Here is a 95,492-nt window from a genome sequence, read left to right on the forward strand (position 1 = left end):
TGGATCAAAGCCGGTTAACAAGACTTTATTCATGAAGCTCCTCCTCTTCCTCGCTTCGCTGCTAATCCTTCAATCTTAAGCCGCAGCTCGGACATTCCGGTTCATGCTGAATGACTTTCTCGCCACAAGCCGGGCATTCCTCGTAGAGGTCTTCAGGCGCCTGAGATTGAATCGATCGGTGCCGAAGAGCCGCATTGTGTTTACTCGCTTTGCCTTCCTTCTTCGCATCATACAAAAAATCCCTTATGTCTTGAATGTTCTTAGCCATGTTCGAAGAATCCAGTGCGGACTGAATGACTGCGTGCAAAATAAAGAAGAATACGGAAACCATAATCAACCATAGAACAATCGCTCCTACCATTGTGAATCCCCTTTTCGCTTCTCATCGCTTTGATCGTAAATAGCTGCTACCTCCCTATGTTCTCTATCTCTCACGCGAATACCTCCCTGCCGTTTCCAATTGAGTCTTTCTTCCTCTCAAGAGATTCGAGAGATGATAAATGCGCGATAGACTAGTCCATTTGCTTAAACGAATCATAGAATACTAGTAGTGATTGGAGGTGATTATATGCCCATTCAATTTCTGGATTCTCGTATTTCCATTCATAGTAACGAATTCGGCGGATCAGACCCATTATCCGATTTGCCTCTGTTAATCGGGGACATCGGTCTGCAAGTTTTGGCTGCAATTCCACTTAACACATCCAACGTCCGCGTTGCTTTGACAGGGACGGCCGTTATCGATTTCGCACCGGCGGTAGAGCCTGAAGAAGGGATTCTAGACCCTACTGTCGTGACGCTCACTGTGGAACGCGGTGGCGACGGCACTGCCGGAACAGGTGTCACGATCCTCAATGAACAGTTTGAAATTTATCGTTGGAGCACTTTGTTCCCGATCTCTGTATCCGCTGCCGATTTCCCGCCGGCCGCTGATGTATTAGGCCATCAAATTCGTTACACGCTGTTTATTGCCGTAGACGGTTATTTCAGTCTCGTTCTAGGCGGCCCTGCCGTATTTAACGGCATCGCTTCTGCCGGAACGACCTAGAGCTCTTCAATTAAAGAAAAGGCCAATGATCGGAAGCGATGCTTCTCGTTCATTGGCCTTTTCCTAAGCTTCAAAGTTATTGCATATTTATCCAGACGCTCTTGACTTCGGTGTAGTTGCGAAGCGCGTAGTCGCCCATTTCGCGTCCGATGCCAGACTGCTTATAGCCGCCAAAAGGAGAAGCAGCGTCAAACATATTGTAGCAGTTCACCCACACCGTGCCTGCGCGAAGCCGGTTGGCTACATAGTGCGCATTCTTTAGATTCTCTGTCCACAGACCGGCGGCAAGTCCGTATTCACTGTTATTGGCGCGATCGATCACATCATCGATGGATTCGAACGGAATCGCGCACACAACCGGACCGAAGATTTCTTCGCGGGCGATGGTCATCGATTCGTCAACGTCGGCAAAAATCGTCGGTTTGACATAATAGCCGGCATCAAATCGATCCTCCCCGCCGCAAACAAGCTCCGCGCCTTCCACTCGACCTTGGCGAATATAGCCGAGTACTTTTTGCTGCTGCTCCAGTGATACCAGCGGACCCATCTCCGTGTCAGCGTGAATGCCGGGTCCCTGTTTAATTTGGGCTGCAAAGGAAGCCATGTCAGCAACCACGTTATCATAGGCTTTTTTCTGAACGTATACGCGGCTTCCGGCGCAGCATACCTGACCTTGGTTAAACATCACGCCCCCGAGTGCACCGGGGATCGCGCGGGAGAGATCCGCATCCGGCAATATGATGTTCGGTGATTTGCCCCCAAGCTCGAGGGTTACGCGTTTCACATGGTCCGCCGCTTGACGCGCAATGAGTTTGCCGACTTCCGTGGACCCGGTGAAGGCAATCTTATTCACATCGGGGTGATTGACAAGCGCCTGGCCTGCCGTTTCGCCAAAGCCCGGAACAATGTTAACGACGCCATCCGGAAAGCCCGCTTCTTGAATGAGCTTTGCCAAATATATCGCGGACAACGGCGTTTGTTCTGCCGGCTTTAATACGACGGTACAGCCTGTGGCAAGGGCGGGACCCAGTTTCCATGCCGCCATTAACAGCGGGAAGTTCCACGGGATAATTTGTCCGACAACGCCGACGGGCTCATGTCTGGTGTAGTTGAAATACTCGCCGGCAACGGGAATCGTTTGCCCGGTAATTTTGGTTGCCCATCCCCCGTAGTAGCGGAAATGATCGATGGCAAGCGGAAGATCGGCTGCTCGCGTTTCGCGGATCGGTTTGCCGTTATCGAGCGACTCGAGCTGTGCAATCTCTTCACGGTTTGCTTCAATTAAATCGGCGAGTTTAAATAGTAGACGACCGCGCTCAGAAGCGCTCATTGTACGCCAAGGACCACTTTCAAAGGCTTGTCTTGCGGCAGCAACGGCGCGGTTAATATCCTCTTCCTGGCCCTCGTGCACCTGAGCAAGCGGCTTTCCGGTTGCCGGGTTATAGCTTACGAATGTTTTGCCTTCAGCTGAAGGTACAAATTGACCATTGATAAATAGCTGCTGCGGCTGCTTGAGTAGATCCTCAATCGATTGATTTACTTTAACTTCCTGTGCCATTCGTTGACATCCCTCCAATTGGATTGTAGTTATGTTCACTCAATCTCAAATATATGGAGGAATGTCCCATTTCATAACTGCACATAGTGACAAGACGTCATAATACTTCATTAAGAAAGCACAGCTAATGTCGCCTTCCAATTACGGCGCATTCGTGCCATGACACGTTCATGACCCTCAATTTGGTCTGCCAGTTCCGATAAAGCCCGCTGAACCTGTGACGTATATCGCTGAAATTCACGATCAGGCAACAGCTCCGCTCCTTCACGAATAATCGCATCCGACAACCGAAGTGCAGGAGACGTAGGCACGATGCGCATCCTCAGACGGACCGCTACCCTCCGCAGCTGCTTCCCGCACCGGCCGCCGCCATGACCGCCGTAGGTTACAATCATGACGGGCTTGTCCCGCCACTCGTGGTAAAGATGATCGATCGCGTTCTTGAGGACCGCCGGATACCCCCAATTATACTGAGGCGTGACGACAATCAGGCCGCTTGCACTCTTGATCTTCTCGCTCCAAGCGTGCGTGTGCGGCTGGCTGTAGGTTACCAATGCGGGAATGCCCGGTTCATCGTCCATCGGCAGCGGCCATTTCGCCAAATCGATTATCTCGTATTCGTAATTTGAATTAGCTCGTCCGATGGACTCGATCCATGCCGTGATTTTCGGGCAATTTCTCCCCGCTCGTGTGCTCCCCATAATCAGGAGAACCGTCTTCTTCTGTTCCATGATTACACCTTCATTTCTTCAAATCATTCTCATCCATTTATTCCGTACGTTCCTTATCCAATAGCCATATCCTACACTATTAGTACGTGACACAAACTACGTGTTACAAACAATATAGTTGGTGTGACGTACTATGTCAATGACTTTTATGATAAAATGAATATCGACTAAGGCTTACAGGCTTCACACGACTATCTAAGCTTAAATGGAGTGAATCATGGTGAACCACAATAACGCTGCTCCCCAGGAAAATCTGTCGATCATGGATAGTATGGTCCAATTATCCTTTCTTGTTCAAGGCATCCTTAATGGAGTCGGAGCTGAATACGATGTTTCCATCATACAGATTCGATTGTTCGGCATTTTACGAGATCGAGAACTAAACATGCTGCAGCTCGCGCAGTACCTCGGCCTCGACAAATCCAGCATTACCGGACTTATCAATCGAGCGGAGCGCCGAGGGCTTGTTGAACGCAGCAATTCCCCGCACGATCGCCGCGTCAATTATGTAAAGGTGACTGCCGAAGGACGACAAATCATTCAGACCGTAAGCAGTAAGATCCAACATCAAATACAAGCCATAACGGATAACCTGAATGAAGATGAGCGCTCACAGTTCATTGCTCTTGCTTCTAAAATGCTGCTTCCTTCAGGCCGATCGTAGTTCATTATTCACTTCTGTTCCTGAATGAAGACAGAACGGCGACCGATTGATCGGCCGCCGTTTTGTTGTTTTAAATGATATTGTAACTCTGAAATTCATGAACAAAGCCTTCCAGCCAATCTTCTGAATAATCAAGAACTCCAGAATCCGTGGGGATAAAACTCGTATCAAGTCCCATCACCCATAAGCGACGAACAATCATAAATAATTGAATCGCCTCTTCATCCTGGACGGTGAAGCTTCTGACTGATCGATAACCTGCCATAAATGCATCCCAGAGCGGCTCTTTCTTATCCGTTAATTGACGCTTTCTCCCCCGGACTTGAGCTAAATCATAGGCCCGCCACCCTCTTGCAGCCCATTCAAAGTCGTAATGAGTGAAATGCTTATCCAATTGAAATGCATTGTTATTTCCGTGCATATCGCCATGACACAGCCCCCAATCCAAACCTTGTTTGGCTGCTTGATTGACCCGTTCTATCAACTCGTTAGCAAATCGTTGCAGGAAGTTTGCAGCCGGACTTTCCTCGCCTATGTAGGTCAAGATTCGAGCCAGAGGTTGAGAAATGAGAACATTCGTGTCCAACTCGTACCTGGGTTCGTTTAAAATAACTTGATCCATAGCCATGTGCAGTTCGCCAGCCGAAATTCCAAAAGCATAACAGGATTCCTCATCTTGCAGTACGTTTTCCACCCCATCGATATAGCGGAAAATAACCGCAATTCTTTTCCCCTCTGGTGCATCAATGACGGTATGTAAACTATTGTCTACCTTAGCTATTGGCTCCGATACTTTTGTATTCATTGCGCTAAGGATGCTTTTTAATTGAATTAACACGGATAGCTCCGCTATTACGTCGCTTTCATGAACGGCAAGCCGGTAAATACGCAGCATGTATGTCCCATTGGAAGTCCGAATTCTGTAAGTATCATTTAGTCCTCGTAACCAGAACAAACATTCATGCCAAGGTCCGATGTTATAATTGCCGCTTAAGCAATATGCTAAGTATTTGGGATCAAGTACGGAACGCAGAGCCATTGGTTGATTGTACATGTTTAGGTACCTCTCTTATCCTGAATATATGAAGAACCGCTGGGCAAACCATACGGCGCTAATTCATATTCTAGGCGAAGCTCTCACGAGCAGATAGAGAACAAATGAGTATAAACTATTTACAGCCCACCGGACACGGCAACCACATTGCCAAAAAATTTATTCTCCTACTGAACCTTTTTCCATCATGGAGCGAAATAAGAGTTGTAACACGTTCAGGAGGGGCCCCTATTGAATGATAAAGAATTAATTCCACTGCTTAGAAATGCGACGTTAGGCGATGAGTCGGCTTTTCAGCTTGTCTATCAGGCGACTCACCAAGATGTCTATCGAACGGTAGCTTTTCTCGTTTACAACAAACAGGACATTGAGGACATAGTCAATGAGGTTTATCTGCGAATGTGGCGGTCGTTCCACACCTACGACTCGAGCCGGCCATTCCGATTCTGGTTGCACGGGATCACTGTACATCAGGTCCAAGATTGGAAGAGAAAGGCTTGGCGGCGAATTCGGCTCCTTGAACGCAACCGCCAGACGACTGGTGAAGCCATCGACTGGACGGACAAGACTGTCCTGCAGTCCGAAATGCAGCATGAGCTGTTCAGCCATGTCCGCCAGTTGTCATACAAACTACGAGTCGTCATCATCCTGCGTTATTTGCACGACTATACGCTGGAAGAAATCGCAGCTATGCTGCAAATCCCCGTTGGCACAGTGAAATCCAGGCAGCATCTGGCTCTGAAAGAACTACGGAACCGATTCAAATCGACGGGAGGAGACGCGTATGTCTATTGACAAGCAGTTGCGTGAAGAGCTTCGTCAGGTGGCAGATTCGATGCAGTGTCCTCCCGATTTGTATGGACGTGTCCAACAATCCTATCGACACTATGCGAACGAAAAGAGAGGGAAATCCATGAAAAAACGAATTCTCATAGGAATTGCGGCAATCATAATCCTGATTCCAACCGCCGCATATGCCGGTACCTATCTGGCTAATGATATCTTCGGTTCTTCTAAAACCATTGAAGAGCATGGCGGTACGCAAGAGGATTACAAAGAGATTGAGGGCATGCTTCAGGCCGCAAAAGGCAAGCTCACGGAAGACGAGTTCAAGGAGTATACGGAACTGACCAAGCAGCTTGTGCAGTTAAAGCTGAAAATTACTGATGAAAACGGAGTTGTACACGAGGAGAAACTGACTAAAGAAGAACAGCAGCAGTTTAAGCAGCTTGCCTCCAAGCTTGCCCCGTTCTTCGAGAAGATTAATGAGACCGCTAAACCGTAAGAACTTTATATCACGTAACAAGAAAGAAACCCGGCATATTCTAGCCGGGTTTCTTTCTGAATATCCTATTTCTTCTGATTTTTGCGGATCCGGGAGAAGACCACGAGTCCGGCAATCAACATGGCTATGTAACCCATGTTTTGGGCTGCTTCGGATTTCATGCCCAGCACCATGCAAAGATTGGTAACCAAGCTCTTCGTCAGGAGCGCAATCGCAATCAGCATAATCGGACGAAGAATATTGAACTTATTCATGTATGCCATCCTTTCGTTATCTAGCTAATAAATTCTCATGCACCCTGCTGCTTTCCCAATTATTCATTACTCTTACGGAATATAGGGTCTATGGTTTCGTTTCCTAGACTTCATTCTTGCTTTCCATTCATGATTCTCTCATGAATCCCCTTGCATTACTACCGCAACAGTGCGATATCGCACCTGCCCTAATTCTAACTAACCGTACAGGCCTTATTTGATCTCAAAATAACGATTTGAAATTCTAACGAACCCTACAGGTCTTATCTGCTCGAAAACTCGTGTATTTCTTCCAATTTCGGGGAAATAAGGCCTCTGTGGTTCGTTAGAATAATGGAAGGGCCGATTTCTCCAAAATAAGACCTCCACGGTTCGTTAGCGTTTCATTCACACCATCGAGCCTTTTCCGTGCTACGGAAGTTCAATCCGAATGAGTTCGACTTCCTTATTATTGCTGCAGATAAGTACACAAGGAAAAACATACGGAACATAAGAGCCTGTGCCCCCGAGATCGATACGTGTATACTGTTCGTCCCCATGTTGGACGATCTGACTACCCATAATTGTAAGTGATAGTTCACTCATTGCTTTTAAAGGCAGCAATAATGCTTTCACTCGTTTACCTTCCCTTTCAATTAAACACCCTTCATTGAGATAGACCACAAACTTGGTTTCATCGTCTTGAAAGTCTACGGGATTTATTACATAAATTTCTACAATTCTACCGTCTCTCTTGTATACATAATGACCATCTCTCTTCATGAAGAATTTGCTCATTCCCTTAACGATCCGAAACGTTTTCCCATGAAAAGTGCCATAAGCGAAGAGCGCAACAGCCATTCCGATTACGAGCATATTATTCGTGGGTTCATCCTTCAAATACATCATGTATGCTGAAGAAATCTCATACAGATTCCTTAAGCTGAATGGAATGGATGCCGTCAGAAATAGATTTGTAATCATAGCGATGAAAATTTGCAAGGCACACAATAGCCCAACAACGAACCTGATCGGCCAAACGATAACTTCCTCATGGACATTCTTCTGATAGAAATAAAGCACAAACATAAGCCCGAATAACGGAATTAATATGAAATTCGTTTTTAGCAAATAGATCGAGATCCCATAAACCAATCCCCACAAGAGTACGAACAGCGTTAATTTAAGAATCGAGATAAGCCGGTTGGGTTCTCCCTGTTTCTCTATTTCTGGCTGATTCTCTTGAGATAGATCAAGATCAGTCGGCTGCAATTTCAATTGTGCTCTAATCGTGGAATACAACGTTTCAATATCGAGGGAAGGGAATTGGGCAATCGGAATTCGGATGGAGAACATCCCGCCGTACGTATTGTTGATTTCAGACAAGAAGGATTGCTTTCTTTTCTTGATTTGTTCCTTTAGGATCAGTCCGATAACCGTATTACGCTGTATGGAAAAGACCTGTACGTCATAGATCTCCATCCAATTCGCTCGCTTAGTCCCAAATGCGGTCCTAATTTCAATCCCATTCTGGGTTATCTTTAGTGTCTGTAGTCGTAGTACCCCTATAAACAACCATGCATATAAGAAAAAAGCGATTGCGAATATCCAGATTAACTTAAAAGCGACATTGAAATAAACTCCATCAATAGGGAGAAACAAAAATGCTCCGAACAATCCAATCATGAATAGGAGAAGGACATGCATGGACCACTTCAGTTTGGCATGTTGTTCAATTGGTAAAGTATAGTTTCCGTTTTCAAGTTGTAATTCCATCACTGTGGCCAGCCACCTCAATGCAGTCAATCTCATTTACCATACTCACTACGTCTACTCCTTGGATTTGTATTGGATGTTGGATGGCTACACGCAATGAAGCCGCCTATCATGCCGGCAGCTTCATCTTTGGTTTCCCAATATTGCCTATTCATTCTGTAACGGTTGTGAGCGTGACTATTTCATGAAATGGACCCTTTTTAAAAAGCTAACGGTTGTGAGAATCGTTATTCGATGCGTGATGGTTGATTTCGATCAAAAAATCCCCAAATAAGTCCGCTAGCAACCGTTAGAAAATAAAAACGGATTTTTTAGGCCAAATAAGCACTCCCACAACCGTTAGAGTTTGATAGGCGGCTCATATCGGCATCAACCAGCATCCATAGTGACTCCAACGATCGATTTATGCGAATCGATACGTCCAGAATCGTTCCATTCCGAAGCGCCCTTGGATTTCCGCATCCGATAACTTCTTGTTGCCTAACAATTCGGCTGCTTGGAACTGGGACTTATGAGCTTGAATAGACGCCATCTTCTGTTTCAAGTAAGCTTTGACGTCATTGATGATATCGGGCTTGCCGATCTCTTGTTCGTGATTGTTGGCGAATGCCATGCAATGCACGGTCGGTCTGCGGTCGGCAGGCATTCTGGCGATTGTTCGAATTACCGATGCCCCGCATGCGTTGTGATCGGGATGAACGCTCAGCGTCGGGTGAAACGTAATGACCAACGAAGGATTCAACTCTTCAATGAGCGCTTCGACACTTCCGTCTAACTTTGTTTTGTCCTCGAATTCGAGCATTTTATCGTGAAAACCAAGCATCCGAAGATCCTTAATCCCAATGGCGCGGCAAGAAGCTTCCAGTTCCTGCTTGCGTATGGCGGGTAGAGTGACCCTGCTCGCGAAAGGCGGTATTCCCATGTTGCGGCCCATCTCTCCTAAAGTCAAACAAGCGTAAGTGACATTTGCCGTTCCTTGGTCGAGATGCATCGCAAGCGTCCCTGACAAGCTGAACGCTTCATCGTCCGGATGAGGAAGCACCACCAGTATGTTTCGTTTCATATCTGTTCCAATTCTCCCTTTTCCTTAAAATGGTTCCCGGCTCAATTGCAGCGCTACGACGAGTTTTCCCGCAGTGTCATGCCCCGCAAGGATGAGTCTTTCGGAATCCGTCTCTTCATAGTGGGTTAGCCCCTCGGAATAAACCCAGCCCTGCTCCGTCTTCAAGCCTACGCGATAAGGTCCCTCTCCGGAAATCGAGCCGTGGGAATATCGAATAACGGCATTCGAAATAAAGGTCGCTGCCGGATGCTTCGTACGATCCAGATGCGCTGCGTAAGCTCCCGTTGTCATCTCGAGATGGATATATAAATCCCGATCAATAAGGATATCTATAAACTGCTGGACTTTCGTTTTGTCGATGAGCTGCATTTTCTTCCTCCAAGCACCTATTGTATTTCCTGATCACGAGCGACTATTCCTTCATCATGCTTGCCGCGAGTCAGAGCATTTAATCGCCTTATTACTTATTTTATCAGAATCGTTTCAAATGTAGTAATCGGCGGTTCTTTGACTGATTTGATTGGATTATCGTTACCGATAATCAACCACCTCTACGCAATATTCTATATAGCATCGATGGCGAAAACAACGTCCTGACCGGACGCAACAAGTTCATGACATAGATAAACGCATGATAAACGTCGGTATTTTGCGAGGAACGGTGAAAGATTCGGCCGGTATACCATTGAAGCAGGGAGAGTCCGAATGGCTTCTTGCCCACCACGTGAGGAAATCGAAAATCCTCTACGATCGTTATTTTCCAGACGGGGTCTATGACCTTGGCTATTCTTCTATAGAATCGCTTGGTCAATCGGGCTGAAATGCCGGTCCCCGTTGTGTCTTTCCTTCTCGCTCTATCTTTCCATTCTCGCACGAGACACTCCTCTAACGCCAACGCTTCCATGGCAGCTACCGACATGCCTTGTCCGAAGACGGGATCAAATCGGCAGAAAGCATCCCCGATAAACAAGAATCCTTGCGGGAGATTGCGGACCTTCTCATAATGATGGCGCACGATATAGGGAACCTTATGTACTTTGACTGCAGAGAGTGGTGCTGCTCCTTGAAGCTCGTTGTAAATCATCGCGTCCGGCAGCTTCTTCGTAAAGGCAATAAAGCTCTCGGCGTCGTTAAGATTGGCATGCGACAGCTCACTATCGTAACCGAATAACGTGAAAATATGACGATTACCCTCTATACGACAAACCGCTCCTCCGTTTCGTTCGACAGGCGCAGAAGGATATACCAAGAGAGTGGACCAATCCCGATCGGCAGCATCTAATTGATAGATTTGACTAACATAACAGAGATCTATTCTAACCTTCTCTTCGGGATGTTGGAGTTGATGGGTTTGAAACCATGGATGAAATCTTGAGCCATACCCGCTCGCATCGATGACCAAATCCGCATAAAGAGACGTCGACTGTGACGAATCTGCTTCCGTTACCTGTACCCCAAGGATCATGTTCTTCTTCTCATCGTATATAGGTTCCAGCGCCAGCATGTTACATCGGATACGCAAGTTCGAATTCTTCTCCGCTTGAAGTCGAATATGATGTTCCAGAAAAGGGCGACTTTGAAGATGAACCACGATATCCCCAACAAATCTCTTCTTCCATACGCCGTGATGAAACCAGTTGAGATCCTTGGAACCATTGATACCGGTCGAACCATCTTCCATCATCGCCTGGACAATACCGGGAAACAGCTGCTCCAGTGCTTGTTCCCCACCTTTGAGCAAAGCATGAAGATGATAGCTTTGAGGGACTTCCTTTCTGGGTTGTTTATCGTGAGGCTCTGCGCCTCTTTCCAATAAGGTAACTTCTTCAAAGTAACGACATAACACTTGGGCAGAACAAAGTCCGGCTATTCCGGAACCTATAACGACAGCATGCGCTCCTAGTTTTCGAGTCATCTTCGCCTTCACCGCCCCCTCCATGAGAATTTAACGATGGTATTCAACAAATAACCTTCATTTCCTTCTGCTGCACGATCACCGCCCAGTTCTCCGCCTAAACAGAAAACCCGCCAGGCCGGAGGCCTGACGGGTACATTCAACTAACAGTTCTACTACTTCGAAGCAAGGAAAGCGTTCAATTGCTTTTGCTTCTCTTTGAGTACTTTATCCAGTCCGTTCGCTTTCTCTTTCTTCTGGAATTCCGCCGCTTTCGAAGGATCGATTGCGCCTGTTTCCAGACCTGCGATGTATTTGCTGCGTACGGTTACGAGCGCGGCTACTTGCGATTTCACCGGCTGCGCGTTGAACGTGAAGCCAAGCGCAGGCGACAGCTTCGCGCCTTTGTTGAACTTCTTGAACTGTGCCCATTTATCCGGTGCTTCCGTATTCCATACATAGTTCAAGAATTGGTTACCGAACATCCATGTCGCGCCTGGATTGTAGTTCGCGGCATCCGGACCTGGTTTAATGATTTCAGTCGACACTTTCTCGTAATGCTGGCCTTGAATACCGAAGTTCAGCAAGTTATTCAAGTATTTATCGGAGTGGAGCAGGTTGATGAACATCATCGCACGTGCCGGATTTTTGGAAGTCGTGGAAATACCCAGCATGGAACCTGCGGTTTCGCCCGTTGATACAGTGCGCTCCGTCATGTTGATCTGCTGCAGCTTGCCTGCCAAATTCGCGGCAATCGCCATCTCGGCGTCTTTACCCGGCTTCAAGGAGGACACGATCATGAACACATTGCCCTTCTTCAAGGCATCCTGTCCGGACAATTGCGTCGTTGCCGCGTCTTTGTTGATGTAGCCTTTCTTGAATAAACTGCGTGTCAATTTCAATTGGTCCATATACTGCTTATCGTCGAAGCGTGTAATGACTTTCGTGCTTGTGCCGTCTTTGCGGATCAGCCCTTCAATCGTCGTATCGCCTAGGTAATCCTGCTGGCTGAAATAGTGCGAGTTGAAGGTTTCGCCGTCACGCAGGAACAATGGCGTCATGCTTGGCATTTTCGCTTTAACCTTCGCCAGGATCGGAACAAGATCATTTACCGATTTCACTGCATTCAATTGAGCGGTCAAGCCGAGCTTGCTGGCAATATCTTTGCGGTAGATGACGCCGCCTTGCGCTGCCAATTCTTTGTTAGTCGGCACGCCGTAGTTATGCCCGTTTACTTTGGCTCCCGCAAGGAATGCCGGATCAAGCGATTTCGTGATGTCTTTGCCGTATTTGCTTAGCAAATTACCGGCCGGACCTTTCGCATCGTCAAGCGCAAGGAACACTTTCTTCGCCACATCGTTAGCATGGCCGTTCCATTGTGCCGTGAAGATGACGTCCATCGGCTCGCGGCTTGCTTTGAGCAGGTTCATCTTGCTGTCCCATTGACCCCAATCGATCGGGATGAGATCAATCGTCGCGTTGATTTTGTCTGTCAGATATCTGCTCATTTTCGCTTCGATCTGGGCTTCGTCTTTGGCAGGTGAGCCCGGATAGTACAATGTAAGTTTGTAAGGATCCAGCGTGCTGCTACCAGCGGCGCTGGCAACCGGTAACGCGGATAGAACAAGGCTTCCGCCCAAAATCAGAGAGATGCTTTTTCCCAGCTTGCTTTTTCCTTTGAACATGCGGTAGTGCCTCCCTTATTAGTTTAAATGCTCTGTATACTCAACCGGATGAACCGGAACGAGCCAATGTAAGAACACCACGAGCCTGTGTGCCTGACTGCTTGCCATTGTATCTGCGGATGACCGCTATCCTTTAACTGCGCCGACAGTCAATCCCTTGATGAAGTACCGCTGGAAGAACGGGTAAGCAAACACGATCGGACCAATTCCGACAACCGCCATAGCCATGGTCACGGTCTCTGTAGGCAGCTGGTAGTCCGGATTCTGAGCCAGAATCGCCGAGTAAGCTGACGAGTTAGCACTCAGGAATGTAATATCGAGCAGCGCTTGATACATGCGGTACTGGATAGTGTACAAACTGTCCTCATTGATGAACAATAAGCTAAGGTACCAGTCGTTCCAATAACTCAGCGTACAGAACAAGCCTACCGTCGCTAATACCGGCAAGGACAGCGGCAGTACGATTTGAGCAAAAATCCGCCACTCGCCTGAGCCATCAATCTTGGCCGATTCCAAAAGTGCCGGCGGCACCGAGTTCGTGAAGAAGGTACGCAAGATGAGTACGAAGAAGGGCTGAACGAACATCGGAATCATGAGCGCCCATATGTTATCCCGCAGGTGAAACCCTTGTGTATACAGCAAGTAGAAGGGAACCAGCCCGCTGTTAAATAGGAGCGTAAAGAACATAATGAAGGAAAACACCTTACGATGCTTGAAATCCGTTCTGGATATCGGATAGGCATACAGCGACATCGTGATGAGAGCAATCAGTGTGCCGACCACCGTAACGAAGAACGAGTTGCCGTACGATCGAAGGATGCTCTGCCAATCGCTGAGCAGAAAATCATAGGCCGATGCACTGAACTGCTCAGGCCAGAGCTTATAGCCATTAACCAGAACCAGATTCTCATCGGAGAATGATACGGCAATGACGAGCACCAGCGGCAGCACGCATAAGAGCGTGTAAATCCAGAAGAATCCGTTGATAAAGAAATTTGGAAGGCTCGATATTTCATGCAGACCCTTTTTCCGTTTGGTCATAACCGTCGTCGCCATTCGCATGTATCCTCCTTAGAACAAGGCATCGTCTCTGCTGATCCGACGAATGACCAAATTTGATAGCAGCACCAGCACGAATCCGACGACCGCTTGGTACAAGCCGGCGGCAGATGACATCCCGATATCCCCGCTTACGATAAATCCTTGGTACACGTAAGTATCAATGACGAGCGTCGTGTCGTAGAGAATGCCTGAATTACGAGTAACTTGAAAGAACAATCCGAAGTCCGAGTAGAAAATACGGCCAATCTGGAGGAACGTAAGGATGATAATGACAGGCCTAATCAATGGAATCGTAATGCTGAAGATCTGGCGCCATTTGGAAGCACCGTCAATCGTTGCCGCTTCATAATACTCGTTGTCGATCCCGATAATGGCCGCGAGGAAGATGACCGCATAATAGCCGATACCTTTCCAAGTATTAATGATGGGCAGAATGAACGGCCACCACTTGGACTCCGTATACCAATCTACAGGCTCGATCCCAAGCGCTGGCAGTACGAATTTGTTGAAGATGCCGATATCCGGATTTAAGAAAGCGTATACAAGATAGGAAATGACGACCATCGAGAGAAAGTAAGGCAGGAACATCGCCGTCTGGTGAAGCTTTGCCAATCGGCGGTTTCGCATGGCGTTGAAGAGAAGCGCGAGCGTAACGCCGATAACCAGATTCAAGACGATAAAGACCGCATTATAAGCAAGCGTGTTTCGGGTGATGGTCCAAGCGTCGGTCGTGCTGAACAAATAATTGAAGTTCTCCAAACCCACCCATTTGCTCTCCAGGAAACTCTTGATGAAGCTTGTTGAGGTATACTCAATTTGTTTGAAAGCGATTAAAGAGCCGATCATTGGCAGGTAATTGTTCATCAACAACACGAGCAGCGCGGGAGCCATCATAATATAGAAAGCTCCGTATCTCTTCCAATAGCCAATGTTCTGCTTCGTTCGTGTTCTAGGCGCCTTCGCCTTCGCTACGACTTCCGCGGCTTCCGTTGAAGGAGTCATCCCCATAACCATCCTTTCGTTCTCTTGTACTCTCATTGTATAGGGCGGGAACCTACTCCATCTATCTACTGAGATGACGCACATAGCACTCTGGTGACATTGGAGAACAGAAAAGTGCTAGTTCCATTTAGCGTAAATTCTGGTGCTTCTTGCGGTACTCTTGGGGGGATAATCCGGTCATCTTCTTGAATAGCTTGGCAAAATAAGAGAAGTGGACATAACCGACCTCTTCGGCAATGTTGCTTACTTTGTCGTTCGTATCGACCAGGCAGCGCTTCGCGCGTTCGATGCGCAGCTCCGTCATGTAGTCCGACAAGGAAAATCCCGTCTCCTTGCGAAATAATCGCGATAAATAGGCCGGGTTGCGATAGACATGCGCAGCAATGTCGTCCCGCGTCAATTCCGTATGCAGTTGCTCTTGAATAAATGTCTTCACCTTCGCAATGACGGCGGATGCATCGCGCGGACGCTCTGCCAATGCTTGTCCCATCTTGGTTGCCATTCTCCCCGCACAAACCATCAGCTGCTGGGAATTGCGAGCGGCTTGAATGTCTTTCATTTCAGCAGCAGTAAACACGTCGTAGATCGAGAAGCCTTTGCGATAGGCTGCGCCGTACATCATGTTCAGGAAACCATAATGAAACAGCTCCAGCGCTTCACGGCTTGCTTGCTCAGTCTGCCAGCGTTTCAACGTCTCTTCCAATTGGACGATCAGCTGTTCATGTCCGCCATTATCGAGCAGCGCCCCCCAGTCGGTAAAAGATGGTATCGGAATACCCGAATCCGTCCCGACCGCTTCATAACCCGCTTGTGCTCCCGCATCCTGTACAGATTGAGGTGCCGATACATTGGCTCGCTCCAATTGCTGCAATCGTTCGAGTGCGGCTGCTAGTCCGCCGATCGCTGCCGGCTCTCCCACGTAACAGGAAACTCTGCAGTGAAAATAGTGCTGGCATGCCTGCACGTACTCGGCACATCTCCGAAGCAACCCATCACGATCAACCAGATCGCTGTCACTCAGATAGAGCAGCGCCATATTGAGCTCATTTCGGTCCTGCAGCACCGTACCCGGCCAATTCCCGAGGATGATCTCCGCAGCCGATTTGCGCAGTGCATACTCCATGATGTTCTCGTCACGCGCATCCAATTCGATATCCCATTGCTCGATACTAAGCAGAACAGGAAGAACCTTGCTGCTTGCCGATAGAGGTATTTGATAGGATTCCAACTGGCGATGGAGTCGTTCCGGGGACAGCCTCACTCGGCCTGCCAGCAGTTCTTGCCAGAACCGTTCTACCAAGATCGGAAGCTGGCTTGTCCATTGCCTGCGGTTCGCATCCACCAATTCTTCGACTTGGAGCCGTTCTCTTCGCATGCCGATCTCGGTGATCGCACGTTTCACAAGCGCCTTCAGATCGTCATGATCAACCGGCTTCAAGATATAGTCAAAGCAGCCATTATGCATAGCCTCCTGCGCATAATCGAATCGCGCATGTCCCGTGAGGAATATCGTCAGTGTCTGCGGCTTGTTATCCCGAATCCAGCGGAGCAGCTCCAGTCCGTTCATACCGGGCATTTCGATATCGGATATCACCAAGTCCACGGGATGCTCTTCTAACACCTTGATGGATTGGGACACATCCTCGGCCTCCCAGATGGACTGAATAGGTAAGTCACTCCAGTCGATACCTTGTGCGATTCCCTTCAGTGCGTAAATCTCATCATCTACAACGAGCATGTTCACCATTATTTTCGCTCTCCTTCGTATGCCAGTCCGTTATTCATTGCCCTCGAACGTAGTAGGCCTCTCTACAGGAAGGCGCATCTGCACGACAGCCCCTCCCGGTTTCCCGTTCATGAACGTGATTCCGCCTTCATTGCCGTACAGCATACGGAACCGATGAAGGATATTCCAGATTCCCAGATGAAGCTCGCCTGAGCCTTCAATTTCTACACCGTCGCGCAGCCCTTCCAGAACGGACTCCGGAAACCCCGGGCCATTGTCAATGATCGTCAGCTTAATGAATCTCCCGGCATCCTCTTCATCTTGTTCGGAGTAAATGCCGATGCGGAAAGGCATGCCATCCTGAACTCTCTTATTAAACCCATGAATGACCGAGTTCTCGACAAAAGGCTGCAGCAATAAAGGCGAGATCGGCACCGATGCATGCTCGGGCAGCATCTGGATTTCATATTCCAGCTTCGTCACGTAGCGGATTTTCTGGATTTCCAGGTAATGCTCGATATGCCGGATTTCATCTTCCAGGGAAACTACGGCGCGATGTCCTAGCATGACGAAACGGAAGTAGTCCGCTAAGTGCAGGCTCATTTTCTGAACGAGCTTGTAGTCCTTTAAGGCGGCCAAATTATAAATAATGTTCAAGCTGTTCATATAGAAATGAGGATTGATCTGAATCTGCAGATGCTTGTACTCCGCTTTCTGCACCCGAATCTGCTCCTCGTACACGTCGATCTTCAGCTTCTCGATTTGCTCGGCCATTTGGTTGAACGTCCCTGACATAAAGGCAAATTCACTATTGTCGGTGTTAACCGGCATTCTGACGTTGAACTGCCCTTGACCCAGCTTCCGCATGCCTCGAACGAGTCCAACAAGCGGCTTGAACATGACCCGCTGTAAGAATAACAAGTATAAGGATAGGACGATGGCGACGGTGAGCGGAATCCAGATGTAGAGCATCTTTTGGAAATAGGGGAGGTTTTTCAAAATATACGTTTCCGGAATGACGATCATATAGTGGATATCCGAAATGGAGGAAGGCTGTGTAATGACGAGAAAATGATTCTGGTTCCACGTCGTCCTGTCTTGCTTCGTCATTTCCACAATATCCTTCTGCACGATGGATTCCTGCACAACCGGCAAGGGGGAGTTGGTTAGCGGATTGCCCGCCGGGTCCACGACGAACGCAGCCCCATCGGGGCCAACATCGAATTTATTCAATTCCTCGTTTAACCGATCGACTTGCACAAGCGCGCCGATATAGACGCCTGAGCCAAGGTCAACGGTTTTGATGAGATAATTGGTATCGTTCGGAATGGAGAAACGCTCCCAGCGCTGCGTCTCTTCCGGCAGATCCTTAGAGGCGAGATTCGTGGTATAGTCCAGCAGCGCGGATTGCACCTCCGCGAAGTGAAAGCTGTACTGCGTGGCGAAGAACATGTCGTCGTCCTTGCGGGAGTAAACGAAGAAAGTATCTACTTTATTGTAATAACCGGTATCCAGCAGGAAACGTCTCGTCAGCTCCATCTTCACCATCGTATAGTCCGAGTCTTCTTCGGCCAATGACAGCTCCTGCAGCGATTGAATGTTGGGGTCGCCCTGCATCCGGTACAAATAACGCATCGTTTCCTGCAATATTGCGTCATTGTTCTGCACTTGCTGCTCCATCAGCTTGTTGTAATGGAGCGAGATTTGTTCACGCACGACTTTAGTCGCATAGACGTTATTGTAGACAAGAAAGAGCACCATAGGTGCAGTCATCAGCAGAAAGCCGAAGACGATCTTAAAACGAACCGACTGCCAAAACGGCATAGAACTCCACCCTCGCTGATAGCATTAAAATCCACTACCAGCATACCGCACGCCAATGAAAGCGGCAACAAAATATCCCGGCCGCTCTTGCCGCCCCCAGCTATCTACCTAAGGAAACAGTGGCAAATCGCTAGGTCTCTCCTCCTGCACCGTTTCGTTCTTGCAGGAACCGAATAAGGGGTTCTCGATCTTCTTCGAACGATAATTCCAGTTCTCTCAGCTCTTCGACTGTCTTCCATGCAATCTCATAGATTAGGCCATCCGGGTCTTGGATACACGGCTCGCCGCCCACAATTTCACCACGGAAATAGGCGATTCTCTCTTGCTTCATGAAGAGCTGCCCGGCCAACCGAATGCGATAGCCTGTTTCCTCGAAAACCTCGCGGATGCAGCAATCTTCATAGGATTCGTTCGACTCCCGTCCTCCTGACGGAACAGACCATCGTTTCTCCTCATGCGGTTTCCCCTGCAGCACCATGAGGAGGCCACCTGACGCATTGAAACAGATCGCGGCTGACCCGCTCCAGCTCATGCGATACCACGACGATTCGATCTGCGCCGTATGATGGCGGTTATGCCAAACAAACCGCTGCAGCGCCGTATCCAGCGTGATACTCCCGAGTGCCAGCGTGCGTAACTTCCTGCTGAACTGCTCCGGGCTCAACCCTTGAAGCAGAATCACAAACCGCCGATGCAGAATCTCTAGTAAATCCAGTGTATCCTCGATCGGAACCTCCCTATAATCATGCAGCTCGCCCCACAAATCCTCCCGGTACGTCGCTCCGAGCGGTTCTTCCTCCGTCAGCGCTCGCTTGAACCTCAAGTATGCATTCATATCGTTGTCGGCCAGATGATGCACGATCTGTCTGGCAGACCAGCCGCCTTCGCGGTATGGGACGTCCAGTTGTTCCGAGCCGAGGTTGCTTATCAGTTTCCTCAGTGTCACGGTAATGCCGGGAATCTCGTTGATGACGGCTGCACGTTGTTCGTGTGTCGAAATTGGCGCCGCTTGGAACGGGCCAATTGGGAATCGAATGTCGTTCATGGGTTTGGTTACCGCCTTTCAATACAACTATATTCGAGTGATATATTCGAGAAACGACAAATGAATCCTTTTTACGCTCCTGCAGACACATGTCCCTGCCCTTCTCTAGCAATGCTGCATATTTTAGTAGAAAAGGAGTAGGTGATGTAGTGGGACAACTTATTGATGCACGAACTTCAAGCAATATCCCCGTCGTTCTTACCGAGTTTGATAATACGTTTCCGCTCGATACCCCTGTCATCGTTGGACAGGTAGGACTGAACATTCCGCCTCAAACCCAGGGAATTATCCGGGTTCAATTGACAGGCATGGTTGGTGTCGCACTTCCGACGGATTTTCCGCAAGGATTCATCCTGGAGCTTTATATCGTTAGAGGTCTGACCATCGACGACGTGCTGATTTACAAATCTGTCCATTCGTTTGATTTCGGCATACACACGATTGGGTTCTCTGCATCCGATTATCATATCCCTGCACCTGCATCGGGGCTTCAACCCTACACGTTATTCGCAATCGCTCTCTCACCAGGAATCGCTCGTATCGGTCCGGAGAACTTGAACGCTTCCGCTTATACCGGATAATGAAAGGCATAGGAAAGGCAGTTACACGTTGGATCGAGGACCCTATCATCCGCAGACAAAAACAAAAGCTGCCCCAAAAGCCATAACATGCGCTTTTAGGGCAGCTTTTCTATCTACATCTAAATTACTCGCTTCTTAGAACCCCGTATTCCCGTTCAACACCGGCACGACCAACGGATTCGCATTCGTATAGTTCGCCAGCGCGTTGCCGGAGGCAACGTTAAAGTTGAACTGCGTCCGACCGCCGCTGTCACCGTAGCTCGTGTTGTCGATATGAATGCCTTCCGTCTCGCCGTTCGTAATGTTGTTGAGCTCGATTCGCACATTGAGCATTGGGTTGACGTAGAGCCAGAACTGAATTCCTGCGTGGTTGTGACCGGTATGACCCGCTTTGTTAATCGTGTTCCGTTGGAACTTGAGGCCGCTGATCGTATACGAAGGTTTCGTCGGCTCGACCGGCTCCGTCGTGACGATCATGCCCGCGTTAAACGTGCTGTCGATGTAGTTATCGCGGAAGATCAAGTTATTGCCGCCTACATCGGACATGCCTCGCCCCCAGTAGCTCGCGATAATCGTGTTGAACTGCCCCACGTTATTCTGAGCGACGCCTGGGAAGTTCATCAGATTCACCTGCGCAACCCCATCATCGCCAAGTCCGCGCATGAAGTTATTCTGTGCCACGTTGCCGGCGTTCCCGTCATCTCCCCAGTGAATGCCGTCAAAATACGTATTGTAAAGCCGTACATTCTGAATGGTCGAGTTCGACCAATCCGTCCAGCCCTCCAAGCAGCCCATATGCTCTGCCCATAGATTCTGCAGCACATTGTTAGTTCCGGTACCGGGATTGGTAAGCACGATGATGCCATAATGCCCATCCCGCTGCGTATCCACGCTGCTAATGCGAAGATCCGAAATCGTCGTGTTGTTGTTGAGCGTGAACCCAACCTCGCCGCCCCAGATTCCATTCGTAACGGTGCTATGCAAATTAGAATACCAGATACCTGCGCCTTTCAAGCTTACGCCTGATGGGACAGCGATCTTATCGCTTTGGTTGTAGGTCCCCGGCGGGAACCAGACGTTCTTGCCAGAAGAAGCTGCGGCGTTAACCGCGCTTTGAATCGCTGCCGTATCATCCGCGATCCCATTGCCAACCGCATTGTAAGGCGCCGACTTAACCGAAATATAATTCGCCGGCATCGCAATCGGAGCTGCCGCCGTCTCCAAATCGATTAGATCAACCCCGTACCAAGTGAGGCTGTTGCCGGAATCCTTTTGCAGCTTCACCGTATCCCCTGCATTAATATCGATCGCAAAATCCTTATCGTCAAAGCTGCGTACATACGAGTTTCCCGGAGCCGTATCATAATTGAACGTGGAGGTGAGCGACAAGTCTTGACGCTTCACGCCATTGACATAGAGAGCCAATGTCCCGCTCGTATTCTGAGGAATGCTGTACCGCAGAATCAGCCGGTTCGCATCGCGAACATTGGTCCACTGCACGGACTCGCCTGTCGCATCGAGGTGCACGTAGCTTTTGCCGGAAGCGGCTTCCTTCTTCATCGTCGTGTCATTATTCGTAGTCGCTCCGCCGCCGAGTGTACCATTCTCCGCCTCATAGGTTGTGAATGGCATCGTTGCACCACGGGAATTGTTGTTGGTCAGCCGCAGCCAGTTGATATTCGCGATTCCGGAACCTGTGACTCCTTTCACATATAAATTATGTGTGCCCGTAGCAGAACCCGTGATCGGCCAAGTTTGGGTCTCGAACGTATTCCAGCTGTCCGTATTGGCCACCGTAAATGTGCTGATTACGGGCCCTGTCAGGCTGTCGAGCCGAACCTCGAACTTGTTGCCCGTCGCTATTGCCGCAACACGAGCCTCGAGCGTCTTGTAGCCGCCGCTTAAATTCACATTGTTATACACCATATAATCATTCGTATCGAAGCTGCCAACCTGCTGGCCCCCGCCCGTATCCGGCGTTGATGCCGGTGCTACCCCAGACATCGAGCTGTAGCTCTCCGCTTCGATCTTGATTGCCGTTGTCATCGTTATAACCGGCGACCAACTCGTTTCATCGAAGTTCATATTCCCGTTAGCATTGATGACAAAATAAAGTGCATCCCCAGCCTCGACATGAATATTCGATACACCGCTTGGGGTTACATCGGCTGACGGTGTCACGGTAGCGCTCCAGAGCTGCGTTGTATTCTTGAAGATTTTCGCCACGACTCCGTTACTGCTGGCATTCACCTTGATCACATTGCCTGTAATGTCGACATTGCCTGCTTGCGGCGCTACCCATTTCTTCACCGCATCATAGGTTGTCTCCGGATGAAAGAAAGCGTCCCTCACGTACGGATACCCGGAGGTTTCCTTCCACTTGGCAGGGGTAGTCGCATCATAAACGCTGAGATACGAATACGTGCTTCCCGTCTTCTTCATATTGAACCAATTGCCGACGCCTTGCGTTGTACCGAAAGACGTTAATGCGCTGTACGTTACCGTTTCGGGAATCGGGGCTGCTTCGCTTCTCCCCTCATTCACAAGCAAACCGCTGGCAATGAGCGTGAATGCCATGGCACCATATATTCCTTGCTTCAACCTTCTTCTGATCATCGCTGCATCTCCTTATCATCTGTACTCAGTAGCCAACGTTTCGTTATTACCGATTACATATGTCGCACCACCTCCATCTCAAACGGATTAGGCATGATGAATCTGGATGTCGATGATCTTAAAGGTAGCATAGTGACACAAGCAATATTCGAACATGTTATTAGCAAAATATTAACTTTCTCTATGACTCTCTCCGAACCTAGCCGCCACCGAGAACTGAACCGCTGAATTTCGACATTCTATGCTATACTAGGAACAATTATCCTTTTATTGGGTCAACCTAGCGGATTGGTTTCCGTCCGCCTTACACACCACGAATGCAACCAACATGAAGGCAGGGGACTCTCGAATGGTACGGATCGAAGCGGCAGGAAGCTATATGCAGCGTGTTTTTGCAGTTGATATTGGAACCAGAAGCGTCATTGGCTTAACCGGCTACTACGAGGATGGAAGTCTAATCATCGAGCACGGCGAAGTAGAGTACCATAAGGACCGCGTGATGATAGACGGACAAATTCATGACATTGAAGGCGTCACGGAATCGATCAAGGTGATTAAGGAAAAGCTGGAAACCAAATGCGGACAACGCCTGACCGATGTTGCGATTGCTGCTGCAGGCCGCTCTCTGATCACGGGTCGTGCGGAGCTGGAGCAAGAAATCGATCATAACAAACCGATCGAGAAACATATCGTGGACGCTCTCGAATCCGAATGCTTAAACCTCATCTATAATCAGCTGCTAGAGCAATCCCAGGATATCAAAGATTATTTCTGCATCGGCCATACGGTCGTCCATTACTATATTAACGATGCGATGATGCTCAGTTTGATCGGCCACAGAGGCAGAACGATTAAAGTTGATCTAATCGCCACCTTCTTGCCTCGTACCGTCGTGGAAAGCCTCTATGCGTCAGTCAGTAACATCGGACTAAACGTCAGCTATCTGACTCTTGAGCCAATCGCGGCAATTGAAGCAGCCGTTCCTGCCAACATGCGCCTTCTGAATATCGCACTCGTTGACATCGGGGCCGGCACCTCGGACATTGCCATTACCAAGGATGGTACGGTTGTCGCTTATGCGATGACCTCGACCGCCGGCGATGAAGTGACCGAAGCCATTGCTCAAGCCTATTTGCTCGATTTCGACAGTGCGGAAGCGTTGAAATGCAAGCTGAACCAAGGTGCGGAGCAGCACACGTTCACTGATATCATTGGCCTCCAGCATACAGTCGCATCTGAAGAGATACTAGACACGATTCAGGAAGTTATCGAGCTGATTGCCAAGAACATAGCCGACAATATCTTGGAGAGAAACAATAAAGCACCAAGCGCCGTTTTCTTAACCGGCGGAGGAAGCAAGCTGCCCCGATTGAGCCAGGCTATCGCCTCCTATTTGCAATTACCTGTCGGTAGAGTCGCCACTCGAGATCTTGCAACGATCCCCAAGATGACCATACGGCATTTTGAGATGAACGGTCCTGAGGTGATGACGCCAATTGGCATCTTGATCAAAGCTGCCGCTCATTTGGGCAAGGATTTTGTAGAGGTTACCGTTAACGGGGATCGAGTGAAGTTAATTAATACGAAAGCACTTCAGGTGATTGATGCCCTCATGCTAATCGGGTTTAATCCGCAGCAATTAATTGCACGAGCGGGCCAATCGATGGAAATCACGATAAACGGACGCACACGAACGATATTCGGCGAACCCGGACAGCCTGGCGAAATCTGCGTCAATAACCAATTAGCCAGCATCAGCACGCCAATAAAGCTTCATGATGACATTACGATTACGCCGGCAATACCGGGTAAACCCAAGGAACTTACAGTTGGCCAGCTGTTTGATATGAACGCAGGCTTCTATTGGAACGAGCAGTGGGTGCAAACCACTCAGTCCGTGACCATCAATGGGACGCCGGCGGCTGATGATCGTCTCATTACCGCTGACGACTCCGTTACGGTTCTGCAGCTTGTAACACTAACTGATGTGTATCGGCATTTTAATATTCCACCGACTGTAAGGGTTCTTGTCAATGGCCTAGCCATGGAGATGCAGTATCGAATTCAACCTCGCGACTCCATTACAGTTGAACGCGAAGTCGCGGGGGAGGACGAGGACGAGGTCGAGGTCAAGGACGAGGTCAAGGCCGTGGTCAAGGACGAGGTCAAGGCCGTGGTCGCTATCACTGCTGTGAATGAACAATCACCGGCGGTGGTTCCCGAAGAGCAGCATCAACCTCAGTCTCCTACTGAACCGTTCATCCACATCACTTATAATGGCGGCCCACTCTCGTTGCCTTATAGAGAAGGATTCACATTCATTCATCTCTTCGATTACATCGATTTCGACCGCACACAGGTTCATGGGTCACTACGAATGACGCTCAATGGCGAGCCTGCCGCTTATTACGAGAAGATTCAAGATGGCGATGCCGTCATTATTGAATGGACAGCGAAGCGAGAGACTTGAAGATGACAAGAAGCTAGAGTAAATCAAGAAGACCGGGTGCTCCTGAGGAGGAGCATCCGGTCTTCTTTCGAGAACCGACATCTGATACAACATCGGTTTTTATTCTGTGCCTCCGCGATGAACCAATGCTTCGTCACAATGCCAACCCTAACGGTTGTCACAGTGGTTATTTGGCATTCATTTACCCTGTTTATTTTCTAACGGTTGCCAGCGAGCTTATTTAACAGATTTCCGCTGCGAATCGACCAATTTGCTGTAAATAAGCTCTGTCACAACCGTTAGCGTTTCAAATAGGCTGATTTGCATGAAATAGCCACTCTGGCAACCGTTACATTTTTTGCTACCTATAGATTCTGTACGCTTATCCCCGCTGCCGGGTCAAAGGTCAGCATTTTCGTTCCGATCTTATCGATAAAGAACCGATCATGGCTGACGGTTATGACTGCCCCCGGGAAATGAATCAATGCCTGTTCCATGACCTGAATGCTCGTCAGGTCCAGATGGTTGGTCGGCTCATCCAAGATGATGACAGCCGCTCCCGAGAGCAGACATTTTGCCAATGCAACACGGGCTTTCTGTCCCCCCGATAGATTGCCGATGAACTTGCTTAGGTCCATCTCCGAGAACTGCAGCATCGAGAGGAATTTGTTCACCTTCTTACGCGGAGCATCGAGTCCTAGGCCGTATGTGTTCACCGCATGGCTAACCGTGTCCTTGGGATTAAGCTCCTCCCACATGCGGTTGAAGTACGCGTAACTGACGCCCTTCTCCCAGGACACCTCACCGGATTCAGGCTTCTCCTGTCCGGTTAACACCTTAATCATCGTTGACTTCCCGCTTCCGTTAGAGCCAACAATGACCAGCCGATCTTCTTTTTGGATATCGAAGCTGACCTGCTCGAAAATTTGCCGCCCCTCGTAGGATTGGCCTATATTTTTCACTTCGCACAGCTTGTCCGGAAAACGAAGCTTCTCGTAAATATCCGTAATCAGCACGTTAACCGGATGCGGCTCGATCCGTTTCTTGTTATCTGCCAATTGACGGGAGAGGCGATCCTTCGACGATTTGCGGTTTGCCCGGTTGTCGATCGCTTCGGATTCCATAAGGAGCAGCTCTTCCTCCCACTCGAACTGACGGTCGAGCTCCTTCTTGCGCATCTTCTTCTTACGAATATAGTCCGTGTAATTACCTTCGTATTCCTGAAAATGATAGTTTTCGATCTCAATCGTACGTGTCACTACTTTATCGATAAATTGCCGGTCATGCGAAATGAGAATCATGGCGCCTTTGAAGCGATACAGCCATTGCTCCAGCCACGCAATGCCTTCCATGTCTAAGTAGTTGGTAGGCTCGTCTAGCAATACGACGTCAGGCTGCTCAATGAGCATTTTGGCCAGTGCCGCACGGTTACGCCAGCCTCCCGACAGCTCGTCCACCGGCTGATGGCGCGACCTGTCGTTAAATCCAAGCTTCGTCAGCACCGTGTTAATTTCAACGGATACGTTCCAGCCGTCCAGATGCTCCATTTGTTCGAACAACTCCGCCTGTCTTGCAAGCAGCCGCTCCATTTCGCCGTCATCGGTGACGAAACCCAGCTTCTCCCCGACCTCCTGAAGCTCACGCTCGATCAGAGCGACCTGCTCGAAGCAATTTTCCAGCTCCTGCTGAACCGACAAGCTGCCGTGCATTTCGGAGAATTGCGAGAAGTAACCGATTCTAACCTGCGGATCGACTTCCACATTGCCGGTTGTGGGCTCTTCTTGCCCCATAATGAGCTTGAATACCGTCGACTTCCCGGCTCCATTGCGCCCAATTAGGCCGATTCGTTCTCCCTGCGTTACTTTGAAATAAATATTGCGAAAAATCATCGACTCTTCGTACTTCTTCGTTACATCTTCCAATCGGATTACGCTCATGACAATACCCCTTCTGCTTCCGTCCGTCTTAGGTGATTATACCACTATATTTAACTGAGTACCCTCACAACGGTTGAGCCTGCGTCGCCTATGTAGAAACGATCGCGGAAGGGACAAGCAGCGGCTTGTTCATTATTATACTATTAGACTGCAATTCGAACTTACTCCAACAAAAAACAGTGAAGAAGTCACCATGACTTCTTTACTGTTTCCAGATAAATATTCTAACGAACCGTAGAGGCCTTATTTGAATGAAAATACTCCGTAATAAATTCTAACGAACCGTATGGGCCTTATTGACGGAAATTGGCGCGAAAATGGCGAAATTACACGAAATAAGACCTGCAGGGTTTGTTAGATTTTCAAATCGACTCGTTTGGCTCAAATAAGACTTGTAGGGTTCGTTAGACCGAAAACCGACCTGATTGGGACTCAACATGCTGCCTATTGCTCAACATTTTCACGGTTTGCAGCTTGATTACGAGGAGATGTTGCAGATTATGCAACTTTCTCATGGCTTGTACCTCACTTCCGTGGAGATGTTGCAGATTATGCAACATTCTCCTCCTGAATCAGCTTATAGCCTCTTTACCGCTAGCGAATGTTGCATTCTGTGCAACATTCGCTAGATTTCAGCCCGAAAGACGGTAGATTGTTGCAGTTTGTGCAACATTAGGTGGCGTCGGCTGAGTTACTTCGAGTGTATGCGAACCATCCTAGCCGCGAGCCGACCGCCGCTTCTGATTCGTTCTGGTCCGATCGATCGCCGCCGGCGTCTTGGCTTTCCGCGGAGGTCCGAAGCCGAGCTGCGAAATATACGAGCGCCAGCGTTTCTCGTATTGGGCGAATGTTGCCTTCACTTCTACCGCAACCGCGTCACGGTGGCGGACTGTCCCCATTTCCTCGTGGCGGCGGTAGGCACTGAGCGGCTCCGGGATCAGCAGAAACGGAATGCCCGTCAGCAGCACGCGGTACCAGTAATCCAGGTCATGCGTATACTTCAGCCCTTCATGAAAAGGGCCGGTAATGCGATAAAGCGCCTTACTCATCATGACCGTGCAGCCATTAATCGGGTTGCTCGTTTGAAGCGCGCGATAGAACGCGCCGTTCTCGTAGCCCGGCGGGATGAGGTCGAGCTCCGTCATTTTGCCGCGGCCGTCGATGATATCGAAGCCGGTATGGCTGATGAGCGCTTCCTGCTCCTCCATCGCCTCGACTTGTCGTCTGATTTTGTCCGGATAGAATCGATCGTCGGAGCTCAGCCATGCTACATATTTGCCGCTGGCCAGGCGGAAACCTGCGTTCAGCGCGCTTGCCGTGCCGCCGTTCACTTTACCGGCATAATGAATTCGTCCCTCATACGGACGCATCTTCTCTGCATGCTTCGTTGAGCCGTCATCCACGACAATAATCTCGATATTGTCATAGGTCTGCGCGAGTGCACTCTCGATGGCTTCCGTCACATAGGGGTCGTTATAAAAGGGGATGACGATACTCACCTTCGGGTTTCCCATCCTGCCTGCCTCCTGCTGCTTCTTCTTCTCTATTGTTGTCCTTTAACTTCAGCTTCTTCAACTTTAGCTCCTGATGCCTTTGAAGCTCCTGATGTTCCAGTTACTCCAAAAGCTCCTGTTGCCCCAGTTCCAGCTCCTGTCCCAGCACTAGCCTCAGCCTCAGCCTCAGCGCTGCCGCGCCGCTTCCAGCGTTTCGCGCAGCGACTGCTCCATCGGGATAAGCGGCGTCCAGCCAAGGGCGATGACGCCTTCGCAATTCAACGGCGCCGGCGAGACGGCTTGCGACTCGCCAACCTCCCACTGCAGCGGATGTTGCGCCAGCGCATCGAACGCATCCGCGATGTCGCCGAGCGTGCGCATTCGGCCGGAGGCGACCGGGTAGATGCGGCCGCTCTCTCCTGCGCGCAGCAGCAGCTCATACGCGCGAATCGCATCGCGCACATCCAGCAGATCGCGCTGCTCGCTGCGCGAAGACAGCCGAAACGGCGCCGGCGGAGCATCGCCGCTTGCCGCTGCCTGCTCCGCCCTGGCGGCGTAGCGCGCAAGCAGTGCGCACAAGCCGCCGGATCGACCGGGGCCGATCAGATTCGACGGCTCGGCGATTACAACCTCCATGCCATAGAGCGATGTCCAGCTCTGGGCAATCAACACCTGCATCGTCTTGCTTAAGCTATACGGATGCTGCGGCTGAGGCCGCTCAGCACCGCCATGTTCAGCCGCAGCGAGCGGGAAGCGCAGCATCGAGCCGGCTACGACGACCCGGCACGCAGTCCCAGCCCGCCGCACACCTTCAAGCACGTGCACGGTACCCATCACATTACTTTGCAGCACGGCTGCAGGGTCATTCCATGAGGCACCGACCGCATTGGCGCCGGCCAAATGCAGCACATAGTCCGGCTTGGCACGCTCGATAAGCGCCAGCACCTCGGATTGCGCGGCCAGATCACAAGCCAGCACCTCATGCACGGCGTTCAGCCATGCCCACTCTTCTGCATCAGGCTGCGGCAGACGGCGAACGACCGCCGTCACATCCCAGCCTGCCTCGCTAAAGTAGCGGCAGGCATGCTCGCCGCAGAAGCCGCCGGCCCCTGTTACCAGGAGGCGCGGGCGGCTCAACCTTCATTCATCCAGTTCACAAGCTCCTCCAGCATCGGTACATAGCTGGGTGCTCGGTAGCCCCAATCGCTGCGCGAAGCTGCAAGCGTCCGATCGAGATACTGCCGATCATCGGGTACGATCTTGATCCCGCTTACGTGAAAGGCGGATTGAAACAAGTGCAGCAGCGTGAGCTTGCTTACCGTTTCGGCAGCTGTCAAATGGACCAATCCCCCAATCTCCGGATTTGCAATGGCATAATCCACTGCCTTGGCCAGCTCAAGCGTCGTGACCCCGTTCCACCGCACGTTCGCATAGCCGCTGACGGTTCCTTGCTGAGCGAGAAACCACTTCAGCAGTCCAATTCCTTGCGGCCGGATCTCAGGTCCAATAATGGACGTGCGAATCGTAAGATGGCGGGAGCCCGGCGCTTCGCCGAGCGCCTTGGATCTCGCATAGACGGAGGTGCCATCCGGCACATCCTGCTCGGAGTACGCACCTTTCATCCCGCTGAACACGCAATCTGAGCTGATATGAATAACGCGTGCCGGTGTGTCCAGATGATCGGCCAGATGCCGCAGCCAATGAGGCAGAAACCCATTCACCTGATAAGCGGCAAGCGGATGCTGCTCGGCATCCTGATTCAGCACGCCCACCGCATTGACGATCACGTCCGGCTGAACGTCATACACGAGAGCAGCTACAGCCTCATTGTCTGCAGCATCCAACCGAAGCCCCTTAGCTCCCCCCTCTGCCGTTCGAGTCGTGTACACAACATCCACTTCCGGATGCAGCTGTTCAAAATACCGGATCAGAACATGACCTGCCATGCCGCTTCCTCCGATAATGAGCAGCTTCATGACAGAAACCCGCCCCGTACCAGCATCGACCGAATTTCTTCCTTCGTCAGCAAGGACTGACTGGAGCTGTAGCTCTCGAAATCGACGCTTGGGTAGCTGCTATAATGCTGCCGGAGCCCTGGAATATCAAGGGTTGGCAGAATGACCAAATACTCTTCATCGTACACAATCGTAGTCGTGCTTTCATGGTCGGTCAGCAGAATCTCATGTATTTTCTCCCCTGGCCGAATCCCTGTTGTCACCATCGTTGCAGGAATACCCAAGTCATCGATCAACACGGCAGCCAGGTCTACAATTCGGCAGGTTGGCATCGTCATCACGAAGATTTCTCCGCCAATGCTTTCCTCCGATGCTTTGAACAATAACGTGATGGCATCTTGCAGCGTCAGGAAGAAGCGCGTCATGTTCTTGTCTGTAATCCGCACTTGCCCTTTTTCCCTAATCTGATTCATAAACAGATGCACGACGCTCCCGTTCGTACCAAGTACATTACCGCCGCGCACGCAGACAAATGTCGTATCGGAATGGAGCAGGTTCGCGTATACGATTAACTTCTCTCCAATCGCTTTTGTCATGCCATAGAAATTCGACGGGTTCGCCGCCTTATCTGTGGAGATATAGACGACTCGTTTGACCCCGTTTGCGATGGCGGCTTCGATGACATTTTGCGTGCCGATGACGTTCGTTTTGAGCGCTTCGTACGGCTGGTCCTCACAAACGGGCACATGCTTCAGCGCTGCCAAATGAAACACGTAATCGACCCGCTCGCACGCACGCATCAATGCTTCTTTATCCCGAATATCTCCGATGCAGAAGGACAGACGCGAATCCTCAAACGTGCGGCTCATCGCCACCTGGCTGGACTCGTTACGGGAAAACACAATAATTTGTTTGGGCTGCTGAGGCAGCAGCTGGCGGATCAGTTCGTAGCCCCAGGACCCTGTTCCCCCGGTGACCAGTATGCGCTGATTAGTAAACATTCCATTTCCCTCCAAGCACAAATTTAACCACTTTATCCGACACATCTTTGGCCAAATACCCGTCCGGACACTCCCAAACTGCAGGCAGCGAAGTCATGATGACCGCAGCCTCTTCGATTCGTTCCGCCTTCAACCCGCATACAACATTACTGCCGCAGTCTATGGTTTCCGGACGCTCCGTCGTCTGCCGGATGGTGACGGTCGGAACACCGAACAGGCAGCATTCTTCTTGCACGGTACCGCTGTCTGTAATGGCGCAGAAGGCATTCTGCTCCAGCCTGACAAAATCAAAGAACCCCAGCGGCTCATAGAAAACGACCCGCTCATCCATCTCCACGTTCACGGACCCGCTGTCGATCCGCGATCTCGTCCGTGGGTGAACACTGCAGATGACACGCTTGTCAAAGCGCGCCGCTACGCGATTAAGCCCCTCCAATATACCGGTCAGCCGCTCCGGCACATCGACATTCTCCGCGCGGTGCGCTGTCACGAGCACGTAGCTGCCAGCCTGCAGACCGAAGCGTTCCAGCACGTCGCTGGCATCAATCTGCGGCTTGTAATGCTCAATCACTTCATGGATCGGATTACCTGTCAGCACAATGCGATTGCTGGGAAAGCCTTCACGCAGCAAGTTGTTCTTGCTGTAGGACGTGTACGGCATGTTGATACTTGCGATGGCATCGATAATCCGGCGATTCTTCTCCTCCGGTACCGATAGATCGTAGCAGCGATTGCCCGCTTCCATGTGTACAACCGGAATCCCCATCCGTTCGGCGATGATGGCGCACAGTGCGCTGTTCGTATCGCCAAGCAGCAGCACCACATCCGGCTCATGAGCGATCAGAATGCGTTCCACTTCTGCAAACATGACGGACAATTGACCGCCGAGCGTCTGCCGTGTCTCCGTGAACATATAGTCCGGCTGCCTCAGCCCCATCTCCCGGAAGAACACATCGCTAAGCGACGGCGAAAAGTTCTGCCTTGTATGCACGAGCACATGCTTCTCGGCCAGCGCATCCAGCTTCTGAATGATAAGACTCAGTCGTATAATTTCCGGGCGCGTGCCCAAAATCGTTACAACGCGCATGAAACGTCCCTCCTTCGTCGTTCAACTGACGGGCGAGCTGCTATCGCTTCTTCTTAGCGCCCCTTGCCCGGTTCCTCTGGCGCCCCGGTTGCCTTCGGCGCTTCAAGCTGCCTTGCTTCCGAACGCCATGACGGCGCCGGTTCTTCCCTGCTCGGCCTGTAAGCCGTTTGCCACCCTTTCTTCTACTTCTGTACGCCGTGCCAATCGGCTCGCCTTTCGGCCATGCGGCAATGTAAACATCCGGAACCTCGCGAATCTCATCCATGCGATATCCTGCTCTGTAGAAGGAGCGTGCCGATCGAAAAGGACGGAGAACGCCATTGTCAAACTTGTAGATTATAGGTGTGCCGCTGCCTTTGAGCACCGTTGGCGGTGCATATCCACGGAGAGCCAGCGTAGCAATGAACCTGAGCAGCCGGTCCCGATAGGCATTAACCCCGTACACTTCATGAGCCGCTTGCACATTGCGCGCGCCAATCGCTTGCATTGCAGCCTCATCAGCCAGCAGCGATGACACGCAGTGCGTTAGTCCTCCCGTATCCCCCACGGGTACAACGTAGGCTTCGTTTCCGGTAGCTCGGCCTATTTCAGAGAGTCCGCCGGAGCCGTACACGACGACCGGCTTTCCGAACACCATGCCCTCAAGCGCCGTCATGCCGAAGCCTTCCACCGTTAAACTGGGTACAACGAGTACATCCATGGCCGGATAAACCGTCTCCACCTGCTCTTCGAACCGAATCCAGCGAAATCGCTCCATCAGTCCGCGGTCTCTGGCGATGCCTATGCATTTGTCAAAATAGCCCTGATCCACCGGGTTGCCCACGATGAGATACATCGCTTGGGGATGCTGCTCTGCCGTGTTTACGGCCATTTGCATGAAATGCTCAAGTCCTTTTAGCTCAAAGATCGACGATGAAATGTACCCGACCACTCGTTGTTCATCAGCAATCGCCAGCTGCTTGCGCCGATTGATGCGGTGCTGCTGCCAACCATGCGGATTCAGCTCGCTCTGATGCCAAGACGGCGGAATCAACGTCGATTTGGGAATCATCCCCGGCGTGCGAAGCGGTGCCAGTGTCGTCTCTGAGATGCCGACGATGTAGTCCGAATATTGCTCGATAACGGAAGCTGCGAGCGCGGTATGAGGGGTTTCCCGGATGGCTTCCATAACCGTCCAGACGACAGGAATACCAAGCAGCTTGCCGGCAATTGCAGGCATTGGATGAACGCATGTATTGGCTATGATGATACTCGGCCGTTCGTAATGAATGAGCCGAATCAACTGCAGCCATAAGGGATCACGTTGGTGAGTGCCTATCTCATCCGTCATATGAGAGAGTCCTAGATACAGAGGCACGACGAGTGGAATTTGATGCACGATGACCGTAATTCCCAGCTTGCGTGCATTTGCGGCAATAATGCCCTCATTGGGAACGACAAGCGTGCAGGCGAAGGAAGGCAGCAGCTCCCTGACCATAAACAGCAGCAGTTTCTCGGCGCCTGTCACATATTGCGGGCTGCAAATATGCGAGAATACTAGCATTTTTGGTTTGCTAAGCTTCAATTGGTTGACTCCCCTCCGCCTTTTCATCGCAGCTTTCAAAACCCTAGTTGTACAATATATTGTGACGGCTACTTAAACGGCACGACATTTGAACCTTTCCAAACGCACAAAATACCGCCGACTCAATCTCCGCTGCTCACTGTGAATGATAGGTGTCCCCCTCTTAACCGGGAAACAATATCGCAAGCATCAGTTCAATCCGTTTGCCATACGTATGCTCTCGCATCGTCCGGTACATCCCGCGCATGGCGATTGCTTTGCGCTCTTCCTCGTGCGCCAGGTAATACTGAATTTTATCGATCATCTCTTGCGGCGAAGAGTAGGTGACAATGTCCACATCCGGCGTGTAAAACGACACGAGATCACTGCGAATATCAGTCAGCTGCAGCGCTGCGCAAGCCGAAATCTCAAAGGTTCGCGGGTTCGGCGAGATCGCGCCGATGCCTGCACTGTTGTTGTTGAACGTTTCATCATCATGGGCACGGTGCATGTTAATGACGATTTTGGCGCCGTTGTACATATTCGCCGTTTCATCGGGACCCATCCAGCGACCAAGCTCAATCTTGCTCTTCATCAGTTGAAAATCTTTCAGCCGCTCCCACCAGATGCCGGAAATATGCGTATCCTTCGTTGCGAGAAATTTCGTCACTTCGTTAAAAAACTCGACGCGCCGCCAGTAAGCCGAGCCGATGAAGCAGATGTCATGACGCTGCGATCTCAGCGGATTGCGCGGCCTGAAGGATGCCGGATCTGCTCCGAGGGGCAAATAATATACATTCGGACAGCCCAGGCGGCGGTAATAGTCCACGCAAACCAGCTCCAGCGTGAACACTTCGTCATAATGAGGCGCTATGCCTGAGGTGATGTCCGTGTAATACGGATCATCCGTGAACCAGATGGCGGTACGAATGCCGGCTGCCCGCATGGCATCGGCTTGCGCGACATTGAATTGCAAACCATCGAGGACAATTACAATATCCGGTCTGATCCGCATCGCGATATCCGCTACAGGCTGCAAGGTGTCCGTAATGGTCAGCTGCGTTACCTGTGCACGAAGTGCGTTCGCGATGGCCTCATCGAGCGGTGAATACGGAAAGCCTTTCCCTGTCGCGACAAACAGCACATGCGCCTGTCTCACCGGGAAAATCTGGGTTGGTGCCGTACTTTGCAAAACGGACTCGCATTGACCGAACCAATGGCCGTGCTGCCAGCCAAACCGGAACCCGTCTACTCTGCCTCGCGCTTCCCCCCGAAGTCCCCGGGCTACTTTACCTTTGCGTATTCGGCGTCTTCGTGTTTTGGTTGCCATCTCATCCACTCCTCCCTGCCTAAACTTTCTTTTGCTGCGCCGGATTACCACTTCAACACCTCAGCAACCTGCTGCAAACGCTGAACGAAGGTATGGTCCTTCAATGTTCGATGCAGTCCCCGTAAGGCAACTTGTCTGCGCTGCTCCTCATGATTTAAGTAGTAATCCAGCTTCATAATGAGCTCATCCGGGGAATGAAAAGTGTCGAGTTCTACGCCAGGCACATAGTAGTTCTGCAAATCTTCACGCACATCGGTCAGCTGCAGCGTCCCGCATGCCGCTATCTCGTAAGTGCGCGGGTTAATGGATTTCCCGGGTAGGTTCAGCTCGTTTTTATTGTCCTTACCCCGCTCCGTTGTCCGGTGCATATTAATGACAATCTTGGCGCCGTTGTAGTAACGGATCGATTCATCGACCGGCAGCCAGCCCATTCTGATGAACTTCTGCAGCTGCTTATAGTTGCGCAGTCGATCCCACAAGCCGCCTGCTATAAACACTTTGCGGTTCTTCAAGTAGGGAGCTATGGCATCGAAGAGCTCCACGCGATTCCAGAATGCTTGCCCGATAAAACAAATATCGCTGCGATGCACCGCCTCCACTTTCATTGGCTTAAACCAATGGGGATCCACCGCCAGCGGCATATAGACAACTTCCGCGCAGCCAAGTCCTCTGTAGAGCTCTACTGTGCTCAGCTCATGGGTAAGGACAACATCGTAATGAGGCGCGATTTGTACCGTATCTGCGGTTACATAGGGATCATCCGCGAACCAAATGGCCGTACGAATGCCCATTGCCCGCACCGCATCGACCTGTTCCAAATGATTGTCCGGGAATACATGCAGTCCGTTGAGCACCAGCATCCAATCCGGCCGGATGAACGAAGCTTGCTCCGCCATGAACTTGGCATCTGCCACATGCACCTCGCGTACGGTTTGGCGAAGCGCTTCAATGATGCCTTGGTCGATGGCTTCGAAGCCCTGCGGAATATACAGCACACAGACATTCCGTTTCGGGAATGCTGCGGCCGGATGCAGTCGCTTGTAGATAAAGTCGCAAGCGCCATCCCGCTGGCCGTTGCTGTATCCTGCGGCGAATCCTTTTCTTGCTGCTTTGGCGTTCATTTTTCGCTTCGCCTGCACGCGCTCCACCCCTGATTTTCGAGTATTCTGTCTCCATATATATGCGAATGACAGGCAAGGCTCTTGGTCACTTGTCCGCTTGGCTTGCAAAATTGGCGTTTGACCCCTAAGGCAGATTGTCTTGAAAAAAGTAGTATATTTCTGGCAATGCAGTCACATATTAAAAGAGGTTACGGCATGAACACGAAGGAGGGCTTGATTATTCATTTCTCAAAGAAAGTGATTGAACCGATTCCGGAAGAAGAAACATCCATTTGGACATGCAGTAACGAGGGTTGCAGCTGCTGGATGCGAAATGACTTCTCATTCGGCGAATTCCCCAACTGCCCCATCTGCCACTCCAGCATGACCAGCGATATCAAAAGCCTGCCCGTACTTACCAACGGCACGAAGCGCAGCTTCCAGTAGATGATTGGTTTGAGGCGACCTCTGTTCAACTCAGCCTTCATCTCCTGTAAAAGCTGCCGGACCTATGCTACGGGTCGGCAATAGATAATCAACATGAAGAGGCTGACTCTTAATCATCGATGATGATTAAAGGTCAGCCTCTTCATGTTGATGTTTCCGCGGATGCAGGGTGATGCAGCTGCGCCGAAACCCCTGGTCATCTCGCCTTTTCGGGGAGCTGTTAGCGGATATACCGCTTATTGCTCCAAAACGTGGTCGATTTCTTGCACATAAGAGGATATGCCGCTTACGATGTCGCTCCTGCGCCGAAACCCCGCTCTCTCAGCATCCGACGCAGCAGGAACAGGGTTAGTTGGTCCGCGCGAGAGTTCAATTCTGGAACTCTCCTCTTCATTCCGGTGTGGTTTCGACGATGAGAGTTCCACTTCCGCTCTCTCAGCATCCGACGCAGGGGAACGGGGGTAGTTGGTCCGCGCGAGAGTTCAATTCCGGAACTCTCCTCTTCGGTGTGGTTTCGACGCTGAGAGTTCCAATTCCGCTCTCTCAGCATCCGACGCAGGGGGAACGGGGGTGGTCCGCGCGAGAGTTCAATTCCGGAACTCTCCGCCTCATTTCGGTGTGGTTTTCTAGTCGCTGACTGCCGCGATGTGCTCGGTGGCCTCAAGTACTCCCCTTGTTTACCGCTGCTGTTCCTCGCTGGCAGCGGCGATATCGGTATCCTGCCGCCGCGTAACCTCTCCCGGTTTGTTTAGCGAACTTAATGGAATCGAGCGCTGCTTGCGTGCTCTCCGAGGTGATGGTCTGCATCTCCCCGATCATGCCGGTAATCTGCTTCTCCGCCGCGCTGCTGCGCTCGGCTAGCTTACGTACTTCCTCCGCTACAACGGAGAACCCTTTGCCGTTCTCTCCAGTTGTAGCTCTAGCCGCTTCGATGGCAGCATTCAAGGCGAGCAAGTTGGTTTGCTGCGCAATCTCATCGATTATGCCGATGATTTCTCCGATCTTCGACGATGCTTCCTGCAAGGTGTTCATTTTGTCGCTGAGTACATCCATACTTGGGATCGAGCGCTGCACGATTCGCTCGCTCTCCTCCGCTACATTTCGCGTATCGCCGCACAGATTAGCCGCACCTTCCTCACTGATGGCAACGGTATCGATTGCGACCGTTAGCTCTTGCAGCATCTCATTAATCGATTGTGTCGATCTTGCCTGTTCAAAGCTGCGCGTGGAAATACAGAAACCGATGGTCAGATAAGTCGCAAGCAGCAAGAGCAGCGAGACAAAGAGCGTGCTCTGCAACCGTTCGGAGGTAAATCCGTCTACCCGCTTATGGAGCAAGTCATCGAGAACTTCCGAAGATGTCTCGTATAGAGAGAATGCTGCCGATATCACTTCATCGCTCAGATCATCTTTACTGCCTGCACCTACCGGTACTCGATCCGCCTCGATAAACCGTTCATTCATCCGCTCCAGAAAGGTAAGGAAAGAAGCTACCGATTCCGTTGCAACGGGTCCAATGTCCTCTCTCAAGCCGGGATTGTAGGCGTAAACCGTCTGCAAATTTTTCTCAATCTCCGACAGATTGCTCCGAATCTGCGTCAAATTGCGATCCAATAGGCGCTTGGTCGACTGTGTCATTACTCCATCATAAATCGCTCGGTTCGCTATGACAGCGGAAGAGCTGAGCAAATCGATCATATACGGAAGTTTCACTAAGCTTATATCCATAATATAGTAAGAATCCAGATCCGGATCCAAGACCAAATTCGAGTGATCCCCCACAAGCGTAATTAGATCCAAATGATCCTGTACCAACACATCATATTTGTTATACTTGTCATCCACGACACCTGCTTTGGGCAAGGTGCTCTTGAAATCCTGCCAGTCAATCAGCAGCTTCTTCCAACCCGCTTCGGTCCCAAGCTTCGACCCATATTTGTCTTCAAGCGTTTGCTGCTGCTTCATCGCCATCGTCATCAATTTCTGACTCTCCGTAATCGCTGCCTCACTGCCGATTTCACCCAATTGCAGCGAAGTCGTCTGCTCACGCAAGTCCAGCGCAATCCGAAGCATGTTCTTCATGCCTGCATTGTACTGGTTTCCGATTAATTCCTTCTTACCGAATGCAATGCCGACCTTCTTCTCCGAAATATAGAAGTACATTAATAACGCGATAGGGATGATGAGAACGACGCCGATAATGATAAATTTCTGTGCGTATTTCAAGCGATTCATCAGTTTAATAGCAGGATCAAAGATAGCTGTAATCATGGTGTTTCCTCCTTATTAATCGTAGTCATCCCTAGAAGGCACTTCAATAGCATGATACATTTTCGACAGAATTCAGCAATTACCTTCTCGATTCGACGCTGTTATGTGTAAATTTCCCATCAGATACATACACTGTCGACCACTTATTGCCGACAAGCCTCACTTCAATTCGGCGAAAATGAAAAGGCCGCCGATTCCCCCCTGCTCAGGAAAGAACCGCCGGCCCATCTATTATTTCGATGCTTTCCAGGCATCGATCTGTGCTTGCATTTCCGCCAAAATCTTATCGAGCCCCGCCTTCTTCAGCTTCTCGTTCATCTTCGTAAGCGTCGTATCCGGATCAGCTATACCCGTTACCAGTCCCGCATAGAACTCATCCACAACAGAAGCAGTTTGCGCAAGTTCACTCTTCACGTTGCTCGGATCAAAGGAGAAACCCAGCAGCTTGGAAGGAATCGCAGCTGCATTCTTATCTGGACCTGCTGGGAACCACTTCGGCTGTGTCGGGCTTGTGCGGTAGGAGTTGAACATATTGCCATACTCCCAGCCGGAATCCATCCAGTAGCCGGTGTTGTCGATCTTCTGAATCAGGTCGTCTCCAGCCTTCGTGTAATGTTTGCCTTCGATACCGAAGCTCATCAGATTGAACAGCTGCGGATCGGAGTAGAGCAGGTTGTAGAACATCATCGCTCTCGCCGGATCCTTGGACGTACGGGAGATCGCCGTCATCGTTGCAATAATGGAGCCCGTGCTCATGTAAGGCTTGGAGAACTCGACAGCTGCCACGTTCGCCGCATCTCCGCCGCCGAATTTGGCCGCTTGGTTAGCCGCTGTATCGGGGTTGATAACGGTAAAGGTGGAGGTCACGTATTTGCCTGCCAATTCGTCGGAGTTCGTATCTTTCAGCGTCGATGCATCCTTACGGATGATACCCTTCTGGAACCATTCATGCATGAGCTTCAAGAAGCTTGTAAATTCAGGTGTTTCGTACAAATTAACAACCTTCGTGCTGTCATCGTTAATGTAAACCACGCCCGGATTTTTCTGCGAGAAATATTCGATGCCGAGCGCGCTGCCGTAGTTGCCCATAACATCGGTGTCGCCTTTCAAGCTGAACGGGAATTTATCCGGCTCGCCTGCTTTGACCTTCTCGAAGAACGGCGTCAAATCCTGGAGCGTCTTGAATTGATCGGCTGTGAAGCCATACTTATCTAGGAACGTCTTGTTAATCAGGATGCCCGGTGTTCTTGCCAGTACTTGTGTATTTATGATGGCATAAAGCTTGCCTTTCACTTTAGCCGCATCCCATGCTGCCTCAGGCACCTGCTTCAGAATATCCGGTCCGTACTGCGGAAGCAGATCCGTAATGTCGAGGAACGCGCCTTTATTCACATTTTGCAAATAATCGTTGGTCCAGTTGGAGGTAAAAATCAGATCCGCTTTCTCGCCGGAGGCGGCAATCGCTTGCATCTTCTGATCGTAGGTGCCCCAATCGACTAGCTGAATGTTCAGCGTCGCATTGATTTTCTCCTGCGTGATCTTGCTCATCTCATCCTGCACAAGCTTCGCATCCGGGAACACGCTTTGAGGCAAATACCATGTAATTTCGTAGGGGTCGAGCTTGGATGCATCCGTTGCAGTCGTGCTTGCAGCCGTATTGTCTGCCTTGGTATTGCCTGTATTCGCGGACGTATTGGCAGTATTCTCTGTGTTACTGTTGCCGCAGCCGCTAAGCAGCATGCTAACGGAAAGAACCGCTGTCAGTGTTGCCGTAACAAACTTGAACCCTCTTCTTCTCATTGAAATAACCCTCCTGTGATTACTATTTATTATCATCCGAGAACGGACCGATAATCCAGTACAACTTTTCAAACTGCGCCGAGACAAACCAAGCCCAGCCAAGCCTCAATCATTCACCGGCTTTATCCCTTAACCGCACCGACCGTTAATCCCTTAACCAAATATTTCTGGAAGAATGGGAAAGCGAACAGCATCGGGCCTGCAGCCAGAATCGCAATTGCCATGCGGGAAGATTCCGTCGGAATCGCGCTCAGATCAACGCTGATGCCGGCTTGCACATTCTTCGTCAGAAATTCGATGTTGGTCATGATGCGGTTGAGGAAGAACTGCAGCGGTATGAGCTTCTCGTTCTGAATGTAGAGCATAGCCAGCCACCAATCATTCCAGAATGCCAGCGCGTAGAACAACCCAATTGTCGCGAGAGCCGGCTTCGATAACGGAAGTATGATTCGCACGAAAATGCCGGGCTCCGTTGCGCCATCGATTTTTGCAGATTCAATAATTTCGAACGGCAGCCCTTGCATAAATCCCTTCATCAGCATCGCGAACCAAGCACTGACGCCATAGGGAAGAATCAACGCCCAGATCGTGTCCTGCAGATGCAGCACATTCGTCATGATCATGTACGAAGGCACCAGTCCCGCATTAAAGAGAAGCGTGAAGAAGACGAAGAATGTGGTTGCTTTGCTGTACCTGTAATCCTTGCGCGTCATGACGTACGCAATCGAAGCCGTAAGGAGCAGCGCGATTACGGTTCCGACCACCGTGACGACAATCGTAACGAAATACGATTGCAGCAGAAGCTTCGGATTCTGAAGCAAATAAGAGTAGGCGGTAAACGTAAACCTCTTCGGAATGAGCTGGTAACCGTACCTGGCAATATCGGCGTCATAGGAGAGCGAGACCGACACCACGTACAGCAATGGAAAAATAATCAGAATCGACAGCAGGGTCAGAACCAGTACGATCCCTAGGTTGTTGCCGCCCAGTCTGCCCGCTTTAGCTGCGTGCATTTGCGCTCACCTCCATTAGAACAACGCGTTGTCCTTGCTGTATTTTCGAACGAGCAGATTCGTTGTCAGCACTAAGATGAGTCCGACAACCGCCTGATACAAGCTTGCTGCAGAGGCCATTCCGAGATCCCCGACGACGCGCAGCGATCGGTACACGTACGTGTCCATGACGTCTGTCGTTGAGTAGAGCATCCCTGCGTCCCTCGGTATGAAGTAGAACAAGCCGAAGTCGGAGTAGAAAATACGTCCGATATTCAACATGGTCAGCATCGTGATGAGCGGTGTAATTAGTGGAATCGAGATGTTGCGAATCTGCTGCAAGCGGGAAGCTCCATCGATCGAAGCCGCTTCATAATAGCTCGAATCTATCGCGAGCAAGCCGGTGAAGAAAATAATCGCGGTGTAACCGACGTTCTTCCATAAGTAGGTCAGCGTCAGAATGAGCGGCCAATAGGATGGATTGCCGTACCAATCCACGGCCGTGCCATGGAATTGTTCGACGATTTTATTTATGACGCCGTAAGTTGGATTAAGCAGAATGTAGGTGACGAACCCGACGACGACCCACGAGAGAAAGTAAGGGAAGAACAGGATCGTTTGAAAAATTTTCACGAGCTTTCTGCCCATTTCTGCCATCAGCAGTCCAACAATAACGGAGCAGATCGTCCCGACGACGATGAATACTCCGTTCAACAGGAGCGTGTTACGTGTAATCCGCATCGCATCCTGGGAGTTGAAGAAGAACTTAAAGTTGTTCAAGCCCGACCAGGCGCTGCCCCAAATGCCATCCGCATAATTGATGTCTTTAAATGCGATCACGATGCCAAAGAGCGGCAGGTAATAGAAAATAAAGACGACGATGATCGCAGGCAGGCTGATCATGAATAAGCTTCTGCCTTTCGTGAAATGCTTCCATTCCTTCTTGAATACCGATGTGATTCCTCTGCTCATGTGCTCCTCCTTTGTGCCGTTTTGCCATTTCGTTGTTTACGATTCTGAGCATACGGCGTATGGGTGCAATGGCGAAACTGCTCATTTTTGCAGCGCCAAAAAAGCACTGTACGATAGTCAAATCAGCCGAAAATCCACTGTACAAAATCCAAAAAAGGCCGCCGATACTGGGATCGGCGGCCTTCAGATTGTAGAGAAACCAGTGTTTGATCAAAATGGTGGGGCACATTAACTCATCCCCCTTGATGGATGCTGAGCGTTCATTCTGACGACTCTCAGCGAGCAAACTAACTTAAATACCCCTGCGCTGGATGCTGCGCGTACAGAAACTGAACTCTCAACTCCGAAACCTCGCCGAATTGATGCTGAGAGGTTCATATGATGACTTTCAGTTAGTTTTTGGACGCTGAGAGGTCGATTTGGCGACTCTCTGCTACTGGTTCGAATGAATGGAGGTTAGTCTGGACGCCGAGCGTTCAATTTGGCGACTCACTGCTACGGTCACCAAACGCTAACGAACCGTGGAGGCCTTATTGGGACGAATTCCACGCCTCCGACAATCTAACGAACCGTAGCGGTCTTATTTGGGGTGAAAATGCCTCCCAAATACGTAAAAACCTTCAAATAAGACCTCCACGATTCGTTAGAATTATCCCAAAGTGATTTCAGGCCAAATAAGACCTGTACGGTTCGTTAGAATTTGCCGCACGCACTCCCGAGGAACTCAGCCAGCAGCCCCTTGAGACTTTCTTGCGCGGGAACAAAAAAAAGCCACCGAATACTGAAATCGGCGGCCTTTCTATATTTGTGACGCAAGTGTTCCGACTCACGCCTACCCTTTCCCCCGCCCGGCAATATACTCCCGCGGCGTCATGCCATACTTCGCTTTGAACAATTTATAGAAGTAGCTTTCATTCTCGATGCCCACTCGGCGCATAATCTCTTGAATGCTCAGCTTCGAGTTCTCCAACCACTCTACCGCTTTCGTCAACCGGACTTGATTAATGTACTCCGGTATCGACATGCCAAAATGCTCCTTCGATATCTTGCTCAGCTTATAGGCGGAGAGCCGCATCATGCCCGAAATATCGGTCGCCGAGAGGGAGGAGTCAAAGTAATTCGAATCGATGAAAGCCTTGATCGTGTCTGCAGCCACCTGATTGCCTTCCTCGGCAGCCGATTTCCGCTCACTCGTCATCGTCTGAACCGCTTCAAGCAGCTGCTCCTCGAACTGCTCCGCCGTCTCCTCCTCGTATAGCTCCCGGTTCATCAGCTTCGCATGGATATGAATCGGCTCCTTGAGGGTACGGTTCATTTCGTACACCGCTTTCTTCACATGATGCACAACCTGCATGCTGACAAGCATAATATCGCTGTACTCCAGCTTGCGTATATAACGGAACAGCTCGCGGAATTTCTCTTCCGTTCGCACGGGATCGCCCTTCTTGAGAATCTCGATGAACTTGCTTGTAAGCTCCATCGCCTGCTCCATATCCATACTGCTCGTCTGCCCATCGATCTCTGCTTGAGTAATCATCGCCATATGGCCGCGCACATAACGATAGGAGCTGTTCGTGAAGGTGTGACTGTACGCCGCCGCAATCGCTTGATAGTGTTCAATCGGCTCGCTGATGGCAGCGGAGAAGGAGATTTTGTAATGATCCCTAATGTAGTGCTGCGCTTCCGTCAGCAGCTCCATAACCATCTCTGCCTGCGGCGCAGCATCAATATTGAGAAGAATCGTGAACGAATCATCCTTCATATCCACGGTTTGCTGAGCGAATGATCGGCTAACCACCTCTGTCGTGATGTTGGCGATGGCGAAGCGCAGAAGCTCTCGCTCAACCAAGCTCTTCGTCATGAACAGCTTATAGTTGTCGATGCGCAGCACGCAAAGCAGAAACGGTTTCTCCTGCGACAACGCAGGATGGAGCGAATGGAGCGCCTCCCCGAATGACGTGCCGCTCATACTGAAGCTGTCGACTAGCAAACGTCTGAGAAAATACAATTTCATAATGCCGGTATTATTGTTTTTCTCCAGATGATACTCGTACAGCTGCTCTCTTGATTTTCGATACACCTCGGTCAAATAGGAGAATTCATCCTTAGCCCCCGGAGCCACGGAGCCGCCGCGTGAGGTCTGTTCCATCAGCCTTCTAACCGGCTTGTAGATCCCTCTTGAAACCGACAAGGTCAGCAGCAGCGCACCGGCAAAAATCGCCAACGAAATGAGCAGAATCGTATCCAGCAGCTGCTTCAGGTTCGCATATGCCTCTTTGTACGGCTTTGCATCAAGCAGCGTCCAGCCGGTCTTCTCCAGACGGATATACGAGATGATATATTTCTCGCCTCCGATGCTCTTATTGAAGAAACCTGACGGCTGCGCAGCTAAGCCTTCAGCGCTGCTCGCCTGGTCCTCATAAGCCTGCTTAATCGTATTCGCGAATGCTGAAGTTTGTACCGGATTACCCGGATCGGTCTCAATCAGCCCATTGCCGCTGTCCAAGATGTAGAGCTCGCTTCGCCCGCCGGCCTCGATTCGGTTAATCGCACGGATGTTATCGACGAGCCAGTCCAGCTTAATGTTCAGAATGATGGCGCCATCCATACGATTATCGCGATCCGTCGTCTCATACATCACATAGCTTAATACCGTATTCGCACCAGCTCCGGCTGCGCCTTGATCAGCGGCTTCCGCGCTGCGCCGCACAATTGCACGGAGCACCGGAATGTTCGTATAGCTGTGCAGCACTTTATCGAGCTCTGCGTCCTTATGATACAAATCACCGTATGTCGAGTAATACAATTTCTTATGATTGTTATAGATGTAGATGGATTGAATGAACGGGTTGTTCGCCACAATCGTCGCGTTTAGTTTATTAATGACATTCAAATGCTCGTACGTTTCCTCATCGTTCAGATACATAAGCGCCTTCACGTCATTGCTGCCATAGGTGGAGAGGGTAATATTGCGAATCATCGTATCGAGATAATCGATGTTGTATTTCATCTGCGAGAGTACCTTCTGGCTGTTCTCGTATTCGCTCTTGAACACCTTCTTCTCTACATTCACATACACAAGCGTGGAGAACGAAACGACGATTAGCAGAATAATGCTGGTGATCCACAAGAAGATGCGCAGCAAATATTTCTTCTCTTGAAACAGACGAATGAGGCTCATAAGCAAGTACCACCCTTGTTATTCAATCTTTGCTTCCCAAACCGAGCTGCCGTAATGAATGTCCGCTTTGCAAATATGTCCGGCAACCGCGATCGGCTGCTTGCCTTCTGCCGCGTGCACAATCTCAATGGCTGCACTTCGTCCCATATCATAGAAAGGCTGGTTCGCGCCTGTAAGATCCAGTCGGAGTTTCCCGTTCAACCCCTGCGCATCATATGTAACCAAGGACATCTCGTCCGGAACGCGCTTGCCAAGCCGCTCTAGTGCAGCGAGCGCAGCCTCGGCAATTTGATCATTCGCTGCAAAAACAGCCGTATACCGCTTCGTATCCAGTGCATGCGCAAGCCGAGCAACAAAGTCTTCGAACTCGCTCTCGAAATTCTCGAACCGGGTCGGGATACATAAGTCGTATTCGGCTTCGTAAGAAACGCCTGCTTCTATAAAAGCCTGTCTCATGCCAAGCAGCCGTTCATAGAACGTGCTGAGATCCGAATTGCGTACGAATGCAATTCGCCGATGTCCCTTGGCAAGCAGCAATTTCGTAAGCGAATACGCCCCTGAAGCGTTATCGCTCGTTACAAAAGGAATATCGGTATCCCATACACGTCTATCCAGAAAAATAACCGGAATTCCGCAGCCCGCTAACTTCTCGTAGATCTGCCGACTGCGAGGCTCGTCCAGACCGCCGTGAATCGGACTCAGTATAATTCCCTCCACTTGCCTCGCAATCGCGCTCGCGACGAACGACTCCAGCTTATCTAGACTGCGGTTATCGCTGCTGCTCATCAGCTGATACCCCTTCGGCTGCAGCACATCCTCGATCCCGCGCAGAGCCGCCCCCCAGAGCGGATTATCGATACCGATAACCGACGCAGCAATGAGTCCGCTCCCCTTCCCATTCTCGCCCCTTATTCGGCTGATCGGCAGAGACAAGAGCCCGCCATCTGCCAAATAGGTCCCTCGGCGGTTGTCTCGCGTGAGAAGCCCTTCCCCGCATAATTCCTTAATCGCCTTCTCTATTGTATTTACGCTGGATTGATAGGACTCCGCCAAATTCCGGCTGGAAGGCAGGCGCGAAGCATCCCTCCACTCTCCTCCATGTATGCGCTTTCGAATATCTTCCTTAATTCGGTGATACGGGAATGTAGTCAGCCTATTCACCTTCATCTCTACTAGATTAGCTTGACTATATGATAGGTGTATCATCTGTGTCAATCCAGAGTCTGAATCCGACGGAACGTATGTATATAGGCCTACTAATATGAATCTTTAGTCCTTAAATAACACAACTCGGACATCAATATCATCAATAACTACCAACTCTATCCTTTTAAATAGGTTCCAGAGACTCATTCGCGCCATTGAGATATTATGGAAAATAGAAATAGCACTAAATTCCTACATAATTCGTCATAACTGAATCGTTTATCACAGGCAAACCCTACGAAAGCAGGGGACGCAAAGTCATTGGGTCTAAGTCTATTCTCCTAAATCGAGAAAGATACGACAGCCAGACTGCCGAAGTTAATCTGCTGACCTTGGTTCTCCAAGCTGGAAGATGCGTATCGGTCTGTTGCCGCCATCTTGCTTCGAGGCCCAAGGTTTTTTGTATACCTATTTTGACATAGAAAGGATGTGTACGGCTTGGCAGCCCCTTACGAACAGTTCAGTTCTAAGCTTCTGACATATACATTAATATTCCTTATCATAACTTCTCTTCCTATATATGTAATTGTATTCTCACTTGAGCTAATTACCTTTCAAGTCTTTATCCGATTCGTCGCTTCCGTTATCCCACTTGGCATTGTGCTCTACTTCATTTACCGCCAAACCTATCAAACACTCAGAGGGAAAGTCATTATTTCAGCCTATTCGTTCCTGCTTTGCTTCATCGTCATGTGGTTTATCCCAACATCAAACTCCGGCACCATCGTCTTCCTCTTTGCGCTTCTCTCCCTCATCTATCTGGACCGATTCGTGACGCTGATGGCAGGTGGATATGGCATCCTTGTACTCATCACCCATCAATTGTTCAACCCCTACCTACTCGCAACGGATCTGCTCTACCGAATTGTACAATTCACCTTGTACACCATGTGCTGTATCACCTGTATCAGCGTTTGCATCATTGGACGACGAATCATCGCGCGTGCGCAGCACAGCGAGAAGAAAGCGCTGGATAACGAGAATCGGTACCGTCAAATTTTCGAACTGTCTCCGGAAGCTAATATTGTACAGATCGACTATAAGATCGTTCATATGAATCGATCAGGGCTAACGATGCTAGGCGCACAGCATTTGGATGAGTTAATCGGCGTCAATGTGTTTGACATCGCATTGCCAGAGTATCACGAGATGATGCGAACCAAATCAACCGACCTCATAAAAGGCCGCACAGCCGTTGATCACGCGGAACTCCGCATTTACAAGCTAAACGGTGAAGTGATCGACGTTGAAACCAATTCCATCTCGATTCTATTTCACAATCAGCCCGCGATCCTATCCAACTTCCGTAATATTACGGAAACGAAGATGGCTCGTGAAACCATAAACTTCATGGCCTATCACGATCAACTCACTGATCTTCCGAACCGTTATCAATTCATAACGAAGCTCGATGCAGAGCTCCGGTATGCGGTACACAAACCATGCAGCTTCGCTCTCCTATTCCTTGATATGGATAGGTTCAAGTCCATCAACGACACATTTGGCCATCCTCAAGGGGACCGTCTGCTCAAGAGCTTCGCGAAACGGCTTCAGGCATCGCTGCAGCCGGCTGCATTTGCAGCCAGACTTGCCGGCGACGAGTTTGTCATCCTGGTGCCGAATAGCGATGCTGACACGGTGGGGACGCTGGTTGGCCCTCTGCTGGAGCGGCTCTCTGAACCTTTTATTCTCAGAGGTCAAGAAATCATCGTTACGACAAGCATCGGAATCGCTATGTATCCCAAAGACGGGCAGGATGCCGATACGCTTCTGATTCACGCAGATGCGGCTATGTATGCGGCTAAGAGACGGGGAAGAAACAACTACGCCTTCTATAGTAAGGAGATGAACGAGGTTAATTTGCGGAAAATGATGCTGGAGCAGGACTTGCGCAAAGCGCTGCAGCAGGGGGAGCTGCATTTGCTCTATCAGGGCAAGAAGAATTTGCAAGCTGGCCGTCTGATCGGCTTCGAGGCTCTCCTTCGTTGGACGCATCCCAAGTTCGGTGCCGTTTCTCCGGCTGAATTTATTCCGCTTGCGGAAGAAACAGGGCTTATTGTTCCGATTGGGGAGTGGGTCATACGGCAGGTATGTAATCAAATCAATACTTGGACACAAGCGGGCTTGTCTCCCTTGCCGGTATCCGTGAACTTATCGGTTCGCCAATTCAAACAGGACAACCTGATTGATATGCTGAAGACGATCCTGCTCTCCACTGAGGTTGAACCACGTCTCATTGAACTTGAAATTACAGAGAGCGTTGCTTCATCGAATTTCGAAGCCCCGCTTATCGAGAAGCTGCATGAAATGAAGGCACTCGGCGTTGCGATTTCGATTGATGACTTCGGAACCGGATACTCGTCTCTTAGCTATCTGCGCCTTTTTCCGGTGGACACCCTTAAGATGGACAAATGCTTCATTCGCAATATCGATCACAATCAAGATGATCTGGCCATCGTCACGGCAATCATCGGGATGGCTCATAGTCTCAAGCTTCAAGTCCTCGCTGAAGGGGTTGAGAACGAGACTCAGCTTGCACGCTTAATGGAACAGCGCTGCGACGCTGCTCAAGGCTATCTCATCGGTTATCCTATATCGGCTGAGGAAGCGGGGCTGCTGCTAACTCCGGTCCTTGAGCTAAGCAATTCGTAGGGGAGTACAAGCCCGTTCCTATGATGGCCCGAACTCCCTCCAAGCTGCTTGATCGATACTAGGTTTGCTGTTCGTAGGCGAGCTGATGGCCATCCTCGAAACCTTTGGCAAAGCCAAGATTATAGCCTTGATTATAGGCATTATCGAAAGCCCGATTATAACCTGGACTGCTTCCCCCCCGCTTCCTTCCGCGCTTCTGCTTGCGCACGGAAGATTTGCCGGTGCCTGACTTCGTGCGTTTACGCTGCGTTGTCGAGGTCGCCTTCTTCTGGCTGCCTGCCGCTGCCCTGCTTGAAGTCTTGTTCGGTGTGACCCGTGGTGTGATTGGTGACTTGCTGACTGTCTTCCCGCTTATTCCCGCTGCAATCACTTTCCGGTTCCTCCTTTACCTTCCCGTATTGGATGCGAACCAACCTGCACGGCAGCATTCAGCCATGGCTTGGCAGAGCGACTGTCCCTGCTTCGTCTTTGGCTCTGACTGCTCTCCATGGCGCTTACCATTGCGGTAAGCGTCAGCTGCATCGCCTCGAGCCGCTTCATGTTGCGCTGTATGGCTTCTGCCAGACCGGATGCCCGCTCGGCTTCAGCTGCGACGCTGTTCAGAATTCGAGCGACGGCCTGCTGGCTGCGGGAGAGCGACGCTAGCAGCTCGATTCGTACCTCCCGCTCCTTCAAGCTCCAATTCATTAGTGCCTATCACCCATATCAAACGGTCCGTTCAGCATATTTTCGATGCCGTTCATCGGTCCCGCCCCCATCCCCATATCATCCACCTGGCGCAGTGCCGCCTTCAGTACATTGGTCATCCCATGATTGAGCTTCGCAAGTCCGTCAATTACTTCGACAAGCTGATCATGTACCATCATCGAGGACTTCCATTGATCTTGCTGCTCCGTGAATGAATCCGGCGTAATATGATTGCACAGCCAAGCACGTACTTTCTCCGCTTCCACGGCCTTTGCCTCCAGAATCATCGCCACATTCCATTGCAGCTTAGCGGAGGCGTCCAGCATTCGGATATATGCGGTTTCTCGACTCATAACCAGCACGCTTCCTTTCCTCCGCCTATTCTTCGTCCTCGATGTTCATCTCTTTCATAACAATGGAAATCGTCATGGCAAGCGACTCCTGCAGCTCTGCAATACTGTTTAAATACGCCACTACGCTCTTCGTCATCACTTGAGAATTATCCATCAGCTCGCCGACCCCGCCGAAGCTCGGGTGCGTATCCGGCAATGCGTGCACAATTTGTGCCATCCGGACTGCGACATGACGCTTCGCCTCCAAGACGCGCGCCAGCTGCTCATGGGAATGTGACATATGCTCAATCATTTCCGTTACGATATGCTGCAAGGCGCAGTCCCTCCTTTACCTATCGCACTATCAGGAATCGGTCTCTTTGTTAACATATGCGCCGCCCTCTCCGCTTGGTACAGCCAAGACCGCCAAGGTGCTACAACTGATCGGCAACTTGGACCGGGGCGATGATTGGCAGTCCTTCCGGCAGCATGCCGAGCTGCTCCTCCGTCACCAATCCTGCCGGCTTCCATTGCAGGCACCATGCCTCCGCTGCTTTCGCGCTTGCCACTCTGCGCCGAACACCGTTCTCGACCACATAGAAACTGCCGTCCACTCCAGTTGCAGTGACGCCTTGCATCGTTAGTGCTCCATCGATGCTTCGTCCGTGCCAGCCTGCTTCCACAGCCTCGGCTGCAATGCTTTCTCCGATCGGCCAGCGTCGCAAATCCACTTGCGAGAGCCGTACGATAGGCAGGGTAACTTGGCCCATAATCGGGCGACGCATACCTCCTTCCACCCAGTAGAGCGCCCCGGAAACACCGCGAACGATGACATGCTGTGGAAAAAAGGCGGTTTCCCCCTGTGCGCGGTCACCGTCTGCGTTCATAGCTTGCACTTGATAGACGAGATCGTGGGGATTCCCCCATTTCTCAACGTACACTTGCAAATTGTGATCGTTGACTTCTACAAACTTCGTCCCAAGCTCTTTCATGCTTACACTGCCGAAATGGTGAATGAAGGAATCGCGCGCGATGACAAGCGTATACCCTTGCAGACGTACGCGGATGTTGTAATCGTCGTCCTCATAGTTTCCAATCCGGTAGCCTTCGTCGAGGTAGCCGGTTCGATCCCACAGTTCGCGGCGAAACAGCAGGCAGAAGCCCGTTAATCGGTCCGTTCGCTGCCATCTGGCCGGGTTTGGAATATTATACATTCTTGCGAAAGGTGCAATGCCTTTGACCGTCTTGTACGGCACTTCGATACGCTGATCGCCGCTGATATAATTCGTCACCGGACCGACCATCCCGATTGCGGGATCGCTGTTCAAGCAGGCTAGCATATTGCCGAGCCAACGCTCTGTCACAATCGTATCGTTGTTGAGGAGCATCAGGTAAGATCCCTTCGCCATCATCATGCCGATATTAATCGCGCCGGCGAAGCCTCGATTCGTCTCAAGCACCCGAAACCGCACTCTGTTGCCGAGTCCGCGCAAGTAGGCAGCCGTACCGTCCGTAGACGCATTGTCGACGATGATGATTTCATAAGCGCTCGGCGTATGCAGTTCGATGCTGGCAATGCATTTCTTCAAGAAGTCCACTTTGTTATAGCTTGGAATAATGATGCTTGTGCCTTCAAAATAAGTACCGAAGCCAAAGTACCCCGTGCGGACACCTTCCTGATAGCCGGCTGCCATTCCGATTGGAAATTGGCCGGATTTCTTCGTTTTGCGTGCTGCAGAGGTATTCGTAGCCGTCGATTTCTTCCGCTTGCGATGCGCATGCGCTTGCCTTCTCATCCGCTCTGCCCTCTCCTATCCTTAATGCGTAAGCGCGATCTGCCCCTTCACGATGGCATCTGCCATATGGCCAAAATCAAGCGTTGTCTTGCCCCGCTCGTGTGCGATTCGGGTGCAAATCATAACGGCCGCAATTCCCGCGGACACGAGCGCCAAATCAAATTCAACACCTCGACTCTCCAAGATGACGCGTTCCACATCACGCACTCCCCGTACCGGACTGATCAGCCCTGACACGATGAATCCCCGTTCCGTGAGCATATGCGCGAGCGCCGGAGCTGTATTGCCGATGACCAGCAGCTGCTTGCCGGCGAGCAGACCGCCGAGCAGCCCGGTTTGGGCAAGCCCGTAATTGACTGTCGAGTTCGTCATCCGAAGCTCCCCGGGGTCAAGTTGATGTGCGCGAAACACCGGATGCAGCAGCGGGTGAAAATGCTTTCTGCGCGCCAGTGGCACGCCGACGATATGCGCATGACGTATAGCGTGCATGAGCTGATCGCGCGCCAGCAGATCAGGCGGATTTACGCCGGCATAGGGGAGAAACGTGCCCTCTCGCTGGATCGTAGCGGTGTCGTAGACGACTTCCTGCGCCAATGTCAGCAGCTCCCCGTCTCCGAGTCTGACGACCGCGCACGGTCTGCGCTCATGAATGGACTGTTCCATCTCGGCATACACCTCATGAACATCCATTAACGGCAGGCATCTCGGCCGCAAATGCTCAGCGCCTATGGCAATGACGTCTTGGAGACGTACTTCGGGGAGAAGCAAATTCATAGGCAGCGCTTGCTCCAGCAGCAGCTCTCCTCCTTCGTACTTGCCAAGCTCATACCCCGCCGTAAAAGCATTGTCGTGAAATTGCCCATGTTCCATGCCGGGTGGAAGTGCGGCGCTGTCGCGCTGTCCCCGGCGGCGACCCCGCTTCTTGGCCAAGGACGACTTTCGCCCTCTTGTCCTTTTCTTGGCGCCATTCGCGCTTGATTTCCTTGACTGCCCGGCTTTTGCAGCTCCGCTCCTGCCTCCGGTTGCCGCTGGAACTGCCTGCTTCTTCACGCTCTTCTGCGGCGCATTTCCCCCCGAGGTCTTAACCGCTGCGGGAGCTGGATTCTGCTTCGGCTGCGATTGGGTCTTCGGTGCCGGTACCGGTGCACTGCGTTTAGTCGCGACCTGCCCCTGCCCGCTGCTGCTTGTGAGCATCAAGTTTCTGTGGATTATCGCTACCTTCATGGTCCATCATCCCCGCTAAACTTTATCGAAGCCTCAAGAAGCGATTGAAAGGTCCCGGCATCTGTCCACCAACCAGTGATATACCGATGCGCCAGCTTTCCCATGCTCGCATAAACGTTGTTCACGTCGGTAATCTCCAGTTCCCCGCGCAGCGATGGCGTCTGTGCCGCAATGAAATGAAAGACTTCGCGATCGAACAGATAGATCCCGGTTACGCAGCTGTCGGTTAATGGCTTCTTCGGCTTCTCATCGATATGAACGATCTGCCCTTCCTCGTCGAATACTGGAACCCCATAGCGCTCCGGGTCAGGCACTTGCTTGAGCAGCACCATCGCTCCATCTGCTTGCTGCATGAACGCTTCCAGATGGGGGGCCAGCGATTCCTCGAACAGATTATCGCCCAGCAGCACGATAAACTTGGCATCCTCGCCAACGAAAGACCTGGCCAGTTCAAGCGCCTGGGCAATCCCGCCGGCTTCTTCCTGGATGCGGTAAGTAAGTGACACCCCGTACTCTACGCCGCTTCCGAGAAAAGAAGTAAACATCCCTGCAGAGACTCGGCTTGTAATGAGCAAAATGTCCGTAATGCCAGCCTCTTGCAAACTGTTAATGCTGTAGCATATCATCGGGAGCCTCCCGACCGGCAGCAAATGTTTGTTCAACAGCTTCGTCAGCGGCATTAGGCGCGTTCCCGTACCACCGGCCAAGATAACAGCTTTCAAATAAATAACCTCCTTTGCTTTGCCACTTCGCTCAATACATAAAGTTAGCAGGGTCTACCTTCCACTTGGCTATAAAATGCTTCCGATTGCGCTCGACGAGCTGCTGCAATTCCTGCGGGTTACTGCGTTTGAAGCTGACGCTGCCGCGATGATGAACGAACACATCCCTGCACATGAGCAGACTGTACCCGTGCATGCGAGCCCGGAAGCAATAATCATCGTCTTCGTAGTGACCTGGCGTGAACCTCTCGTCAAGCTCACCGATCCGTTCATAGAGCGAACGCTTGAACAGCATGCAGAAACCGACCAGCCTCATAATCGGCTCACTTATCTTCGCTTCCCTTACGAGCGCCGCTGCCGCTTGGCCGTGGAACTCTTCCATCGAGCTGAATGGATGCTCCACCTGTTGTCTGCCGCTGATATAATTCGTTACGGGTCCAACCATGCCGATATCTGCACGTGCCGTCAATGCCCTGATTAATGCAGGCAGCCAGCCGGCTGAGACGGTGACGTCATTGTTCAGCAGCATCAGATATTCGCCGCGTGCCATACGCAATCCACGATTGCAAGCAAATGGGAACCCGGTGTTTCTGGCCAGTGACAGACAGGGAATTCCTTCTCGGATACACCACTGGCATGTGCCGTCAGTCGAGCCGTTGTCGACGACAATGATTTCATAAGGCGACTCGTTCGAGTCTGTATACCGGCGTATGGCTTCGATGGCATCCTGCAGAAGCGATAGGCCGTTGTAGCTCGGTATAATAATGCTCGTCATGCCTGTCATGTTGCTGTTCCTCCCGCAGCGGCACGCCGCCGAACCTGATCTGGAAATGCCAGTCTTGGACCCCTCGATCTCATGGCTGTCTGCAGCGCTTCAACGTGGTCGCCGAGGGACAGCTCCTTGGAAACTACTCCTACCGGTCCTCTAATGGCGACCGTCTTGTTCTTGCGCACTTTGCTCAGCGAGCAGCTTCGGACCATCAGCTTGTGCTGGATGGCCGCCATATGAGCCATCGGCGGGACCGCAAGCGTCGATACGCCGACGGTTTCCATTCCATGGCGCGACCAGGCATGGGGCAGCAGTTCAACCGAGTTAGCCAGCAGCTCGGCACGACCGAGCGACCAGTTCATAAATGCTCGCACTCGTGCAGCTTCATCCCAAGTCTTGAAAATCCCAAGTGACGGCGTCTGATCCGCCACCACAATATCCGCGCCGGTCTCTGCAACCGAGAGCATTAGCGCCAGCTGCTCTGCTGCGATTATGGATTGTCCGTCCGCGAACAGGACAATATCGGACCTTGTCATGCGAGCTCCGATCGCCCGCCCGACATCTGCGCCGAGCGACTCTCCGATTTGCATGATCGTAATCTCCGGCACCGCGCGAAGCTCCGCAAACTCGCCTTCACTGCCACCCTCCAGCACGACGATCACTTCCTGCAGCGGCAGCCTCAGCAGTTGATTGATCGCGGACGGATTCATACCTGGGACGGAGAGGACGACAGCCGCGACTGACTTGCCCATTGCGATCGGCTGCCACATGCCCCGCGGCAAATTAAGGGCTGCGGCGAAGCCGTCTGCATATGCTCTGCCTTCCGAGAGCAGCTTGACTCGCAGCGCATCGGTATGGTTTCGGCCTGCGCAGCGCGTCGTCCAGCGCTCATTCATTCGCAGCTTCGCTTCCGTGGTGCCGGACTGCGAGGTATATCCGTTCTTGCGAAGCAGCGCACCATCGGTATAGCCGGCATTATAGGCCGTTCTCAGCTTGCCGGTATAGCTGCCGGCAGCGCGTTCTTGGCCGGTTCGCCCCGCACGCGAGCGATGCGTGCGGGTCTTCGTAGACGCTCTTTTGCCTGAGCGGCCTGACTTTCTGGATTGCATACGTTCACCTCGCCAAATAACGTTTTCGCGCCATATCCGTATATCCGCCGCGATCATCCGTCTGCTTCGTCAGCCAATCAATGGCTTCCAAATGATCGCCTACGATGAGCAGCTCAAGCGGATTCGTCCGTTCTCTCTGCTTGCGGGGCAGATTGAGCTTTCCCACATTAATGCGTTTCACTGCAGATACTGTTAGTCCATGCTGTACGGCTTTGGCATGCGCGAGCGGCGGTATCGCCAGTGCGTCGGCACCGATTCTCGTTAATGCGCTGCGGCTGATGGCATGGGGGACTGCTGTCATCGAAGTGCCTTTCAAATCGGGACGCCTCAGGATCGAATTCAGCGCATGTTTTGCGAGGACGACGCTGTGGACGGATGATTTGTTCGTAGGACCGGAGTAATCGTTAAGTGCCACATCTACTCCGCCATGCAGTACGGATTGAACGAAGGGCTTCAGCCCCGACGCCGGTATGATCATATCGCCGTCGAGAAAGAGCAGCACCTGCCCGCTGGCGGCGGCAGCCCCGACACTTCGTCCGACATCATGACCAAGCGGCTCCGCGAACGGAATAACCTTAGCTCCCTTGCGCTTGGCGATGGCCGCCGAGCCGTCAGTCGATCCGTTGATGACGACGATGACTTCCACGCTGGAATGTACCTTCTTCGCTTCTTGAATCACTTTTCCAATGGTACGACGCTCATTCATGACCGGGATGATAACCGACACGAGGGGATTAGTCGGTGTCGGCGTTGCAGATATCGTCACTACCGGCTCAGGTTGTGGCTGAGGTCGTGAGAGTGGATGCGGTTGTGCGAGTGGATGCGAGTGCGATTGTGGCTGTGTATGCAGCTGCGGCTGTACCTCTGGCATTGGTTGCGGCTCAGTAATTCGGAATGCTTGCTGTCTGACGGCGGCTTCAGCTGCCGGAGTCTGCTTCTGTTTCGGCTGCTTCGGGACGGCTTTGGAGAAAGACTTTCCGGACTTGATCGACGCCGAAGTAACTTTCGCTAGGGTCGCATGTTGAACGATCGGCGGTTGCTTCGCTGCTCGTTTTCTCGGTTCGGTTTTCTGCACACTTGCCTTCTTACTTGCTCGGGGGACCGGTTTCGCTGCGATGGCTGATTTATTAGTTCGGGAAGATGCCTGTTGCCTGGGAGGTGATACTGCTGTGATTGGAGGTGCGGCGGAGGTCTCGCTCCACGCTGCGTGAATGGCGCGGCTCCCGGTTGCCTTCGATAACCCGGCATAGACTCTATCATTTAGGAGCGGCTGCTTCCGAATCTGCTGGATGACTCTTCCGCTGCTAGGCTTCATGAACTCGTTCACCTCCATATCCGTCTTTTTACCAGTTAGTTTATGGACGATAGAGTGCAAGAGGAACGGCTGATGTACGTTAAGGCAGGAGCCGCGCTGATTTTACGCGTTTTTCACGTCACTGAATCTACCTAATTACATATGCTGTTGACATAGGGGAGGTGATGCCAAATGGTAGAAAGCTTACAGCTTCGACAAGCACTTCGTGTCTTCCTAAACAAGGCTGAAGCGGCTTGGTTTGACGTGTATGGCTCCAGCTTTAATAGAAAAGAGATAAAAGTCGGCGGTACGGAATACATCCAGTTACCCTTGCGCTATAGTTCAAGGGCTAAAATTTACGCTTACTTTCGCAAGTATTGGGGGATTACCTATAGCCGCATGCAGCTGCGCAGCTTGAAGTCCATCGTGCATAACGGGAGGGTTTATGTTATTTTGGGCGATCCCGGACAAATTCCGAACTTCGTCGAATCCGTGCGCATTCTGAGCATTACGAGCACAAGGATTCGGGTCCGTGCCCTGTTATCCGGTGATCCGGACGGCAATGTGCCGATTTATTACACCATTGCCCGTACCTGTTGCGGGTACAAGATCATCAGCCGTTCCGGCAAACGTTATGATTACCGGTTCACAATTGGTTAGCGGCAATCGGTCGGATGCGATCAGAACAATAAAAAGGGACTGTCCTCTATGTCATCATTTGATGACTGGGACAGTCCCTAACTTTCGCCCAATCCGCCGAATTCGCTCCCGTGTAGACTTCCTGGTTCGCTTCTTTCGCCCGTTCCACCGATTTCGCTCACATGTAGACTTCCTGGTTCGGTTCTTTCACCCATTCCGCCGATTTCGCTCCCATATAGACTTCCTGGTTCGCTTCTTTCGCCCGTTCCGCCGATTTCGCTCCCATGTAGACTTCCTGGTTCGCTTCTTTCGCCCGTTCCGCCGAATTCGCTCTCATGTAGACTTCCTGGTTCGCTTCTTTCGCCCGTTCCGCCGAATTCGCTCCCATGTAGACTCCTACGTTCGCTTCTTCGCATATTCCGCCAAATTCTCTCCCATGTAGACTCCCTGATACTTTTTTGGTGGCGGTGTTGATTGCGAAGTGTGGATTTCGGATTGAATAGTGCGGGTGCGGGTGCAAGGTGCGGGCGGTAACCAGTACCTCTCTTTTACTCTTTTCGCCGGTTCACCTCACAGGTGCGGTACCGAGCGGAAGTCGTGTGTATTACTTAAGTTGAAAAGGCTGAGAGTCGGAAAATCCGACTCTCAGCCCTATGTTTACCTCACTATAGCGAATCCCAAGCAAGATCAATATCCGCCATCAGATCCTTCGGATCTTCCATCCCTACGTACAAACGAACCACCGTAGCGGACTGTCCGTCCGTTCCCGGAGGAAGTGCGTTCACCGTCACGAGGCTCTCGAAGCCGCCCCAGCTGACTGCGATTTTGAAATATTGCAGCTTCGTTGCCCAAGCTCTCATCTTCGCAAGCGGCTCGTCCGTCACGAAGGAGAATAAGCTGCTGTAGCCCTTCATCTGGCTTTTGCCCAGCTCGTATTGCGGATGCGAAGTCAAGCCGGGATGATTGACGCGGCTTACATAGGCTTTGCGGCTCATAAACTCCGCCAGCAGCAATCCGCTCTCTTCGTGTCTTTGCATCCGCAGCGGCAGTGTGCGCATTCCTTTGGATACGAGCGCTGCCGTCTGAGGCGTCATGAGTCCGCCAAGCAGCATATATTCGGCATATCCGACTTGGTCAATCAGCTCATGCGAGCCAAGAATGACGCCGCCGACGCAGTCACTATGACCGCTAATGTATTTCGTAATGGAATGGACAACCAGATCCACGCCAAGATCAAGCGGACTCTGGAAGCAAGGCGTTGCCCACGTGTTATCAATGATTGTCCGTGCGCCAATAAGCTTAGCATACGCAGCGCATTCCCGCAGATTTTGCAGTTCGAACAGCCCTGAAGTTGGACTCTCCAGATAAAGCAGCTTCGTATTCGGACGAACCGCCGCTCTGAAGCTGTCGATGTTGGTCCCATCCACAAACGTCGTTTCCACGCCGAATTTCACCATGTAACTGCCCAGAAACTCTCTGGTCGGGCCGTAAGCCTGATCCACGCAAATGACGTGATCCCCTTGCTGCACCGATGACAAGATGGCCGACGAAATAGCAGCCATGCCGGATGCGAAGCATTTAGCCTTGTCCGCGCCTTCGAGCTCCGCCAGCTTCTGCTCCAGGTACGTTACCGTTGGATTGTTGCCGCGTGAATAGATATGGTTGTCGAGCAATGCTTGAAAAGCAGTGTCGAACTCTTCGTACGTTTGAAATGCAAACAAGCTGTTCTGATAGATAGGCATATGGATCGCGCCATGATGCCTCGAATCGAGCTTATCGTAAGAGACTTGAGTAAAATGTTTTTCTCTCGCTGCAACTGCATCATGTCCCGTTTCCGTTTTACTCATCCTTTTTCTGCTCCTTGTGTCAAACCCTCAACGATGAAACGCTGTGCAAAGGCGAAAATCAATACCGTCGGAATGATCGACAATACCACTCCTGCGGACATTGAGCCCCAATCCACATCGAATTTTAGAATAAATGAATTCATAGCGACCGGAATCGTCTTGAGTGAATCGTTATCAATAAACAAAGCGGCCAAGAACAACTCGTTCCAGTTCTGTACGAAGGCGAAAATAAATGTAGATGCAATACCTGGCAGCATTACGGGAATAATAATCCGGATCAATGCCGACCAACGCGAGCAGCCATCGATCATAGCCGCTTCTTCAAGACTGCCGGGAATACGTTGGAAGAAGCCGCGCAGCATGATGGTCGAGAACGGGATTAGACCTACCGTGTACATCAAGACCAGCGCAATTCGGTGGTTAAGCAGGTTCATCTGACTCATCATCAGATAAAGCGGTGCAAGCGCGATAAATCCGGGCAGCATCTGCGTAATGAAGAACGCTAACATGATTTGGCGATGTCCTCTGAAAGAAAACCGTGCAAGTACATACGCACTCAATACCGCAATAACCAATACGACGCATGCAGCCGAGATCGCAATCAGAAAGCTGTTGCCGATGTAGATGTGAAACTTGGATATTTTGAAAATATTAATGAAATTATCAAGCGTAAAGGTAGTCGGCCAATACTTAATCGGATAGGAGAAAATATCCTTCTGCGGTTTAAGTGACGTGATGACGATCCAATAAAGCGGGAAGAGCATACCGATTAAGTACAGGGATAAGTAACCGATTCGAAACAGGCTCAGAAGGCGTTGCTTCATTAGAAATCACCTACTTTCTCAGCCTTTGTGACTGCCAGGAAGAAGATTGTGTAAAGAAGGAGAATAACTATCATAATAATACCGATCGCTGATGCGGCACCGTAATCTCCGCCATACAGGATTTTGTCCAGCATGAGCGAGGACAGAATATGTGTAGTTCCGGCAGGACCGCCGTTGGTCAAGCCGTAAATAATTGTCGGATCATTGAATATCCAAATCGCACGCAGCAGCGTTGTCGCGATAATAGTCGGCATAATGTAAGGCAGTGTTACGTTCAGGAATTTCCGCGCGCCTGTAGCACCGTCCATGTCCGCAGCTTCGTAGAGCTCGCCGGGAACGGATTGCAGGGCAGCCAGCAGCATGATGGCAAAGAAGGCTACGCCGTACCATACATTGGCCACAATTACGGATACCATCGCCCATTTGGGATCGGATAGAAAACCAATACGCTCATTAATAATGCCTAGCTTGAGGAGCAAATCGTTGATAACACCGATTTGGGAGTTAAACATCCATTTCCAAATCAGACCGATCAGGAAGCCGGATAATGCCCATGAGTAGAAGGCAAAGCCTTGATATATCCCTCTGCCTCTGAATTGTTTCTTCATCGCCAAAGCCAGCAGGAGACCGAATGTAAATTGCAAAATCAGGGAACAGAACACCCAATAGGCGCTGTTCTTCATGGCCATCATAATTTTAGGATCATGGAAAGCCGCTTTAAAGTTCGCCAAACCGACAAAATGTACATTACGTAAATCAAACAGCTTGTAATCTTGGAAAGCCATTAAGATCCCTTTGAGAAACGGATAATACGTAAACACTAACACGAGACACAAAGCGGGAAGCAGCCCCGATAGTATAAAGATGCGTTGATTTTTCATAAGACACCGCCTTGCTCTTTGAATTTAGTAAGGGCGGCTTGTCGCCGCCCTCCTGATATGCATTATTTTGACACTTTAGCTTTCTCGTCTACCCAGTACTTATCCCACTTCTTCAGCGTATCATCCAGATTCGCTTGACCAAGCAGAAGCGCTTGCGTAGTTTCCATTGCAACTTGTCCCCATTGTGCATTGCCTGCGTACTGGAATGCCGGTTTGAAGTTTACGAAAGTATCCGGTTGGTTGGACATGTCGAGCAATGTTGCGTAAGGACCTGTTTTGAAGAATTCATCTTCCGTAGCGCTGGAATGAACCGGAATAAGTCCAAAGTCTTTCGAGAATTGCGTGTTCTCAGCCGGGCTCGACAAGAATTCGATCAGCTTCCAAGCTGCTTCTTTATGCTCGGAATTAGTCGCGATACCCCAGCCTGCGCCACCTGCTGCGAACAATGCTTTGCCTGTTGGACCCGTTTGCAGTGGTGCCGTAGCCCAAGTGCCTGCGTCCATTTTCTCAGCAAGCGATTGAATAACGTCCGGATCTTGAAGCAGCATGCCGGTTACTCCGGAAGTAAAGGCTTGTACTTGCTCTTGGAAGCCCCAGTTAACGGAATCCGGTGGAGAAATTTCTTTGTAAATCTTCATGTAAAGCTCCATAGCTGCTTTCGCTTCAGGCGTCGAGTAGATGGTTGCGCCAGCTGTTGTAAACATGGAGTCTTCAACATTCACGTTAGCACCGTTAAAAGCTTGAATCATAGCATCTGTTGTACCTGTGGAACCTGAACCACCACGGAAGGAGAAACCGAAACGGTTCTTCGCAGGATCTGTCAGCTTCTTGCCTGTTTCGTAGAGCTCATCCCACGTTTTCGGTGGTGTTAGACCCAATTCTTTGAACCAATCGGCACGATAGAACAATTGTCTCTCGTACAGACCGTTAGGAATGAAATACAATTTATCGCCGACGGAACCAACGGATTTGGATACCGCTGTCAATGTTCCGAAATCAGCCCATTTATCTGCGTATGTGTTTAGTGGCTCAACAAAGCCGTTATTCACCATTTCAGCAACGTTCAAGTCACGAACCTCAAGGATGTCGATATCTTCTTTGGCACCCAGCATCGTTCTGATCTTGTTGTCTGCTTGGTCGAATGGAGGGGAAATGAATTCGACTTCAATGTTCGGATTCGCAGCTTCAAACTTGTCAATCGAAGCTTGAATCAGTTTCGTTCTGTTCGGACTTGTTAAACTTTCGATCATGCGTAGCTTTACTTTCTCGTCACTTGCACCTGCGTTTGCATTTGCGTTTGAGTTACTAGCCGTGCCGTCATTCGAATTGTTACCGCATCCTGCCAAAAGACCAACTGATACAACACCACAAAGCAGTGTAGTAATAAGCTTGTTGCGACCTGTCATGAATGTCATCCCCCTATTTAATTCGTGTATCACACAGTCATACTGTCATCCTGTCTGATAGGTTGATTATAGTGAAAGCGCTTAAACCTTGTCAAGGAAAAAATTGCGCTTACTTGGCGCTTTTTATTTTCTCCTCGATGCAGTCCATCAGCTTGCCAAACTCTTCCAAAGCAGTCTGTGTATCATGCGCTGCAATGGCTTTAAACATCGTAATATGATACGGATACGTCTCATCAAAGAGCTGTTTGTTTCCAAGCGGATCGTTGAAAAACTTCTCATATAAGCCTGAAATCGAATCTAGCACGGTCTCTAGCACCGGATTATTCGCAGCTTTAATAATATGATGATGGAAGGCTAAATCAATCTGCGAAGTGTCTTTATTGCCCTCTTTCAAAATGCGGTATTCTTCCAGACACTCTTCTACTTCGGCAATTTGTTTGCTGGTAATCCGTTTGGATGCCAGCGCAACAGACTGTCCTTCCAGCGCTCTGCGTACTTCAAGAATGGATAACAGGAAATTCTTCTCCCGTTCAATCTTCACTTTCCCGGTAAAGCGGAACGTGTTGACGTCCTTAACAAAGATCCCTTTGCCATTGTGAACCTGAATAATATCCATCGCTTCCAAATAGCGAAGCGCTTCGCGCAGCGAGGAGCGGCCGACACCGAACATTTGCGTCATTTCTTCTACAGAGGGCAGCTTGTCGCCTTCGGAAAGATTCTTCTCTTCTATGAAGTTCTGAATCTCCTGGGATACTTGTTCATGTACGAGTATTTTTTGAATTTTCTTCATTGTCCGTAGTTCGCCCTTTCACCTAGCTACCTGTCTGACAGGTACATCGTACGCGAGAAATGAGAACGCTGTCAACTGGAAATATACTTTAATAACCAAATAGCCGGAGCTCCCTGAGGGGACTCCGGCTACAGTTTCTGCTTATTTTATTGGCCGATTCCGATCCAGTTCACGAAGCCGATCGGCTCTGGGCTGATTCGGGTCCGCACGATTGTCAATTGAACCGCTTCGGCTGTTTTGCTCTTGATTACTGCATAGCAGGAAGGCTGATCCGTCGTCGCAACGAACACATAGGCGTTGCTGCTGAATGACTGGTCGAATTCAATCGTAATGTCAAGCTGCTCGCCTTGGCCTTGGAAGCTGTACGGCGCAAGCCCGAACTGCTGGATGACGGCTGTTTCCCGTTTGACCGTCGTAACCGGGGTGAAATCGAGCTTATCGCTGCTAATGCTGCCGTCTTGCAGCGAGCTTCCTTCCACAGCGACTTCCGGAGCCGGAGCTGGCTGAACCGGGAATGCATCTTCAGCAAAGTGAGCTGCCGTGATGCTGCCGAGAGCGATTTTGACACCTGTTACAGCGCCGTCTGCCAGTTGCTCTGAATTCACTGCTCCGATTGCAATGTGGCCTTCCTCGATGCAGCCGCTTGATATCGTTTGCTGAGTCGGCGCTAGTACGCCGGGTGCAAGCTTCTCGAGCGTAATTGCTCCGTCAGCGATCGCTTCCGTGCCAACCGCACCGACTGCCAGCTTCTCGGGGGTCACCGAACCGTTGCATAAAGCAACGCTTTCGATGGAGCCAGGGATGAGATGCGAGGTCGTAATGGAGCGTGCTGCGATCTTGCTAAGCGTCACTGAGCCGGCTTGCAGCTGGTTCTCGCCAACCGCTCCGTTCGCCAGCTTCGTGCCGCTGACGGCGCCATCGCTGAGCGCTTCGCTGCCCACGGAACCTGCTGCATAATGAGCAGTACCAATGGCTTTGTGTGCAATGATGTTTGAAGTCACTGCCCCATGCTGCAAGTGTCCTTCGCTTATTATGCCCAGTGCCAGCTTGGTGCTCGTCACCGAGCTGTCGCTGAGCGCCTCCGTGCCGACCGACCCGAGCGCCAGCTTCGCACTTGTTACCGCGCTGTCGCTGAGTGCTTCCGTATCGACTGCGCTGCTCGCCAGTTTCGCACTTGTTACGGCATGGTCGCTAAGCGCTTCCGAGCCAACTGCTCCGCTTGCCAGCTTCGCGCTTGTTACCGCGCTGTCGCTGAGTGTTTCCGTGCCGACTGCGCTGCTCGCCAGTTTCGCACTTGTTACGGCGTGGTCGCTAAGCGCTTCCGAGCCAACTGCTCCGCTCGAGAGCTTCTCGCTTGTTACTGCTCCGTCACACAACGCCTTTGTACTGACTGCTCCGCCGGCCAGTTTCTCGCCTGTGACTGCGCTGTCGCTGAGTGCCGCCGAGCCAACCGAGCCGAGCGCGAGCTTCGCGCTTGTTACCGCGTTATTAAGGAGCGCATCAGTACCGACCGAGCCGCTCGACAGCTTCGCGCTAGTCACACAACCGTCGCTCAGCGCTTCTGTACCGACTGCTCCGCTAACCAGCTTCGCGCTTGTTACCGCATTGTCGCTGAGCGCTTCTGTACCGACTGCTCCGCTTGACAGTTTCGCGCTTGTTACCGCGTTATCGCCGATTGCTTCCGTGCCGACCGAACCGCCGGACAACTTCGCGCCTGTTACCGCGTTATCGCCGAGCGCTTCCGTGCCGACCGAGCCGACGGAGAGCTTCGCTCTTGTCACCGAGCCGTCGCTGAGCGCTTCCGTGCCGATTGCTCCGCTAGCCAGCTTCGTACGTGTTACTGCGCTGTCAATGAGCGCATCTGTGCCGACCGAATCGCTTGCCAGCTTCGCACTTGTTACCGCGTTGTCGCCCAGCGCTTCCGTACCGACAGAACCGCTCGACAGCTTCGCGCTTGTTACTGCGCTGTTGCCCAGCGCTTCGGCGCTTACGGCTCCTTTGGCCAGCTTCGTGCCTGTGACTGCGTTATCGGCGAGCACATCCGTGCCGACTGCACCGGCTGCCAGCTTCGTGCTTGTTACCGCGTTGTCGCCCAGCGCTTCCGCGCCTACCGCTCCGCTTGCCAGCTTCTCGCGTGTTATCGAGCTATCGATCAGCGCTTCCGTGCTAACCGATCCGCTCGCAAGCTTCGCGCTTGTTACCGCTCCGTCGCTCAGCGCTTTCGCGCTTACCGCACTGATCGCCAGCTTCTCGCTTGTTACCGCGCTATCGCTGAGCGCATCCGTGCTCACGGCTCCCAGTGCCAGCTTAGCCGTCGTTACCGAGCCATCAATCAGCACTTTCGTACTTACAGCGCCGTTCGCCAGCTTCACGCCCGTCACTGAGCTGTCGATGAGCGCTTCTGTGCTCACCGCTCCGCTCGACAGCTTCACGCTTGTCACCGCTCCATCGCCGATTGCAACCGTGCCGACTGCTCCGCTTGACAGCTTCGCGCTTGTTACGACTCCGTCGCCAAGCGCTTTGGATCCTACAGCTCCAAGCGCCAGCTTCTCGCTCGTTACAACGCTGGTGCCAAGCGCATCTGTGTTCACTGCACCCGGCGCAAGCTTCACGCTTGTTACCGCTCCTTCGCTTAGCGCTTTCGTGCCAACCGCACCATTCGCCAGCTTCTCGCTGGTAACCGCGCTATCGCTCAGCGCTTCCGTGCCAACTGCTCCGCTGGCCAAGTGCGTGCTTTCGACCGCGCCTTCACTTAGCGCTTCCGAACCGACTGCGCCGTTCGCCAGCTTCGAGCTAATCACCGCTCCTTCGCCCAGCGCTTCGCTTCCGACAGCGCCTGCCGTCAGATGCGCGCTTGCGATCGATTTCGGTGCAATTTTGCTAAGCGTTACCGCACCTGGCTGCAAATGCCCTTCGCCAACCGCCGATGTTCCGATCGCTTCGGATCCAACCGCACCGCTGGCAATCTTCGTGCTACTGACAGCTCCGTCACTCAGCGTGTCGTTGCTGATCGTGCCTCTTTTGATCTTAATGCCATGGATGATGCCATCCGGTGCTTTATCAAATGTGTAGAACTCCGAAGCCAAATGCGCCTGGGAGATCGACCCTTTGCGGATGTGATACCCTTGAATGGCTTCTGCCTTCAAATGTTTGCCCGCAATGGTTTCCAGTTGAATGTGATCGCCGTGCACAGAGAGCGATGAGAGCTTCGAGCTTGTTACCGCTTCGTCGCACAGTTGATCCGTGCCAACGGACTCCTCGGACAAATGAAGCTGCAGGACGCTGTCGATCTTCAGATGCGTGCTGCCAACGGAAGACTCTGCGAGATGGTTGGAATCAATCGCAGAAGCAGCTACATGCTGGCCATGAATTGCGGAAGGTTCAATGGCACGCGAGCTTACCGCTTCATTTTGCAGATGATAACTCGCCACGCTTCCTTCGCTCAGCTTCGCTGCTGTAACCGAATCATTGCTCAGATGAACGTCGCGCACACTCTCCGCTGCAAGATGCGCGCCGAATACGGATTGCTCCGCCAAGTGCTTGCTGCCGACTGACTCGCTGCTCAGATGGCCGCCGGTTATCGATCCAAGTGCAAGCTTATCGCTCGTAACTGCACCTTGAGATAGCGCATCGCTGCCGACAATGCCCGGTGACAGATGACGCTCGTTGATAATGCCTTTGGCAAGATGCTCCGCATCGATTGCACCTTTTGCCAGATGCTTGCGTGTAACGGAGCCATGCGCCAACTGCTCGCTTGTAACTGAACCGTTCACCAGTTTAGCCGTTGTTACGCTGCTGTCAGCCAGCTTACTTGATGTCACCGCGCAGTCCGACAGCTTATCAGTAGAAACACTCTCCGGTGAAAGCTTGAGGGAATTCACGATATGATCCGCCAAATGGTGAGAGTGAATCGAGCCCGCTGCCAAATGCCGTTCCGATACGGAACCGGTTGCCAGCTTAATCGATTTCACCGCTCCATCTTGAAGCGCGTTTGTTTCAATAGCGCCTTCGCTGATGTGATACGCTTCGATCAGCCCCGGTTGCAAATGCTGCGAGGAGACCGCCTCAGGCGAGATCGCTTCTTCCGTTACCGTTCCCGGCGATAGATGGAAGGCGCGAACCGCTTCGGGTCCGATCTTGTCAAACGTGACCGACTCATCCGCCAGATGTTTTGTCTGAATAGACAGCTCTGCCAGTTTCGAACTGGTCACACTGCCATCGATGAGCTTCTGCTCGCTGACCGACTCATCCTGCAGCTGTACTTGACCGACAGCAGCTGCGCTAATGTGCACCTGCTTCACCGACTGTGCAGCAAGCTTCTTATCCGTTACGGAATTGTTGGTCAGATGCCCGGTCGCTATACTGTCATCAATCAATTGCTTCGAACCGACCGAGTTCTCCGCCAGATGGCGTTCTTCAATCGTATCGGACAACATCTTGTCGCCGCTGATGCTGAGTCTGCTAAGATGCTTACCGTGAACCGCATCATCAGTCAGCTTGCTTGCCGTAATGCTATGATCCGCGATCTTGGATGCCGTAACCGCATGATCGACGAGTTTAATCGTGGAAATCGACAGGTCTGCAATTTTCGGTGACGAGATCGAGTAATCCTGCACATGCTCCGTACCGATTTCGGCGGCTGCGATATGCTGCGACTTCACGGCGCCATCCTGCAGTTCCTTCGAGCTGACAGCTCCTTGCGCAATGGATTCGGACGTTACGGAGCCGGCTTTCAGCTCTCTCGTGCCGACCGCCCCTTCAACCATATGGGCAGCTGTAATTTCGCCCTGCGCCAGATGTTTGCCCAGCAGTACGCCTGGTGCTACATGCTCCGCAAGCAGCAGTCCGGGCTGAAGATGGGAGGAGTCGATTGCTCCAATGCTGATCTTCTCACCGGTAATCGAGGCATCGCGAATCTTCGAGCGGGTGATGGAGCCTTCCGCAAGCTTGGAGGTTGAGATCGCTTCGTTGGCAATATTTTCGGTGCGGATCGCCGCACTTTTGATTTTGCTTGACGTAATGGTTTGATCTTCAAGCAGATCTGATGTAACAATGAGCGGCTTCAAATGTTTCGCTTCAATGGACCCTTCCGCGAGCTTATCGGCGCTGATTGTCCGGTCAGCCAGCTTCTCCGACGTAATGCTGTTGTCACGCAGCTTATCGCCTGTAATCGAGCGGTCGCGAATTTTCGTGCCTGAGATGGCATTCTTCGTCAAATGGTCGCCCGTAATGGACTCCGACGCGATTTTGGACGAAGTAATGGCACCGTTAGCGATTTTGATGCTTTCAACCGCGAAATCGGCAATCGTGTTCGTAATGACCGCACTCTGCTTAATCCGGTCGGAGTCAACCGTACCATATGCCAATTTAGCCGATGTGATGGCATTGTCGGCAATATCGTCCGTGTGTATGAAAGGCAGCGGGGAATCCGGCATGCGCTTCTCAGCCACTAACGCTTCTTTGCGCATGAGCTCCTGTTTCAACAGCTCCTCCATCTGTTCCATATGGAGTCGTTCTGCTTCTTCGTTCTCGCGGGCCAGCCGCTCTATTTCTTCTGTGATTGCCTGTAATTCTGCATCCGCCTGTGTATGAGGAATCAGCACGGCCGGCTCTTCCGAGACAACCACGACCGGCTCCTGCTGCAGCGCTTGTTGTTCCACAACTTCCGCAACTTCCTGCGCAGTAGTCACTTCAACCTCTTGCTGAGACTGTTCTTCCGGCTCCACTTGCTGCGTAACCTCTTCCGGAGTTTCTGTTTCCAGCACAGGTGCTGCTGCATTCACTTGAACCATTTTCTCTTCCGGTTTCGCCGATGTCGGCTTTTTCTTCTTCAATTCCTCGAGCCATTTCAACTCCGACGCGTTCGGATTATCCACATAAAATAACGGCTTCCGCCCTTTGGGGCCTTTTCCTTTGCTGCTCTTCGCCATAGCCCTCTCCTTCTTCCACCTCAAATGTCATAGGTATCATATGCATTCACCCATGGGCTGGTCACATGATCGAAGGTCAAATTATTTGTAAACGGCGGCGAATGCCTTGAAAACGTTCGGATAAATATGTTATTGCATAGGCGAGAAATGGGAAATAAAGCTGCTTCCATGAAGGAGCAGCTTCTTCCACAAATCAATCTGATTATTGCACGCGATGAACGCCGATCGTTTGCTGCACATCGCCGCCAATCGTAATCGTCACATTCGCAGTCTTGACTGTACCATTGTTGTAGATGGCTTTAAACGAGAACGTCAGCGGCCCATCGTCCAACTCCTCGAAGCTCTCCTCCCACATCTCCCCTGTCCAAGATGTCTTGGCAGCGTTTGTCGGACTAAGCGTAACCGTCAGCCCATTCATCGTAACCTTTACTTGATCGGCGATCGTCGCGGTTCCGGTTGCCGTCGTAGCAGCGGACAGCATGAATTTCTCCCCAGCCCAATACACCGAGTAACCTCGTGGACTGTTCACATTTCCGCTGTCGGCCAGATTAGCCTCCTTGCGGCGCTCATCCCAAAGCTCCGTATGCTTCACTTGCCCGCTAACCGACAAGGGCAGCACGGTGATGGTTTTGCGAACGATGACCGGAGAAGCTTTCCCGTCCGAAACGGTAAGCTGGGCAATATAGGATCCCGGCAGATCACCTCTGAAGTTCGGACCTGATGCGGAATAAGGATGCTCTCCGTTGTAATTGTAAGTCCGACTGTTTCCGGCAGGATCCGTAATGGAGTACTGTACGTCCAAGTGATCGCTATCCGGATCGGCAATCGTATGTGTCAGTGTAATGCTGTCACCTTCATAAGCCGGTTTAGGAACCCAGTCAAAATCCGCGGTTGGCGGCTGGTTCGTTTCAATATAGAAATATTTAGGCGGGCTGTAATCGCTCCAATCATACCCATCGTATACGCGAACAATCACGTACATATTGACCTTCTCCGGTAAATCGGACGATGGAATCCAGTTTAAACCGGCATTAAGAACCACGCCGGAATCTTGAACTAATATTCCGCCGTATCGGTAGATCTTCATCTGAAACCGGGTTTGCCCGTCGGAGTCTGCGTCGAAATACGTCCAAGTCAAGTTAGGTCGCAAGACCTCCAGCTTCGTTGGCCTGTTCTGATCGCTGCTCGCCGGATTCGCAACATTCGCACTAGGCAATTGATTAGCGATATTCACCTGCAAACTGAACTGTGCTGCAGCTCCGGCTGTATCCTCAACCAATTGGCGAATCATGAACGTGCCTAAGCTGCTGAACGACTTAATCCAATTCGTCCGGGAGCCGCTTACTAAGGTTTCGGCACTGCCTGCAGTCACATTCTTCAAATAGTATTCATGCACCAGCTTCGTTCGATCGCCATCCTCCTCGTCGTTTGCATATGAATCAAAGGTAATGGCTACCCCGCGAAAAGTGTTGATATGACTGCTTGTAAAACCGGGATTCGGGGGAGAGTTAGGCGATGCATGCTTAGATATCGGTAGCAGGACAACTGTCCATTCCGACCACGCATCGTATTCATCGCGCACGGCCATTCCGACCTCGTATGTACCGATCTCCTGAGGGGATACAAGCTTCGCAGCGGTGTAGGTGCCGCTCGGCGAGATGTAATAAAACTTCTTTTCCAGCACGCCTTTTGTTGTTTTGTAATCGATACCGGTTGCTTCGGTGGAATAGTCCGTACTGCTCAAGTAACGGTCCGGATCATAACTCTTATCGGTCCAAAGCACTTTGCCGTCTGTGGATGACGCTGCGAGCGTGTAACTTGCTATCGGCCGCCGATGAACGGTAATCTTCTGTGAAAATTCATTCGAAGACTTCCGATACGAATCAAACGTTGGATTCGGGTAGAGATAGCTTGGATTCGGATCATCCTTCGCTTTCAGCTTCACCAGATAATCCCCTACCTTATCGAAGGTCAGCTGCGCATTTGGGAAGGTCTTATTGTTCAAGACGGATGTACCTTGGTTATGAATAAAACGCGGTGTATGCTGCACCGTCCAATCGTAGAGCCCTCCTGCAGCAGGATCATTCTCAGGATCGGTGAACTGAATGTTATTATATTGTATTTGAGCCGTGGCTTTGCCCTCGTCCCAAATCGCATATTGGTCAGACCATACATCATTCGTAACGATTGGCTTGAAGGCCAGCGTGCCAAAGGTGGTGTATGACTTGTTCGAAAAATACCCGTAACGTCCACTGGAATAAGCAGCGTCATCGGCTTCAAACAATAGTGTATTGTCTAGATATACCGCAATATGCTCGCCACTAGCTTGCAGTTTGACGGAGTATGTTTTCTGGCTGAGCATCGAGTAATTCTGCGTTTTTAGGACCGTACGATTGCCATTCTTGTACATGACCAGTTCGATTTTGTTCGCGTCAGTTTCAACCGCGTAACCATTTTGTCTGTCCTGCATGCGGAATGAGAAACCTAGCCATTCATGGTCGTAATCAACATCATTAATCTTAAAGCTGAACTTATATTCTGTGTCAGATTGGGACGTTGGCGAGTAAAACTGACCGTTTGTAAACGAACGAATTACAGCAGGACTTGCCGTTGGTGTACCAACGGCAATCGTCATTCGCATCGTTGAAGCATACGAATAACCTCCATTGTTGGGATATGCTTGTGAAAGCGACAAATATACTCCATCTCCAACGTACTGGCCATACTCTGCATCTGAGTAGTTACATCCCTTTTTCACGTTGCCAACCGGATTTCCAGCTGCATCATACACCGTATTCGTGCCAAACCCGGTGTACATCAAGGGATAATCATCACACGTTGATCCGTCACCGAGTGAATTGCTTGTTCGATAGCCGTCAATCGTGGTCGATTGTCTACTTTTAGGGATGATGTTACCTCCAAAATCAGTTGAAAACTGCGTCATCGATCCAGAGTAACCAAAATCGCCATAATGATAAAGCATTACATCATCGCCTGCCAGTGCATCAACCAATTTCTTAAGACTTCCAGTCCCTGAGTTTAGCACATAAACAGCTTCATACGTATCCGGCCAGACGTTCCCTTCTGCCATGTGATCATAGTACACTTTGGCGTATATTTCTTTTTTAGTCGGATTAAAAAAGAATCCACCTTTAATTTCAGGATAGTAGTAAGCGGATGAGAACGCCTTCGCGTTCGTAATCCCCAGATTGCTGCCAGACAATGTATCTCCGATATACTTCCTCCAAGCAAGCGAGTAATCTGCATTATATTTCGCCACGTTTAGTTCGTAGATATTCCCGGAGTAAGTTAGGGCTTCATACCGATAGATAGCTCCTGTTGCATCTCTCATTTCCTCCAGAAAACCATAACCCCATTGCTTCTTTTCTGCTTCTGTCGCACTCGCAAACTTATCTTTGTTATACTGCGAATTTGGAGCAGGCATAATAAAAGTTGATGGGATCTTTGTCAGCTTAAAATCCGGCGTTAAGTAGTACATACCTTGGTAGGATTGACCGACTTTAAGTGGTGCAGCATAACCTATATACGAATCTTTATTCTCCGCTACAAGTAAATTCCGCCCCTCTGAGCTGATGAATTGAATAGAAGTTATGTTTGTCCCGTTATCTGTCAGGGCTTGTTTAAAATCAGGAGAATCAAAGGAACTATAGAGCTCCTTCCCAGTAGCAGCATCATATACCCCAATATCGTAAAAATCACGTGTTTTACTGGCGACATATCCGCTCCATATCCGACGAACATATAGATACCCATCTGACATTTCGTATTCTCTTAATTGCTGCAGACTAAGTGTAATATTATTATAAATAGTCCCATCATAATCAACATTCGCTTGTCTTGTTTTATCAGCTTTCAAGATGAATTTATAGGGATGCTGTCCACTCTCGTACTTTTGGGAAACGGACCCGTACTGGTCGATTACATCTTTGATATTTGATAATTTAGTTGGGTCCAGCGCGTAAATACGATCGTTATACGTGTAAGTTCCTTTTTGCTTATCGTAATCATAATAGTAAGTCGTATCATGTTTATCAAAGTAAATGAGCTTTTTAGATGATCGTATTATCGGATACGGAAGCCCAGCGTTAAGATTAGGCCAATCTAATCGTTTACCGTTCTCATCGTGTATATTCGCTACCACATTAGACTGTAACGCGGCTCTCCATGGTGAAAGCTCGTTTGAGCCGTACCCGTTATCTTGTAACGGATAGGAATCCCAGCGCTGCATTGTGGTGCTAAACCGAGTCACATTGTAATCATACGTTTCTACCTTTTGCTTTCCGAAATTCCGTCCCTCTCCACTTACGAGATTGGCTCCTTCGGCGCTCCACAGGTTCTTCTTATTATTCACGAGTGTATTCGTACCTGGCACATAGACAGGCCAATTCATCATATCTACGGGCTTAATTCGTGTGTACGGGTCAAGATCCGGCTGAGGATTTCTCCCTTCCATCTCGAATGAAACTTCCGGCGCATTATTGACGACATCGAGCGTCAGTGTTGTTTGAGCATCGGACAAGGTATCATCCCAAGCACCATATTCCTCCGTGACCTTGAGGTAAAACAAGTATTTACCCACTTTGGTTGGCGTAATCTGCATCTTGGCCATCGTACCGGTAGCGGCAATCCATGCTTCGTCAGCAAATCCGTTATTGTTCGCATCATATTTGTACTTATATTCTGCGACTGTAATGGTATCGCCATCTTGGCTCGTGGATTTGTTTACGATATCCAGTTGGGTTCCTCGAACCGAAAGTGGCGGAACGATTAGCTTTGCTATTGGCGGCAGATCCGGCTTTACAATGATTGTACATGTCGCTGGAGCAAGAGATTTAAGTCCCGCGCTGTCATACACGCTCAAAGATACCGTGATTGTAATATCCGATGCCGTGGAATTCGTGTAACTGGACTGCTTGTTCGTCCACTCGTCTTTTGCGTGATCAATCGTGCGCCCCATTGGGCTGTAGCTGCCTGTACTATTTATCGCATCAACTGGCAGCGGATGATTGGCGATAACCGATGGTGGGCATTCAATGACTGGCACTGGATTCTTCGAAACGACTTCAATATAGGTACACGCAGTTACCGTTGCTCCATGTTGATCGCTCATTTTAGCGCACACGTAGTGGTATCCAATCGTATCCATAGTTAGTCCATGCTGTCCGTCAACATAATCAATGCTCTTCGATGGGATCGATTTAATAAAGGTGTTGCCTGCATCAAAATCAAACCCCTCAAAATACAAGGTATCTCCATCGATATCATTCGGTGTTGGCACCGATGGATCATCGATATAGATTAGATCTAAGGTTGTTCCTTCGACAACCCTATGCAACGGTACTTTTCTGTTATAGGGATCTACAAAACCGATAATAAATTCCGGCGGATGATTCTCACCAGGAGGGGTTACTACAGTTTGTTCATAGAAAAAGGTTACATAGACTTCCGGCAGCGCCGTGGTCAGATTCACGCTTGCAGTCGATCCTGTCGTAACTGTACTTGAGAAGGAGACATACGATACGTTTTTCCCCTTCACCGTCCCATACGAACTATCAGCTGCAATCGACCTAGAGTACGGCAAGGTTGCCACCGGAATTAGCTCTTCACTGCCCTGCTGGCTATAAGTGCCGGTAGGACCTGTTCGTACCATATGACGGACGTGAATCTTGCCGGCACTGACTACATCGTAGAAATATGATAAATTTACGGTTTCAAAATCACCTACATATGGGTTAATGGAATATTCTCCTGCCGTGTATGGTGGCACGGTGTTTGGGGCTTCTGCGCCGATTTTCTTCTTATATCCAGCGTAATTGAACCCAGTTTCAGTAGGATGAATCGGGTTATAATTTTTATTCTTTTCGAGAATATCTGTACGATCATGAAAAACGGAATCCAAACTCTGCCCATCGGTTGAGTAGTGCTTTACAATTGCCTGCCCTCCACCTTCGGGCTTCTTCTCATAATAAAGATTGAGATAATAGGTATCATAAGTTGCATCATATTTCACTGTAGGTGGATTACCTGGTGTGATTACGCCTCCAGACGGCGAAGAGACGGTGCTCTTTTTATAACCTTTATATTCATATTCTGCGTTGGTTGCAGGAGCTAGAGTATATGGGCTACCACCTAAATTAGTTGACTGATTCACAAACAAACTATCAATATTGGTTCCATCAGTGGTTTTGTGGTGGACTTCCATATATCCATTCAATTCAAATGTAAACAGTACAGGAAAGAAATACCGATAACCCTTTACATTAGGAGAACAACCGCTACACGCTCCATCCTGCAAACGAATATCATATGGATCGCTTGTAGTTAGATCTCCAGATATTGAAACTGAAAAGGATACTGAACTTGTTCCATACCCAGGATCAGCTGCTGATCTACTCGGACTAGATGGATTTTTTCCAACATAGTCCTTATAGTTTAACCAAGACTCTCCAGCCCTTGATTCTGTAAAGACGGTTTGCTGCATTGCGGAATTTTGGTCAAACCTTGAAACTGTTACATTTTTCACGGTTCTACCAGTAAATGTGAAGGTGTATGGATTGGTGATAGTAACGTCTTTTTGGCCCTGAGAGTAAGGGTCCCAATTACCTCCTGTAGAATCAGACCAAATATCTACGTACACGAACCCAACAGCAAATCTTTTGTTAGAATTAAGATATTCTCCGTTAGTGTCCTTCTCCCTTACTGGAGTAACACTTGGATTTGCACTAGCCGCAGAAGCTCTTTGGTTGGAGATAATAGGAATCATGGAGAGAATTATTGAAATAATTAAAGCATAGGATATAATTTTTTGAAGTATCCTTTTTCTATTCAATGAAATTACCTCCACGGATTATCTATTAAAATCACACTACCCGTTCCGTCTTTTAGCCGGTTAGAAGTGCGAATCCCAATATATTCAACCTTGTTTTCTTTAAAAATTTTTGAGTTACCTAGCGCTGATACATCATTAAAATTAATATGAATTCCTTTCGAAACATGTTCTCTTAAATAATTTAAGGAAACTCCCTTTTTAGGAACAGTATTTTTCTTTAAGTAAAAGCAATCTGAACCCCTTTCAAAATTTGTTTTTATTACTGTCCGAAGATATACATTTTCACTAGAATCATATGCAAGATCAAGTTTAAAGTAAGTAACCACCCCTACTTTAAATGGAAAGTCCTCATTTCTAACAATCGATGCTTTGGTATAGTCACCTAATCCATCATCTAAAAGGTATTCCCCACCTTTGAAGTATGCTAAATATGGCTTTATATTAACTGGGGAAATAATATCATTTAGCTCTGGGACTTCTTTACTTCCAATCCAAACAAATCTCAATTCAGAATCCCACTCAACCGCTACACCAAGTCCTTCGCTAATCACTCGAATAGGGACAAGGGTACGCCCTTGTTCGACAATAGCTGGCTGTGGCAGCGCAACACTCTTCCCATTTATTTCCGCTACTTTCGATTCGATCGTTAGCTTTATAGTCTTACTACCTTTGGAAACAAGGATCGTATTACCCTGCTGGGCTACGGTAGCTTGAAGCTTTTCCGAAACATATCGAACAGGAATTAACACGGTACCATCAACCATCTTAGGTTTCACGTCGAATGCAATTTTACGGGCATTATATAGAACCTCGATTGGCATGTCTGCCTTCAACATCTTCGGAACTGCTGCATTTACAACTCCAAGAGGTAATGCCATAGATAGTGCAAGAGTAGCTACTAGTAATTTTTTCTTCATTTCGTTCCCTCTCCTTCTATATATTAATCTCCCCGAACATGAACTCCCTGACCATCATCCCGCGGTATCCTCGCACCTTCCTTACTAGCCTGCACAATCCCCATCACACCCATCGAGATCACGATCAACATAATTATCACAACGAGCGCATAAAACATCTTCATTCCGAACACTCCTCTAAGTTGAATTCGACTAAGTTGCTTTCGTAGGAACTAACATATTCTACCACTTTTCACCATAATTCGACGAGATAAATCTATCATTTTCTACCATATAATCCAGCCTGTTACGCAAAAAAAAGCACCTACTCGCAAGCTGAATAATCAGCCGCAAGCAGGTGCCTCCTGCATGTTGTCTCTATACTTTTCTTAGGCGCATAATTCGTTGTTGCCTACCACTCTCTATCTTTTGCTACTTCCTATCTTACTTTGACTTTCGACATACTTCAACCTTAATTTTACATTTATTATCTTTTCGCTCGTTTCTACTCCGGACGACCATCAACATCGCTTTCCATCTGCGCGTCTCGGAACAACTCCAGCCATCGCTCGGCCGAGTGCTGCCATGTAAAATGCTGCTCCACCCGCTCCCGACTCTTTCGACCCATCTGCATACGCAGCTGATCATCGCGCAAGAGCTCCAATAACCGCTCACGCATTTCATGAACCACATCATCCGGATTGACCAAATAACCGGTAACGCCATCCTCAATAATTTCTTTCATTCCGCCGGCCCGCGTCGCGACGACAGGCAAACCGCAGGACATCGCCTCCACATTCACAAGGCCGAATGCCTCCCGTTTCCCAGAAGGAACTACAGCGACATCCGCTGCGAGGAACCAGCTCGGCACTTCGGAATAAGGTACATAAGGCACAAACTGCACATGCCCCTTCAGCTTCCGACCAAGCTGCCGCAGCTGCTTCACATATGGAGTTGTACGCTTGGAACCATAGAACGCGCCACCTACAATAACCAGAAGTGCAGAAGGATGCTCCTGCACAAGCTTCGGCATTAGCTTCAGCAAGTGGTGGACTCCCTTGATTGCAAGAAGTCTGCCCATAAACAAGATGACACTTCTGCCTGACCATCCGCGTTCATGCCGAAGTTGAGTTCTACGATAAGCCCCCATTGCGGAATACTGAGATTGAAAACGCTCCGTATCGACTCCAAGATAGACGACACGCAGCTTCTCGGCGCACTCCGGCACACGAGCGGCAACGTCCTCTCTCAAGTACTCGCTATTCACGATAATGCGATCGGCAGCTCGGAAACTCTGAGTTAAGCGTGCACTGCTAATGGCCTGTTTGCGAATAAAAGTCGAGGAATGCAAGTTCAGCCATATTTTGCTCTGCGGTCGCAGTCTTCTAAGCTTCAAAGCATAGAGAGGTCGATTCTCGACCTGCAGCAAATCCGGTTGTTGCGTCAGGATGGATTGTCCTACCCGCTTCAAATACAGCCGTTTATTATGAGCCGGGTATCGAACAACAGACGCACCACCAAGCATCGTCCTATTCTCCAGCGTCCGGCTTGATCTCCCATAGATATAAGCTTCCACTCGAGGAACTAGCAGCGGCACAAGCTTCTCAACTACCCGCTCCACGGAGCTGCTGCTCTGAGAAGGGAGCACATACGTACCCGGTGTCACAAATGCGATTTTGGCTCTAGCTCTGGCCATGAACGAAGCCCGCCTCTCTTTCAACAGCTTGCTTCTCCTATCATACGTACAAGGTTCGCTTGCTGACTCCGACAGAGGCCCCATTCCAACGATTCCGCTGCATCCAACTTATTGGCGTCTGCTCCACAGCTGTTGAAGCAGCATACATAATCCATAGGGTCCCAAATAAGCGCCACTCCCCAGAAAAACCGGACTCAGCAGTACATCATGCACCTGCGTCATAAATACGGTATCATCTAGCAGTGTCCTCGCCACGCTGTTCGCTGCAATGCTGAAGAAGCCCAGATAGGCTAAGACTGCCAGCCCATCAATGATTTTACGGAGACCTTCGTACTTGGCCCGAAGCACCGCTAGAATTAAGCCTCCAATAATCGCTCCAATGAGCACTAACCCTGTCATACGATCACCTCATATGACAGTATTTGCATACCTATTCCTCCCTTAAACATGCTTCCAGTGAACTCTATTGATAAATGAGTCGCGATATGTCAAACTAGTCGGAGACCACCACGATGAACCCCCGTTTATTCCAGAGAGGACGTGAACTACCGGCATGACCAAATGGCTGCTCCGATCCATGACTGAGCTTAGCTCGCGCAAATGGATTTCGCGAATAACCGGTCGATTTGCCCAATCGCCTGCTAGCCGGCGCTTTATTCCAAGATTCGCCCGTATGTACGGGATCGCTATAGAGGAAGCCGAGAAACAGCTGCATGAGTATTCTACGTTAAATGAGTTTTTCACAAGGCGCTTGAAGCCCGGCGCACGCGTAATTGATGCTGACCCAGCTGCGCTTGTCAGCCCGGTTGATGCACTTATTACAGGCTGCGGTCCGATAGAGCAAGGTACGATTCTTAACGTCAAAGGCCAAGATTACACCATCGAAGAGCTGCTCAACCGCTCTCCACGTATGGAGAATTACAAGAATGGCTACTACATGGTGCTGTATCTCAGCCCAACCGATTATCACCGCATACATACGCCTATTTCAGGCACGATCGTAGAACGCGAGCATGTACTCGGCAAAGTCTATCCCGTCAACGATTTCGGCCTCCGGCATATGCGCCGCGTGCTGAGTCGCAACGAAAGGCTCATCACCTACATGCGTCATGCCAATGCAGAGACTGCTATAGTCAAGGTTGGCGCGATGAACGTCAGCAGTATTAAATACGTATTACCCTTGCAGGATCGAATGGACAAAGGTGCCGATCTCGCCTACTTCGAGTTTGGCTCAACCGTCGTACTCCTGACCGAGGATGACAGCTTCTCCCCGCGTCCGGATATGAAGACAGGACTTAAAGTACGCATGGGCGAGAAGCTCGGCACGCTTGCCAACACATAGAATATGGAACAAGCTGCCCAAAAGTGTAACTCACTTTTGTGGCAGCTTCTTTAATTCCGCGGAGTCTAGCTCTAACAAACCACACAGGTCTTATTTGATCCAAATGAGAGGATTCAAATTTCTAACGAACCCTACAGGTCTTATTTGGTGTCAACACGCCCATTTTCGTCTCAATTCCCCGAAATAGCGTCTCCACGGTTCGTTAGCGTGTGCGGGGGGGCGACAAGTTGCAAGTTGCGATCAAGGTACATCGGGTGCACGCGAGGGCAATGGAGGTGCGAGTGCTCAAGGTACGCGAGGTGCTGCGGTACGACGCGGTGCGACGGTTGCGCGAAGTGCTCGGACCACGCGAGGTACTCGGGTTTCGACAGGTGCGCAGGGTCCGTGAATCCGCGGTCGCGCGCGGTCTAGCGCCTCCCCACTCAATCCGCCCCCTCCCCCAACAACGACATTGCTATCGCCTCAATCCGCTCTGCCCCAGCCACAATCTGCTCCTCCGTCAAATGCGAGAAGCCAAACAACGCCGTATGGAAGGGCATTTCGCCCTCCCACAACGAATCACCTACAGACCAATGAACGCCAGCTGCTGCACATGCATCCTGAAGACGGACATAGCTCTCCCGATCGCCCCGCCACTCGGCATACACATGAAGTCCCGCATCTGCAGGAACGAACCTGAACCACCTTGAAAGACGGCTCTCGAATTGTTCACGAAAGACGAGCAGCCGCCGACCGATAACCCGCTTCATCCGCCGCAGGTGACGAGAATAACTGCCGCTCGTTATAAAATTCGCTAGCGCACGCTGCTCCACAAGAGCCGATGGATGCGGCTCCAGCAGTGCTTTCGCCAGGCGAAACGGCTCTGCCAACGATGCAGGCAGCACGACATACCCAAGGCGCAAATCGACGAACATCGTCTTCGAGAAGGTGCCCATATAGACGACTCGATCATCATGATCGAGTGCCTTAAGCGGTTCTACGGGCCTGCCTCCCCAGCGCAGCTCGCTATCGTAGTCATCCTCGATAATGACGGCCCCGTGCCTCCCTGCCCATTTAAGCAATTCCGCTCTTCGTTGTGCCGACAGTACAGCGCCGGTAGGATATTGCCGCGTCGGCGTTACGACGAGCAGCTTGGATGGCCAGTCCTGCGGCACAATGCCGTCATCGTCAACGGCAGCCGCAACAGTCGAGCCCCCAGCGGCAGCTACAGCTCTGCGAATGCCGGTGAAGCATGGATTCTCCACCACTACCGGGAGCTCCGGACGCACGAGCAGCATAGACAACAGCGCGATCGCATGCATCGAGCCGTTCGTAATGTAAATTTGCGAAGCATTCGCGCGTATTCCTCGCTCACGGCGCAACCCCTTAGCAATCGCTTCTCTCAGCGGAAGGTAGCCCTCCACTTCACTGCTGATTGCAGGAAACGCAGCCATCATCTCTCGAACCTCGGCATGCAGCGCCGCTTTCCACTCCTCCACCGGAAATTGCGACGAATCCACCTGCCCCAGCCGAAAACTGATCCCCTCCGCGCCGCCAGCCGCCTTAACAGGATGATTCTCAACGGTTATGAACAGCTTCCTGGATGAAATCAGCTGTTCGGCCCAAGCCGACAATGTAACGCGCGCACCGGCAACCGTCCCCGACTCCCCATCCTTCACAACACCCGAAGAATCCGCGACAAACGTTCCGCTTCCGCCTTCAGCCCAGGCATACCCTTCCGCAATCAGCATGTCATAGGCTTGATTCACAGAACCGCGTGACACCTCATACAACTCAGCTAACTTCCTGCTGGAAGGCAAGCGAGCTCCTCCCGCCAAGGTACCACTCAAGATCCCTTCACGAAGGGCATGAAACAACGCCTCTGTCTTGCGTCCGAGTTCCTCGTAGTAGCGCTCAAAGGGAATGCGAAAATCCATATCCATAACGTTCGCTCGCCCCCATCCTTATCCGATGTCGAAAATTGGTCTAATGAAAATAGACTAAATTGGATCTTTTTAATTGTCAATAATCGCAGTATGCTCATACCTATTAAGTCCGGCGCGCGGGCATTATTGGGATTCGTAATGGAGGGGGAGCAGCGATGCGCAGAAAAGAATTTGCGATGAATGAAGCAGAGAACCACGAGGAATTGGAGAGCTTTCTCCAAGAGATGAGCTTTGGTTTTCTGGGAACCGTTTCAGCAAACGGCGAGCCTAACATGACTCCGCTGAACTTCGTCTATGTGAACGGGAGCATCTATTTTCACGGAAGCAGAGCCGGGGAGAAAATGACTCAATTAAAGGCTGACGAACGCGTTAGCTTCATGGTCGCCAAAGAATATGCCATCATCCCTTCGTATTTCACCGATCCGCTGATGGCTTGTCCGGCAACGGCCTTCTTCAAATCCGTCCGCGTGGATGGCTGCGCTGCCTTGGTCGATGATCCGAATGAGAAAGCAGAAGCGCTCGAAGCTTTAATGCGCAAGCTGCAGCCGGAAGGCGGCTACAAAACGATTGATGCCAGCGACCCCGACTACATTCCGCGTCTGAAGGGCGTTGCCGTTGTACGGATCGATGCAGACCGGATAACAGGGAAGTTCAAATTCGGGCAGAACCTCAAGCAAGCTGAGAAAACAACGATTACAGACCAACTGGCTGAGCGCGATCTTCCGCTGGATGCGGAGACGATCGCCATGATGCAGCGCTACTGTCCCCATGCGAGGGCCATAGGCGACTGAACGTGAAACCGGCGAAGGCGCCCCCTACACTACAGCGCACAATACAGCAGAACAAGGCAGCCACCCGGCTGCCTTGTCTCCTTCCTCCACCTATTTCTTCCGAGCTGTTGAGCATTGAATCGTGGCGCGTTGAATCGATTTCCGGAGGACGTTTCGGAAGACCGCTGCGGCCACATTGTTATAGTTGCTATAGAAGTCCGAGAGATCATCATTATAGAACTGAACGACAAAGACTTTAAACACGGGATAGACAGATATTAGGCCGAAGGTGTCCCGTACAGCGACGAATTTGAACAGCCTATTCGTGCTAAATGCTCTGCGGAAGAGAATGGCGATGGCCCGTGGAGTCAGGTTGTTCGTAATCGGTGTTAACAGCTTGCCTTGGCTGTCTCGCACCCTCACAAAGATTCGGTAACTCCCTAAATTCCGGTTCAGCACGAGAAGCGTCGCCAGTGCTTTCGCTTTAAGTGTCCCTTTCACGCGAAGTGTAACCAGATAATTGCCGCTTGCCAATCGACGCAGAGGATCTACTTGTACAAGCGGGTCATTCCCTACAGAATACTTGATTTCGTTAAAGTACGTGAATTCAGGCGCCGATAATGAAATATTGACTTTCTTAGCTATTTCAGCCATATATTCGCCTCTCTCCGCTCCCTCAGACTATGCCGCACACTATTTTATTAATCTCACATTGCATCAGGAACTGCCTGTACCTACAACAAGCAAAAAAAAGAGCCTATCGGATTTCCGATGGGCTCTTCCCCGTATACTGCTTGAACTGCCTGCTGAAGAAGAATATATCGCGATACCCCAGCGCGTCGGCGACTTCCGTCACGTTCATGCCGGCATGCATGAGCAAATGCTGCGCGCGATCGATCCGCGTGCGAATCATGTAATTCTGCACCGATGAACCGATGAGTTCCTTGAATTTAATCGAAAAATATCTCGGAGACAGCTGCGCTCGCTGGGTTAAATCCTCCACCCGATGCGCGATCCCGGGGTTTTGCCGAATATAGTTGGCCACCTCATGAATGGCTTCAGTCAATTGATTGCTGACCTTCCGTTCTACCGGACCTTGACCTTCCAGATCCTCGCGCAGCAAGTAAATCATCAGCTGCTTCAGGATCAATTGCGCCTCTTCCTCCGCGGCGAAGGTCTTCACCAGAAACAATCGTACGTAACGGGACAACAGATGCTCGAAATCTACCGTCTCTTCAAGAATCCGATACGACTGCGGCACGACGCTGACACTCTCGGAGACGTCAAAATGAATATACGTCAGCACAAGCGGCTTCTGCGGGTTATGAGTCGCACTCGTATAATCCCCAGGCTTAAATAGAAAGCAGCTCCCTTTACTGACCGAGAACGGCACGCCGTTTAATAGAACTTCTCCGCTGCCGCTCCATACATAGAATAAGTCGTAATTCGCCAGCGGTTTTTCGCGCTTTTGCCACTTCCATCCCGGCTCGCAGACGATTTTGGCTAACGCGGGTTTTAATTGAAAAGATGTCGGCGCACAGTGCAGCATCTCAGCTTCCTCCGTTTGCAAAAACAATATCGTTGTCATCATACAATACTGCGATTCCTTTGCCAATATGGACACCTTGCATGAAGGACAACCCTCACGAAATAATTGTTGCAAAAAAGTGAATGTAACATGGCCTTCCACTCCCAAACAGTGATATAATATCTCCTAAACGGTTTCCAATGGGGACCAAATGAGAATGAAACGCCGGAAGGATGAATGAAGTCGATGAACCCACTTGCCCAGCAATTGAACGCGACGATTGAGCGAGAGAATGGTCATGTATTCGCCATGTTGTCAACACTCGGTAAAGCTATTTTTTTCCCGAAGGAAGGCATTCTGAGCCAATCTGCCGAAGCAAAAGCGAAGGCGAAGAAGTACAATGCAACAATTGGTATTGCCATTGAGAACGGCCAGCCTATGCATTTGAAGGTCATTCAAGACACGCTCTCCGCTTATAATCCGAAGGATCTCTATGAATATGCACCGCCGGCAGGTAAGCCGGAGCTGCGCGCTGCATGGCGCAGTAAAATGCTGAAGGAGAACCCTTCGCTTGCCAATAAGAATTACGGCAACCCTGTCGTAACGAACGCCTTGACGCATGGCCTCAGCATAGTAGCGGATCTGTTCGCAGATGCAGGGGACGCCGTTATTATTCCGAACAAGAACTGGGAAAATTACGAACTGACCTTCGGCATTCGCCGCGGCGCCGAGATCGTCCAATATCCGCTGTACAACAACGAGAACCGCTTCAACAGCGACGGACTCCGCGAAGCATTGCTTGCTCAGAAGAGCAAAGGCAAAGCGATCGTCGTGCTCAACTTCCCGAACAACCCGACGGGCTACACACCGGGCGCGCAAGAAGGCGCTGAAATCGTTGCGGCCATCCGCGATGCGGCTGAAGCCGGCATCAACGTTGTTGTCGTCACCGACGATGCGTACTTCGGACTGTTCTTCGAAGGTTCCATGCATGAATCCCTGTTTGGCCAATTGTCTGATCTACACCCTCGCGTGCTGCCGATCAAAGTCGACGGTGCGACGAAGGAAGAATACGTATGGGGCTTCCGCGTAGGGTTCATTACGTATGCAGGTGCTTCCGATGCCGTACTTGCTGCGCTTGAGCAGAAGACACTCGGTATTATCCGTGCAACCATTTCGAGCGGTCCGCATCCATCCCAAACCTTCGTGCTTCACGCGCTGCAATCGAAGGACTTTGAACCGCAGAAGGAAGAGAAGTACGCGATTATGAAAGGTCGCGCCAATCGAGTGAAGGAACTGCTCGACAGTGGCCGCTACGGCGATGTATGGTCCTACTATCCGTTCAACTCCGGCTACTTCATGTGCCTTAAGCTGAACAATGTGGAAGCTGAGACCGTCCGTAAACGTCTGCTCGACACCTACGAAATCGGTACAATCGCTCTTGGCGATACCGACCTTCGTGTAGCCTTCTCTTGCATTGAAGAAGAGAACCTCGAAGAGCTGTTCGATACGATTTACAAAGCCGTTCAAGATGTCGCGGTTGCCAGCAAATAAATAGCAGCTTCTGCTTTCAATACGCAAGAAGGGCAATGAGAGAAGGTCATGATAACGACCTTTCCTCACTGCCCTTTTTGCATTTCGCACCTAGCCAACCGCTTTTAAGCATACCTCTTCGATGACGCCAAACGGACCTCTTTATCGAGGATGACATGATCCACGAATCCTTCATCGTCGATAACACTGTTACACATCACGATACTGTCGCGGACGACCGCACCTTTGCGTACATGAACCCCTTCGAACAAGATGCTGTTTATTACAGTGCCCTCAATGATGCAGCCATTCGCGATGATCGAATTGCTTGCCCTCGAGCCTTCGACATAACGTGCAGGCGGCTCGTCATTAAGCTTCGTTATGATGCTCCCCTGTTGAGCAAACAAGCCTCTTCGAATGCCGGGACGCAGCAGCTGCATGCTGTTCTCATAATAACTGGCCAGCGTATTGACCACACCTAGGCAGCCTTCATGCATGTAGCTCTGAATATGCAGCTGATCGACCCCGCCCATGATGGCATGCTCCACGAGATGATCCTGTCCCTGCGCCAAGGAAGTATCGACCAAATCAAGGAACAGCTCCTTGCGCATGATGTACATTTCCATAGAAATCAGATCATGGTCCGCTTCACCCGACATCGGTGCAATAGAGGTGATACGGCCGCCAGCATCCGTCTTGACCTTCCGCGCTTTTCCGCCCATGAGGTTGTTCGACTGCTTGCAAATGACCGTAATATCCGCCCCGCTTGCCTGATGTGCAGCCAGTACAGGCTTATAATCCACGTTACAGATCATATAACCGCGCGTAATTAACACATATTCGCAGGAATGATGCTTAAAGTAATCCTGATTCTCATAGAAATGATACAGATCACCACGGTTCGTTTCATGGGCGTGCTCCATAATATTAGGCGGAATAATGGATAGCCCGCTTTCAGGCTGCTCAAGATCCCAATGTTTACCCGAATCAAGATGATCCATCAGGCCGCGATACTTCGTATGCGCGAATACGCCAACCTTCGTAATGCCGGAATTCGCCATACTCGATAGTACAAAATCAATCAGCCGGTATTGGCCGCCAAAAGGAACAGAAGCTAAGCAACGATTCGCCGTAAGAGACCCCATTTCATCCGGTGCATGGATGAGATTGATTATGCCGAGAATATTTGCTTGCACAGCTGCTCTACCTCCGTCATGGATTGATTCACAACCGTAACCTCGCTGAATTCAGGACCGCCTATTGAAGCACCATCGGGAATAACGGTTCCCTCAGCGACAATTGCTTTATAAATGCTGACTCCCTTACCTATCTGCACACCTGGCATAATAACCGAATCATGAATTCGGCTGTCCGGTCCCACCTGTACGTCACAGAAGAGTACCGAACCGACAACTGTTCCTTCCACAGTGCAGCCTTCCGTAACGAGTGAATTCGAAATCTTGGCCCCAGCTGCCGCAAAATGTGCCGGACGATTCGGCTGAACCGAATAGATGGGCCAATTATAATCGTTCAAATCAAGTGATGGCGTCTTTGCTAACAGATCCATATTCGCTTCCCATAAGCTCTCAAGTGTTCCGACATCCTTCCAATACCCGTCAAACGTATAGGAATCCAGCTTCATCCCATCATCGAGCATAGCCGGAATAATGTCTTTACCAAAATCATTACCCGAAAGTTCATTGGCTTCATCACGAATCAAGTATTTCTTCAGCGCTGACCACTTGAATATATAAACGCCCATCGAGGCAAGGTTGCTCGTAGGCACTTTCGGCTTCTCTACGAAGGAAGTAATGGCCCCTGAATCGTCGACATGCATAATGCCAAACCGGCTTGCTTCTTTCAAGTCTACTTGGAGACATGCGATGGTAACATCAGCGCCGCGCGCCTCATGCTGCTCCAGCATCCGGTTGTAATCCATTTTGTAGATGTGATCGCCGGAGATAACAAGGACATATTCTGGATCATATTGTTCAATAAATCCGATATTTTGATAGATGGCATTCGCCGTGCCTTTATACCATTTGCCGCCTTTTTGTTTCATATAAGGAGGAAGAATAGACATGCCGCCATCGCGTCGATCTAGCCCCCACGGGCTGCCGTTACCCAAATAACCATTCAATACAAGAGGCTGATATTGCGTTAGCACACCAACCGTGTCAATGCCGGAATGCACACAGTTGCTTAACGTGAAGTCAATGATTCTATACTTCCCTCCGAAATGAACTGCAGGCTTCGCCAACTCCTGTGTAAGTACGCCTAATCGCTTTCCTTCGCCTCCAGCAAGAAGCATAGCCATCATTCTTTTTTTGCTCATCTACAACATCTTCTCCTTCTCTACTCAAGCTTACGTCCCTTACAATATAGCTTTATTTACATATACAATTTTCCATATATTTGAAAATAGAAAATTGCATTACAATCCGGCTTTAAATATTTAAACTAGGTCTAATTGGTTATTTGCTAGGTTTGAGAACAGCTCTCAATTCGTTATTCAGTATACCTTCCAGCCATAAACTTTGAATCCTACTTCCAGCATATTCGTGCCCTACGATTCGACAGTGCCGCTTCTCAGTGATGTCGAACAGCACAAGCCGCCATTCTTGCAATGGATAAATTAATCTATGTACGATTGCATTATTTATTCTTTTCCGTCCATTTTTTCACAGAACGTCCATAAAAATTGTTGTTTCTTTTTCCCCCTGCATAAAACTGTCATTTTCCATAAAACTGCTACAGGCACGTTCGTTGTCGAAAAGAATTTGCATAATCGCACCTCTATTTCATTTGAATTTCCGTATGAAGCGCTGCCACAAATACTAGTCTCCTTTATACGACGCATTAATGGCGAATTGTCGTAAATTTTCATAGAAAAAGAAGCAACCTTAGTCCTATTGATAACGGACCAAGATTGCTTCCTAAATTCTAATCCTCATCGGGATCGAACACGAGCTTACGCTTCACTCTTCCCGGCCGTAACGCCAAGACATAGAGCAGCGACAACACAAGTGAGGTTAACGCCTGTACCACGAGACCTTGTGAAGGCAGCAGCACGATCTGCGGAAGCCAGATGATAATGGCGCACAAGAGGGCAGCCATACGATCGACGCGCATTACGGCATCATAACGAGTCTGCTCCGGCAGCGGGTAGACATGCCGCCAGACCGAATGCCGATGCGCCTGCGTGAGCGCGCTCAACTGAACCCCGCTCAACCAGACGAACAGCATACAGACGCCGGCCGACCCCCAGCCTGACCACAGGCCGGAATAGGCGGACAAGATGCCCGTGAATAAACCAAGTCCTGTTAAACGCAGCAATATGCCGCCAAGCTCGGTACGGATCAGTGTAAATGTATAGAGATAAACAAATGCATGCTCCCTGCGGTAGCGGATCCGCTTTGCCATCCACGATGCATAGGGCCGTGACTTGACCGCTGCCGATTCAGTCGGCACATCCGTGAACGCCCCGAAGAAAACATCATACCTGCGCCGGGTGCCTTTCTCTTCCTCAATAAGCAGCAGCCATGGAATCGGATAACGCGGCATACGCAAGTACAGAAGTCCGAAGAGACAACCGACAACAGCGAGATACATCACCGTCTTCCATATCTCGGTATGCAGCAGCGACGCAACGCCTACCGCAGTGGCGGACCAGCGCAGCAGCCGAATGCTGCGCCTGCTTCCTGCATGAACAAGCTGGCGCTCGCGCCAAGCTGCCCCCATGTGCAGCAGCTTCAACAGCAAAGCTGCTACTACGATTATGATGCTGCTTGTCTGACCATCCGTCGCTATGTAAAGCGGAATATAGATGCCGCACATCAACAGAACAGCAGCCATGATGCCCATGCTATTGTAACGAAAGGAACGCCGCAGATAAGACGGCAGCTGCGCTTCACGCGGAACCAGAAACACCACATCCGCCTCGCGCAGCCATGTCCGCAAGGGACTCCAGCATATGAACGGCGTCAGCACGACTACGCCAACAAGCGTAATCGGGAAGGTAACCGGCATATTTCGCAGCAGCATTCCGTATCCGGCTAACCCGGCCAGCAGCAGCATGATCGTTACACCCGGCAGTCCACTCTGAACAATATAGCGAAAATAAGGCAGAGCTCCGCGCCAGAACGTGCTTGAGCGCGTACGCCACAACGAATCAACCGATCGCTCCATTTGCCCCTCCACCTGCCACGAGCCGGTAGAAAGCTTCTTCCAGCGAACCGGCTCTGCTCTCGTGCGGCATTCCGGCTGCCTCGCACACATCCTGCAGCGTGCCTTGTGCAACAACAGCCCCTTGATGCAGCACGATAAACCGGCTGCAATACGATTCTACCGTCGATAAGATATGGGAGCTCATAAACACGGAGGAGCCCTCCTTCGTTACCTCGACCAGTTTATCGAGCAGCGAACGAATGCCGAGCGGATCGAGGCCAAGGAACGGCTCGTCAATCACATATAACGCAGGCCTTGCCAGCAGCGCATTCATGATCATGACCTTCTGCCGCATTCCTTTGGATAAGTGTGCCGCGAATGCGCTTCGCTTCGGCGTCATATAAAACTCATCCAGCAAGCTCTCCGTTCGCTGCTTATACAAGCTCTCTTCCACATTGTAGGCCATGCCCGTCAATGCCAAATGCTCTTCGACCGTCAGTTCATCGAAGAGCAGCGGCGACTCCGGCACGTAGGCCAGCGAGCTGCGATACGCCTCCGAATTCTCTGCCAGCGTATGACCGCTAATGCGAATCTCCCCGCTGTGCGGCTGCATCAGCCCGAGAATATGCTTGATGGCCGTACTTTTGCCTGCACCGTTCAGCCCGATAAGTCCAACCATTTCACCCGCGCCCACTTCGAAAGACAAATCATGGAGCACTGGCCTGCGGGGGCTGTATCCGCCTGTTAACCCTTTTACCTCTAAGACTGGCTTCATCGCAATCACCTCTACATTCTCACCCTGATACTACCAAATTTTCGGCAAAATGAAAAATCGCAAGCAAAAAGGCCTCGTGCCTGCATTGCTGCAGGTCATGAGGCCCTCTAGGTGCTTGTTTATTATAGGACTTTGATGGAATAAACGAGGTTATTAAGGACAGTCAGTTCAACGGCATGACCAGCTACGAGCAGAGCTGCATTGCCAACAATCGCTACGTCAGGAGCCGTGTTAAACACGTACGCTTGTGTAGTACCGTTCTCTGTACGCGTGATCGAAATCGTTGCGATTTTACCTTGCTCATTCAAGGAATAGGAGTTGAACAAGCCAACTTGAGTTGTAACGGCAGGCTGCTCGGAAGCCAGCTTCGTCACTTCGATGAACACGACTTTGTTCTGGTACGTACGAACAAGAACTTCGTCGCCGGCTTTCAGTGCCGATACGGCAACCTTCACGTTATTACGGAAAATGAAGACGTTCGGGTCAAGCGCAAGTGCCACTTCGGTGTTGTTTGGTTTTACAACTACGATTGCGTTGCTTGCAGGATCCGCTTTCAGCTTGCCTGTGATCGCTTGAGCGTCTTGATCCGGAAGCTGCTCATCCGTACGGTCAAGCAGAGCCGCAAGCTCAGCGCGAGTAACTTGTTGGTTCGGACGGAACGAGTTGTCCTCGTAGCCTGTGATTAGGCCTTTCTCGATCGCTACTGCAACGTAGCCAACAGATCCCGCAGGGATTTTGTCAGCGTCGCGGAACTTCAGCTCCGAGTTTACTTTCGCTTTCGCTTCTGCTTCCAAGCCCATTGCTTTCACAAGCAAAGTTGCCGCGAACAAACGAGTTGCCGGCTTGTCCGGTTGAATCGCATCGTCTGTCTCGCTGAACAGATCTTTCTCAAGCGCTACGGCTACGTAGCCAACTGCCCATGGGTATCTTTTTGCAAGAACGTCTGCATCTTTGAAGTGCAGCTTCGTGCTCATTTCAGCTTGCGATTCCGCTTGCGCTTTCAGACCCATCAAACGAACAGCCGCTACGATGGATTCGATGCGCGTGATTTTCTGTTGAGGCTTGAACGTGCCGTCGTCATAGCCGTTGAACACGCCTTTGGATGCCAGACGAATGATATACTCAAGCGCCCATTTCAGCTCTTTCTCATCCTTGAACTGAAGGTTGATGCCGTGTTTATCATTGTCTTTCTTGTTATCGTTCTTGTTGTTTCCGTTGTTGTTTTGGTGGTTGCCTTTATCGTCATGTCCTTTGTCGTTACCGTGAGCAAAAGCGCTTCCTGCGCCACCTGCTAGGGTAAGTAACGCCACTGATGTAATTGCCGCCTTTTTCAAAATGGCTTTTTTCATGGTGCTGCCACTCTCCTCGCGAATGCGGTCCGTGCCGCTTTTTTTACTTTCGCTCATATCGTTCGGAGAGTGGCCGAGCATTTAAGGGGGTCATGGTCAAAATAAAGTTCGTCCGTTCGTCAAAAACCGAGGTTTGACGCGGAAAATCAGCTATTATTATTCCTCGGATGACGAGTATGCAAGCGGGAAATATTGGTTGTCGTACAGGTCGCCTTCCTTCGGACGAGGGCCCAGCAGACGAATATTATCGACATTCTGAGTTCTCTTATAAGCCGTTCCTTGCGGGATATAATGCGCTACGATGCTAAGGCGCGGGTCGTTGGAATAATTTTGTCTGGACCCGTGAATCGTATACGAATGGTGGAAGCTGACTTGGCCGGCTTTGAGAATAAGCGGCTCTTCGCGCCAAGGCTTCTCGTCGACTTCCATTTGTTTCTTCACAGCCTCTAGCTCTGTGTTAAAGAATCCGTCGGAGTTCAGAAGTCCCCATTTGTGCGAGCCTGGAATCACTTGCATGCAGCCATTGGACAGATCCGTATCCTGCAGCGCAATCCAAGCCGTAACTAAGTTTGTTGTGTTCGTGCATTGCCAGTATACATAATCTTGATGCCAGCCAACGTTGCCAACGGATGTTTGCTCGCCTTTGCCGGTACCAGGCTTGTAGATCGCTTGGTCATACCAGACGCGAACTTCGCTTGTGTTCATCAGGTTAGCTGCCAATTTGCCGAGTTTACGAGCGGTTACCGTTTTGTACACCTCGTCGTTGATCCACCAAGCATTGTCGACCTTGCGCAGACGAGTCGGATTGTCACTCGGGAACCATTCCGTAAGCGGGTATGCGTCACCGTCGAAATCTTGATTCCAAATGCGATCATGCGCTTTGCGCAGCGCTTCTACTTCTTCTGCATCGAAGACAACCGGACTAATCCAGTAGCCGTTTTCCTCGTAAAATTGTTGATCTAGCTTCGCTTGTTCAGCCGTGATTGGTTTCATTGTATTCGCTGTCCCCTTTGACGTTCAATTTGTATATCCATACCTAGAATATACAGTCATCATCACGATATGTATTGTATGTCTACTTCTCCATTTGTATAATTGTAAGATGAATTGGAGGGGTTAGCATGCATGCCGACAACCAGCCTCGCATCGGTGTAGAGGCTCTGATCAAGTTGGTCGATCAGAACTGGAACCATATTCGCATCCATTCCTGCGGGTTCTGGGAGAACTTAGGCTGGGATGGTCCGGGCAGATGGTTTGAGCTCAATTACTTGACCGGCGGGAGCCAGCTTGTCATCCAAGACGGTCAAGCCGTTCAGTTGAATCAAAGTGACCTGCTTGCCGTGCAAGATACGCTTCGGAACAGCTCCTGCGCAGGCGGACAGTTTCGGCTTTATTATATCGGCTTCTACTCGGACAAAGCGGAGATCAATACGGCGTTCCGCGAATTGTTCGCCAGACTGAAGCTGGATACTCGGCCAATGGCGCTCCAAGGGCTGCAGCAGGATTATCAGGCGATCATGGCTGATCTGAACTTAGGCAGGCAGGATTCGGTCCTGGTGAAGCAGCATTTCCTGCATTTGCTCGTGCGCATCTATCATGGTGCGGCGCAAACTTCGCAAAGCGCCCATCATAAACTCATTCATGCGGTCATGAATGACTTGCATGAACGAGTTAGTAATGCAGGCGAGCGGCTCCTTCTCAGCGAGATTGCAGCGCGTTATTCGCTGAATGAACGCTATCTCAACCAGCTGTTCAAGCAAGAAACCGGCGTCACGATCGGTATCTATATGAATGCAATCCGCCTCGAGCAGGCCAAACGGCTGCTCGAAACGACGTCGATGCCGATCACGGCCATCGCGCACGCCGCCGGATTCTACGACGGCGCGCATTTCAGCCGCACGTTCAAAGGCAAGGAAGGCGTCTCGCCGCAAGACTACCGCGCAATGCATCGGAATAAGTGAAGTCCAGTTTAGAGTAACTACTTCATGAGCAGAGAATGTTGCATGTCATGCAGGACTGTTGATTAACCAAAAAAAGGTAGCAAAAAGACCGCTCGTTCGGTAATGTGTTTGTACCCCTACAAACATCCGAAATGAGGCGGCCCTATGAAAAAGTCTACTATGTTTACCACCATCCTGCAAACGATTTTAC

75 protein-coding genes and 1 riboswitch (1 of these 76 running past the window's edge) are annotated in these 95,492 nt (G+C 50.5%); of the genes, 13 read left to right on the top strand and 62 right to left on the bottom strand.

What is annotated here, in order from left to right; genetic code table 11:
* Both pcp and BLW29_RS11490 read right to left on the bottom strand, forming a co-directional pair.
* On the bottom strand, positions 1-33 hold the beginning of the coding sequence (gene pcp, locus BLW29_RS11485; protein ID WP_090979512.1) for a pyroglutamyl-peptidase I. The gene continues 615 nt to the left of window position 1, outside the view; the window shows 33 of its 648 coding nt (coding positions 1-33); its start codon is at positions 31-33; the stop codon falls past the left edge of the window.
* A gap of 28 nt (positions 34-61) precedes the next feature.
* Positions 62-361 carry a bL32 family ribosomal protein gene (locus BLW29_RS11490; RefSeq protein ID WP_090979515.1) on the bottom strand — a complete coding sequence of 100 codons (300 nt, stop codon included), beginning with the start codon at positions 359-361 and terminating at the stop codon, positions 62-64.
* Positions 362-568: 207 nt separating this feature from the next.
* Here BLW29_RS11490 and BLW29_RS11495 point away from each other — a divergent pair, with 207 nt between their 5' ends.
* The gene (locus BLW29_RS11495; RefSeq protein ID WP_090979517.1) at positions 569-1,048 is read left to right on the top strand and encodes a hypothetical protein; all 480 of its coding nucleotides are present in this window, start codon (positions 569-571) and stop codon (positions 1,046-1,048) included.
* 76 nt (positions 1,049-1,124) lie between these two features.
* Here BLW29_RS11495 and BLW29_RS11500 read toward each other — a convergent pair whose 3' ends face one another.
* Both BLW29_RS11500 and BLW29_RS11505 read right to left on the bottom strand, forming a co-directional pair.
* Complete coding sequence (locus BLW29_RS11500; protein ID WP_090979519.1) at positions 1,125-2,606, bottom strand: aldehyde dehydrogenase family protein; 1,482 nt, start codon at positions 2,604-2,606, stop codon at positions 1,125-1,127.
* Between the two features lie 110 nt (positions 2,607-2,716).
* Positions 2,717-3,337: an NADPH-dependent FMN reductase gene (locus BLW29_RS11505; RefSeq protein ID WP_090979521.1), complete on the bottom strand. Its 621-nt coding sequence runs from the start codon at positions 3,335-3,337 to the stop codon at positions 2,717-2,719.
* Between the two features lie 217 nt (positions 3,338-3,554).
* Here BLW29_RS11505 and BLW29_RS11510 point away from each other — a divergent pair, with 217 nt between their 5' ends.
* Entirely contained in the window at positions 3,555-4,001 is a 447-nt protein-coding gene (locus BLW29_RS11510) for a MarR family winged helix-turn-helix transcriptional regulator (protein ID WP_090979523.1), read from the top strand.
* A gap of 70 nt (positions 4,002-4,071) precedes the next feature.
* On the opposite strand, the gene BLW29_RS11515 is transcribed toward BLW29_RS11510, so the two are convergent.
* Positions 4,072-5,055: a phosphotransferase gene (locus BLW29_RS11515; protein ID WP_090979525.1), complete on the bottom strand. Its 984-nt coding sequence runs from the start codon at positions 5,053-5,055 to the stop codon at positions 4,072-4,074.
* A gap of 231 nt (positions 5,056-5,286) precedes the next feature.
* On the opposite strand from BLW29_RS11515, the gene BLW29_RS11520 reads away from it, so the two are divergent.
* Together BLW29_RS11520 and BLW29_RS11525 are read left to right on the top strand one after the other, a co-directional pair.
* Positions 5,287-5,850 carry a sigma-70 family RNA polymerase sigma factor gene (locus BLW29_RS11520; RefSeq protein ID WP_090979526.1) on the top strand — a complete coding sequence of 188 codons (564 nt, stop codon included), beginning with the start codon at positions 5,287-5,289 and terminating at the stop codon, positions 5,848-5,850.
* A complete protein-coding gene (locus BLW29_RS11525) occupies positions 5,840-6,340 on the top strand; it encodes a DUF3600 domain-containing protein (RefSeq protein ID WP_090979527.1) in 501 nt (166 codons plus the stop codon). Before BLW29_RS11520 ends, BLW29_RS11525 begins: the two co-directional genes overlap by 11 nt.
* 65 nt (positions 6,341-6,405) lie before the next feature.
* Here the strand turns inward: BLW29_RS11525 and BLW29_RS11530 are convergent, their stop codons facing one another.
* From BLW29_RS11530 to BLW29_RS32105, 11 genes are all read right to left on the bottom strand, one after another.
* Positions 6,406-6,594, bottom strand: a complete 189-nt coding sequence (locus tag BLW29_RS11530) for a hypothetical protein (protein ID WP_090979529.1) — start codon at positions 6,592-6,594, stop codon at positions 6,406-6,408.
* Between the two features lie 411 nt (positions 6,595-7,005).
* Entirely contained in the window at positions 7,006-8,055 is a 1,050-nt protein-coding gene (locus BLW29_RS11535; protein ID WP_143044388.1) for a hypothetical protein, read from the bottom strand.
* A 697-nt stretch (positions 8,056-8,752) separates the two neighbouring features.
* Positions 8,753-9,412: a bacillithiol biosynthesis deacetylase BshB2 gene (bshB2, locus tag BLW29_RS11540; protein ID WP_090979533.1), complete on the bottom strand. Its 660-nt coding sequence runs from the start codon at positions 9,410-9,412 to the stop codon at positions 8,753-8,755.
* A gap of 24 nt (positions 9,413-9,436) precedes the next feature.
* Positions 9,437-9,781, bottom strand: a complete 345-nt coding sequence (locus BLW29_RS11545) for a YojF family protein (RefSeq protein WP_090979535.1) — start codon at positions 9,779-9,781, stop codon at positions 9,437-9,439.
* Positions 9,782-9,953: 172 nt separating this feature from the next.
* On the bottom strand, positions 9,954-11,327 hold the full coding sequence (locus tag BLW29_RS11550; RefSeq protein ID WP_143044389.1) for an FAD-dependent oxidoreductase: 1,374 nt from the start codon (positions 11,325-11,327) through the stop codon (positions 9,954-9,956).
* A gap of 155 nt (positions 11,328-11,482) precedes the next feature.
* Positions 11,483-12,991 (bottom strand): ABC transporter substrate-binding protein, encoded by a 1,509-nt coding sequence (locus BLW29_RS11555; RefSeq protein ID WP_090979539.1) that lies wholly within the window; start codon positions 12,989-12,991, stop codon positions 11,483-11,485.
* Positions 12,992-13,117: 126 nt separating this feature from the next.
* Positions 13,118-14,047 carry a carbohydrate ABC transporter permease gene (locus BLW29_RS11560; protein ID WP_090979541.1) on the bottom strand — a complete coding sequence of 310 codons (930 nt, stop codon included), beginning with the start codon at positions 14,045-14,047 and terminating at the stop codon, positions 13,118-13,120.
* 15 nt (positions 14,048-14,062) lie between these two features.
* Entirely contained in the window at positions 14,063-15,055 is a 993-nt protein-coding gene (locus BLW29_RS11565) for an ABC transporter permease (protein WP_256208535.1), read from the bottom strand.
* A 127-nt stretch (positions 15,056-15,182) separates the two neighbouring features.
* The gene (locus BLW29_RS11570; RefSeq protein WP_090979543.1) at positions 15,183-16,802 is read right to left on the bottom strand and encodes a response regulator; all 1,620 of its coding nucleotides are present in this window, start codon (positions 16,800-16,802) and stop codon (positions 15,183-15,185) included.
* Positions 16,803-16,832: 30 nt separating this feature from the next.
* Positions 16,833-18,605, bottom strand: coding sequence for a cache domain-containing sensor histidine kinase (locus tag BLW29_RS11575; protein WP_090979545.1), 1,773 nt, complete (start codon positions 18,603-18,605; stop codon positions 16,833-16,835).
* Positions 18,606-18,735: 130 nt separating this feature from the next.
* Positions 18,736-19,650: a YfiT family bacillithiol transferase gene (locus BLW29_RS32105; RefSeq protein WP_090979548.1), complete on the bottom strand. Its 915-nt coding sequence runs from the start codon at positions 19,648-19,650 to the stop codon at positions 18,736-18,738.
* A gap of 149 nt (positions 19,651-19,799) precedes the next feature.
* On the opposite strand from BLW29_RS32105, the gene BLW29_RS11585 reads away from it, so the two are divergent.
* Positions 19,800-20,231, top strand: coding sequence for a hypothetical protein (locus tag BLW29_RS11585; protein WP_090979550.1), 432 nt, complete (start codon positions 19,800-19,802; stop codon positions 20,229-20,231).
* A 135-nt stretch (positions 20,232-20,366) separates the two neighbouring features.
* On the opposite strand, the gene BLW29_RS32015 is transcribed toward BLW29_RS11585, so the two are convergent.
* A complete protein-coding gene (locus tag BLW29_RS32015; protein ID WP_090979552.1) occupies positions 20,367-22,847 on the bottom strand; it encodes a carbohydrate-binding protein in 2,481 nt (826 codons plus the stop codon).
* Between the two features lie 349 nt (positions 22,848-23,196).
* On the opposite strand from BLW29_RS32015, the gene BLW29_RS11595 reads away from it, so the two are divergent.
* The gene (locus BLW29_RS11595) at positions 23,197-25,317 is read left to right on the top strand and encodes a cell division protein FtsA (RefSeq protein ID WP_177186593.1); all 2,121 of its coding nucleotides are present in this window, start codon (positions 23,197-23,199) and stop codon (positions 25,315-25,317) included.
* A 344-nt stretch (positions 25,318-25,661) separates the two neighbouring features.
* On the opposite strand, the gene BLW29_RS11600 is transcribed toward BLW29_RS11595, so the two are convergent.
* From BLW29_RS11600 to BLW29_RS11640, 9 genes are all read right to left on the bottom strand, one after another.
* Positions 25,662-27,233: an ABC-F family ATP-binding cassette domain-containing protein gene (locus tag BLW29_RS11600; RefSeq protein ID WP_090979556.1), complete on the bottom strand. Its 1,572-nt coding sequence runs from the start codon at positions 27,231-27,233 to the stop codon at positions 25,662-25,664.
* Positions 27,234-27,949: 716 nt separating this feature from the next.
* Positions 27,950-28,747 carry a glycosyltransferase family 2 protein gene (locus tag BLW29_RS11605; protein WP_090979558.1) on the bottom strand — a complete coding sequence of 266 codons (798 nt, stop codon included), beginning with the start codon at positions 28,745-28,747 and terminating at the stop codon, positions 27,950-27,952.
* Positions 28,748-28,912: 165 nt separating this feature from the next.
* Positions 28,913-29,863, bottom strand: a complete 951-nt coding sequence (locus BLW29_RS11610; protein WP_090979560.1) for an NAD-dependent epimerase/dehydratase family protein — start codon at positions 29,861-29,863, stop codon at positions 28,913-28,915.
* Positions 29,860-30,702, bottom strand: a complete 843-nt coding sequence (locus BLW29_RS11615; RefSeq protein WP_090979561.1) for an SDR family oxidoreductase — start codon at positions 30,700-30,702, stop codon at positions 29,860-29,862. Before BLW29_RS11615 ends, BLW29_RS11610 begins: the two co-directional genes overlap by 4 nt.
* A complete protein-coding gene (locus BLW29_RS11620; RefSeq protein WP_090979563.1) occupies positions 30,699-31,682 on the bottom strand; it encodes a polysaccharide biosynthesis protein in 984 nt (327 codons plus the stop codon). Before BLW29_RS11620 ends, BLW29_RS11615 begins: the two co-directional genes overlap by 4 nt.
* The gene (gene wecB / locus BLW29_RS11625; RefSeq protein WP_090979565.1) at positions 31,672-32,769 is read right to left on the bottom strand and encodes a non-hydrolyzing UDP-N-acetylglucosamine 2-epimerase; all 1,098 of its coding nucleotides are present in this window, start codon (positions 32,767-32,769) and stop codon (positions 31,672-31,674) included. Before wecB ends, BLW29_RS11620 begins: the two co-directional genes overlap by 11 nt.
* A 40-nt stretch (positions 32,770-32,809) precedes the next feature.
* On the bottom strand, positions 32,810-34,333 hold the full coding sequence (locus BLW29_RS11630) for a glycosyltransferase family 4 protein (RefSeq protein WP_177186594.1): 1,524 nt from the start codon (positions 34,331-34,333) through the stop codon (positions 32,810-32,812).
* Positions 34,334-34,496: 163 nt separating this feature from the next.
* Positions 34,497-35,642, bottom strand: a complete 1,146-nt coding sequence (locus tag BLW29_RS11635) for a CgeB family protein (protein WP_090979569.1) — start codon at positions 35,640-35,642, stop codon at positions 34,497-34,499.
* A 44-nt stretch (positions 35,643-35,686) separates the two neighbouring features.
* Positions 35,687-36,781 (bottom strand): CgeB family protein, encoded by a 1,095-nt coding sequence (locus BLW29_RS11640; protein ID WP_256208536.1) that lies wholly within the window; start codon positions 36,779-36,781, stop codon positions 35,687-35,689.
* Between the two features lie 177 nt (positions 36,782-36,958).
* On the opposite strand from BLW29_RS11640, the gene BLW29_RS11645 reads away from it, so the two are divergent.
* Entirely contained in the window at positions 36,959-37,189 is a 231-nt protein-coding gene (locus tag BLW29_RS11645; RefSeq protein WP_371264708.1) for a cold-shock protein, read from the top strand.
* A gap of 660 nt (positions 37,190-37,849) precedes the next feature.
* Here the strand turns inward: BLW29_RS11645 and BLW29_RS31155 are convergent.
* The 6 genes from BLW29_RS31155 to BLW29_RS11675 all read right to left on the bottom strand — a co-directional run bounded on the left by BLW29_RS31155 (position 37,850) and on the right by BLW29_RS11675 (position 47,611).
* Positions 37,850-39,460 carry a methyl-accepting chemotaxis protein gene (locus BLW29_RS31155; RefSeq protein ID WP_090979570.1) on the bottom strand — a complete coding sequence of 537 codons (1,611 nt, stop codon included), beginning with the start codon at positions 39,458-39,460 and terminating at the stop codon, positions 37,850-37,852.
* A 231-nt stretch (positions 39,461-39,691) separates the two neighbouring features.
* On the bottom strand, positions 39,692-41,260 hold the full coding sequence (locus tag BLW29_RS11655) for a DUF3502 domain-containing protein (protein WP_090979572.1): 1,569 nt from the start codon (positions 41,258-41,260) through the stop codon (positions 39,692-39,694).
* 122 nt (positions 41,261-41,382) lie between these two features.
* The gene (locus tag BLW29_RS11660; RefSeq protein ID WP_090979574.1) at positions 41,383-42,273 is read right to left on the bottom strand and encodes a carbohydrate ABC transporter permease; all 891 of its coding nucleotides are present in this window, start codon (positions 42,271-42,273) and stop codon (positions 41,383-41,385) included.
* 15 nt (positions 42,274-42,288) lie between these two features.
* Complete coding sequence (locus BLW29_RS11665) at positions 42,289-43,224, bottom strand: ABC transporter permease (protein ID WP_090979576.1); 936 nt, start codon at positions 43,222-43,224, stop codon at positions 42,289-42,291.
* A gap of 832 nt (positions 43,225-44,056) precedes the next feature.
* Positions 44,057-46,405, bottom strand: coding sequence for a helix-turn-helix domain-containing protein (locus tag BLW29_RS11670; RefSeq protein WP_090979578.1), 2,349 nt, complete (start codon positions 46,403-46,405; stop codon positions 44,057-44,059).
* An 18-nt stretch (positions 46,406-46,423) separates the two neighbouring features.
* Positions 46,424-47,611, bottom strand: a complete 1,188-nt coding sequence (locus BLW29_RS11675; RefSeq protein ID WP_256208537.1) for a GntR family transcriptional regulator — start codon at positions 47,609-47,611, stop codon at positions 46,424-46,426.
* A gap of 217 nt (positions 47,612-47,828) precedes the next feature.
* A riboswitch (cyclic di-GMP riboswitch) is annotated at positions 47,829-47,928 on the top strand.
* A gap of 121 nt (positions 47,929-48,049) precedes the next feature.
* Here BLW29_RS11675 and BLW29_RS11680 point away from each other — a divergent pair.
* Positions 48,050-50,263: a putative bifunctional diguanylate cyclase/phosphodiesterase gene (locus tag BLW29_RS11680; protein ID WP_090979582.1), complete on the top strand. Its 2,214-nt coding sequence runs from the start codon at positions 48,050-48,052 to the stop codon at positions 50,261-50,263.
* Positions 50,264-50,321: 58 nt separating this feature from the next.
* Here BLW29_RS11680 and BLW29_RS11685 read toward each other — a convergent pair whose 3' ends face one another.
* From BLW29_RS11685 to BLW29_RS32110, 10 genes are all read right to left on the bottom strand, one after another.
* Positions 50,322-50,633 carry a hypothetical protein gene (locus tag BLW29_RS11685; RefSeq protein ID WP_090979584.1) on the bottom strand — a complete coding sequence of 104 codons (312 nt, stop codon included), beginning with the start codon at positions 50,631-50,633 and terminating at the stop codon, positions 50,322-50,324.
* On the bottom strand, positions 50,630-50,950 hold the full coding sequence (locus BLW29_RS11690) for a hypothetical protein (RefSeq protein ID WP_090979585.1): 321 nt from the start codon (positions 50,948-50,950) through the stop codon (positions 50,630-50,632). Before BLW29_RS11690 ends, BLW29_RS11685 begins: the two co-directional genes overlap by 4 nt.
* On the bottom strand, positions 50,950-51,303 hold the full coding sequence (locus BLW29_RS11695; RefSeq protein ID WP_090979677.1) for an alpha-helical endospore appendage domain-containing protein: 354 nt from the start codon (positions 51,301-51,303) through the stop codon (positions 50,950-50,952). The genes BLW29_RS11690 and BLW29_RS11695 overlap by 1 nt, the downstream gene beginning before the upstream one ends.
* A 25-nt stretch (positions 51,304-51,328) precedes the next feature.
* On the bottom strand, positions 51,329-51,616 hold the full coding sequence (locus tag BLW29_RS11700) for a nucleoside-diphosphate sugar epimerase (protein WP_090979587.1): 288 nt from the start codon (positions 51,614-51,616) through the stop codon (positions 51,329-51,331).
* Positions 51,617-51,716: 100 nt separating this feature from the next.
* Positions 51,717-53,078 carry a glycosyltransferase family 2 protein gene (locus BLW29_RS11705; protein ID WP_090979589.1) on the bottom strand — a complete coding sequence of 454 codons (1,362 nt, stop codon included), beginning with the start codon at positions 53,076-53,078 and terminating at the stop codon, positions 51,717-51,719.
* 21 nt (positions 53,079-53,099) lie between these two features.
* Entirely contained in the window at positions 53,100-54,302 is a 1,203-nt protein-coding gene (locus tag BLW29_RS11710) for a GT-D fold domain-containing protein (RefSeq protein WP_090979591.1), read from the bottom strand.
* On the bottom strand, positions 54,299-55,024 hold the full coding sequence (locus tag BLW29_RS11715; protein ID WP_090979593.1) for a sugar phosphate nucleotidyltransferase: 726 nt from the start codon (positions 55,022-55,024) through the stop codon (positions 54,299-54,301). The genes BLW29_RS11710 and BLW29_RS11715 overlap by 4 nt, the downstream gene beginning before the upstream one ends.
* Positions 55,025-55,055: 31 nt before the next feature.
* Positions 55,056-55,808, bottom strand: coding sequence for a glycosyltransferase family 2 protein (locus tag BLW29_RS11720; protein ID WP_090979595.1), 753 nt, complete (start codon positions 55,806-55,808; stop codon positions 55,056-55,058).
* Positions 55,805-56,902 (bottom strand): glycosyltransferase family 2 protein, encoded by a 1,098-nt coding sequence (locus BLW29_RS11725; RefSeq protein WP_090979597.1) that lies wholly within the window; start codon positions 56,900-56,902, stop codon positions 55,805-55,807. The genes BLW29_RS11720 and BLW29_RS11725 overlap by 4 nt, the downstream gene beginning before the upstream one ends.
* Before the next feature lie 4 nt (positions 56,903-56,906).
* Positions 56,907-58,217: a glycosyltransferase family 2 protein gene (locus BLW29_RS32110; protein WP_371264709.1), complete on the bottom strand. Its 1,311-nt coding sequence runs from the start codon at positions 58,215-58,217 to the stop codon at positions 56,907-56,909.
* Between the two features lie 171 nt (positions 58,218-58,388).
* On the opposite strand from BLW29_RS32110, the gene BLW29_RS11735 reads away from it, so the two are divergent.
* A complete protein-coding gene (locus BLW29_RS11735) occupies positions 58,389-58,856 on the top strand; it encodes a DL-endopeptidase inhibitor IseA family protein (RefSeq protein ID WP_090979599.1) in 468 nt (155 codons plus the stop codon).
* A 157-nt stretch (positions 58,857-59,013) separates the two neighbouring features.
* On the opposite strand, the gene BLW29_RS11740 is transcribed toward BLW29_RS11735, so the two are convergent.
* From BLW29_RS11740 to BLW29_RS11790, 11 genes are all read right to left on the bottom strand, one after another.
* On the bottom strand, positions 59,014-59,223 hold the full coding sequence (locus BLW29_RS11740; RefSeq protein ID WP_090979601.1) for a hypothetical protein: 210 nt from the start codon (positions 59,221-59,223) through the stop codon (positions 59,014-59,016).
* A 277-nt stretch (positions 59,224-59,500) separates the two neighbouring features.
* Complete coding sequence (locus BLW29_RS11745; RefSeq protein ID WP_090979603.1) at positions 59,501-60,682, bottom strand: trans-sulfuration enzyme family protein; 1,182 nt, start codon at positions 60,680-60,682, stop codon at positions 59,501-59,503.
* Positions 60,679-61,506: a carbohydrate ABC transporter permease gene (locus tag BLW29_RS11750; RefSeq protein ID WP_090979605.1), complete on the bottom strand. Its 828-nt coding sequence runs from the start codon at positions 61,504-61,506 to the stop codon at positions 60,679-60,681. The genes BLW29_RS11745 and BLW29_RS11750 overlap by 4 nt, the downstream gene beginning before the upstream one ends.
* Positions 61,506-62,387, bottom strand: a complete 882-nt coding sequence (locus BLW29_RS11755; protein ID WP_090979606.1) for a carbohydrate ABC transporter permease — start codon at positions 62,385-62,387, stop codon at positions 61,506-61,508. The genes BLW29_RS11750 and BLW29_RS11755 overlap by 1 nt, the downstream gene beginning before the upstream one ends.
* A 62-nt stretch (positions 62,388-62,449) precedes the next feature.
* Positions 62,450-63,793: an ABC transporter substrate-binding protein gene (locus BLW29_RS11760; protein WP_090979608.1), complete on the bottom strand. Its 1,344-nt coding sequence runs from the start codon at positions 63,791-63,793 to the stop codon at positions 62,450-62,452.
* A gap of 109 nt (positions 63,794-63,902) precedes the next feature.
* Positions 63,903-64,583 carry a FadR/GntR family transcriptional regulator gene (locus tag BLW29_RS11765; RefSeq protein WP_090979609.1) on the bottom strand — a complete coding sequence of 227 codons (681 nt, stop codon included), beginning with the start codon at positions 64,581-64,583 and terminating at the stop codon, positions 63,903-63,905.
* A 146-nt stretch (positions 64,584-64,729) separates the two neighbouring features.
* Positions 64,730-70,513: a WIAG-tail domain gene (locus tag BLW29_RS11770; protein WP_090979611.1), complete on the bottom strand. Its 5,784-nt coding sequence runs from the start codon at positions 70,511-70,513 to the stop codon at positions 64,730-64,732.
* 202 nt (positions 70,514-70,715) lie between these two features.
* Complete coding sequence (locus tag BLW29_RS11775; RefSeq protein WP_143044390.1) at positions 70,716-76,301, bottom strand: hypothetical protein; 5,586 nt, start codon at positions 76,299-76,301, stop codon at positions 70,716-70,718.
* A 1,067-nt stretch (positions 76,302-77,368) separates the two neighbouring features.
* Positions 77,369-78,280: a copper amine oxidase N-terminal domain-containing protein gene (locus BLW29_RS11780; RefSeq protein WP_090979615.1), complete on the bottom strand. Its 912-nt coding sequence runs from the start codon at positions 78,278-78,280 to the stop codon at positions 77,369-77,371.
* A gap of 484 nt (positions 78,281-78,764) precedes the next feature.
* The gene (locus BLW29_RS11785) at positions 78,765-79,955 is read right to left on the bottom strand and encodes a glycosyltransferase family 4 protein (RefSeq protein WP_090979617.1); all 1,191 of its coding nucleotides are present in this window, start codon (positions 79,953-79,955) and stop codon (positions 78,765-78,767) included.
* Positions 79,956-80,063: 108 nt separating this feature from the next.
* Positions 80,064-80,354, bottom strand: coding sequence for a hypothetical protein (locus BLW29_RS11790; protein WP_090979619.1), 291 nt, complete (start codon positions 80,352-80,354; stop codon positions 80,064-80,066).
* A 154-nt stretch (positions 80,355-80,508) separates the two neighbouring features.
* On the opposite strand from BLW29_RS11790, the gene asd reads away from it, so the two are divergent.
* Complete coding sequence (asd, locus tag BLW29_RS11795) at positions 80,509-81,297, top strand: archaetidylserine decarboxylase (protein WP_090979621.1); 789 nt, start codon at positions 80,509-80,511, stop codon at positions 81,295-81,297.
* Positions 81,298-81,719: 422 nt separating this feature from the next.
* Here asd and BLW29_RS11800 read toward each other — a convergent pair whose 3' ends face one another.
* Entirely contained in the window at positions 81,720-83,219 is a 1,500-nt protein-coding gene (locus BLW29_RS11800) for a MocR-like pyridoxine biosynthesis transcription factor PdxR (protein WP_090979623.1), read from the bottom strand.
* A 158-nt stretch (positions 83,220-83,377) separates the two neighbouring features.
* Here BLW29_RS11800 and BLW29_RS11805 point away from each other — a divergent pair, with 158 nt between their 5' ends.
* Positions 83,378-84,013: a pyridoxamine 5'-phosphate oxidase family protein gene (locus tag BLW29_RS11805; RefSeq protein ID WP_090979625.1), complete on the top strand. Its 636-nt coding sequence runs from the start codon at positions 83,378-83,380 to the stop codon at positions 84,011-84,013.
* 90 nt (positions 84,014-84,103) lie between these two features.
* Here BLW29_RS11805 and BLW29_RS11810 read toward each other — a convergent pair whose 3' ends face one another.
* On the bottom strand, positions 84,104-84,646 hold the full coding sequence (locus BLW29_RS11810; protein ID WP_090979627.1) for a hypothetical protein: 543 nt from the start codon (positions 84,644-84,646) through the stop codon (positions 84,104-84,106).
* A 103-nt stretch (positions 84,647-84,749) separates the two neighbouring features.
* Complete coding sequence (locus BLW29_RS11815; RefSeq protein WP_090979630.1) at positions 84,750-85,541, bottom strand: helix-turn-helix domain-containing protein; 792 nt, start codon at positions 85,539-85,541, stop codon at positions 84,750-84,752.
* 225 nt (positions 85,542-85,766) lie between these two features.
* On the opposite strand from BLW29_RS11815, the gene BLW29_RS11820 reads away from it, so the two are divergent.
* On the top strand, positions 85,767-87,071 hold the full coding sequence (locus BLW29_RS11820) for an aminotransferase class I/II-fold pyridoxal phosphate-dependent enzyme (RefSeq protein WP_090979632.1): 1,305 nt from the start codon (positions 85,767-85,769) through the stop codon (positions 87,069-87,071).
* 104 nt (positions 87,072-87,175) lie between these two features.
* On the opposite strand, the gene glgD is transcribed toward BLW29_RS11820, so the two are convergent.
* The 6 genes from glgD to BLW29_RS11850 all read right to left on the bottom strand — a co-directional run bounded on the left by glgD (position 87,176) and on the right by BLW29_RS11850 (position 94,334).
* Complete coding sequence (gene glgD / locus BLW29_RS11825) at positions 87,176-88,246, bottom strand: glucose-1-phosphate adenylyltransferase subunit GlgD (RefSeq protein WP_090979634.1); 1,071 nt, start codon at positions 88,244-88,246, stop codon at positions 87,176-87,178.
* Positions 88,222-89,385 (bottom strand): glucose-1-phosphate adenylyltransferase, encoded by a 1,164-nt coding sequence (locus BLW29_RS11830; protein WP_090979636.1) that lies wholly within the window; start codon positions 89,383-89,385, stop codon positions 88,222-88,224. The genes glgD and BLW29_RS11830 overlap by 25 nt, the downstream gene beginning before the upstream one ends.
* A gap of 608 nt (positions 89,386-89,993) precedes the next feature.
* The gene (locus BLW29_RS11835; protein WP_177186595.1) at positions 89,994-91,238 is read right to left on the bottom strand and encodes an ABC transporter permease; all 1,245 of its coding nucleotides are present in this window, start codon (positions 91,236-91,238) and stop codon (positions 89,994-89,996) included.
* Positions 91,222-91,998, bottom strand: coding sequence for an ABC transporter ATP-binding protein (locus tag BLW29_RS11840; RefSeq protein WP_090979680.1), 777 nt, complete (start codon positions 91,996-91,998; stop codon positions 91,222-91,224). Before BLW29_RS11840 ends, BLW29_RS11835 begins: the two co-directional genes overlap by 17 nt.
* A 116-nt stretch (positions 91,999-92,114) precedes the next feature.
* Positions 92,115-93,341 (bottom strand): S-layer homology domain-containing protein, encoded by a 1,227-nt coding sequence (locus BLW29_RS11845; protein ID WP_090979640.1) that lies wholly within the window; start codon positions 93,339-93,341, stop codon positions 92,115-92,117.
* Between the two features lie 156 nt (positions 93,342-93,497).
* Positions 93,498-94,334 carry a phytanoyl-CoA dioxygenase family protein gene (locus tag BLW29_RS11850; protein ID WP_090979642.1) on the bottom strand — a complete coding sequence of 279 codons (837 nt, stop codon included), beginning with the start codon at positions 94,332-94,334 and terminating at the stop codon, positions 93,498-93,500.
* Between the two features lie 128 nt (positions 94,335-94,462).
* Between BLW29_RS11850 and BLW29_RS11855 the strand changes: the two genes are divergently transcribed.
* Positions 94,463-95,302 (top strand): helix-turn-helix domain-containing protein, encoded by an 840-nt coding sequence (locus BLW29_RS11855; protein WP_090979644.1) that lies wholly within the window; start codon positions 94,463-94,465, stop codon positions 95,300-95,302.
* Positions 95,303-95,492: the final 190 nt, after the last annotated feature.

The organism is Paenibacillus sp. CF384 (assembly GCF_900106745.1).
Taxonomy (GTDB): domain Bacteria; phylum Bacillota; class Bacilli; order Paenibacillales; family Paenibacillaceae; genus Paenibacillus_Z.

Coding starts and splice junctions, on each gene's coding strand:
- BLW29_RS11490 (WP_090979515.1), bottom strand. CDS start 361: ATGGTAGGAGCGATTGTTCTATGGTTGATTATGGTTTCCGTATTCTTC.
- BLW29_RS11495 (WP_090979517.1), top strand. CDS start 569: ATGCCCATTCAATTTCTGGATTCTCGTATTTCCATTCATAGTAACGAA.
- BLW29_RS11500 (WP_090979519.1), bottom strand. CDS start 2,606: ATGGCACAGGAAGTTAAAGTAAATCAATCGATTGAGGATCTACTCAAG.
- BLW29_RS11505 (WP_090979521.1), bottom strand. CDS start 3,337: ATGGAACAGAAGAAGACGGTTCTCCTGATTATGGGGAGCACACGAGCG.
- BLW29_RS11510 (WP_090979523.1), top strand. CDS start 3,555: ATGGTGAACCACAATAACGCTGCTCCCCAGGAAAATCTGTCGATCATG.
- BLW29_RS11515 (WP_090979525.1), bottom strand. CDS start 5,055: ATGTACAATCAACCAATGGCTCTGCGTTCCGTACTTGATCCCAAATAC.
- BLW29_RS11525 (WP_090979527.1), top strand. CDS start 5,840: ATGTCTATTGACAAGCAGTTGCGTGAAGAGCTTCGTCAGGTGGCAGAT.
- BLW29_RS11530 (WP_090979529.1), bottom strand. CDS start 6,594: ATGAATAAGTTCAATATTCTTCGTCCGATTATGCTGATTGCGATTGCG.
- BLW29_RS11535 (WP_143044388.1), bottom strand. CDS start 8,055: ATGGAGATCTATGACGTACAGGTCTTTTCCATACAGCGTAATACGGTT.
- bshB2 (WP_090979533.1), bottom strand. CDS start 9,412: ATGAAACGAAACATACTGGTGGTGCTTCCTCATCCGGACGATGAAGCG.
- BLW29_RS11545 (WP_090979535.1), bottom strand. CDS start 9,781: ATGCAGCTCATCGACAAAACGAAAGTCCAGCAGTTTATAGATATCCTT.
- BLW29_RS11550 (WP_143044389.1), bottom strand. CDS start 11,327: ATGACTCGAAAACTAGGAGCGCATGCTGTCGTTATAGGTTCCGGAATA.
- BLW29_RS11555 (WP_090979539.1), bottom strand. CDS start 12,991: ATGTTCAAAGGAAAAAGCAAGCTGGGAAAAAGCATCTCTCTGATTTTG.
- BLW29_RS11560 (WP_090979541.1), bottom strand. CDS start 14,047: ATGGCGACGACGGTTATGACCAAACGGAAAAAGGGTCTGCATGAAATA.
- BLW29_RS11565 (WP_256208535.1), bottom strand. CDS start 15,055: ATGACTCCTTCAACGGAAGCCGCGGAAGTCGTAGCGAAGGCGAAGGCG.
- BLW29_RS11570 (WP_090979543.1), bottom strand. CDS start 16,802: ATGGTGAACATGCTCGTTGTAGATGATGAGATTTACGCACTGAAGGGA.
- BLW29_RS11575 (WP_090979545.1), bottom strand. CDS start 18,605: ATGCCGTTTTGGCAGTCGGTTCGTTTTAAGATCGTCTTCGGCTTTCTG.
- BLW29_RS32105 (WP_090979548.1), bottom strand. CDS start 19,650: ATGAACGACATTCGATTCCCAATTGGCCCGTTCCAAGCGGCGCCAATT.
- BLW29_RS32015 (WP_090979552.1), bottom strand. CDS start 22,847: ATGATCAGAAGAAGGTTGAAGCAAGGAATATATGGTGCCATGGCATTC.
- BLW29_RS11595 (WP_177186593.1), top strand. CDS start 23,197: ATGGTACGGATCGAAGCGGCAGGAAGCTATATGCAGCGTGTTTTTGCA.
- BLW29_RS11600 (WP_090979556.1), bottom strand. CDS start 27,233: ATGAGCGTAATCCGATTGGAAGATGTAACGAAGAAGTACGAAGAGTCG.
- BLW29_RS11605 (WP_090979558.1), bottom strand. CDS start 28,747: ATGGGAAACCCGAAGGTGAGTATCGTCATCCCCTTTTATAACGACCCC.
- BLW29_RS11615 (WP_090979561.1), bottom strand. CDS start 30,702: ATGAAGCTGCTCATTATCGGAGGAAGCGGCATGGCAGGTCATGTTCTG.
- BLW29_RS11620 (WP_090979563.1), bottom strand. CDS start 31,682: ATGTTTACTAATCAGCGCATACTGGTCACCGGGGGAACAGGGTCCTGG.
- wecB (WP_090979565.1), bottom strand. CDS start 32,769: ATGCGCGTTGTAACGATTTTGGGCACGCGCCCGGAAATTATACGACTG.
- BLW29_RS11635 (WP_090979569.1), bottom strand. CDS start 35,642: ATGGCAACCAAAACACGAAGACGCCGAATACGCAAAGGTAAAGTAGCC.
- BLW29_RS11645 (WP_371264708.1), top strand. CDS start 36,959: ATGAACACGAAGGAGGGCTTGATTATTCATTTCTCAAAGAAAGTGATT.
- BLW29_RS31155 (WP_090979570.1), bottom strand. CDS start 39,460: ATGATTACAGCTATCTTTGATCCTGCTATTAAACTGATGAATCGCTTG.
- BLW29_RS11655 (WP_090979572.1), bottom strand. CDS start 41,260: ATGAGAAGAAGAGGGTTCAAGTTTGTTACGGCAACACTGACAGCGGTT.
- BLW29_RS11660 (WP_090979574.1), bottom strand. CDS start 42,273: ATGCACGCAGCTAAAGCGGGCAGACTGGGCGGCAACAACCTAGGGATC.
- BLW29_RS11665 (WP_090979576.1), bottom strand. CDS start 43,224: ATGAGCAGAGGAATCACATCGGTATTCAAGAAGGAATGGAAGCATTTC.
- BLW29_RS11670 (WP_090979578.1), bottom strand. CDS start 46,405: ATGAGCCTCATTCGTCTGTTTCAAGAGAAGAAATATTTGCTGCGCATC.
- BLW29_RS11675 (WP_256208537.1), bottom strand. CDS start 47,611: ATGATACACCTATCATATAGTCAAGCTAATCTAGTAGAGATGAAGGTG.
- BLW29_RS11690 (WP_090979585.1), bottom strand. CDS start 50,950: ATGAATTGGAGCTTGAAGGAGCGGGAGGTACGAATCGAGCTGCTAGCG.
- BLW29_RS11695 (WP_090979677.1), bottom strand. CDS start 51,303: ATGAGTCGAGAAACCGCATATATCCGAATGCTGGACGCCTCCGCTAAG.
- BLW29_RS11705 (WP_090979589.1), bottom strand. CDS start 53,078: ATGAGAAGGCAAGCGCATGCGCATCGCAAGCGGAAGAAATCGACGGCT.
- BLW29_RS11710 (WP_090979591.1), bottom strand. CDS start 54,302: ATGAAGGTAGCGATAATCCACAGAAACTTGATGCTCACAAGCAGCAGC.
- BLW29_RS11720 (WP_090979595.1), bottom strand. CDS start 55,808: ATGACAGGCATGACGAGCATTATTATACCGAGCTACAACGGCCTATCG.
- BLW29_RS11725 (WP_090979597.1), bottom strand. CDS start 56,902: ATGCAATCCAGAAAGTCAGGCCGCTCAGGCAAAAGAGCGTCTACGAAG.
- BLW29_RS32110 (WP_371264709.1), bottom strand. CDS start 58,217: ATGAAGCCTAGCAGCGGAAGAGTCATCCAGCAGATTCGGAAGCAGCCG.
- BLW29_RS11735 (WP_090979599.1), top strand. CDS start 58,389: ATGGTAGAAAGCTTACAGCTTCGACAAGCACTTCGTGTCTTCCTAAAC.
- BLW29_RS11740 (WP_090979601.1), bottom strand. CDS start 59,223: ATGGGAGCGAATTCGGCGGAACGGGCGAAAGAAGCGAACCAGGAAGTC.
- BLW29_RS11745 (WP_090979603.1), bottom strand. CDS start 60,682: ATGAGTAAAACGGAAACGGGACATGATGCAGTTGCAGCGAGAGAAAAA.
- BLW29_RS11750 (WP_090979605.1), bottom strand. CDS start 61,506: ATGAAGCAACGCCTTCTGAGCCTGTTTCGAATCGGTTACTTATCCCTG.
- BLW29_RS11755 (WP_090979606.1), bottom strand. CDS start 62,387: ATGAAAAATCAACGCATCTTTATACTATCGGGGCTGCTTCCCGCTTTG.
- BLW29_RS11760 (WP_090979608.1), bottom strand. CDS start 63,793: ATGACAGGTCGCAACAAGCTTATTACTACACTGCTTTGTGGTGTTGTA.
- BLW29_RS11765 (WP_090979609.1), bottom strand. CDS start 64,583: ATGAAGAAAATTCAAAAAATACTCGTACATGAACAAGTATCCCAGGAG.
- BLW29_RS11770 (WP_090979611.1), bottom strand. CDS start 70,513: ATGGCGAAGAGCAGCAAAGGAAAAGGCCCCAAAGGGCGGAAGCCGTTA.
- BLW29_RS11780 (WP_090979615.1), bottom strand. CDS start 78,280: ATGAAGAAAAAATTACTAGTAGCTACTCTTGCACTATCTATGGCATTA.
- BLW29_RS11785 (WP_090979617.1), bottom strand. CDS start 79,955: ATGGCCAGAGCTAGAGCCAAAATCGCATTTGTGACACCGGGTACGTAT.
- BLW29_RS11790 (WP_090979619.1), bottom strand. CDS start 80,354: ATGACAGGGTTAGTGCTCATTGGAGCGATTATTGGAGGCTTAATTCTA.
- asd (WP_090979621.1), top strand. CDS start 80,509: ATGACCAAATGGCTGCTCCGATCCATGACTGAGCTTAGCTCGCGCAAA.
- BLW29_RS11800 (WP_090979623.1), bottom strand. CDS start 83,219: ATGGATATGGATTTTCGCATTCCCTTTGAGCGCTACTACGAGGAACTC.
- BLW29_RS11805 (WP_090979625.1), top strand. CDS start 83,378: ATGCGCAGAAAAGAATTTGCGATGAATGAAGCAGAGAACCACGAGGAA.
- BLW29_RS11810 (WP_090979627.1), bottom strand. CDS start 84,646: ATGGCTGAAATAGCTAAGAAAGTCAATATTTCATTATCGGCGCCTGAA.
- BLW29_RS11815 (WP_090979630.1), bottom strand. CDS start 85,541: ATGCTGCACTGTGCGCCGACATCTTTTCAATTAAAACCCGCGTTAGCC.
- BLW29_RS11820 (WP_090979632.1), top strand. CDS start 85,767: ATGAACCCACTTGCCCAGCAATTGAACGCGACGATTGAGCGAGAGAAT.
- BLW29_RS11830 (WP_090979636.1), bottom strand. CDS start 89,385: ATGAGCAAAAAAAGAATGATGGCTATGCTTCTTGCTGGAGGCGAAGGA.
- BLW29_RS11835 (WP_177186595.1), bottom strand. CDS start 91,238: ATGGAGCGATCGGTTGATTCGTTGTGGCGTACGCGCTCAAGCACGTTC.
- BLW29_RS11845 (WP_090979640.1), bottom strand. CDS start 93,341: ATGAAAAAAGCCATTTTGAAAAAGGCGGCAATTACATCAGTGGCGTTA.
- BLW29_RS11850 (WP_090979642.1), bottom strand. CDS start 94,334: ATGAAACCAATCACGGCTGAACAAGCGAAGCTAGATCAACAATTTTAC.
- BLW29_RS11855 (WP_090979644.1), top strand. CDS start 94,463: ATGCATGCCGACAACCAGCCTCGCATCGGTGTAGAGGCTCTGATCAAG.